Source organism: Streptomyces yatensis (assembly GCF_018069625.1).
GTDB classification, from domain to species: Bacteria; Actinomycetota; Actinomycetes; order Streptomycetales; family Streptomycetaceae; genus Streptomyces; species Streptomyces yatensis.
The window spans coordinates 4185569-4298539 of the sequence record NZ_CP072941.1 but is presented as its reverse complement, the minus strand read 5'-3'; the positions used below and the strand labels follow the sequence as shown (position 1 = coordinate 4298539).

General features: G+C 71.8%; 107 protein-coding genes, 1 tRNA gene and 1 pseudogene (2 of these 109 only partly in view). 50 read left to right on the top strand and 59 right to left on the bottom strand.

Annotated elements, in window-relative coordinates:
• The 6 genes from J8403_RS17615 to J8403_RS17590 form a co-directional block, all read right to left on the bottom strand.
• Positions 1 to 150, bottom strand: partial view of an ATP-binding protein gene (locus J8403_RS17615; protein WP_246585880.1) — the 5' portion only. The gene continues 924 nt to the left of window position 1, outside the view; the window shows 150 of its 1074 coding nt (coding positions 1-150); its start codon is at positions 148 to 150; its stop codon lies off the left edge, out of view.
• 89 nt (positions 151 to 239) lie between these two features.
• Entirely contained in the window at positions 240 to 554 is a 315-nt protein-coding gene (locus tag J8403_RS17610) for a hypothetical protein (protein WP_208515972.1), read from the bottom strand.
• Positions 548 to 997 carry a hypothetical protein gene (locus J8403_RS17605; protein ID WP_211124030.1) on the bottom strand — a complete coding sequence of 150 codons (450 nt, stop codon included), beginning with the start codon at positions 995 to 997 and terminating at the stop codon, positions 548 to 550. The genes J8403_RS17610 and J8403_RS17605 overlap by 7 nt, the downstream gene beginning before the upstream one ends.
• Positions 998 to 1188: 191 nt before the next feature.
• Complete coding sequence (locus J8403_RS17600; RefSeq protein WP_211124029.1) at positions 1189 to 2142, bottom strand: sigma factor-like helix-turn-helix DNA-binding protein; 954 nt, start codon at positions 2140 to 2142, stop codon at positions 1189 to 1191.
• Entirely contained in the window at positions 2139 to 3419 is a 1281-nt protein-coding gene (locus J8403_RS17595; RefSeq protein WP_211124028.1) for a sensor histidine kinase, read from the bottom strand. The genes J8403_RS17600 and J8403_RS17595 overlap by 4 nt, the downstream gene beginning before the upstream one ends.
• A 365-nt stretch (positions 3420 to 3784) precedes the next feature.
• Positions 3785 to 5062: a serine hydrolase domain-containing protein gene (locus J8403_RS17590; protein WP_425519806.1), complete on the bottom strand. Its 1278-nt coding sequence runs from the start codon at positions 5060 to 5062 to the stop codon at positions 3785 to 3787.
• Between the two features lie 161 nt (positions 5063 to 5223).
• Here J8403_RS17590 and J8403_RS17585 point away from each other — a divergent pair, with 161 nt between their 5' ends.
• The gene (locus J8403_RS17585) at positions 5224 to 6024 is read left to right on the top strand and encodes an SDR family NAD(P)-dependent oxidoreductase (protein WP_211124026.1); all 801 of its coding nucleotides are present in this window, start codon (positions 5224 to 5226) and stop codon (positions 6022 to 6024) included.
• Here the strand turns inward: J8403_RS17585 and J8403_RS17580 are convergent.
• From J8403_RS17580 to J8403_RS17570, 3 genes are all read right to left on the bottom strand, one after another.
• A complete protein-coding gene (locus J8403_RS17580) occupies positions 5997 to 8723 on the bottom strand; it encodes a caspase, EACC1-associated type (protein WP_211124025.1) in 2727 nt (908 codons plus the stop codon). The two genes, J8403_RS17585 and J8403_RS17580, sit on opposite strands and share 28 nt — an antisense overlap.
• Before the next feature lie 2 nt (positions 8724 to 8725).
• On the bottom strand, positions 8726 to 9118 hold the full coding sequence (locus J8403_RS17575; RefSeq protein WP_211124024.1) for an effector-associated constant component EACC1: 393 nt from the start codon (positions 9116 to 9118) through the stop codon (positions 8726 to 8728).
• A 108-nt stretch (positions 9119 to 9226) separates the two neighbouring features.
• Complete coding sequence (locus J8403_RS17570) at positions 9227 to 9844, bottom strand: TetR/AcrR family transcriptional regulator (protein WP_211124023.1); 618 nt, start codon at positions 9842 to 9844, stop codon at positions 9227 to 9229.
• A gap of 74 nt (positions 9845 to 9918) precedes the next feature.
• Between J8403_RS17570 and J8403_RS17565 the strand changes: the two genes are divergently transcribed.
• Both J8403_RS17565 and J8403_RS17560 read left to right on the top strand, forming a co-directional pair.
• Positions 9919 to 10296, top strand: a complete 378-nt coding sequence (locus tag J8403_RS17565; protein ID WP_211124022.1) for a DUF1330 domain-containing protein — start codon at positions 9919 to 9921, stop codon at positions 10294 to 10296.
• Positions 10296 to 11063 carry an alpha/beta fold hydrolase gene (locus J8403_RS17560; RefSeq protein WP_211124021.1) on the top strand — a complete coding sequence of 256 codons (768 nt, stop codon included), beginning with the start codon at positions 10296 to 10298 and terminating at the stop codon, positions 11061 to 11063. Before J8403_RS17565 ends, J8403_RS17560 begins: the two co-directional genes overlap by 1 nt.
• A 51-nt stretch (positions 11064 to 11114) precedes the next feature.
• Here the strand turns inward: J8403_RS17560 and J8403_RS17555 are convergent, their stop codons facing one another.
• From J8403_RS17555 to J8403_RS17540, 4 genes are all read right to left on the bottom strand, one after another.
• Entirely contained in the window at positions 11115 to 12026 is a 912-nt protein-coding gene (locus J8403_RS17555; protein ID WP_211124020.1) for a DMT family transporter, read from the bottom strand.
• On the bottom strand, positions 12023 to 12523 hold the full coding sequence (locus tag J8403_RS17550) for a YbaK/EbsC family protein (RefSeq protein ID WP_211124019.1): 501 nt from the start codon (positions 12521 to 12523) through the stop codon (positions 12023 to 12025). The genes J8403_RS17555 and J8403_RS17550 overlap by 4 nt, the downstream gene beginning before the upstream one ends.
• A gap of 176 nt (positions 12524 to 12699) precedes the next feature.
• Positions 12700 to 14343, bottom strand: coding sequence for a penicillin-binding transpeptidase domain-containing protein (locus tag J8403_RS17545; RefSeq protein WP_211124018.1), 1644 nt, complete (start codon positions 14341 to 14343; stop codon positions 12700 to 12702).
• Positions 14344 to 14490: 147 nt separating this feature from the next.
• Positions 14491 to 16269 carry a dolichyl-phosphate-mannose--protein mannosyltransferase gene (locus J8403_RS17540; RefSeq protein WP_211124017.1) on the bottom strand — a complete coding sequence of 593 codons (1779 nt, stop codon included), beginning with the start codon at positions 16267 to 16269 and terminating at the stop codon, positions 14491 to 14493.
• Between the two features lie 177 nt (positions 16270 to 16446).
• Here J8403_RS17540 and rsmI point away from each other — a divergent pair, with 177 nt between their 5' ends.
• The 9 genes from rsmI (at position 16447) to J8403_RS17495 (ending at position 28551) form a co-directional block, all read left to right on the top strand.
• A complete protein-coding gene (gene rsmI, locus J8403_RS17535; protein WP_137967114.1) occupies positions 16447 to 17322 on the top strand; it encodes a 16S rRNA (cytidine(1402)-2'-O)-methyltransferase in 876 nt (291 codons plus the stop codon).
• Positions 17323 to 17508: 186 nt separating this feature from the next.
• Positions 17509 to 18003, top strand: coding sequence for a hypothetical protein (locus J8403_RS17530; RefSeq protein ID WP_211124016.1), 495 nt, complete (start codon positions 17509 to 17511; stop codon positions 18001 to 18003).
• Positions 18004 to 18165: 162 nt separating this feature from the next.
• Positions 18166 to 19119 carry a TatD family hydrolase gene (locus J8403_RS17525; RefSeq protein WP_211124015.1) on the top strand — a complete coding sequence of 318 codons (954 nt, stop codon included), beginning with the start codon at positions 18166 to 18168 and terminating at the stop codon, positions 19117 to 19119.
• A gap of 130 nt (positions 19120 to 19249) precedes the next feature.
• On the top strand, positions 19250 to 20449 hold the full coding sequence (locus J8403_RS17520; RefSeq protein WP_246585879.1) for a resuscitation-promoting factor: 1200 nt from the start codon (positions 19250 to 19252) through the stop codon (positions 20447 to 20449).
• Positions 20450 to 20785: 336 nt separating this feature from the next.
• A complete protein-coding gene (rsmA, locus tag J8403_RS17515; RefSeq protein WP_211124014.1) occupies positions 20786 to 21655 on the top strand; it encodes a 16S rRNA (adenine(1518)-N(6)/adenine(1519)-N(6))-dimethyltransferase RsmA in 870 nt (289 codons plus the stop codon).
• 343 nt (positions 21656 to 21998) lie between these two features.
• Complete coding sequence (locus J8403_RS17510) at positions 21999 to 22925, top strand: 4-(cytidine 5'-diphospho)-2-C-methyl-D-erythritol kinase (RefSeq protein WP_246585878.1); 927 nt, start codon at positions 21999 to 22001, stop codon at positions 22923 to 22925.
• A gap of 668 nt (positions 22926 to 23593) precedes the next feature.
• Entirely contained in the window at positions 23594 to 25411 is a 1818-nt protein-coding gene (locus J8403_RS17505) for an ABC-F family ATP-binding cassette domain-containing protein (protein ID WP_211124012.1), read from the top strand.
• A 302-nt stretch (positions 25412 to 25713) separates the two neighbouring features.
• Positions 25714 to 27549 carry a hypothetical protein gene (locus J8403_RS17500; protein WP_211124011.1) on the top strand — a complete coding sequence of 612 codons (1836 nt, stop codon included), beginning with the start codon at positions 25714 to 25716 and terminating at the stop codon, positions 27547 to 27549.
• Positions 27550 to 27810: 261 nt separating this feature from the next.
• Positions 27811 to 28551, top strand: a complete 741-nt coding sequence (locus J8403_RS17495) for a response regulator transcription factor (RefSeq protein ID WP_211124010.1) — start codon at positions 27811 to 27813, stop codon at positions 28549 to 28551.
• Between the two features lie 187 nt (positions 28552 to 28738).
• Here J8403_RS17495 and J8403_RS17490 read toward each other — a convergent pair.
• Positions 28739 to 29047: pseudogene (locus J8403_RS17490) on the bottom strand (hypothetical protein); the annotation flags it as partial.
• A gap of 27 nt (positions 29048 to 29074) precedes the next feature.
• On the bottom strand, positions 29075 to 30745 hold the full coding sequence (locus J8403_RS17485; RefSeq protein WP_211124009.1) for a sodium:solute symporter family protein: 1671 nt from the start codon (positions 30743 to 30745) through the stop codon (positions 29075 to 29077).
• 162 nt (positions 30746 to 30907) lie between these two features.
• On the opposite strand from J8403_RS17485, the gene galT reads away from it, so the two are divergent.
• From galT to J8403_RS17465, 4 genes are all read left to right on the top strand, one after another.
• Positions 30908 to 31951, top strand: a complete 1044-nt coding sequence (gene galT, locus J8403_RS17480; protein ID WP_211124008.1) for a galactose-1-phosphate uridylyltransferase — start codon at positions 30908 to 30910, stop codon at positions 31949 to 31951.
• Positions 31948 to 32925 (top strand): UDP-glucose 4-epimerase GalE, encoded by a 978-nt coding sequence (gene galE, locus J8403_RS17475; RefSeq protein WP_161560252.1) that lies wholly within the window; start codon positions 31948 to 31950, stop codon positions 32923 to 32925. Before galT ends, galE begins: the two co-directional genes overlap by 4 nt.
• Complete coding sequence (gene galK, locus J8403_RS17470; protein WP_425519805.1) at positions 32892 to 34124, top strand: galactokinase; 1233 nt, start codon at positions 32892 to 32894, stop codon at positions 34122 to 34124. Before galE ends, galK begins: the two co-directional genes overlap by 34 nt.
• Before the next feature lie 320 nt (positions 34125 to 34444).
• Positions 34445 to 35299 (top strand): response regulator transcription factor, encoded by an 855-nt coding sequence (locus J8403_RS17465; protein WP_211124006.1) that lies wholly within the window; start codon positions 34445 to 34447, stop codon positions 35297 to 35299.
• Here the strand turns inward: J8403_RS17465 and J8403_RS17460 are convergent.
• On the bottom strand, positions 35258 to 35755 hold the full coding sequence (locus tag J8403_RS17460; protein WP_014054422.1) for a MarR family winged helix-turn-helix transcriptional regulator: 498 nt from the start codon (positions 35753 to 35755) through the stop codon (positions 35258 to 35260). The two genes, J8403_RS17465 and J8403_RS17460, sit on opposite strands and share 42 nt — an antisense overlap.
• Positions 35756 to 35891: 136 nt before the next feature.
• Here J8403_RS17460 and J8403_RS17455 point away from each other — a divergent pair, with 136 nt between their 5' ends.
• From J8403_RS17455 to J8403_RS17445, 3 genes are all read left to right on the top strand, one after another.
• On the top strand, positions 35892 to 36740 hold the full coding sequence (locus J8403_RS17455; protein ID WP_211124005.1) for a trans-aconitate 2-methyltransferase: 849 nt from the start codon (positions 35892 to 35894) through the stop codon (positions 36738 to 36740).
• Positions 36737 to 37099, top strand: a complete 363-nt coding sequence (locus tag J8403_RS17450) for a VOC family protein (RefSeq protein ID WP_211124004.1) — start codon at positions 36737 to 36739, stop codon at positions 37097 to 37099. The genes J8403_RS17455 and J8403_RS17450 overlap by 4 nt, the downstream gene beginning before the upstream one ends.
• A 124-nt stretch (positions 37100 to 37223) precedes the next feature.
• Positions 37224 to 37868 carry a Uma2 family endonuclease gene (locus tag J8403_RS17445; RefSeq protein ID WP_211124003.1) on the top strand — a complete coding sequence of 215 codons (645 nt, stop codon included), beginning with the start codon at positions 37224 to 37226 and terminating at the stop codon, positions 37866 to 37868.
• Positions 37869 to 37871: 3 nt separating this feature from the next.
• On the opposite strand, the gene J8403_RS17440 is transcribed toward J8403_RS17445, so the two are convergent.
• A complete protein-coding gene (locus J8403_RS17440; protein WP_211124002.1) occupies positions 37872 to 39005 on the bottom strand; it encodes a Gfo/Idh/MocA family protein in 1134 nt (377 codons plus the stop codon).
• 189 nt (positions 39006 to 39194) lie between these two features.
• Between J8403_RS17440 and J8403_RS17435 the strand changes: the two genes are divergently transcribed.
• Positions 39195 to 40037: a hypothetical protein gene (locus J8403_RS17435; protein WP_211124001.1), complete on the top strand. Its 843-nt coding sequence runs from the start codon at positions 39195 to 39197 to the stop codon at positions 40035 to 40037.
• A gap of 4 nt (positions 40038 to 40041) precedes the next feature.
• On the opposite strand, the gene J8403_RS17430 is transcribed toward J8403_RS17435, so the two are convergent.
• The 3 genes from J8403_RS17430 to J8403_RS17420 all read right to left on the bottom strand — a co-directional run bounded on the left by J8403_RS17430 (position 40042) and on the right by J8403_RS17420 (position 42255).
• The gene (locus tag J8403_RS17430; RefSeq protein ID WP_211124000.1) at positions 40042 to 40500 is read right to left on the bottom strand and encodes a hypothetical protein; all 459 of its coding nucleotides are present in this window, start codon (positions 40498 to 40500) and stop codon (positions 40042 to 40044) included.
• Between the two features lie 67 nt (positions 40501 to 40567).
• A complete protein-coding gene (locus J8403_RS17425) occupies positions 40568 to 41278 on the bottom strand; it encodes a TetR/AcrR family transcriptional regulator (protein WP_211123999.1) in 711 nt (236 codons plus the stop codon).
• Positions 41275 to 42255, bottom strand: coding sequence for an acyl-CoA desaturase (locus J8403_RS17420; protein WP_211123998.1), 981 nt, complete (start codon positions 42253 to 42255; stop codon positions 41275 to 41277). Before J8403_RS17420 ends, J8403_RS17425 begins: the two co-directional genes overlap by 4 nt.
• A 245-nt stretch (positions 42256 to 42500) precedes the next feature.
• Between J8403_RS17420 and ppc the strand changes: the two genes are divergently transcribed.
• Positions 42501 to 45221, top strand: coding sequence for a phosphoenolpyruvate carboxylase (gene ppc / locus J8403_RS17415; RefSeq protein ID WP_211123997.1), 2721 nt, complete (start codon positions 42501 to 42503; stop codon positions 45219 to 45221).
• 444 nt (positions 45222 to 45665) lie between these two features.
• Here ppc and J8403_RS17410 read toward each other — a convergent pair whose 3' ends face one another.
• The 7 genes from J8403_RS17410 to J8403_RS17380 all read right to left on the bottom strand — a co-directional run bounded on the left by J8403_RS17410 (position 45666) and on the right by J8403_RS17380 (position 51312).
• Entirely contained in the window at positions 45666 to 46184 is a 519-nt protein-coding gene (locus J8403_RS17410) for a hypothetical protein (RefSeq protein WP_211123996.1), read from the bottom strand.
• 69 nt (positions 46185 to 46253) lie between these two features.
• Positions 46254 to 46844, bottom strand: a complete 591-nt coding sequence (gene pth, locus J8403_RS17405) for an aminoacyl-tRNA hydrolase (RefSeq protein ID WP_059144719.1) — start codon at positions 46842 to 46844, stop codon at positions 46254 to 46256.
• 84 nt (positions 46845 to 46928) lie between these two features.
• Entirely contained in the window at positions 46929 to 47528 is a 600-nt protein-coding gene (locus J8403_RS17400) for a 50S ribosomal protein L25/general stress protein Ctc (RefSeq protein WP_211123995.1), read from the bottom strand.
• A gap of 200 nt (positions 47529 to 47728) precedes the next feature.
• Complete coding sequence (locus tag J8403_RS17395; protein ID WP_211123994.1) at positions 47729 to 48706, bottom strand: ribose-phosphate diphosphokinase; 978 nt, start codon at positions 48704 to 48706, stop codon at positions 47729 to 47731.
• Positions 48707 to 48777: 71 nt separating this feature from the next.
• A complete protein-coding gene (glmU, locus tag J8403_RS17390; RefSeq protein ID WP_211123993.1) occupies positions 48778 to 50235 on the bottom strand; it encodes a bifunctional UDP-N-acetylglucosamine diphosphorylase/glucosamine-1-phosphate N-acetyltransferase GlmU in 1458 nt (485 codons plus the stop codon).
• Between the two features lie 116 nt (positions 50236 to 50351).
• A tRNA-Gln gene (locus tag J8403_RS17385) sits at positions 50352 to 50423 on the bottom strand.
• Between the two features lie 28 nt (positions 50424 to 50451).
• On the bottom strand, positions 50452 to 51312 hold the full coding sequence (locus J8403_RS17380) for a hypothetical protein (RefSeq protein ID WP_211128299.1): 861 nt from the start codon (positions 51310 to 51312) through the stop codon (positions 50452 to 50454).
• 189 nt (positions 51313 to 51501) lie between these two features.
• Here J8403_RS17380 and J8403_RS17375 point away from each other — a divergent pair, with 189 nt between their 5' ends.
• Complete coding sequence (locus tag J8403_RS17375) at positions 51502 to 53115, top strand: sensor histidine kinase (protein ID WP_211123992.1); 1614 nt, start codon at positions 51502 to 51504, stop codon at positions 53113 to 53115.
• A gap of 36 nt (positions 53116 to 53151) precedes the next feature.
• Here the strand turns inward: J8403_RS17375 and J8403_RS17370 are convergent, their stop codons facing one another.
• Together J8403_RS17370 and J8403_RS17365 are read right to left on the bottom strand one after the other, a co-directional pair.
• The gene (locus J8403_RS17370; RefSeq protein WP_246585876.1) at positions 53152 to 53724 is read right to left on the bottom strand and encodes an SUKH-3 domain-containing protein; all 573 of its coding nucleotides are present in this window, start codon (positions 53722 to 53724) and stop codon (positions 53152 to 53154) included.
• Positions 53721 to 54242 carry a YwqJ-related putative deaminase gene (locus tag J8403_RS17365; RefSeq protein WP_211123991.1) on the bottom strand — a complete coding sequence of 174 codons (522 nt, stop codon included), beginning with the start codon at positions 54240 to 54242 and terminating at the stop codon, positions 53721 to 53723. The genes J8403_RS17370 and J8403_RS17365 overlap by 4 nt, the downstream gene beginning before the upstream one ends.
• Positions 54243 to 54438: 196 nt before the next feature.
• On the opposite strand from J8403_RS17365, the gene J8403_RS17360 reads away from it, so the two are divergent.
• The 3 genes from J8403_RS17360 to J8403_RS17350 all read left to right on the top strand — a co-directional run bounded on the left by J8403_RS17360 (position 54439) and on the right by J8403_RS17350 (position 59796).
• Positions 54439 to 55416, top strand: a complete 978-nt coding sequence (locus J8403_RS17360; protein WP_211123990.1) for an HNH endonuclease — start codon at positions 54439 to 54441, stop codon at positions 55414 to 55416.
• 5 nt (positions 55417 to 55421) lie between these two features.
• Positions 55422 to 58661, top strand: a complete 3240-nt coding sequence (locus J8403_RS17355) for an SUKH-4 family immunity protein (RefSeq protein WP_211123989.1) — start codon at positions 55422 to 55424, stop codon at positions 58659 to 58661.
• A gap of 211 nt (positions 58662 to 58872) precedes the next feature.
• Positions 58873 to 59796, top strand: coding sequence for a coiled-coil domain-containing protein (locus tag J8403_RS17350; RefSeq protein ID WP_211123988.1), 924 nt, complete (start codon positions 58873 to 58875; stop codon positions 59794 to 59796).
• A gap of 170 nt (positions 59797 to 59966) precedes the next feature.
• On the opposite strand, the gene J8403_RS17345 is transcribed toward J8403_RS17350, so the two are convergent.
• Positions 59967 to 61529: an MFS transporter gene (locus J8403_RS17345; RefSeq protein ID WP_246586345.1), complete on the bottom strand. Its 1563-nt coding sequence runs from the start codon at positions 61527 to 61529 to the stop codon at positions 59967 to 59969.
• A gap of 468 nt (positions 61530 to 61997) precedes the next feature.
• Between J8403_RS17345 and J8403_RS17340 the strand changes: the two genes are divergently transcribed.
• The 4 genes from J8403_RS17340 to J8403_RS17325 all read left to right on the top strand — a co-directional run bounded on the left by J8403_RS17340 (position 61998) and on the right by J8403_RS17325 (position 67036).
• Positions 61998 to 62786, top strand: a complete 789-nt coding sequence (locus tag J8403_RS17340; RefSeq protein WP_211123986.1) for an ABC transporter ATP-binding protein — start codon at positions 61998 to 62000, stop codon at positions 62784 to 62786.
• Positions 62783 to 65353 carry an ABC transporter permease gene (locus tag J8403_RS17335; RefSeq protein WP_211123985.1) on the top strand — a complete coding sequence of 857 codons (2571 nt, stop codon included), beginning with the start codon at positions 62783 to 62785 and terminating at the stop codon, positions 65351 to 65353. The genes J8403_RS17340 and J8403_RS17335 overlap by 4 nt, the downstream gene beginning before the upstream one ends.
• 240 nt (positions 65354 to 65593) lie before the next feature.
• Entirely contained in the window at positions 65594 to 66580 is a 987-nt protein-coding gene (locus tag J8403_RS17330; protein ID WP_211123984.1) for an aldo/keto reductase, read from the top strand.
• Positions 66581 to 66637: 57 nt separating this feature from the next.
• The gene (locus J8403_RS17325) at positions 66638 to 67036 is read left to right on the top strand and encodes a VOC family protein (protein ID WP_211123983.1); all 399 of its coding nucleotides are present in this window, start codon (positions 66638 to 66640) and stop codon (positions 67034 to 67036) included.
• A 127-nt stretch (positions 67037 to 67163) separates the two neighbouring features.
• Here J8403_RS17325 and J8403_RS17320 read toward each other — a convergent pair whose 3' ends face one another.
• Positions 67164 to 68180 (bottom strand): DNA-3-methyladenine glycosylase family protein, encoded by a 1017-nt coding sequence (locus J8403_RS17320; RefSeq protein WP_211123982.1) that lies wholly within the window; start codon positions 68178 to 68180, stop codon positions 67164 to 67166.
• A 2-nt stretch (positions 68181 to 68182) separates the two neighbouring features.
• On the bottom strand, positions 68183 to 68554 hold the full coding sequence (locus tag J8403_RS17315; protein WP_211123981.1) for a VOC family protein: 372 nt from the start codon (positions 68552 to 68554) through the stop codon (positions 68183 to 68185).
• Between the two features lie 82 nt (positions 68555 to 68636).
• Between J8403_RS17315 and J8403_RS17310 the strand changes: the two genes are divergently transcribed.
• Positions 68637 to 69098: a MarR family winged helix-turn-helix transcriptional regulator gene (locus tag J8403_RS17310; RefSeq protein ID WP_211123980.1), complete on the top strand. Its 462-nt coding sequence runs from the start codon at positions 68637 to 68639 to the stop codon at positions 69096 to 69098.
• Between the two features lie 7 nt (positions 69099 to 69105).
• On the opposite strand, the gene J8403_RS17305 is transcribed toward J8403_RS17310, so the two are convergent.
• Genes J8403_RS17305 through J8403_RS17270 form a run of 8 tightly spaced genes read right to left on the bottom strand, consistent with a single transcriptional unit; the run spans position 69106 to position 72736 of the window.
• On the bottom strand, positions 69106 to 69402 hold the full coding sequence (locus J8403_RS17305) for a gas vesicle protein K (RefSeq protein WP_211123979.1): 297 nt from the start codon (positions 69400 to 69402) through the stop codon (positions 69106 to 69108).
• Entirely contained in the window at positions 69399 to 69632 is a 234-nt protein-coding gene (locus J8403_RS17300; protein ID WP_211128297.1) for a gas vesicle protein, read from the bottom strand. Before J8403_RS17300 ends, J8403_RS17305 begins: the two co-directional genes overlap by 4 nt.
• A 59-nt stretch (positions 69633 to 69691) precedes the next feature.
• Positions 69692 to 70537: a GvpL/GvpF family gas vesicle protein gene (locus J8403_RS17295; RefSeq protein WP_211123978.1), complete on the bottom strand. Its 846-nt coding sequence runs from the start codon at positions 70535 to 70537 to the stop codon at positions 69692 to 69694.
• Positions 70534 to 70905: a gas vesicle protein gene (locus J8403_RS17290; RefSeq protein ID WP_211123977.1), complete on the bottom strand. Its 372-nt coding sequence runs from the start codon at positions 70903 to 70905 to the stop codon at positions 70534 to 70536. Before J8403_RS17290 ends, J8403_RS17295 begins: the two co-directional genes overlap by 4 nt.
• Complete coding sequence (locus J8403_RS17285; RefSeq protein ID WP_211123976.1) at positions 70898 to 71161, bottom strand: gas vesicle protein GvpG; 264 nt, start codon at positions 71159 to 71161, stop codon at positions 70898 to 70900. Before J8403_RS17285 ends, J8403_RS17290 begins: the two co-directional genes overlap by 8 nt.
• 1 nt (position 71162) lies before the next feature.
• Entirely contained in the window at positions 71163 to 71891 is a 729-nt protein-coding gene (locus J8403_RS17280) for a GvpL/GvpF family gas vesicle protein (RefSeq protein ID WP_211123975.1), read from the bottom strand.
• Positions 71892 to 71894: 3 nt separating this feature from the next.
• Entirely contained in the window at positions 71895 to 72386 is a 492-nt protein-coding gene (gene gvpJ / locus J8403_RS17275; protein WP_211123974.1) for a gas vesicle protein GvpJ, read from the bottom strand.
• A 38-nt stretch (positions 72387 to 72424) separates the two neighbouring features.
• A complete protein-coding gene (locus J8403_RS17270) occupies positions 72425 to 72736 on the bottom strand; it encodes a gas vesicle protein GvpO (protein WP_246585875.1) in 312 nt (103 codons plus the stop codon).
• A 345-nt stretch (positions 72737 to 73081) separates the two neighbouring features.
• Between J8403_RS17270 and J8403_RS17265 the strand changes: the two genes are divergently transcribed.
• Positions 73082 to 73465: a hypothetical protein gene (locus J8403_RS17265; RefSeq protein ID WP_211123972.1), complete on the top strand. Its 384-nt coding sequence runs from the start codon at positions 73082 to 73084 to the stop codon at positions 73463 to 73465.
• A gap of 193 nt (positions 73466 to 73658) precedes the next feature.
• Positions 73659 to 77204, top strand: a complete 3546-nt coding sequence (gene mfd / locus J8403_RS17260) for a transcription-repair coupling factor (protein ID WP_211123971.1) — start codon at positions 73659 to 73661, stop codon at positions 77202 to 77204.
• A gap of 110 nt (positions 77205 to 77314) precedes the next feature.
• On the opposite strand, the gene J8403_RS17255 is transcribed toward mfd, so the two are convergent.
• The 3 genes from J8403_RS17255 to J8403_RS17245 form a co-directional block, all read right to left on the bottom strand.
• The gene (locus J8403_RS17255; protein WP_211123970.1) at positions 77315 to 77659 is read right to left on the bottom strand and encodes a helix-turn-helix domain-containing protein; all 345 of its coding nucleotides are present in this window, start codon (positions 77657 to 77659) and stop codon (positions 77315 to 77317) included.
• Complete coding sequence (locus tag J8403_RS43685; protein ID WP_246585874.1) at positions 77656 to 77862, bottom strand: type II toxin-antitoxin system RelE/ParE family toxin; 207 nt, start codon at positions 77860 to 77862, stop codon at positions 77656 to 77658. Before J8403_RS43685 ends, J8403_RS17255 begins: the two co-directional genes overlap by 4 nt.
• A gap of 496 nt (positions 77863 to 78358) precedes the next feature.
• A complete protein-coding gene (locus J8403_RS17245; protein WP_211123969.1) occupies positions 78359 to 79906 on the bottom strand; it encodes a PucR family transcriptional regulator in 1548 nt (515 codons plus the stop codon).
• Between the two features lie 109 nt (positions 79907 to 80015).
• Here J8403_RS17245 and J8403_RS17240 point away from each other — a divergent pair, with 109 nt between their 5' ends.
• Both J8403_RS17240 and J8403_RS17235 read left to right on the top strand, forming a co-directional pair.
• Positions 80016 to 80528, top strand: coding sequence for a hypothetical protein (locus J8403_RS17240; protein WP_246585873.1), 513 nt, complete (start codon positions 80016 to 80018; stop codon positions 80526 to 80528).
• Positions 80529 to 80709: 181 nt separating this feature from the next.
• A complete protein-coding gene (locus J8403_RS17235) occupies positions 80710 to 81072 on the top strand; it encodes a DUF1330 domain-containing protein (RefSeq protein ID WP_211123968.1) in 363 nt (120 codons plus the stop codon).
• 360 nt (positions 81073 to 81432) lie between these two features.
• Here J8403_RS17235 and J8403_RS17230 read toward each other — a convergent pair whose 3' ends face one another.
• The 6 genes from J8403_RS17230 to J8403_RS17205 all read right to left on the bottom strand — a co-directional run bounded on the left by J8403_RS17230 (position 81433) and on the right by J8403_RS17205 (position 89288).
• The gene (locus J8403_RS17230) at positions 81433 to 83358 is read right to left on the bottom strand and encodes a gamma-glutamyltransferase family protein (RefSeq protein ID WP_211123967.1); all 1926 of its coding nucleotides are present in this window, start codon (positions 83356 to 83358) and stop codon (positions 81433 to 81435) included.
• Positions 83359 to 83592: 234 nt separating this feature from the next.
• Entirely contained in the window at positions 83593 to 84618 is a 1026-nt protein-coding gene (locus tag J8403_RS17225) for an ABC transporter ATP-binding protein (protein ID WP_211123966.1), read from the bottom strand.
• Positions 84615 to 85784: an ABC transporter ATP-binding protein gene (locus tag J8403_RS17220; RefSeq protein WP_246585872.1), complete on the bottom strand. Its 1170-nt coding sequence runs from the start codon at positions 85782 to 85784 to the stop codon at positions 84615 to 84617. Before J8403_RS17220 ends, J8403_RS17225 begins: the two co-directional genes overlap by 4 nt.
• Positions 85781 to 86596, bottom strand: coding sequence for an ABC transporter permease (locus tag J8403_RS17215; protein ID WP_425519898.1), 816 nt, complete (start codon positions 86594 to 86596; stop codon positions 85781 to 85783). The genes J8403_RS17220 and J8403_RS17215 overlap by 4 nt, the downstream gene beginning before the upstream one ends.
• A 74-nt stretch (positions 86597 to 86670) precedes the next feature.
• Entirely contained in the window at positions 86671 to 87621 is a 951-nt protein-coding gene (locus J8403_RS17210) for an ABC transporter permease (protein WP_211123964.1), read from the bottom strand.
• The gene (locus J8403_RS17205) at positions 87621 to 89288 is read right to left on the bottom strand and encodes an ABC transporter substrate-binding protein (RefSeq protein ID WP_211123963.1); all 1668 of its coding nucleotides are present in this window, start codon (positions 89286 to 89288) and stop codon (positions 87621 to 87623) included. Before J8403_RS17205 ends, J8403_RS17210 begins: the two co-directional genes overlap by 1 nt.
• A gap of 388 nt (positions 89289 to 89676) precedes the next feature.
• On the opposite strand from J8403_RS17205, the gene J8403_RS17200 reads away from it, so the two are divergent.
• A complete protein-coding gene (locus J8403_RS17200; protein ID WP_211123962.1) occupies positions 89677 to 90477 on the top strand; it encodes a FadR/GntR family transcriptional regulator in 801 nt (266 codons plus the stop codon).
• Positions 90478 to 90497: 20 nt separating this feature from the next.
• Here J8403_RS17200 and J8403_RS17195 read toward each other — a convergent pair whose 3' ends face one another.
• On the bottom strand, positions 90498 to 91091 hold the full coding sequence (locus J8403_RS17195; protein WP_211123961.1) for a hypothetical protein: 594 nt from the start codon (positions 91089 to 91091) through the stop codon (positions 90498 to 90500).
• A 169-nt stretch (positions 91092 to 91260) separates the two neighbouring features.
• Positions 91261 to 92247 (bottom strand): LysR family transcriptional regulator, encoded by a 987-nt coding sequence (locus J8403_RS17190; RefSeq protein ID WP_246585871.1) that lies wholly within the window; start codon positions 92245 to 92247, stop codon positions 91261 to 91263.
• 115 nt (positions 92248 to 92362) lie between these two features.
• Between J8403_RS17190 and J8403_RS17185 the strand changes: the two genes are divergently transcribed.
• The 3 genes from J8403_RS17185 (at position 92363) to J8403_RS44740 (ending at position 94367) form a co-directional block, all read left to right on the top strand.
• Positions 92363 to 93244 (top strand): serine hydrolase, encoded by an 882-nt coding sequence (locus J8403_RS17185; protein WP_211128293.1) that lies wholly within the window; start codon positions 92363 to 92365, stop codon positions 93242 to 93244.
• Positions 93245 to 93327: 83 nt separating this feature from the next.
• Positions 93328 to 94044 (top strand): MBL fold metallo-hydrolase, encoded by a 717-nt coding sequence (locus J8403_RS17180; RefSeq protein WP_425519802.1) that lies wholly within the window; start codon positions 93328 to 93330, stop codon positions 94042 to 94044.
• A gap of 29 nt (positions 94045 to 94073) precedes the next feature.
• Positions 94074 to 94367 (top strand): hypothetical protein, encoded by a 294-nt coding sequence (locus tag J8403_RS44740; protein ID WP_425519801.1) that lies wholly within the window; start codon positions 94074 to 94076, stop codon positions 94365 to 94367.
• Positions 94368 to 94410: 43 nt separating this feature from the next.
• Here J8403_RS44740 and J8403_RS17175 read toward each other — a convergent pair whose 3' ends face one another.
• Positions 94411 to 95163, bottom strand: a complete 753-nt coding sequence (locus J8403_RS17175; protein WP_211123960.1) for an SDR family oxidoreductase — start codon at positions 95161 to 95163, stop codon at positions 94411 to 94413.
• 185 nt (positions 95164 to 95348) lie between these two features.
• On the opposite strand from J8403_RS17175, the gene J8403_RS17170 reads away from it, so the two are divergent.
• On the top strand, positions 95349 to 96263 hold the full coding sequence (locus J8403_RS17170) for a LysR family transcriptional regulator (protein ID WP_211123959.1): 915 nt from the start codon (positions 95349 to 95351) through the stop codon (positions 96261 to 96263).
• A 267-nt stretch (positions 96264 to 96530) separates the two neighbouring features.
• Complete coding sequence (locus J8403_RS17165) at positions 96531 to 97358, top strand: calcium-binding protein (protein ID WP_343245303.1); 828 nt, start codon at positions 96531 to 96533, stop codon at positions 97356 to 97358.
• A 162-nt stretch (positions 97359 to 97520) separates the two neighbouring features.
• Here the strand turns inward: J8403_RS17165 and J8403_RS17155 are convergent, their stop codons facing one another.
• Positions 97521 to 98660 carry a substrate-binding domain-containing protein gene (locus J8403_RS17155; protein ID WP_211123957.1) on the bottom strand — a complete coding sequence of 380 codons (1140 nt, stop codon included), beginning with the start codon at positions 98658 to 98660 and terminating at the stop codon, positions 97521 to 97523.
• A 484-nt stretch (positions 98661 to 99144) separates the two neighbouring features.
• On the opposite strand from J8403_RS17155, the gene J8403_RS17150 reads away from it, so the two are divergent.
• The 4 genes from J8403_RS17150 to J8403_RS17130 all read left to right on the top strand — a co-directional run bounded on the left by J8403_RS17150 (position 99145) and on the right by J8403_RS17130 (position 103378).
• Complete coding sequence (locus tag J8403_RS17150; protein WP_211123956.1) at positions 99145 to 101718, top strand: ATP-binding protein; 2574 nt, start codon at positions 99145 to 99147, stop codon at positions 101716 to 101718.
• Entirely contained in the window at positions 101699 to 102169 is a 471-nt protein-coding gene (locus J8403_RS17145; RefSeq protein WP_211123955.1) for a roadblock/LC7 domain-containing protein, read from the top strand. The genes J8403_RS17150 and J8403_RS17145 overlap by 20 nt, the downstream gene beginning before the upstream one ends.
• Before the next feature lie 287 nt (positions 102170 to 102456).
• Positions 102457 to 102819 carry a DUF742 domain-containing protein gene (locus tag J8403_RS17135; protein ID WP_211128290.1) on the top strand — a complete coding sequence of 121 codons (363 nt, stop codon included), beginning with the start codon at positions 102457 to 102459 and terminating at the stop codon, positions 102817 to 102819.
• A complete protein-coding gene (locus J8403_RS17130; RefSeq protein ID WP_211123954.1) occupies positions 102767 to 103378 on the top strand; it encodes a GTP-binding protein in 612 nt (203 codons plus the stop codon). The genes J8403_RS17135 and J8403_RS17130 overlap by 53 nt, the downstream gene beginning before the upstream one ends.
• A 45-nt stretch (positions 103379 to 103423) precedes the next feature.
• Here the strand turns inward: J8403_RS17130 and J8403_RS17125 are convergent, their stop codons facing one another.
• Complete coding sequence (locus J8403_RS17125; RefSeq protein WP_211123953.1) at positions 103424 to 104038, bottom strand: helix-turn-helix domain-containing protein; 615 nt, start codon at positions 104036 to 104038, stop codon at positions 103424 to 103426.
• Positions 104039 to 104085: 47 nt separating this feature from the next.
• On the opposite strand from J8403_RS17125, the gene J8403_RS17120 reads away from it, so the two are divergent.
• The 4 genes from J8403_RS17120 (at position 104086) to J8403_RS17105 (ending at position 108100) form a co-directional block, all read left to right on the top strand.
• Complete coding sequence (locus J8403_RS17120) at positions 104086 to 104955, top strand: class I SAM-dependent methyltransferase (RefSeq protein WP_211123952.1); 870 nt, start codon at positions 104086 to 104088, stop codon at positions 104953 to 104955.
• 317 nt (positions 104956 to 105272) lie between these two features.
• Positions 105273 to 106340 carry a cytochrome P450 gene (locus J8403_RS17115; protein ID WP_343245302.1) on the top strand — a complete coding sequence of 356 codons (1068 nt, stop codon included), beginning with the start codon at positions 105273 to 105275 and terminating at the stop codon, positions 106338 to 106340.
• Positions 106341 to 106422: 82 nt separating this feature from the next.
• Positions 106423 to 107355 carry an alpha/beta hydrolase gene (locus J8403_RS17110; RefSeq protein ID WP_211123950.1) on the top strand — a complete coding sequence of 311 codons (933 nt, stop codon included), beginning with the start codon at positions 106423 to 106425 and terminating at the stop codon, positions 107353 to 107355.
• 16 nt (positions 107356 to 107371) lie between these two features.
• Complete coding sequence (locus tag J8403_RS17105) at positions 107372 to 108100, top strand: helix-turn-helix transcriptional regulator (RefSeq protein ID WP_211123949.1); 729 nt, start codon at positions 107372 to 107374, stop codon at positions 108098 to 108100.
• Here the strand turns inward: J8403_RS17105 and J8403_RS17100 are convergent.
• Positions 108097 to 108405, bottom strand: a complete 309-nt coding sequence (locus J8403_RS17100; protein ID WP_211123948.1) for a hypothetical protein — start codon at positions 108403 to 108405, stop codon at positions 108097 to 108099. The two genes, J8403_RS17105 and J8403_RS17100, sit on opposite strands and share 4 nt — an antisense overlap.
• A gap of 410 nt (positions 108406 to 108815) precedes the next feature.
• Between J8403_RS17100 and J8403_RS17095 the strand changes: the two genes are divergently transcribed.
• On the top strand, positions 108816 to 109622 hold the full coding sequence (locus J8403_RS17095) for a MerR family transcriptional regulator (RefSeq protein WP_211123947.1): 807 nt from the start codon (positions 108816 to 108818) through the stop codon (positions 109620 to 109622).
• Positions 109619 to 110638, top strand: coding sequence for a BtrH N-terminal domain-containing protein (locus tag J8403_RS17090; protein ID WP_211123946.1), 1020 nt, complete (start codon positions 109619 to 109621; stop codon positions 110636 to 110638). Before J8403_RS17095 ends, J8403_RS17090 begins: the two co-directional genes overlap by 4 nt.
• Before the next feature lie 11 nt (positions 110639 to 110649).
• Here J8403_RS17090 and J8403_RS17085 read toward each other — a convergent pair whose 3' ends face one another.
• The 4 genes from J8403_RS17085 to J8403_RS17070 form a co-directional block, all read right to left on the bottom strand.
• Complete coding sequence (locus J8403_RS17085) at positions 110650 to 111063, bottom strand: hypothetical protein (protein WP_211123945.1); 414 nt, start codon at positions 111061 to 111063, stop codon at positions 110650 to 110652.
• Between the two features lie 115 nt (positions 111064 to 111178).
• Positions 111179 to 111928, bottom strand: a complete 750-nt coding sequence (locus J8403_RS17080; protein ID WP_211123944.1) for a vWA domain-containing protein — start codon at positions 111926 to 111928, stop codon at positions 111179 to 111181.
• A gap of 33 nt (positions 111929 to 111961) precedes the next feature.
• Positions 111962 to 112357, bottom strand: a complete 396-nt coding sequence (locus tag J8403_RS17075; protein ID WP_211123943.1) for a nuclear transport factor 2 family protein — start codon at positions 112355 to 112357, stop codon at positions 111962 to 111964.
• Between the two features lie 148 nt (positions 112358 to 112505).
• Positions 112506 to 112971 carry the 3' portion of a TetR/AcrR family transcriptional regulator gene (locus J8403_RS17070; RefSeq protein WP_211123942.1) on the bottom strand. It continues 134 nt past the right edge of the window, so the window shows 466 of its 600 coding nt (coding positions 135-600); its start codon lies off the right edge, out of view — the gene reads right to left on this strand; its stop codon occupies positions 112506 to 112508.

The window sequence follows — 112971 nt, the reverse complement described above, 5'->3', positions numbered from 1 at the left end:
GGTGAGCGGCCGCGGTCCGTTGCGGCCGCTGAACTCCTTCGCGGCCTCGATCAGCCGGGTCCGCAGCAGCGCCGCCTCCACATCGTCGGCGCCGCCCGGAATCCCGGTGACGGCGAAGGCGATACGCGACGTCCTTGCCAGGTTCCTCACTGGATCTCCCCCCTCAAACGCCGGACCGATCCCCGGACCGATCCCCGGACCGAACCCCGAACCCGAACCCCGAACCCGTCCCCGAACCCTCAGCCCCAGACCGCGACCCTGTGGTGTGCGTGGGCGCTGCGCACCCGCTTCTCGGCCTGCTTCGCCTCGATCCGGCGGCCCTCGACGAACTGCTCCCGCGAGGTGTCGAACAGCCCCTGGATATAGCTGACCTCGCCGTCGCGGATGGACTCGGCGACGGTGACCGCCCGCAGATCGGGATCGGAGTGCAGCCGCTCGCCCTGGGACCGGAACCAGTCCGCCAGGAACTCGATGGTCACGCACCCGACATGGACCACCGCGACCGCGCCGATCCCGCCGAGCGCCAGCAGGACCATGCCCAACAGACTCAGCATGACGGCGCCTCCTGCCCGAAGATGATGAGGTCCTTGTCGCCGAAGGCCGCGCGCAGCTCGCCGTCCAGGCGCCGGGCCCGGCAGACCCACACCGGGGCGGGCGGCGTCCCGGTGTCGCGCAGCGGTACGCCCTCCTGGTCCAGGAAGAAGGTCTGCACGAGGAACACCGGCCCCTCGCGCTGCCGCAGCACGGCCCCCGCCGCCGCCTCCGGCGCCCGCGCGCGATTGCGGACCAGGAAGGCGACCACATCGCGGTAGGTGAGCACGGCCCGCAGCGGTACGCGCCGGGTGCTCCGGGCGCTCCGGGTGCTCCGTCCGCTTCCGGTCGCGCGGCTCCGGCCGCCGCACTCCAGCGGGGCGCTCGCCTCGCGGAGCGTCCCGTCGAAGGTGCCGAGGCACCGGCCGTCGGCCGCCGTATCACCCAAGGCGCGCTGGTCGGGCATGCTTCTCCCCCGTCCTTCGAAAGGGCGGGCCCCCGGTTCCCCCGCGAGGGCCCGACGACCATATTCCGCACCGCGCCTGTCGCTTCGCGTCCCCCGATGCGGTGCGAAATCCGGGCGGGCGCTGTCGGTGCCCGCGACGACAGAAACCGACGTCCGGGCGGTCCACGCGGGCCACGAAGCCCGGGCGGCCATCACCGCTCGGCCCCGCCCCGGCGCGGCGGATGCGCCCCCAGGGCGGTCAGCCGGCGCAGCAGCAGATCCGGTTTGGTGTGCCGGGAGCACACGTACATCGCGAACATCATGCGGACGTCGGCCGGTTTGGAGACGATCCCGCAGGCGGTCATGGCCCGGTCGATCTGCGTACGGACCGTGGAGACCTTCACATCGAGCTGGAGGGCCGTCTCCTCGTACGAGTAGCCGTCCGCGTACCACTCCAGCGCCCGGATCTGGCCCTCGCTCAGCCCCGCCGCCCAGGAGGAGAACACCACGGGCTCATGGGCGGGCGCCTGCGGCGCCGACGAGGCCATATAGAGCGCGTCCAGCAGGGTCAGCTGGCCGAGCCCGGCCCGCGCGCACTGCCTCCGGAAGTCCCGCAGATCCTCCCCGTAGCGCTTCTCGCTGACCTCCAGCTCCTCCAGGATCCAGGCCACCCGGCCGCCGCGGGCCGTGCGCCCCAGCAGATCGGCGAAGTACGGCGGCACGCTGAGCCCGCATTCGCGCACCGCGGTCTCCAGGGCGGAGGCCAGATGCGGTTTCAGCCAGTGCGGATGGTGGCGGGCGTCCCATACGGCGTTGGCCAGGACCGCCGCGCCGACCGTCTTGCCGAAGACCGCCTTCGCCCCGCACACCCAGGGGGCCACCCGCTGGCGCCACTGCTCCGCAGCCGTGCACACCACCACATCCGAGCGCCGCACCAGATCGGCGAACTGCTCGGCGGTGCCGACGCCCATCATGTCGGCCACGCACACGTCGTACTCCGCGCCGCTCACCTCGAGCTGCTCCACCGAGTCCACCTCGCTGACCACGGTCAGCCGTGAATCGGCGTTCAGCGCGGCCACCAGGCCCCGTCTGGTCATCTCATGGTCCTCGACCACGGCCACCTGCAGCGGCTGCTCGGGTCCGTGCTCGGCCGACTCGTCTCTCATCCGACGCCCCCTTGACTCGGCTCGGTCGTGCTCTCTCGTTGGATCGGCAGGGTGAGCGTCACCTGGGTGAACCCGGCGACCGACCGCACCCGCAACGCCCCGCCCCGCTCGCGCAGCAGCCGGTCGTGGAGCGCCAGTGAGCGCATGGCGCCGACGCCGCGCGCCAGCACCTCGGGCGGGAAGCCCACGCCCTCGTCGGTGACCACCAGCTCCACCAGCCCGGCGCCGTCGGCGTCCTCGACGAGGTCCACATGCAGCACCGCGTCATGCACCCCGCCGCTGCGCGGCACATTGATCAGCGCGGCGCGCAGCGCGGCCTCCATCAGCTCCACCTGGGACGGCAGCACCCGGGCCGCGGCGCCGACCACGCGCTCGGTGACGATGGGCTCCACGGTGAGGGTGTCGTTGGTCGCCAGGGCGACCTGCCGGTGGACCATGCCGATCAGCGGCACCGACTCGCTGAACCGCCCGGTGCCGATGAAGGTGGCCAGCCGCTCCCGCGCCACCACCGCCGATTTGCGCAGCGAGTCGATCTGCTCGGGGTCCGAGGCGTCGATCCTCTGGAAGGCGTTGAGGGTGTGGCCGAGGTGGTTGTGGAGCTCGATGGCCAGCAGCTTCCGCTGTTCCTGCTCATGCAGCTGAAGGCTCATATCGCCCAGGTCGGCGGCGAGTTGCAGCAGGAACTTGGCGCCGCGGCGGATGAGGTACGCCAGCGCCCCGTAGCCGGTGAGCCCGATGAGCACATCGGAGTGGGCCAGCGCCTGCGGGCCGCCGTCGCCCAGGGCGATGACCGCGGCGTAGGAGGCGGCGATCGCGCAGGTGGCGGCGATCAGCACCCGCCGTGGCTGGCCGAGCGCCGAGCCGATGCCCGCGGCGGAGATCTGCTCGGTGGTCAGCACCAGCAGCGGGGCCATGTCCTGCGACCGGTGGGGGCCCAGGACCAGCGCACAGGCCCACAGGAACGCGACGGCCGAGCACAGCTCCACACCGGCCGCCGGACCGTCGTAGGTGGTCGGCGGCGTGGCGTGGGGCGTGGCCGGCGGCGTGTCCCGCGGATCGGGCCGACCGCCCGCGCCCTCCCGGCGCTCGGTGTCGTACGCGATCACCCGCCGGTGGTTACGGGCGATGTGCCCGACGAACCACAGGGATTCGGCCACCACCGCGCTCAGCAGCAGCAACGCCCTGCCGCGGTGCGCCAGATGGCCGGCGATCCCGGGCACCGTCACCGCCAGCTGGATGCCGTGCATCAGCCGGAAGATCAGCAGGATGCGCAGCATCTGCCATTCCATGTCCCGGCGGGCCAGCCGGTGCCGGTCGGCCGGTGGTTCGGCGGCCGGATGATGTCCGTCGGCCGGATGATGCCCGTCGACGGGGCGCGGCGCCCGCGCGCGCCCCTGGTGTCGTTCCTCGCGCGGCCACGGCCACGCCCCTAAACGCGGCCGCAACCGCCCCCGTAACCGAGCCACGTGCCCCCCGATGTTCCCTGGCTCCAGTGTGGAGGGGCCGAGGGACGGCGCAACAGGGACCCTTGGCCCTGGCGGAGCCGCGTGCGCGGGTACGGGAGGGCGCTCGGAGGCATACCGGGGGCGCGTGGCGCCATGTCTCCCGCGCCGCCCCGCCGCACCTGCGGCGCCTCGGGCCGTTACGCCTCCCGCGCCGCCAGACTGGTCCGCACCGCGCGCACCAGCGCCTGCGCACGCGGATCCGCGGTGACACCGCGCCGCATACCGTTGGTGACGTAGGCAAAGCCGATGCGCGCCTCCGGGTCGGCGAAGGCGAGCGAGCCCCCGCGCCCCGGGTGGCCGAAGGAGCCCGGCCCCAGCAGCGGGCAGGCCGGGCCGTGCAGCATGTAGCCGAGGCCGTAGCGGGTGCCGACGACCAGGACCCGGTCCGGCCCCGCGGACTCCTCCGTACGGGCCATCGTGAGCGTCGCCGGGGCGAAGAGCCGGCCCCCCGAGCGGGCCGTACGGGCCGAGGGCAGCGGGCCGATCAGCGCCGCGTAGAAGCGGGCCAGCGCCTCGGCGGTGGCCACCCCGCCCGAGGCGGGCAGCTCGGCGGCGAGATAGGCGGGGTCGTTCTCGTCCGGCACCGGGGTGATCGCGGCGAACGCCCGCCGGGTCAGCGACTCGGGATCCCGATACGCCTCGGCGACCGACCGCTTGGGACGAATCCGCGGCCCGTGGGCGGCGGGCGCGGCCAGGGCCTCCACCGCCGCGATCCGGCCGACCCGGGCCCGCTGCTCCTCGGGCAGCCCGAGCCACAGGTCGAGCCCCAGCGGGCGGGCGATCTCCTCGGCGATCCAGCGCCCGATGGTCCGCCCGGTGACCCTGCGCACCAGCTCGCCCAGCAGCCAGCTGTACGTCTGGGCGTGGTAGCCGTGCGCCGTACCGGGCTCCCATACGGGCCGCTGGGCGGCGACGGCCCGCGGCCCGGATATGCCGTCGACAGCCTCGGCGGGGGTCAGCGGGGTGTCGAGCACGGGCACGCCGGTGCGGTGCGCCAGCAGATGCCGCACCAGCACCCGCTCCTTGCCGGCCGCCTTGAACTCCGGCCAGTAGGTGCTCACCCGGCCGTCCAGGTCCAGCTGGCCGCGCTGGTGCAGCAGCAGCGGCACGGCGGCGGCGACGCCCTTGGTGACCGACCGGACGACCTGGGCGGTGTCCTGGGTCCAGGGCTCGGGAACGCCGCCGGAAGCCCCGGGGCCGTTCTCGCCGTCGTCGGGGGCCTTCGTATCGGAGGTGTCCGTATCGGAGGTGTCCGTGTCGGGGGCCTTCGTGCCGCCCCACAGATCGACGACCTTTTCGCCCTCCCGGTAGAGCACCATGGCCGCACCACGCTCGCCGTGCCGGGTGAAGTTCGCCGCGAAGGCGTCCCGGACCGGTTCGAAACCGTCGGCCACCGTGCCCTGGACGTCCACCACTGATCCGACTCCCGCCATGCCGACCCGCGCGTGCGTGCTGTGTTTCTCCTTATGGTGCAACGTCCCGCGGGTGAGGATCATGCCGGGGCCGGGCAGGATCACCGGCGGACGCGCCACCGTGGGGCGGCGGCGGTCCGGGAGCCGACGAGAAGGGGCACACGGTGCGGAGATTCGAGGGCTACGCGGTCATGCTCACCGGCGCGGGACGCGGGATCGGGGAGGTCACCGCCCGCCGCTTCGCCGACGAGGGCGCCCGGGTGCTGATCACCGACCTGGACGGCGAACGGGCCGCGAAGGCCGCCGCGGCCATACGGGCCGACGGCGGCGAGGCCGAGTCGCTGGGCTGCGATGCGGCCCGGCGGGAGGACGCCGAGGCGGCCGTGGCGCACGCCGTAAGGAGCTTCGGAAGGCTGGACGTCCTGGTCAACAGCGCCCACTCATGCCATGTCGACACCCCGCTGTTCGAGGACCAGCTGGACGACGAGTGGCAGCAGGACATCGATGTCACCCTCGGCGGGGCCTTCCGCTGCTCCCGCGCCGCGCTGCCGCATCTGGCCGCCGCGGAGGGCCGGGGCGTGATCGTCAACGTCGGCTCGGTCAACGGCATCCAGGACTTCGGCAACCACGCCTACAGCGCCGCCAAGGCCGGCCTGGGCAGCCTCACCCGCACCCTGGCCGCCCACGCCGCCCGGCGGGGCGTCCGCGTCAACCTCGTGGCCCCCGGCACGATCCGCACCCCCGGCTGGGACGGCCAGGAGGACACCCTGCGCCGCGCCGCCGAGGTCTACCCCCTCGGCCGGGTCGGCGAGCCCGCCGACATCGCGGCCGCCATCACCTTCCTCGCCTCATCCGACGCCGCCTGGATCACCGGGACCACCCTCCCCGTGGACGGCGGCATCACGACCACGAACGTGGCGGTGCGCAGGGCCTTCGGTCACTCGGAGACGCCCAGCGAGACATAGTCGTAACGGCCCTCCCAGGGCTCGCTCGTATAGACGTTGGTCAGCCGGGAGCCGCGCCAGATCACGCTCTTCTGGAACAGGATGGGCAGATACGCGGCGGAGTCGGAGATCCTCCGATTGATCTGCGCGTAGTCGCTCCCGGCCTTCGCCGGATCCTGTTCGGCGATCGCGGCGTCGAAGAGGTCGTCGACCGTGGGGTCGTCCAGCTCCGCGATATTGAGATTTCCGGCGGGCCGGAGGAAACGGCTGTCGGCGAGCGGCTGCAGAAAGCTCTGGCCGGAGGGGTAGTCGGCCAGCCAGCGGTACAGGACGATGCCGTATTTCTTCTTCTTCACCGTCGCGGGCGCGCCTATCGTCTCGCTGAAACGGTTGCCGTCGACCTGAGCGACCTCGGTGGTGATGCCGACCTTCCGCAGCGATGCCTGGAGCGACATCGCGACGGGCATATCGGCGGGGCGATTGTTCCGCACCGCGATGGTGGTCCGGAATCCGCCCGGCTCTCCGCACGCCTTCAGTTCGGCCTCGGCCTTTTCGGTGTCCGGCTTGCCCTTGTTCTCGAGCGTCCCGTACGGATCGTAGGAGGAGTCGGAGCCCGCGATGGTGGGCGGGAGCATATGGGGCGCGATATCGCCGGTCCGCGGACCGCCCGCGGCGGTCCGCATGTTCTCCCTGTCCGCCGCGTAGAGGACCGCCTTACGGCAGTGGACGTTGTCCAGGGGTTTGACGGAGCGAGGGAGGGCCGCGAACATGAGCACCCCGTTGGACGGGCTGTCCAGCCGGGCGCTGAGGCCGGAACTGCCCGTGGCCTGGGCGAGGGAGGCACCGGTCAGTCCGGAGGATTCCAGGTCCAGGTCATAGTCGCCCGCGAACAGGGATTTCGTATTCGTCTGCTCGTTGCTGCTGATATTCACCGTGATCCGCTCGGGCAGGGCGGTGCGGATCGGATCGGACGACCGCTTCCACTCGGGGTTACGGACCAGTTCCAGCGATGTGCCCGGCTCGTAGCTCTCGAAGGTGTACGGCCCCGAGGAGAACGGCCTCTCCTGGTACTTGCCCTTGGTGTCCTTCGTCTTCTTCACCGGTGATGCCGAGGGCGTGGCCAGCATGCGCTCGAAGTCACCGTTGGCCTTCGGCAGTTTGAAGACGATGGTCCTGTCGTCGGGAGTCCTGATGGCCTTCAGGCCGAGCTTGTCCTTGGACGTGTCCTTGTACGGCCCTTTGTAGGTGAGGCCGGGATCGAGCGTCTCCTGGATGAAGGTCGGGCCGCCGGGGATGTCGTCCTGGGCCCAGATCCGCTCGATGCCGTATTTGATGTCCTGGGACGTGATCGCGGTGCCGTCCTCCCAGGTGATCCCGGGGCGCAGGGTGTAGGTGTACGTCTTGCCGCCGTCGGTCACCTCGGCCTTCCGCTCGGCGAGATCCGGAACCAATTCGGTGCCGTCCTTACCGGGCTTGGGGGCATAGGTGACCAGTTGGCGGGCGTAGTAGCGGGAGAAGTTCCAGACGAAGCCGTAATAGCTGCGCTGGGGGTCCCATGAGTCCGCGTCGTCCTTGCTGATGAACTTCAGCGTTCCGCCCGGCTGCGTCGAGGGGTTGAGGACGCCCCCCTCGGCCGCGGCGTTGTTCCCGGAGGTGGGACGCGGCTTCGGGGTGCTGGACGACTTCGAGGTGTTGTGCCCGGAGCCGTCCTTGGAGGAGTCCTTCATCCAGGACATCGCCAGGGGTATGCCCGCGGCCACCAGGGCCACGAAGAGCGCTCCGGCCAGCCCGTAGGTGACGGCGCGGCGGCGGCCCGGAGAGGCGCCGCCGGGGGCGGGGAGCGGCGCGGGCGACGGCAGGGCCATCGGCGACCAGGTGGGCATCGGCGGCATCGCGGGATGCGGCACGGGCCCGGGGGGCGAGGGGACCGAGGCGGCCGGTTCGTGGTCGTACGGCGGGGGCGGCGGGCCGAAGCCGGGTGGTGCCCAGGCGGCGTTGCGGGCCAGGGCGAGCCCGCCCGCCGTATTGCGGTCGCGCTTCTGCGGCAGCGGCCGCCCCTTGGCCCGCAGCGCCGCGTACACCTGCGCGTAGACCGTGTCCAGGTCCAGCAGCTCCGGCCCGCCCGGCACCCCTTGGCGCAGCAGCCGCAACAGCTCACCGGTGAAGGCCGTATGGTGCTCGCCGGGCGGGGCGAGCGCGAAGCTGGTGTCGGGGACCGAGGCCAGCAGATAGGTGCCCTCGATCTCCACCTGGTCGATCACCGCTTCGGCGCTCGCCGCGCTCATGAAGCCGAGCACGCGTCCGCTGAAGCAGCAGTCGAGCAGCATCACCTGACGCCCGGCCCGCCCGTCGAGCACGACGTCGCGGAGCGTGCCGTACGGCAGCCCGGTGTAGGAGCGGTGCTGTATGGACCCGGTGAGCCCCAGGAAGAGCTCGCCGCGGCGCGGCTCCACGAGACCGTGGCCGGCGAAGTACACCAGCAGGGTGTCCGTGGCCTCCTCGGCCGCGGTCCGGATGGCCTCGAGGACCTCGACCGCGGTGGCGGGGTCCTCGATGACCGTGCAGTGCTCGGGCGCCAGCCCCCAGGAGCCCGGCGCGCACAGGGCCGCGGCCAGCGCGCTCAGATTGTTGGCCACCGCCGGGATCTGCTCCAGGTGGGCATAGCGGCTGGTGCCGATGAGGACCGCGCGGGTGGCGGACGGGTCGGGCAGAACGGCCACGGCTACCGCCCTCCCCCTCCGTTGGCCTGACGGTCCGGTTCCGGTTCCGGTTCGTGGGCGGCCGGGCGCTCCAGCGCGTCGATCAGACGCCGCAGCTCCTCGTCGCCGCCGCCGTCGAGGTCGACCGTAAGGTCGCCACGGCGCACGGTGATCCGCCGGGTGTGCGGACGTGTCTGCCGCCAGGTGGACAGCGCGAGGGCGAAGGAGGCCGCGCTCCAGGCGTTCTCGGTGACCAGCTGCAGCACATCGGTGAGCACGCCCATCTGGCCCGGCGCCGGCTCGGCCTGGACCAGCTCCACATGGGCACCGCGGCGCGCGGCCGGATCCCGTCTCAGCCAGTCGAGGAGCGATCGCAGCTCCGCCTCCCCACCGTTCACCGCTACGTCGATCCGCACCGAGCCCCCCTTGTGACGACGGTCTCCCCGATTCTGTCCTACCCAGGGGCATCCGCGCAGGAGCAACGAAGAGCAAGGTCACCGGAGTTCGGGAGCGAGCGGCCCGCCTCATGGCTGCCCCGCCGGTGGTGTGGCCAGGGCCCGGCGCCACTGCTCGGTGACCGATCGCCGCAGGCGTTCCGTGTCGACGGCGCCCGGGTCGAGGAGGCGTTGCAGCCCGATGCCTCGGAGCTGTCCGACGATCGCCACCGCGACCTCCTCGGGCGCGAGGCCGTGGCGGATGGTGCCTTCGGCGATGCCGGCCTCCATGTCGACGCGCAGATCGGCCCGGAACGACGCGTCCCGCTCGCGGAAGATCGGTGCCAGTTCGGGCATGGTGGGCGCCTCGGCCCACAGCAGCAGGAACGCGCGGTTGGCGGCGCCCACCTGGCCCAGCTCGCCGATGTAGCCGTTGATCAGCCGCAGGAGGCGGTCCAGCCCTGGGGGCAGATCGGCCAGGCCCGGGACGAACCCGGATTGTGCGGTGCGGGCCAGGAGCTCGAGGAGGGCCTGCTTCGAGCCGAAGTGGTGGGTGACGATTCCGCGGCTGTACCCGGCTCGCTCACCCACCCGGGCCAGCGTCAGCGAGCGCACTCCCTGCTCGACGACCAGCTCGGCGGCGGCCGCCAGCAATGCGGCTTCGGCCTGGTCGCGGCGCTGCTTCTGGGTGCGGCGGGGGGTCGTCATGACGGGAGTCCTCACTAACTTGCGTGTCGTCCAACAAGTTTATACGGTGCCACTCATCCTGACTGGAGGTTTCGATGATCGACATGGATGAGCGCGCCCTCGATGTCTTCCTGGCCGAAGACCCCGGCGGCCCCGTGGTGATGCTGAACCTGCTGCGATTCCGCCCGGACGGCGGGCGCGAGAGCTACCAGCGCTATATCGAGGCGCTGGGCCCGGAGATCAACGCGCGGTACGGACTGCGGGTGGAGTACCTCGGAGACGGCGGTCACGCCCTGGTCGCCGAGAAGGGGCAGGCATGGGACACGGTGCTCCTGGTGCGCTACCCCAGCCGCCAGGCGTTCGCCGACATGGTCCGTGACCCCGACTACAGGGCGGTGTCCCATCTCCGCGCCGAGGCGCTGGTGGAATCGGTCCTCCAGCCCACCGTGCCGCTCCAGGGGAGCGTGGTCTGATGCCCGCCGTCTTCGTACACGGCAATCCCGAGACGGCGGCCGTCTGGGATCCCCTGCTCGCCGAACTGCAGGCCGCCGGCGCTGCTCCGGCCGACCTCATCTGTCTGTCCCCGCCCGGGTTCGGCGCCCCGCTGCCGCCCGGGTTCGGGGCGACCGTCGGGGACTACCGCGACTGGCTGATCGAGGAGCTGACCCGCTTCGCCGAGCCCGTGGACCTGGTGGGCCACGACTGGGGCGGCGGACACGTCCTCAACGCGGTGATGAGCCGCCCGGAGCTGGTACGCAGCTGGGCCAGCGACACGATCGCGGTCTTCGAACCCGACTACGTCTGGCATGAGCTCGCCCAGCGATGGCAGACACCGGGAATCGGCGAGGCCGATGTGGCCGCCCGCTTCGGCGCGCCCGTCGAGCAGCGGATCGCCACCCTCATCGAGCGGGGGATGGGCGAGTCGGCGGCCGAGCGGGTCGCCCAGGGGCAGAACGAGGCGATGGGCCGGGCCGTGATCGCGCTCTACACCTCCGCCATGCCTCCGGTGATGGCCGAACTCGGCCGGAACCTGGTAAACGCGGCGCGGCGGCCTGGGCTCCTGTTCCTCGCCACCGAGGACCACGCGGTCGGAACCGCCGAGCAACGACGCCGCGCCGCGCGCCGCGCCGGTGCGCGGGTGGAGGTCCTCGACGGGCTGGGCCACTGGTGGATGACACACGACCCCGCCCGCGGGGCGGAGGCGCTCACCCGCTTCTGGGCGTCTCTGGACCAGGGGTAGCAGCACCCACGCGGATGCCGCCACGAGGGGCGGCCCGAAGTGTGCAGCGGATCAACTCGTGTGCAGCATCAGCCCGATGCCCGCCACCATCAGCCCCGCCGCCGCGATCCTCGGGCCGCCGAACCGCTCCTTGAAGAACAGCGTCCCGATCGCCGCGCCCACGATGATCGACGATTCGCGCAGCGCCGCGATCGGGGCGAGTTCGGCCTGGGTCTGGGCCCACAGGACCAGGCCGTAGGCGGAGACCGACAGCAGTCCGCCGAGCAGTCCGCGCACCGCCACGGGGCGCAGTTGGCGCAGGAGCGCGCCGCGGCGGATGGCCAGGGCGTAGCCGGGGATGGCGAAGCCCTCCAGGATCATCAGCCAGGCGATATAGCCGGGTGCGCTGCCGGAGGCGCGTACCCCCAGGCCGTCCACGACGGTGTACGCGGCGATGGACAGACCGGTGGCGATGGCGGCCGTAAGGGCGAGCCACTGCGGTGCGGCCCCGCCGCTCTGCCCGGGTTTCTGCCCGCCGTTCTCCCCCGCTTCCTCGCGGTCGGCGTGCCGGGCGCCCCTGACGCCCCACAGCGCCACGCCCACCAGCCCGGCCGAGGCCAGCGCGATCCCCGCCGCCTGCCAGCGGTCCGGCCGCTCGCCGACGAAGACCGCGGCGGCCCCGGTCACCACCAGCGGGGCGGTGCCGCGCGCGAGGGGATACATCTGGCCGAAGTCGCCCAGATGGAACGAGCGCATGAGCAGCAGCTGATAGACCACGTGGATGGCCGCGGAGGCCAGCAGATACGGCCAGGCGTCCGCGGCGGGCAGCGGGGCGAACGGCAGCAGCGCCAGCCCGCACACCGCCCCGCCGCCGCCCACCAGCGTGAAGGCGAGCAGCTGGTCGCGGATGCCGTGCGCGATGGCGTTCCACGACGCGTGGGTGACGGCCGCGATGAGCACCGCGGCCGCGACGAGCGGGGTCACGCGGACCGCTCGCGCACATCCACCAGGGTGCCCTCCGCGTGCGCGATCAGGGTCTTGGGGGCGAGCGGGAAGACGGTGTGGGGGTTGCCCGCCGCGGCCCATACGGTCTCGTGGTCCAGCAGCCGGCGGTCGGCGAGGACGCGGGTGCGGGTGCGGTGGCCGAAGGGCGGCACCCCACCGATGGCGTAACCGGTGGTCTCCCGCACCAGCGCCGCGCTCGCCCGGCCGACGCTCCCGGCGCCCAGCTCCTGCCGTACGAGCTCGACGTCGACCCGTGACGCCCCGTCCATCAGCACCACCACAGGCTGGCCGTCCGCCTCGAAGACCAGCGACTTGACGATCTGGCTCAGCTCGCAGCCGATGGCCGCGGCGGCCTCGGCGGCGGTCCGGGTGGCGTCGGGGAAGCGGCGCACCTCGACGGCCAGGCCGAGCTCGCGCAGGGCTTCGGCGAAGCGGGGGTGGGCGGCGGTGTCAGGGGTGGGTGCGGGATCGACCATGGAGCGACGCTATCCACGCGCCCGTCGCCCACGCCACGGCATTTCCCCGAGACCCGAGACCCGAGGCCCGAGGTCGCACCGGCCGCCCCGCCGAACGCGAAGGAGCCGGGCGGGCGCTGGTGCGCTCGCCCGGCTCCTGTGCCGTCAGACCGGCGGAACCGGAGGGAACTTCCGGCTCAGCCGCCCGCGCGCAGCAGCGCCGCCACCATCGGGCCCGCGGTGTCGCCGCCGTGGCCGCCCTCGGGGACCACACCGGCGGCCGCGATGTCATCGCGGTACGCGCTGAACCAGCCGTTGGGCTTCTCCTGGTTGTCCACCTCGGCCGAACCGGTCTTGGCGCCGAAGTCGCCGCTCATCCCGGCCATCGCCTCGGCGGCGGTGCCCGAGGTGGCCGTCAGCCGCATCAGCTTGCGCAGCTGGTCATGGGTGCTCGACTTCATCGTCTTGCTCGCCTTGGCCAGCGTCCGGTCGTCCAGCGACGGCGAGACCAGGTACGGCTGGCGGAAGGTGCCGGTGGAGGCCGTGGCCGCGACCGACGCCATGTTGAGCGGGTTCATCCGCACCCCGCCCTGGCCGATCAGCGAGGCGGCCTTGGAGGCCGCCGACTGCGCCGGCACCGCGCCGTCGAAGGAGGGCACACCGGTCTGCCAGTTGAGCCCGATACCGAAGACGTTCCGGGCCTCGTTGGTCAGGTCGTCGTTCTTCAGCTTCCCCGCCTGGCTGATGAAGGCCGTGTTGCAGGAGCGGGCGAAGCTCTGCTCGAAGGTGCCGTTCTTGATCTCGAACTTCTTGTCGTTCTGGAACTTCCAGCCCCCGTAACTGAAGTACTTGGGGCACGGATGGGCCTTGCCGTACGCCGCCAGACCCTTGTCGATCAGCGTGGCCGAGGTGATGATCTTCATCGTCGAGCCGGGTGCGTACGAGCCCTGCAGGGCGGTGTTGAAGCCGCTCGCGGGGGAGTTGGCCACCGCGAGGATCTCACCGGTGCTGGGCTTGACCGCCACCACCGACGCCTTGGTGCGCTTGCTCACCTGCTGCTCGGCGGTGCTCTGGAGCGATGCGTCGATCGTCGTACGGAGCGTGCCCGGGGTGCCCTTGGAGAGCACCTTCAGCGTCTTGTCGGGGGACTTGGAGCCCTTGGCGCGCTGGATCCAGGTCTCCACGCCCGCCTTGCCGCCCGCCTTCTTGCCGTACCGCTCGCGCAGCGCGGCCAGGACGGTCTTGAGGGTCGGGTGCTCGTCGGCGGTCAGTTCCTTGCCGTCGCGGTCCACCGCCTTGATCGGCGGCGCCTCGGACGCGCCGGTCTTCAGGGTGTCGCCCTCGGCCAGGTCGGGCTGGACCACCGAGGGCTTCCAGGCGACGACCGGCTTACCGGTCTTGGTGTCGCGCGTGACGGTCAGCGAGGATTCATACGTCCAGGGGACGCTCTGACCGCCGGAGGAGATCTGGGCGTTCACCGAGAACGGCACCTTCGCCCCGCTCGCCGACCCCGCCTCCAGCGCCACCTTGGCCACATGGGCCTTCTTGCGGTAGTCGCCCAGCGCCGTGGTGGCCGCGCCGGTGTCGTCCGTAAGGGCGGCGGCCTTCGCCGTCTCGCCCGCCGACCAGGCCGCCAGGAACGCGCGGGCGGTGGTCTTGACCTCGGCCGCGCTGGGCGGGCCGGTCTTCACGTTCTTCAGGGACGGCTTGTCGTCACCCGAGCCGGCGCTCGCACCGTCCTTCGCACTGGATGAATCGTCCTGGCCGCTGCCGCAACCGGCAACACCGACCATGGCGGCGAACACCGCACCGACGATCGCGGCTCTCGCGCCACTCCGCATTACAGAACCCCCACAGTGTTCTCGATTCCCTCCATCAGTCGATGGAGGCCGCGGTGCCCGGCACTCTACCGGCACCAAGCGAAGCCCCCGCGCCCTCACCGTAGGGGGCGCGGGGGCGGGGGCCGGATCCGGACGGCGGGCCGGGGATCAGATCCAGGTATCCAGCCACATCCGGGCACGCCAGGAGTCCATCGGCATCGTCTGCCCGGTGTAGAGCGGGAAGAAATAGATGAAGTTCCAGACGATCAGCAGGACCAGCGCGCCCGAGCCCACGGCGCCGATCACCCGCCGGGTCTCGCTCGCCCCCGGTGGCCCCAGCAGCGCGCCGATCATCATCGCCACCGCCAGACACAGGAAGGGCAGGAAGACGACGGCGTAGAAGGAGAAGATCGTCCGGTCCTGGTAGAGGAACCACGGCAGATAGCCCGCCGCGATCCCGCACAGGATCGCGCCCGCCCGCCAGTCGCGCCGCAGCGCCCACCGGAACAGCAGGTACAGCAGCGCGAAACAGGCCGTCCACCACAGCAGCGGGGTGCCGAGCGCCAGCACCTCACGGGCGCACTTCTCGGCGGCGTCGGTGGGGCAGCCCTCCTGGCCGGCCCGCGGGGACTCGTAGAAGTACGAGACCGGGCGGGACTGCACCATCCAGCTCCACGGATTGGACTGGTAGACATGCGGCGAGTCCAGGTTGACGTGGAACTGGTAGACCTCGGTCTCGTAGTGCCACAGGCTGCGCAGCGGGTTGAGCAGCCAGTCGAAGGCGCCGTCGGTGCGATAGCCGCCGCCGTCCGGCTTCTTGGATTCGGCCCAGTGCCGGAAGTAGCCGCTGTGCTGCCAGCCGCGCTCCCGGTCCAAGGTGCCGCTCGAGGCGAACCAGCCCGACCAGGAGGCGATGTACGTGACGATCGCCACAGGCACCAGCGAGAGGAACGCCCAGCCCAGATCGCGCCGCAGCACCGCCCGGTAGGGCCGGAGGGCGCCCGCCGTACGGCGGCTGCCCACGTCCCACAGGACGGCCATCAGGCCGAAGGCGGCCAGTACGTACAGCCCGTTCCACTTGGTGCCGACCGCCAGGCCCAGCAGCACCCCGGCCGCGATCCGCCACGGCCGCGCGCCCAGCTTCAGGCCCCGGGCGACCGCCGGATCCGACCGTGGCGTGCCGTCCTCACCGGCCGGCAGCGCCGCCGCCAGCCTGGCGCGCGCCTGGTCCCGGTCCACGAGCAGGCAGCCGAAGGCGGCCAGCACGAAGAACATCACGACCAGGTCGAGCAGGGCCGTGCGGCTCATCACGTAGTGCAGCCCGTCCACGGCCATCAGCGCGCCCGCCAGGCAGCCGAGGAACGTCGACCGGAACAGCCGCCGCCCGATCCGGCACAGCATCAGCACCGAGACCGTGCCGAGCAGCGCGACCATGAAGCGCCAGCCGAACGGATGCAGCCCGAAGAGCTGCTCGCCGAGGCCGATCACCCACTTGCCCACCGGCGGGTGCACCACATACGAGGCCGCGTCGCTGAGCGGGATGTGCTGCGGGGTCTCCAGGATCCGGTCGTTGGCGGCCTTCGGCCAGGTGCCCTCGTAGCCGTACTCCCAGATCGACCAGGCGTCCTTGGCGTAGTACGTCTCGTCGAATATGACGTTGTCCGGGCTGCCCAGCCGCCAGAAGCGGGTCAGCCCGGCGCACAGCGCGACCAGCAGCGGACCGCCCCAGCCGCTCCAGCGGGCGATTCTGGCCGCCGCCGAGGGGGTCGCGCCGAAGACCTCCCAGAGCCGGGTGCCCGGCTCCGCGTACGGCGGGACCAGCCGCTCCCGTACGCCGGGCCGGGTCCGGCCCGCGTATCCGAAGCGGCGCAGCCGGCGCTGCCAGGCCGGCTGCTGCTGGCCGGTGGCTTTGCCCGGCTGGGCGTGGGTCGCGGTGTCACTGCTCACCGGGCCATCGTAGGGAAGGGGTCTGTGAGTGTGGTGGGGAAAGGCGGCGAACCGGGGATTCGCGCGGCGAACCGGGGACGCGTGCGGCGAACCGGGGACGCGTGCGGCGAACCGGGGACGCGTGCCCGGGGCGGCGGGCGCGCGGGGCCGCCCCGGCCGGCTGCGAGGATGGTGGGCGTGACTGGAACGCTCGTACTGGCAGGGACCCCCATCGGCGACACGGCGGACGCGCCCCCGCGGCTGGCCGCCGAACTCGCGGCCGCCGACGTGATCGCCGCCGAGGACACCCGGCGGCTGCGCCGACTCACCCAGGCCCTGGACGTGCGCCCGGCCGCGCGGGTGGTGTCCTATTTCGAGGGCAACGAGTCGGCCCGCACGCCCGAGCTGGTCGAGTCGCTGGCCGAGGGCGCCCGGGTGCTGCTGGTCACCGACGCGGGCATGCCGTCGGTCTCCGACCCCGGCTACCGCCTGGTCGCCGCCGCCGTGGAGCGCGGGATCACCGTCACCGCCGTGCCCGGCCCGTCCGCGGTGCTCACCGCCCTGGCCGTGTCCGGGCTGCCGGTGGACCGCTTCTGCTTCGAGGGGTTCCCGCCGCGCAAGGCGGGGGAGCGGCTGACCCGGCTGCGCGAGGTCGCCGACGAGCGCCGCACCCTGGTCTGGTTCGAGGCCCCGCACCGGCTGGACGACACCCTCGCGGCCATGGCCGAGGTGTTCGGCCCGGACCGCCGCGCCGCGGTGTGCCGGGAGCTGACCAAGACGTACGAGGAGGTGCGGCGCGGCCCGCTGGCGGAGCTGGCCGCCTGGGCGGCGGAGGGCGTGCGCGGCGAGATCACCATCGTGGTCGAGGGCGCCCCGGCGCCCGGCCCCGAGGAGGCGGGCCCCGCCGAGCTGGCCCGCCGGGTCGCGGTGCGCGAGGAGGCCGGTGAGCGCCGTAAGGAGGCCATCGCGGCGGTCGCGCAGGAGGCCGGGCTGCCCAAACGGCAGGTGTTCGACGCCGTGGTGGCGGCGAAGAACGCGACGGGAAGCGCGCCACGAGAAGGTAAAGCGCCGTAGCGAAAGGCAAAGCTCAGGTTAGTAGCCGGGCAGCATCGTGCCGGTTTTGGGAAGGCCGGTGCCAAATCTCGCTCAAAGAGCGGGAAGGGCCGATGCGGCAGCGCCGGGAAAGGCGTCCACTGGGTGGGGAAGACCTGGGGCGATCCCATCCCGGAAGACTTGTCCTGTGTGACAAGAGGAGCTGCCATGAGCGATATAGCGGGAACCTCGAGCGGTGCTCATCCGATAGCCGCCCACACCCCCTCCGCCGGCCCTGGCGAGGTGGCCCACGAGGCCTACGCCTTCGCCTGCATGAAGTGCGGGCACGGCTGGGAGCGGTCGTACGACATCGAACACCACGTGGACGGCGAGGGCCGGGCCTTCGTCGTCTACTTCACCGGCGGCCTGCGCGTTCCGTCCCCGCTGACGAGCCCCGACTGCGTCAACTGCGGTGCGCATCTGGTGCGGATCATGCGCTCGGGGCAGGTCTCCTCGGCCCTGGAGAGTGCGCGGCGCGGGAGGCCGCACACCGCCCGGGGCCCGGAGGCGGCCACCGGCGCGACGGAGGTGACGGACGGGGCACCGGCCCGGGCGGACGCCGGGACGGATGGCGCGCCGGAAAACGAGGGTCCCGCACGACGCCGGGCGCACCATTGGCATCTGGCGAATCTGCTGCACCCCTTTCAGCACCACCGCGACTGAGTACGTTCCGGTTCATCTGAGCTGTTTCACCTGAGCGGGTTCAGATGGGCCGGTTCATCTGAGCCCGTTCACCTGAGCCGGTTCACCTGAGCCGGGCGCGGGGCAACTGAGCGGCCGGACGCGATTCACCGCACATTCACCGGGATTCATAGAATCGCGACCATGGCGAAAACAACATCGACCCCCGGCGGCAACGGCAAGGCGAGCGGCGCGCAAAAGGAAAAGGACGCGCCCCCGCCGCCGCCGGAGCCCCTGCGGGTCCCGGTCGCCGATTCCCACACCCACCTGGACATGCAGCCGGGCACGGTCGAGGAGGCACTGGCCAAGGCCGCCTCGGTCGGCGTGACGACCGTCGTCCAGGTGGGATGCGACCTGGCCGGGTCCCAGTGGGCGGCCGAGACCGCGGCGGCGCACGAGAGCGTCTGGGCCACCGTGGCCCTGCACCCCAACGAGGCGCCCCGCATCGTCCTCGGCACACCTCCTTCTGGGGGGCAAGCCCCCCAGACCCCCCGCGACGGCTGGTCCCGGCAGGGGGCGCGGCAGCCCGGCGGCGACGCGGCCCTGGACGCGGCCCTCGACCGGATAGCGGCCCTCGCCGCCCTGCCCCAGGTGCGGGGCGTGGGCGAGACCGGCCTGGACTACTTCCGCACCGGCCCCGAGGGCATGGCCGCCCAGGAGCGCTCGTTCCGCCGCCACATCGCCATCGCCAAGGAGCACGGCAAGGCGCTGGTCATCCACGACCGCGAGGCCCACGACGATGTGCTGCGGGTGCTCGCCGAGGAGGGCGCGCCCGACACCGTCGTCTTCCACTGCTACTCCGGCGACGCGGCCATGGCGAAGATCTGCGCCGAGCGCGGCTACTACATGTCGTTCGCGGGCAACGTCACCTTCAAGAACGCCCAGCCGCTGCGCGACGCCCTCGCCGTCGCCCCGCTCGACCTCGTCCTCGTCGAGACCGACGCGCCGTTCCTGACCCCCGCCCCCTACCGCGGACGGCCTAACGCTCCGTATCTGATTCCGCTCACCCTGCGGGCCATGGCCGAGGTCAAGGGCGTCCCCGAGGACACCCTGGCGACCGCCGTGGCCGCCAATACGGCGCGTGTCTTCGGCTATTGAGAGGGCGGTGGCGTCTCCTGAGGGGCGGTGGCGATCCGAAACACCTGATCACACTGCGTGATGATCTCCCTTTGGAGAGTCACCCCCACTCCGCTACAGTCCCGGACTCAACGCCCTGACCAGTGGACTTGTGGAGTGTTACCGGAGTGTTCTTGTGAGCCGTAGGGGCAGCCACCGCGTCTCGGGCGGCCGTGCCGCCGCCCGCCGAGCCGCCCGCCGCGGCGCCGCCGGCCGGACCGACCCGATGCGCCGGCTGCTGCCGCAGGCGATGGTGGTCGCCGCGCTGGCGGGCGGCACCTCCGCCTTCGTCGCCCAGGACAAGGCCGTACGGCTCAGCGTCGACGGCGATACGCGCACCCTGCACACCTACGCCGACGACGTGGGCGAGCTGCTGGCCGACGAGGACGTCCACGTCGGCGAGCACGACATCGTCGCCCCCGCGCCCGGGGAGCGGCTCGCCAACGGCGACGAGATCGCCGTCCGCTACGGCCGCCCGGTCACCCTCACCCTCGACGGGGAGCGCCGCCGGGTGTGGACCACCGCCCACACGGTTGACGGCGCACTGCGCCAACTGGGCGTACGTGCCGAGGGCGCGTACCTCTCCGCCTCCCGCTCCGCCGCCATCACCAACCGCGGCCTGCTCCTGCACGTGCGCACCGAGCGCACCGTCACCTTCCGCGCCGACGGGCGCGAACACACCATCCGCACCAACGCGGCCACCGTCGGCGAGGCCCTCGCGGCCGCCGGGCTCACCCTGCGCGGCCAGGACACCACCTCCGTCCCCCAGGACAGCTTCCCGCGCGACGGCCAGATGGTGACGGTGATGCGGATCACCGGCGGCAAGGAGATCCGCGACGAACCGGTGCCCTTCACCACCGTCCGCCGCGCCGACCCCACCCTCCCCAAGGGCACCGAACTCGTGGAGCGGCCCGGCGAACCGGGCACCCTGCGCACCACCTACCGGGTGCGCAGCGTCAACGGCGTACGGCAGCGGCCGCGGAAGCTCGGCAGCGAGATCGTCAAGCCGCCGGTGGCCCGGATCGTCCGGGTCGGCACCATGATCGTGCCCGCCCGGGTCGGCGGCCCGGCGGACGGGCTCAACTGGCGGGCGATGGCGCACTGCGAATCGGGCGGCCGGCCGGACGCGGTCGACGGCTCCGGCCGCTACGGCGGCCTCTACCAACTCGACCAGGGCACCTGGCACCACCTCGGCGGCCACGGCCGCCCCCAGGACGCGCCCCCGGCCGAACAGACCTACCGCGCCAAGAAGCTCTACCAGCAGCGGGGCACCGGCCCCTGGCCGACGTGCGGCCGCAAGCTCCAGCACTAGGCGCTCCGCGGGAAGTGCCGCGAGGGGCGGTCGTTCATCCGCGGCTGTGTCGTGGCTGGTCCCGCGCGGTGGAGCCGCATATCGACACGGCCGCGGCGGAGGCGCATATCGACACGGCCGCGGCGGAGCCGCATATCGACACGGCCCCGCGCCTCTTCGGGGCGCATCCGAACCGCACCGGACTTCATCGAGGCCGCCTAGGCCGGGGGCTCGCCCCGGCCCGGTGCTGGGAGGCGCCCCCGGCGCGTATGACCAAGCATCCCGAGCGTGGGGACGCCCGGGACGCCCTGTCCGTCCGTGAACCGGGCCCCTGAAGAGCGGCCGTAAACTTCCCGGGTGAGCTCCACCGATCCCGACGTCCTGCTCGGCCCCGCCGACATCCGCGCCCTCGCGGCACGGCTCGGCGTACGCCCGACCAAGCAGCGCGGCCAGAACTTCGTCATCGACGCCAACACGGTCCGCCGGATCGTCCGGACCGCCGGGGTGCGCCCCGAGGACGTGGTCGTCGAGGTCGGCCCCGGGCTCGGCTCGCTGACCCTCGCGCTGCTGGAGGCCGCCGACCGGGTCATCGCCGTCGAGATCGACGACGTCCTCGCCGCCGCGCTCCCCGCCACCGTCGAGGCCCGGCTGCCGCACCGCGCCGACCACTTCGAGCTGGTGCACCGCGACGCCCTGCGGGTGACCGAACTACCGGGCCCCGCCCCGACCGCCCTGGTCGCCAACCTGCCCTACAACGTCGCCGTTCCCGTGCTGCTCCACATGCTCGGGCGCTTCCCGACCATCGAGCGGACCCTGGTCATGGTCCAGTCCGAGGTCGCCGACCGGCTCGCCGCCCCACCCGGCTCCAAGGTCTACGGCGTCCCCTCCGTGAAGGCCGCCTGGTACGCCCACGTCAAGCGCGCGGGCGCGATCGGCCGCAACGTCTTCTGGCCCGCCCCCAACGTCGACTCCGGCCTGGTCTCGCTGATACGCCGGGACGAGCCCCTGCGCACCACCGCGACCCGGGACGAGGTCTTCGCGGTCGTCGACGCCGCGTTCGCGCAGCGCCGCAAGACCCTGCGGGCGGCGCTCGCGGGGTGGGCCGGGTCCGCGGGGGCCGCGGAGGAGGCGCTGAAGGCCGCGGGGGTCTCCCCGCAGGCGCGTGGCGAATCGCTGACGGTGGAGGACTTCGCCGCCATCGCCGAACACGGGCCTGCGGCGGCCTGACCCACCCGACGCGCCTGCGGCGGGCCCCTTCCCCACCCCGCCCCTACCTGAGCAGGCGCAAACCCCCGCACCCCCACCGAGGCTTCGCCCCGGACCCCGCTCCTCGAACGCCGGAGGGGCTGGGTGGTGCTGTGCGGGGCGGAACCCCGGCGGGATGCGGGGGCGCAGCCCCCGGGAACGGGATCCGGGGCGGAGCCCCGGTTACGGGAAGGGGCGGGGTGGGGAACGAGCCCGCCGCAGGCCACCCGCCCCGGCAGGCCCCGCGCAGGCCGACTCCCAGCAAGCCCACCGCCGACGCGGGACAATGGCCCCACCGAAACACCGAATCCCACCGAGGAGCCCCGTGACCCGCCCCGTGACCGCCCGTGTGCCCGCCAAGGTCAACGTCCAGCTCGCGGTCGGCGGGCTGCGCCCCGACGGGTTCCACGACCTGGCCAACGTCTTCCTCGCCGTCGGGCTCCACGACGAGGTCACCGCCACCGCCGCCGACACCCTGCGCATCACCGTCGAGGGCGCGGACGCCGGTCAGGTGCCGCTGGATCACACCAACCTGGCCGCCCGCGCCGCCGTCGCCCTCGCCGAACGGCACGGCATCACACCCGGCGTCCACCTCCACATCGCCAAGGACATCCCCGTCGCGGGCGGCATGGCGGGCGGCAGCGCCGACGCCGCCGGGGCGCTGCTGGCCTGCGACGCGCTGTGGGGCACCAAGGCCACCCGCGACGAACTCCTCGACATCTGCGCCGACTTGGGCAGCGACATCCCCTTCAGCCTCGTCGGCGGCGCCGCCCTCGGCCGGGGCCGGGGCGAACTGCTGACCCCGCTGGAGACCGGCGGCACCTTCCACTGGGTGTTCGCCGTGGCCGACGGCGGGCTGTCCACCCCCGCCGTCTACCGCGAATGCGACCGGCTCCGCGAGGCGTCCGGCGCGGGCGCGGGCGCCGCCGACGTCCCGGACCCCGAGCCCTCCCCGGCGCTGCTGGACGCGCTGCGCGCCGGTGACGCCACCGCGCTGGCCGCCGCCGTATCCAACGATCTGCAGCCCGCCGCGCTCTCGCTGCGCCCCGCGCTCGCCGCCACCCTGCGCGCCGGTGCGGACGCGGGCGCGCTCGCCTCCCTCGTCTCCGGCTCCGGCCCGACCTGCGCCTTCCTGGCCAAGGACCCCGAGGCCGCGCAGGCGGTGGCGGACGCGCTGGCCGCCTCGGGCACCTGCCGCACGGTCCGAACCACCTCCGGCCCGGTCCCCGGCGCGCGGCTCGTGGATGCCTGAGCGAGGCGTCCCGGCGCCCCGGGCCGGTCTCGGGGTGCGCGGCGCGTGGATGCCTGAGTGAGGCGTCCCGCTGTCCCGGCCCGTTCCCGGGCGCGCGAGGCTCGTGGATGCCTCACCGAGGCGTCCCGGCCCTCCGGCCCGGTTGCCGTGGCGCGGCTCGTGTGCGTCTGAGCGGGGCGTCCCGGCGCCCCGGGCCGGTCTCGGGGGCGCGCGGTTCGTGGATGGCTGAGCGAGGTGTCCCGGCCCTCCGGCCCGGTTGCCGTGGCGCGGCTCGTGGGCGCCTGAACGAGGCGTCCCGGTGTCCCAGTCCGGTCCCGGGGGCGCGCGGCTCGTGGGCGCCTGGGCGAGGTCCCCGGTGTCCCAGTCCCGTTCCGGGGGCGCGCGGCTCGTGGGCGCCTGGGCGAGGTCCCCGGTGTCCCAGTCCCGTTCCGGGGGCGCGCGGCTCGTGGGCGCCTGGGCGAGGTCCCCGGCGTCCCGGCCCGGTCCCGAGGGCGCGGCTCGTGGGTGCCTGAGCGAGGGGCCCCGGCGCTCCGGTCCGGTCCCGGGGGCTCGTGGGCGCATGAGCGCGAGGGTCCCGTGCCCCGAGGGCACGGCCCGTGGACGCCTGAGCGAGGCGCCCCGCACGGCGACTACCCTGGGGAGCCGATCGATCCGCGTAATGGAGTGTGATGGCGACCAACCTGGTCAACGTTGAATCCGTCGGCAAGGTGTACGGCACCCGTGCGCTGCTGGACGGCGTCTCCCTCGGGGTGAACGAGGGCGACCGCATCGGCGTCGTCGGCCGCAACGGCGACGGCAAGACCACGCTCATCCGGATCCTCGCCAAGCTGGAGCCCGCCGACGACGGCCGCGTCACCCACTCCGGGGATCTGCGGCTCGGCGTGCTCACCCAGCACGACTCCCTCGACCCCGAGGCCACCGTCCGCCATGAGGTGATCGGCGACCTCGCCGACCACGAGTGGGCCGGGGACGCCAAGATCCGGGATGTGCTCACCGGGCTGTTCGGCGGACTCGACCTGGCCGGCTTCCCGCAGGGGCTCGACACCGTCATCGGCCCGCTCTCCGGCGGTGAACGCCGCCGTATCGCGCTCGCCAAGCTGCTGATCGCCGAGCAGGACCTGATCGTCCTCGACGAGCCCACCAACCACCTCGACGTCGAGGGCATCTCCTGGCTGGCCGGGCATCTGCGCGCCCGCCGCTCGGCCCTGGTGGTGGTCACCCACGACCGCTGGTTCCTCGACCAGGTCTGCACCCGGATGTGGGACGTCCAGCGCGGCGCCGTCCACGAGTACGAGGGCGGCTACAGCGACTACGTCTTCGCCCGCGCCGAGCGCGAGCGCATCGCCGCCAGCGAGGAGGCCAAGCGGCAGAACCTGATGCGCAAGGAGCTCGCCTGGCTGCGCCGCGGCGCCCCCGCCCGCACCAGCAAGCCCCGCTTCCGCATCGAGGCCGCCAACGCGCTGATCGCCGATGTGCCGGCGCCGCGCGACAGCGCCGAGCTGATGCGGTTCGCGAACTCCCGGCTCGGCAAGACCGTCTTCGACCTGGAGGACGTGACCGTCACCGCCGGGCCCAAGGTGCTGCTCAAGCATCTGACCTGGCAGCTGGGGCCCGGCGACCGGATCGGCCTGGTGGGGGTGAACGGCGCGGGCAAGACCTCGCTGCTGAGTGCCCTGTCCGAGGCCGCCCGCAGCGAGGGCGAACAGCAGCCCGCCGCGGGCCGGATCACGGTCGGCAAGACCGTGAAGCTCGCGTATCTCTCCCAGGAGGTCGCCGAACTCGACCGGAACCTGCGGGTCCTGGAGGCCGTCGAGCAGGTGCGGCAGCGCGTCGACCTCGGCAAGGGCCGGGAGATGACGGCCTCCCAGCTGTGCGAGAAGTTCGGCTTCACCAAGGAGAAGCAGTGGACCCCGGTCGGCGATCTCTCCGGCGGTGAGCGGCGCCGGCTGCAGATCCTGCGGCTGCTGATGGACGAGCCCAATGTGCTCTTCCTGGACGAGCCCACCAACGACCTGGACATCGAGACCCTGACCCAGCTGGAGGACGTGCTCGACAGCTGGCCCGGCTCGCTCGTGGTCATCAGCCACGACCGCTACTTCATCGAGCGCACCACCGACCGGGTGCTCGCGCTGCTGGGCGACGCCGCCTTGCGGATGCTGCCGCGCGGCGTGGACGAGTACCTGGAGCGGCGGCAGCGCGCCCTGGCCGCGGCCACCCCGGCCGCCGCGCCCGCCAAGCAGAAGGCCGACGAACAGGTCGCCCGGCAGCGGTCGGCCGCCGAGCAGCGCGCCGCGAAGAAGGAACTCCAGAAGATCGAGCGGCGGCTGGACCGGATCAGTGAGCAGGAGTCCGACCTGCATACGCGGATCGCCGAGCACGCCACGGACTTCGCGAAGGTCGCCGAGCTCGACACCCAGCTGCGCGAGCTGACGGGGGAGCGGGACGATCTGGAGACCCGGTGGCTGGAGCTGGCCGACGACGCCTGAGCGGCGCAGGGGCGAGGGGCGGGCCGCCTTCGATGTGAGTGGCCTGAAAGCATCGTGTGAAGAGGCTGTGCGGCCCGGGCGCGCGCCCTGGCAACGGTCGCGTCACAGGCCGGTCTCAGCTGGTCGATGACCTGGAAACTGGTCCCTATTGCGCCCCTTACGGGTGATACAAAGAACTCCCGCCTGCCTTCCGCTCAATGGCGGGGTTCCACGTCCGATTCGCTCCTTCCCGGAGGGCTTTGACCACCGGGATCGCGGGGGAGGCCGGTCGGTCGATGGGTCCCGCACCTGAAGGATTTCGCATGTCACAGCCGCCTCCGCCGCCCAACCAGCCGCCGCAGGGCGGCTTCGGGGCACCGCAGGATCCTGGTTACGGCTATCCGCAGCAGCCGCCCACGCCGCCTGGGGGCCAGCAGGGTTACGGCTATCCGCAGGCCCCCGGTCAGCCGCCGCAGACCCCGCCTCCGCCCCCGGCGGCACCGCCCGCCCCGCCGCAGACGCCCCCGCCGGGCGCCGGCGGCTACGGCTACCCGGAGCAGCCGGGCGCCGGCCAGCAGCCCTACGGTCAGCCGCAGTACGGGCAGCCCCAGTACGGCCAGCAGCCATACGGTCAGTCGCAATTCGGCCAGCAGCCTTACGGTCAGCAGCAGTACGGCCAGCCGCCGCAGCCCCAGTTCCCCGGCAGCCCCGGCCCGGGTGGCCCCGGCGGCTCCGGCCAGTCCAAGCAGCGCATGGCGATCATCGTCAGCGCGGTGGTCGCGGTCGCGCTGATCATCGGCGGCGGCATCTGGTTCGCCACCAAGGACGACGGCGGCGGCAGCGAGGCCAAGGGCAAGGACAAAGAGTCCAGCCAGGGATCTTCTTCAAGCGGTTCCACGGGAGGCGGGGACAAGCCCGCCAAGACCGTAGAGGCCAAACTGCTCAACAAGGTTCCGATGCCCAAGGTGTCCGACCAGATCACCGTCGAGGGCATGTGGGTCACCGACGACACCTTCGTGAAGGCCGACGTCTACAAGATCGTCGGCTATCCGCTGAGCGGCGGCACCGCGAAGTGGACGATCCCGCTGGACGGCGCGGTCTGCTGGTCCTCGGACCACCTCACCGAGGACGGGCTCACCACGGTCCTCTACCAGGAGGCCAAGCCGTCGGCCAAGGACAAGTACCCCGGCTGCACCGAGGTCGGGCTGCTGGACCTCAAGAACGGCAAGATGCTCTGGCACCGGAACGTCAAGGAGGGTGACGAGAAGGTCCGCTTCGACGAGGTCACCCTCGGCGGCGGCACCGTGGCCGCGGGCGGCACCAGCGGCGGCGCCGCCTGGTCCACCTCGGGCCAGTCGCTGTGGAAGCCGAAGTCCGGCGAGCAGTGCTCGGACGACGGCTACGCGGGCGGCGAGGACAAGCTGGTCGCGGTGCGCCGCTGCGGCGACTACGACAACCCGCAGATCCAGGTCCAGACGCTGAACCCGAAGACGGGCGCGGTGAAGTCGGCCTACAAGGTCTCGCAGGGCATCGACTACGTCCATGTCGCCTCCACCGACCCGCTGGTGATCGGCCTCGACGCCGGTGACTCGACCGGCTCGGCGGTCTCGGACTTCCTCTCCGTCGACGACAGCGCCAAGACCGGCAAGGTGCTCGGCAAGATCGGCACCGAGAACGGCAAGTACGACGCCAAGTGCGAGTCGACCAACGTCGAGGGCTGCCGGAAGTTCGCCATCTCCAAGTCGGCCAACACCCTCTTCCTCGGCTCCGAGGACCGCACCGACTCCTCCGCCGCGACGGCCAACGAGGTCGTGGCGTTCAGCCTGGCCAACGGCAAGCCGATCGGGAAGACGGACGGGGTCAAGGGCGCCGCGCTCACCCCCCTCGGGCTCGACGAGAACGGCTCGGTCCTCGCCTACCAGGAGAGCACCTGGGAGGCCGGTGGCGCGGTCTGGCAGATCGACCCCAAGTCGTACGCCAAGACCAAGCTGCTGCAGAACCCCGTCGCCTCCCATGAGATGGAGTCGAAGTTCAGCCCCAGCTACTCGGAGATCATCTACTCCGGGAAGCACCTGTTCATGAGCGATGTCTACGCCACCAAGCCCTCGGGCACCTACGACAAGGACGACCCGCTGGCGATCATCTTCGGCGCGAGCTGACCCCTTCGGCGTCCGCTCGGTTCACGGCGGCCCCGCCCGTACCCACCGTACGGGCGGGGCCGCCGCCTTTCGCCCCGGGGGAGCGCCGGGGCACGCGCCCGCGCGGAACCCGGCCGCATCGGTCCGATTCAGACGTCAACCGGACCTCAAGTAGGCACTAATGGCCGGGATTTCGGCATTCCGGGGGGCTTCTGCCCGGTAAGGGGCGCGCAACGTCGAACAAGCGTGTAGCTTTCCCCCCTGAGCGAATGGGGGGAGCTCATGGGCGTGCGACTCATGGTGGTCGATGACCACCGTCTGCTCGCGGAGGCGCTCGCCTCGGCGCTGAAGCTGCGCGGGCACCGTGTGCTCGCCGCGGCGGCACCGAGCGCGGGCGCGGCGGACCTGGTGGTGAGCCGGGCACCGGAGGTGTGCCTGCTGGGCACGGCGTCACCCGCCGAACCAGGGGTGTTCGACCCGGTGGTGCAGATCAAGAAGGAGCGGCCGCAGGTCGCGGTCGTGGTGCTCGGCCCGGTGCCGAGCCCACGCGGCATAGCCGCCGCCTTCGCCGCCGGTGCGTCCGGCTATGTGCGCCACGACGAGCGGATCGAGGGTGTCGAGCGCGCCATGATGAAGGCGCGCGCGGGCGAGGCCGCCGTGGCGCCCCAACTGCTCCAGGGGGCCTTCGCGGAGCTGCTCAACCCCGCGGCCCAGCCCGACGACGAGGGAGCCCGGCTGCTGCGCATGCTGACCCCGCGCGAGGTGGAGGTGCTGGTGCGGGTCGCCGAGGGCGAGGACACCCGGCTGATCGCGGCGGGCATGGGAATCGCCCCCAGCACGGCCCGCACCCATGTGCAGCGGGTGCTGATGAAGCTCGGGGTGGGCTCGCGGCTGGAGGCGGCGGCCCTGGCGGCGCGCACCGGGCTGCTGGACCGCGCGGCGTCCCGCCGTATCGCGTCGCCCGCGCCCCAGTCGCCTTCGCCGCAGCCGTCCTCGCCCAAGCCGCCCGCGTCGGCGTCGTAGCCCGCGTCGGCGGGCCGGCGGCCCCGCGGGCCGGCTCGCGGTGGCCCGGGGCCCTTGCGCCCCGGCCCGAGGCGGCCCGCGCCGCTCAGCCCTCTCCGGCTCCGGGTCCTCCGGCGCCAGGCCTTCCGTCTCCGGGCCGTCCGGCCTCGGGCCCTGCCCCGGTCCCGGGACCCCCGGGCCCTGCCCCTGCCCCGCCCCCCGGCCCGGCCTCCGGCTTGGGTGCGGCCCCCGGGGCGGACAGCGGCCTGAGCTTCATCCACAGCAGGAAGAGCAGGCCGACCGCGAGCATGCACCATCCGGTCCAGAGGTTGATGTTGATGCCCGATGCCTTCTTCACATCCGCGTCCGAGGCGGTGAACCCGGCGATGAGGACGATGATCGCGTAGATCACGAACAGCCCGCCGATGATCCGCCGCACATCGAACAGCCGCGCCGCGGTCGCCGACTTCTGCTCCAGCTCCTCGACCTCGTGCCGGTATTCGTACTCCTCACTCATGGCGTGGGCTCCTTATTCGCCGGAGGGTCACAGGGAGAACGGGATGTAGCACAGGGCCGCGAGGATCAGCGCGCCCCAGCCCAGCACGGCCGGACGGCGGTACCACGCCTCGTCGCCCGGCGCCGGCGGCTCGGCCACCCCGGGCGCGGTGGTGCCGTAGACCAGACCGGCCAGTGACTCGACCGGCTTGGGCTTGGTGAACGGGGTCACCGCGACCATCACCACGCCGCCGACCACGAACGCCACGATGGCGGAGACGAAGTTGGCGCCCTGGTCGCTGGGGATGGAGATGACATCCGCCCGGTAGAGCCAGAAGTAGTTGATCAGTGCGGCCACCGTGCCGCAGAGCAGTCCCCAGAACCCGGCCGGGCCGGTGGCCCGCTTCCAGAACATTCCGATGATGAAGACGCAGAACAGCGGCACGTTGAAGAACGAGAACAGCGTCTGGAGGTAGTTCATGATGTTGCTGAACGAGGAGGCGATGAAGGCCGTTCCCATACCGACCAGCACGCCGACCGCCGTCACCACCCGCCCCGTCAGCAGGTAGTACGCGTCCGACCGGTCCTTTCTGACGTACGCCCGCCAGATGTCGTTGGTGAAGACCGTGTTGAAGGACGACACATTGGCCGCCATGCCCGCCATGAAGGCGGCCAGCAGCCCGGTCACCGCGAGCCCCAGCACCCCGTTCGGCAGCAGCTCGCTCATCAGCAGCGGAATCGCGTCGTTGTACTGCAGACCGCTCGTCTTCTTGCCGATGTCCGGCTGCATCACCAGCGCGATCAGCCCCGGCACCACCACGATCAGCGGGATGAACATCTTGGGGAACGCGGCGATCAGCGGGGTGCGCTGGGCGGCCGAGAGGTTCCTGGCCGACAGGGCGCGCTGCACCTCGGCGAAGTTCGTCGTCCAGTAGCCGAAGCTCAGGCAGAAACCGAGGCCCAGCACGATGGTCAGCCAGTTGGCCCCCAGCGGGTTGGCGGAGCCGATGCCGGTGCCGCCCCAGGCGGAGACGAAATTGGGGCCGTGGGAGTCCACGAGAGAGTCCTTCAGCCCGCCGAAGCCGCCGATCCGCCGGAGGCCGACGACGGTGAGCGGGATGAGCGCGGCCAGGATCACGAAGAACTGCAGCACCTCGTTGTAGATCGCCGAGGAGAGCCCGCCGAGGGTGATGTACACGAGCACGAAGAGCCCCGCGACCACGATGGCCACCCACTGCGGCCAGCCCAGCAGCGCCTCCACCACGATCGCCATCGCGTAGAGGTTCACGCCCGCGATCAGCACGGACGCGATCGAGAAGATGATCGAACTGAGCAGATGCGAGGACGGCCCGTACCGGTGCAGCAGGAACTCGGGGACGGACCGTACCTTGGAACCGTAGTAGAACGGCATCATCACCAGGCCGAGGAAGACCATGGCCGGAATGGCCCCGACCCAGTACCAGTGCACGGTGTACACCCCGTACTGCGCGCCGTTGGCGGCCATCCCCAGGATCTCCAGAGCCCCCAGATTCGCGGCGACGAAGGCCAGACCGGTGACCCAAGCGGGCAGCGACCGGCCGGAGAGAAAGAAGTCGAGGCTGGTCTTGACGCTCGCTCTGGCGGCGAATCCCACGCCGAGGACGACGGCGAAGTAGAGGATCAGGATCGTGTAGTCGAGTGCGTTGGTGGGAAGCCGGAGCCCTTCGGCCAGATAGTGCATGGTCTCGCCTCATCGCCTGAACGGAATGCACCAGAAACGTTCGGTGAACGTATCCGAATTCTTGTGGTTTGTCCGAGCAGCTTCGCCGTGCATTGACGCCACTGTTGGCTTGTGGTTCATTATGTTGAGTTGTGTTGGGTGCACCTGACAGGAGCTGGCGGAGTGAAGAAGACGGCGACGCGGCTCGCGGACGGACGCGAGCTGATCTATTACGACGCGCGCGACGACGCGGTGCGCGACGCCGTCGACCAGCGGCCGCTCGACCCCATCGCGACCCGCTCCGAGATCCGGCACGACCGCCTCCTCGGCGACCGGGTGGCGATCGCCTCCCACCGCCAGGCCCGCACCTACCACCCGCCGGCCGACGAATGCCCGCTGTGCCCCTCCCGCGAGGGGCGGCACAGCGAGATCCCCGCCCCCGACTACGACGTCGCGGTCTTCGAGAACCGCTTCCCGTCGCTGGCCGGGGACTCGGGCCGGTGCGAGGTCGTGTGCTTCACCTCCGACCACGACGCCTCCTTCGCCGACCTCGACGCCGCGCAGGCCGCTCTGGTGCTCGACGCCTGGACCGACCGCACCGCCGAGCTGGCCCAACACCCCGCCGTCGAGCAGGTCTTCTGCTTCGAGAACCGCGGCAAGGAGATCGGCGTCACCCTCGGCCATCCGCACGGCCAGATCTACGGGTATCCCTTCGTGACCCCTCGTACACAGCTGATGCTCCGTTCGCTCGCCGAGCACCGTGTGGCCACCGGTCGGAATCTGTTCGATGATGTGGTCGCCGATGAGCTGGCCGACGGGCGCCGGGTGGTGCTCGACGGCGAGCACTGGGTCGCGTTCGTCCCCTACGCCGCCCACTGGCCGTACGAGGTGCACCTCTACCCCAAGCGGCGGGTCCCGGACCTGCCGGCGCTGGACGAGGCCGCGCGCACAGAGTTTCCACAGATGTATCTGGAACTCTTGAAGCGCTTCGACCGGATTTTCGGGGAGGGTGAGCCGCCCACGCCCTACATCTCCGCCTGGCACCAGGCGCCGTACCGCATGACCGACCGCGGTGAATTCGCACTTCACCTCGAGCTTTTCACCATCCGCCGCACTTCCGGCAAGCTGAAGTTTCTCGCGGGTTCCGAATCCGGCATGAATGTGTTCATCAACGATGTGCCGCCGGAGGCCGCGGCCGAGCGACTGCGAGAGGTAGCGAGCAAGTGAGCAATGCGCAGCAGAAGAAGTACCTGGTCACCGGCGGCGCCGGCTATGTCGGCAGCGTGGTCGCGGCGCATCTGCTCGAAGCCGGTCACCGGGTGACGGTGCTGGACGACCTGTCCACCGGGCACCGGGAGGGGGTCCCCGAGGGCGCGGAGTTCATCGAGGGCCGCATCCAGGACGCCGGCAAGTGGCTCGACCCCACCTTCGACGGCGTGCTGCACTTCGCCGCGTTCTCCCAGGTCGGCGAGTCCGTCGTCAACCCCGAGAAGTACTGGGTCAACAATGTGGGCGGCACCACCGAGCTGCTCGCCGCGATGCGGGACGCAGGCGTGCGCACCCTCGTCTTCTCCTCCACCGCCGCCACCTACGGCGAGCCCGACCAGGTCCCGATCACCGAGGACCTGCCGACCGCGCCCACCAACCCCTACGGCGCCAGCAAGCTCGCCGTCGACCACATGATCAGCGGCGAATGCGCCGCCCACGGGCTGGCCGCGGTCTCCCTGCGCTACTTCAACGTCGCGGGCGCCTACGGGGCCTACGGCGAGCGCCATGACCCCGAGTCCCACCTCATCCCCCTGGTGCTCCAGGTCGCCCAGGGCCGGCGCGAGGCCATCTCGGTCTTCGGCGAGGACTACCCCACCCCCGACGGCACCTGCGTCCGCGACTACATCCACGTCGCCGACCTCGCCGACGCCCATCTGCTCGCCCTCGGCGCGGCCTCCGCCGGCGAGCACCTGATCTGCAACCTCGGCAACGGCAACGGCTTCTCCGTCCGCGAGGTCATCGAGACGGTGCGCCAGGTCACCGGCCACCCCATCCCGGAGATCGCCGCCCCGCGCCGCGGCGGCGACCCGGCGGTCCTGGTGGCCTCCGCCGAGCGCGCCAAGGAGCGCCTGGGCTGGCGCCCGACCCGCGCCGACCTGGCCGGAATCGTCGCGGACGCATGGGAGTTCGCGCAGCGGAGGGAGAGTCAGTGACGGACGAGCACGGCCCCGGGCGGGCCACGGCGGGGTTCCACGAGGTCTACGGCACCGACCCGGAGGGCGTCTGGGCGGCACCGGGCCGGGTCAATCTGATCGGTGAGCACACCGACTACAACGACGGCTTCGTCATGCCGCTCGCCCTGCCCCACACCTGCCTGGCCGCCGCCACCCCGCGCACCGACGGGGTGCTGCGGCTCCACTCGGGCGACGCCCCGGGCGGCATCGTCGAGCTGCGGGTCGAGGAGCTGGCGCCGGTCGCGGGCGGGGCCGGCGGCGGCGACCGCGGCGGCTGGGCGGCCTATCCGGCCGGAGTGGTCTGGACGCTGCGCGAGGAGGGGCTGCTGACGGGCGCGGCCGGTGGGGCGGACCTGCACTTCGAGTCCACCGTGCCCACCGGCGCCGGGCTGTCCTCGTCCGCCGCGCTGGAGGTGGTCACGGCCACCGCGCTGAACGACCTGTACGGACTGGGGATCACCCCGCGGCGCATCGCCCAGCTGTGCCAGCGCGCGGAGAACGTCTTCGTGGGCGTGCCCTGCGGGATCATGGACCAGATGGCGTCCGCGTGCTGCACCGAGGGGCACGCGCTGTTCCTGGACGCCCGTGATCTCACCCAGCGCCAGGTGCCGTTCGACCTGGCGGCCGAGGGGCTGCGGCTGCTGGTGGTGGACACCCGCGTCAAGCACGAACTGGGCGACGGCGCCTACGCGAACCGGCGGGCCGCCTGCGAGGCGGCCGCCGAGGCGCTCGGGGTGCCGGCACTGCGCGATGTGCCCTTCGACGGGCTGGAGGCGACGCTCGCCCAGCTGGAGCGGCTGGGCTACGACGCGACCACCCGGCGGCGGGTGCGCCATGTGGTGACCGAGGACCGCAGGGTGGAGGAGGTCATCGAGCTGCTCGACGCGGGGGACACGCGGTCCATCGGACCGGTGCTGACCGCCGGGCACGCCTCCTGCCGCGACGACTTCGAGATCTCCTGCGCCGAGCTCGACCTCGTCGTGGAGTCGGCGAACGCGGCGGGGGCGCTGGGGGCGCGGATGACCGGCGGCGGCTTCGGCGGCTCGGCCATCGTGCTGGTGGCGGAGGCGGACGCGGAGGCGGTGGGCAAGGCGGTGACCGAGGCGTTCGGCGCGGCCGGTTACGGTGCTCCGCGGATCTTCCCGGCGGTGCCCAGCGCGGGGGCGCGACGGCGGTAGCCGGGCGTTCTCGGTAAATCTTCGCGGCTCGTGGATCACTCAGTCCCCAAGAGCGAACAAGAAACACACAGTGAACAGCCGAGAACAGTCAGTTTCGCTAATCCGCTTCCTATATGAGACCACGGCCTTACTCTGAGTACAGCGTCGGTGGGGGCCGACGCTTGTTCAGGGGGCGAGACAGTCAGGTACGACGCCCGGGGCGGGTAGCAATCACAGCACGGCGGCGGCCGTGCGGGTTGCGGTGACCTTGCGCCGGGCGCCGTACCCGCACTGTTTCTCGGTGTATCCGGAATCTTCATCCGGCGACTGGGGGGTTGTCCGTGGCACGTATTCGGGTTCTCGTGGTTGACGACCATCGTATTTTCGCCGAGTCACTGGCCGCCGCCCTCGCGGCGGAACAGGACGTGGACGTGGCGGCGGCCGGCAGCGGCCCGGCGGCGCTGCGCTGTCTGGAGCGCGCCGCGGCGGAGGGGCGCCGCTTCGACATCCTGCTGGTCGACGCCGATCTGGGCACCGCCGCCGAGGGTGCGGGCCCACCGCTCCCGGTGCCGGCCGAGGTGGCCTACGGCGCGGCGAACGGCACGCCGCACAACGGCGTCCACGCCGGGCCGCACGGCGCTCCGCACGGCGGCCCCGCCCGGGTGGTGAACGGCCGGGCGGCCGACGGCATATGGCTCGTCGGCGCGGTCCGCTCCACCCAGCCGGGGGTGCGCACCGTGGTGCTGGCCGAGCGCGACGATCCGCGCCGCGCGGCGGTGGCACTGCAGGCCGGGGCGTCCGGCTGGGTCGCCAAGGACTGCTCGCTGGTCCGGCTGCTCGCGGTCATCCGGGGAGTGCTCCGGGAGGAGACCCATCTGCCGCCCGCGCTGCTCACCGGCGTCCTGCGGGAGTTGACGGCCGCCCGTAAGCACCGCACCGAAAGCGAGCGGCTGGTCGAGTCGCTGACGCCGCGTGAGCGGGAGGTGCTGCGCTGCATGGTGGCCGGGCTCGGCCGCAAGGCGGTGGCCGAGCGGCTCTTCCTCTCCCCGCACACCGTCCGCACCCATATGCAGAATGTGCTGGGCAAGCTCGGCGTGCACTCCACGCTGGCCGCCGTGGCACTGGCCCGGCGCGCCGGGGTGGGCCCGGTCGACCTAGCCGGGGAGATTGTCGAACGGGGCGGTCAACTGGCGTAGCAGCGCGGCCAGCTCGGCGCGCTGGGCCTGGGAGAGCTCGGCCAGAATGGCGTGCTCATGGTCCAGCAGCCCGGCCAGTGCCTGATCGGCGCGGTCACGCCCCTCGGCGGTCAGCCGGACCAGCACACCGCGCCGGTCACTCGGGTCGGGCCCCCGCTCGACCAGCCCCTTCTTGGCGAGCCGGTCGATGCGGTTGGTCATGGTGCCCGAGGTGACCAGAGTCTGGGTCAGCAGCTGCCCGGGGGAGAGCTGATACGGGGGCCCGGCCCGGCGCAGCGAGGTCAGGACATCGAACTCCCAGGGCTCCAGATTGTGCTCGGCGAAGGCGATCCGCCGCGCCCGGTCCAGATGGCGGGCGAGCCGGCTGACCCGGCTGAGCACTTCCAGCGGTTCCACATCGAGGTCGGGGCGTTCCCGCCGCCACGCCGCGACCAGCCGATCGACCTCGTCCTCCATGGCGATCAGTGTAGTGGGTCTGTCGACATGAAGTCTCTTGACATCAAGAGACATCGTGGGCAACGGTAAGACACCGGGACGCGCGGCGGTCACGGCGGCGCGCCCCGTACCGACCGTACCCACAGGGGGACCGACCATGACCACCGCGCCCAACTGGGATCCCCGGCAGTACCTGCGCCACGCCGGCCACCGCACCCGCCCCTTCCAGGACCTGCTGGCCCGCGTCCCCGAACTGCCCACCGGCCCCGGCTCCGGCCCCGGCTCCGGCCCCGGCCGCCCGCCCCGCATCGCCGACCTCGGCTGCGGCCCCGGCAACGTCACCGTCCTGCTCTTCGACCGCTGGCCCGACGCCCACGTCACCGGCCTGGACAACTCCGCCGAGATGCTCGCCGAGGCCCAGCCCCTCGCGGGCCCCACCACCGGCGGCGGCCGCCTCGACCTGCGCCAGACCGATGTACGGGACTGGGCGCCGGACGAGCCCTACGACCTGATCGTCTCCAACGCCGCCCTCCAGTGGATCCCCGGCCACCCCGACTCCTTCGGCACCTGGCTGGCCGGACTGCGCCCCGGCGGCACCTTCGCCTTCCAGGTCCCCGGCAACTTCACCGCCCCCAGCCACACCCTGCTGCGCGACCTGTGCGACGCCCCCGAATGGCGCGACCGCCTCGCCGACCGCCTCCGCGACCCCGCCTCCGTCCTGGAGCCGACCGAGTACCTGGAGCGCCTGGCCGCCCTCGGCTGCGAGGTCGACGCCTGGGAGACCACCTATGTGCAGGTCCTGACCGGCCCCGACCCCGTCCTCGACTGGGTCAAGGGCACCGCCCTGCGCCCGGTCCTGACCGCCCTCGCCGACGACCCGCCCGCCCGCGACCGCTTCCTCGCCGCCTACGCCGCCCAACTCCGCGACGCCTACCCCTCCGGCCCTCACGGCACGGCCTTCCCGTTCCGCCGCATCTTCGTCGTGGCCCGGACGGCCCAGCGGTGATCGCGGCCCTGGACCACGTCCAACTCGCCGCCCCGCCCGGCAGCGAGCCCGCGCTGCGCACCTACTACGGCAAGACGCTCGGCATGACCGAGATCCCCAAACCGCCCGCCCTGGCGGCAGCCGGCGGTCTGTGGTTCGCCTGCGGCCCGGTCCAGCTGCACCTGGGCATCGAGCCGCACTTCCGCCCCTCCCACAAGGCCCACCCCGGCCTGCGGGTCATCGACATAGAAGCCTTCGCCGCCCGCCTGGCCGGGCAGGGCGCCGAGGTCGTCTGGGACGAGAGGCTGCCGGGGCACCGCCGCTTCTACTCCGAGGACCCGGTCGGCAACCGGCTGGAGTTCCTGGAGCCGATCGGGTGATACCACTCGATCGGATGATCGGTCGGAAGTTCGCCGTGAGGGAGCTTCCCGGATCCATAGCGTCACGGTGTCGCTTGTGCCGCAGTGGCGTCGGCGCCCAGACTGATGGAGGAGGTGCTTCACGATGACCGCTCTCGCGCATGAGCCGTGCTCTGCCGTGGACGACGGGTTGCCCCCGGTCGCCGGGCATGAGACCGCGTCCCTGGACGAGGTGCTGTGGCAGGCGTGGAAGGCCATGGAACTCCCCGAGGGCTACCGGGCCGAGATCGTCGAGGAGTACATCGAGGTGTCGCCCACCGGCCGTCGCCGTCATGGCGTGATCATCAACCGCCTCCGCCGGGCCTTGGAGGCCCATCTCGAAGGTGGCGATGATGTCGCGTACCAGGACGTCGACATCATCCACCGCCGCAAGGTCTGGATCCCCGACGTCTTCATCGCTCCCGAGGATCTCGACGAGATCCCCGACGAGGAAGACCTCGGCGTGGACGCGAGCGGGGTCAAGGGCGTCTTCGAGGTGGTCTCACCGGGCCGGGAGGCCAAGTCGCGCGACCGCGACCGCAAGCGCCGGGCCTACGCCCGCGCGGGCATCCCGCTCTACGTCCTGATCGACGACTTCGACGGTGACGGGACGGTCGTCGTGCTGACCGCCCCCAACCCCGACAAGGCTGTCTACGCCGACGAGCACCGCGTCCCCTACGGCACCGACGCCGTCATCCCCGACGGCCCCGCCAAGGGCTTCGTCATCGGGGACGCGATCGTCAGGCAGTGACGATCAGCTCGTGACCGTCAGGCGCGCCCCGGTGCGGGCCGACTCCTGGACGCGGTCGAGCAGTCGGTGGCGGGCGGCCGCGTGGGCGAAGTCCGGGGTGTGGTGGGTGCCCGTGGTGAGGTCCTCCAGGAACTGGGCGTAGGCGTACGCCACGTTGTACGCGGTCTCGGTCGAGCGTCCGGCGAACCGGGGGAGCAGTTCGTAGGAGGCGGGGACGGGCAGCTCGGTCAGTTCGGCGTCGGATCCGCGCGCGCCGTGGAGGGTGATCCGGCCCATCCACAGGGCGGCGGAGTCGGCCTTGACCACCAGATCGCCCTCGGTGCCGTTGATCTCCCAGTGAAAGTCGGTGGCGCGGGAGGTGCCGCCCCGGAAGTGGACGGCGGCGACCGCGCCCGACTCCAGCGTCCCGGTGACCGCGATCTGGTCCTCGGCCGTCATGGTCGCGGTCCGCCCGGTCGGCTCGTGCGTCACCTGGGGCCGGCGGGTCGCCGTCGTGGCGGAGACGTCGGTGAACTCACCGAGCACCATGGCCAGCGCGTCGACGGTGTGGCCGAACGGGATGGACAGCAGCGTCGCGCCATTGGCCCGGTCCAGCAGATAGTCACCGCCGTCGCGGAACGTCGGGCCCCAGCCCCGGCCCGAGCCCACCAGCGTGGTGGACAGCACCCGGCCCACATAGCCGTCGGCCACCAGATCGCGCAGATAGCGCACCGGCGGGGCGGAGCGGGCCTGAAGGCCCACCGCCGTCCGCACCCCCTTGGCCTCGGCGAGCGCCGCCAGCTCCTCGGCCTGGGCCAGGTCGGTGCCCAGCGGCCACTCGCTCAGCACCGGCTTCCCCGCCTCCAGGGCCGGAACGATCAGCTCACGGTGGTGGGGCACCTTGACCGTCACCACCACCAGGTCGACCTCCTCGCTGCGGGCGAGATCCGCGGCGCTGCCGAAGGTCAGCGGCACGCCGAACGTCGCGCCCGCCGCGCGGGCGGACTCCTCGCTGCTCGCGCTGAGCGCCCGCAGCTCATAGCCGTCCAGGGCGGCCAGCGCGGGAACATGGGCGCGGGCGGCCCACCCGCCGTTCGCACTCAGGCCGACGATGCCGACGCGGACGGGGGTACGGGGACCGGAAACCGATGAGGGCATGGCGGAGCTCCTTCAGAGGAACGCGCGGAACGCGCGGGCAGGAACCCAACTTAGCCGAGTGTTCGCCGTACGTCGAACACTCGAGGGTGTTGCCGCGCACCTTGCCGCGGCGCTCCCCAGAAGCGATCCGACATGAGACCGTGGACGCGCCGAACAACACAACCGTGGCCACGTTCTCGGGGGAGAGCCATGAGCAGCGCGTCGGGCGGGGCGGATCTGGGCAGGGGCGAGGGCACCGAGGAGCAGCGGCAGCGCGGCATCTGGATACTGGTGGCCGCCGCCCTCGCGTTCGCCGTGCTCGTGCTGCCGCAGGTGGTCGAGGGGGACGACAGGACCTCCTTCGCGGGCAGTGCGCTGCCGGACGGCGCAGCACCGCGCCTGCCGACGAGCCCCGGTGGGCTCCCCAGCAACGGCCCCACGGCCCTCCCCAGCGCCTCGCTGCCCGGGTACGGCTCCGGAGGCGGCGGGGGAGGGGGACGGCCTGCCGAGACCCGGGCGCCCGCCTCGCCCACCGTGGCGCCGGATCCCACCGACGAGGCGTACCGGGCGGTGAGCCCCGGGGACTGCCTCGCCGTGTACGACACCGGGGACGGGCAGTACAACAGCAGGATGCCCGTCCAGGTGGCCTGCGGTGCCGGAAACGCGTTCATGTGGGTGAGCGCGGTGCGGAGCAGCGGCGGGGCCTGCCCGCAGGGGCCGGGCCAGAACTCCATGTCCTACACCTCGCGCGGGCGGACCACCGCCCTGTGCCTGACCCGCAAGTTCGCGGTGGGGTACTGCCTGCTGGCCGAGCAGACGGGCAGCGGGCAGCAGGCGCGGATGAACGCCGGGCTGATGACCGTGGTGGACTGCGACGCCAAGCGGGTCCCGGCCCGGTACAACCGGATTCTGCACATCACCGGCGTCTACAAGGCCCCGGCCGGCGCCTCCTCGGCCAACTGCGCCCGGGTCCAGGGCGACCGTACGTACTACTGGTCCTGGCTGGTGAACGACGGCCGGACACTGCTGTGCACCATGGTCTACCAGGGCTGACCGGTCAACGGGTCGCCAGGTTCACCACGCCCCCGCACAGCGCCAGCACCAGAATGACGCCCGCCCCCGGAGCGGCCAGATACGGCAGGAGCGCCAGCGTGCCCAGCAGGCAGTACGCGGCGGCCACCCAGGACAGCACCTCCTGGGCCTCGTGCGGCCCGTAGCGGTTGAGCCGCACGACGAGCGCCATGATCACAGCCGCCCACAGGGCCGCCCGCGGCTCACCGAAGGAGACCTTGTCGTACAGCTCCACGGCGGGCTGGTACCAGTCCGTGTCGGCCAGCGAGCCCGCGAACTCGATCATGCCCTTGAGATAGCCGTGCGAGGTCATCGACGTCGCGTCCTTCAGATCCGCGCGCACCCACTCCGTGATGACCAGCATCGTCAGGCCCAGCGCATGACAGACGCCAGGCCCCACGGCCACCGCCCTCCGACGCGCCTCGGACCGCTCCCCCGTGCCCATGCCATCCCCCTCCCCCCGAGCCCCCCATCATCCCCGCAGGGAGGACGCGCGGACCAGTACCGGGAGGTCACGCCTTGCGATGGCCTATCAGCCGCGGCTTCGGCTCCAGACCGTCCAGACCGTGCCAGGCCAGGTTCACCAGATGCGCCGCCACCTCGGCCTTCTTCGGCTTGCGGACGTCCAGCCACCACTGGCCCGTCAGCGCCACCATGCCCACCAGCGCTTGCGCGTACAGCGGGGCCAGCTTGGCGTCGAAGCCGCGGGCCTTGAACTCCAGGCCCAGGATGTCCTCCACCTGGGTGGCGATATCGCTGATCAGCGAGGCGAAGGTGCCCGTCGACTGGGCGACGGGGGAGTCACGGACCAGGATCCGGAAGCCGTCCGTGTACTCCTCGATGTAGTCCAGAAGGGCGAAGGTGGCCTGCTCGCACAGCTCCCGGGGATGGCCCGCGGTCAGCGATGTGGTCACCATGTCCAGCATCCGCCGCATCTCACGGTCCACCACGACCGCGTACAGCCCCTCCTTGCCGCCGAAGTGCTCGTACACCACCGGCTTGGAGACCCCCGCCTTCGCCGCGATCTCCTCCACCGACGTGCCCTCGAAGCCACGCTCGGCGAAGAGCGTGCGACCGATGTCCAGCAGCTGCTCCCGGCGCTCCTTGCCGGTCATCCGGACCCGGCGGGGCCGCCGGGTCCCGGATGCGGAGGGCCGGCCCGGCCGGCCCCGCCGGTCCTTTTCACCGCTGGTATTACTGTCGGTCGCCACGCCCTCCATCATGCCGCTCCGACGGACTCCTCCTGACGGCGGGAGTCGATACGGGCCTGGCTCGGCCAGCGGACGTCATAGGCCCAGCCCGCCTTCTCGAACCAGCGGATGATCCGGGCGCTGGAGTCCAGCTGGCCCTTCATCACCCCGTGCCGGGCGCAGGTCGGGTCCGCGTGGTGCAGGTTGTGCCAGGACTCGCCGCACGAGAGCACCGCCAGCCACCACACATTGCCCGAGCGGTCCCGCGACTTGAACGGGCGCTTGCCCACCGCATGGCAGATCGAGTTGATCGACCAGGTCACATGGTGCAGCAAGGCCACCCGAACGAGGGACCCCCAGAAGAAGGCGGTCAGCGCGCCCTGCCAGGACCAGGTCGCCAGCCCGCCGATCAGCGGCGGCAGCATCAGGGAGACCAGCGTCCACACCACGAACTGCCGGGAGACCGCCCGGACGGCGCCGTCCTTGATCAGATCCGGTGCGTACTTGTGCTGGGACGTCTGCTCCTCATCGAACATCCATCCGATATGTGCCCACCACAACCCCTTCATCAGGGCCGGAACGGTCTCGCCGTACCGCCACGGGGAATGCGGGTCGCCATCCGCGTCGGAGAACTTGTGGTGCTTACGGTGATCGGCCACCCAGCGGACCAGCGGCCCCTCCACGGCCAGCGACCCCGCGATCGCCAGCGCGATCCGCAGCGGCCGCTTCGCCTTGAACGAGCCATGAGTGAAGTAACGGTGGAAGCCGATCGTGATGCCGTGGCAGCCGATGTAGTACATCGACACCAACAGCGCCAGATCCAGCCAGCTGACCCCCCAGCCCCAGGCCAGGGGGACCGCCGCGACCAGCGCGACGAAGGGGACGGTGATGAACAGGAGAAGGGTGATCTGTTCGATGGAACGCTTGCTGTCCCCGCCGAGCGTGGCGGAGGGAAGCGGGGCCTCCTGGGCCTTCGGCGTGTCGTTGACCACGTCGGGGCTTGCAGTCATGGGATCCCTCGTGGGGCTCGGGGCATGGCTACGGATGCGTAACCTACGGCGTCGTAAGTATGGCAGGGCCGGGAAGCGGGGCAATAGGGCTCTGGTTTCACCCAGGGTCGCGCCGCCTATCCTGGGAACGTCGGACAGCGCGGTCCGCACATGGCCGAAAGCACCGGGTCAGCAGCCCGCGGCGCCCGCCGCACAAGCCCTGATGCCGCGCTTCGAACCCCGTTCACTGCAAGGAGCCCGCACCTGTGAGCAGTGCCGACCACACCAACGCCGCTCTGCGTGCCGACATCCGCCGTCTGGGGGACCTGCTCGGCGAGACCCTCGTCCGCCAGGAGGGACCCGACCTCCTCGAACTCGTCGAGCGCGTCCGCGCCCTCACCCGCAGTGACGGCGAAGCCGCCGCCGACCTGCTCGGCTCCACCGACCTGGAGACCGCCGCCAAGCTGGTGCGCGCCTTCTCCACCTACTTCCACCTGGCCAACGTCACCGAACAGGTACACCGCGGCCGCGAGCTGCGCACCCGCCGCGCCGCCGAGGGCGGCATCCTCGCCCGCACCGTCGACCAGCTCAAGGACGCCGACCCCGAGCACCTCCGGCAGACCGTCGCCCATCTGGGCGTACGCCCCGTCTTCACCGCCCACCCCACCGAGGCCGCCCGCCGCACCGTCCTCACCAAGCTCCGCCGCATCGCCGAACTGCTCGACACCCTCGCCGTCGGCGGCGACGCCCGCCGCGCCGACCTGCGGCTCGCCGAGAACATCGACCTGCTCTGGCAGACCGACGAACTGCGCGTCGCCCGCCCCGAACCCGCCGACGAGGCCCGCAACGCCATCTACTACCTCGACGAACTGCACGCCGGCGCCGTCGGCGACGTCCTCGAGGACCTCACCGCCGAACTGATGCGCGTCGGCGTCGAGCTGCCCGCCACCACCCGCCCCCTCACCTTCGGCACCTGGATCGGCGGCGACCGCGACGGCAACCCCAACGTCACCCCCGAGGTGACCCGCGACGTCCTGATCCTCCAGCACGAACACGGCATCAACGACGCCCTGGAGATCATCGACGACCTGCGCGCCGCCCTCTCCAGCTCCATCCGCAACACCGGCGCCTCCGAGGAACTCCTCGCCTCCCTCCAGCGCGACCTCGAACTGCTGCCCGAGATCAGCCCGCGCTACAAGCGGCTCAACGCCGAAGAGCCCTACCGGCTCAAGGCCACCTGCATGCGGCAGAAGATCGTCAACACCCGCGAACGGCTCGCCGGCGACACCCCCCACCAGCCCGGCCGCGACTACCTCGGCTCCGGCGAACTCCTCACCGACCTCCACCTCATCCAGGACTCCCTGCGCGCCCACCGCGGCCACCTCATCGCCGGCGGCCGGCTCGAACGCGCCATCCGCACCCTCGCCGCCTTCGGCCTCCAGCTCGCCACCATGGACGTCCGCGAACACGCCGACGCCCACCACCACGCCCTCGGCCAGCTCTTCGACCGGCTCGGCGAGGAATCCTGGCGCTACGCCGACATGCCCCGCGACTACCGCCGCAAGCTCCTCGCCAAGGAACTGCGCTCCCGGCGCCCCCTCGCCCCCAGCCCGGCCCCCCTCGACGCCGCCGGCGCCAAGACCCTCGGCGTCTTCCGCACCATCCGCGACTCCTTCGAGCGCTTCGGCCCCGACATCGTCGAGTCCTACATCATCTCCATGTGCCAGGGCTCCGACGACGTCTTCGCCGCCGCCGTCCTCGCCCGCGAGGCCGGACTCATCGACCTCCACGCCGGCTGGGCCAAGATCGGCATCGTCCCGCTGCTGGAGACCACCGAAGAACTCAAGATCGCCGACAAGCTCCTCGACGAAATGCTCGCCGACCCCTCCTACCGACGCCTCGTCGCCCTCCGCGGCGACGTCCAGGAGGTCATGCTCGGCTACTCCGACTCGTCCAAGTTCGGCGGCATCACCACCTCCCAGTGGGAAATCCACCGCGCCCAGCGGCTGCTGCGCGACGTCGCCCACCGGCACGGCGTACGGCTGCGGCTCTTCCACGGCCGCGGCGGCACCGTCGGCCGCGGCGGCGGCCCCACCCACGACGCGATCCTCGCCCAGCCCTGGGGCACCCTCGAAGGCGAGATCAAGGTCACCGAACAGGGCGAGGTCATCTCCGACAAGTACCTCGTGCCCTCGCTCGCCCGCGAGAACCTGGAGCTGACGGTGGCCGCCACGTTGCAGGCATCCGCCCTGCACACCGCGCCCCGCCAGTCCGACGAGGCACTCGCCCGGTGGGACGCGACCATGGAAACCGTCTCCGACGCCGCCCACGGCGCCTACCGCGCCCTCGTCGACGACCCCGACCTGCCCGCGTACTTCTTCGCCTCCACCCCCGTCGACCAGCTCGCCGACCTCCACCTCGGCTCCCGGCCCTCCCGCCGCCCCGACTCCGGCGCCGGCCTCGACGGACTCCGCGCCATCCCCTGGGTCTTCGGCTGGACCCAGTCCCGGCAGATCGTCCCCGGCTGGTTCGGCGTCGGCTCCGGCCTCAAGGCCGCCCGCGAAGCAGGACTCGACGGCGTCCTCGACGAAATGCACCAGCACTGGCACTTCTTCCGCAACTTCCTGTCCAACGTCGAAATGACGTTGGCCAAGACCGATCTGCGGATCGCCCGCCACTACGTCGACACGCTGGTCCCCGAAGACCTCAAGCACGTCTTCGACGTCATCCAGGAAGAGCACGAACTGACGGTACGAGAGGTACTGCGCATCACCGGGGAGCGCGAACTCCTCGACTCCAACCCGGTGCTGAAGCAGACCTTCCACGTCCGGGACGCCTACCTCGACCCGATCTCGTACCTGCAGGTGACCCTGCTCCACCGCCAGCGCACCGCCCGCGAACGAGGCGAAGAGCCCGACCCGCTGCTCGGCCGCGCCCTCCTCCTCACGGTCAACGGCGTCGCGGCGGGCCTCCGCAACACGGGCTGAACAGGGCGTATGCCGTGACGCCGGGCGGGCCCGCTCCCCACGGGGGAGCGGGCCCGCCCGGCATGCGTTGGTGGGTTGATGCTTCCGGGGGCTCCGCCCCCGACCCCCCGACACGCAGCAGGCCCCGCCGCTGCCTGCCACCTCTTCCCCGCCGCGACGGCGAGAACTCCCACGGTGGGGTCCGGCGGTGCCGAACCGGCCGTGCCACGGGACGAGTCACACGACGGTGTGCGCGTTCGCGCGTTCGCGGGGGCGCCCGGTGATTGCTCCGGCGTCACCGCTCCGGCGGTCGGCCGGGTCCGCTTTTCTTCCCGCCGGGACGGCGAGGACTCCCATGGTGGCGGTCGGCGGTGCCGAACTAGGCGTGCCACGGGACCGGTTACACCACGGCGTGGTGGCGCCTGACGAGAGGCGAGCCCAGACGCGGGGGCGCCGCGAAAAACGCTACAGCGTAAGCGTCGCGAAGGACGCCCCCAGCAGCGCCGCGCCCAGCAGGCCCATCGTCCAGCCCGTGCGGCGCAGGCCGAGACCGCCCGCGACGATCAGGGACGTGAGGAGGAGCGCGCCACCGAAGGGGACCCAGGCGTGGAGGATGCCCGCGGCACCCGTGCGGACGGCGCGGTCCGTGCCCGGCTTGAGGGCCACCGGGAACCGGTCGCCCGTCCCGTCCGTGACCGCCTTGTCGACCTGCACCCGGCCATGGGACTCGCCACCCGCGCGGGCCGGGGCGAACGAGCCGGTGCACCACTCTTCACCGCAGTCGGAGACCGTCACGGTGCCGCGTTCAAGCCCCTTGGTGAGCATCGCCGGCTTGGCGTCATCCCAGGACGACCACACCCCGGCGGCCAGGATCAGCAACGCGACAAGCCCCATCGCCACGTTCTTCGCCAGCAACAGGAGCCCGTACGCGCTCTCGCCCGCCCGCCGCGTACGGCTGCGCTTGGTCACACCGGTGGAAGCCATGGCGGCGATCCTTGCCATCCCCGGGCGCCCGGTCAACCTTCCGCCGAACAAACGGGCGAACGGCGTTTTTCAGGAGTTGTACGTACCCTGAGCGCGCTCCAGACCGTCCGCGATCAGCGTCTCCACCGCATCCGCCGCACGGTCCACGAAATAGTCCAACTCCTTGCGCTCCGCAGCGGAAAAGTCCTTCAGCACAAACGCCGCGACATCCATCCGACCCGGCGGACGGCCGATCCCGAAGCGCACCCGGCAGTAATCCGCCCCCAACGACTTGGTGATCGACTTCAACCCATTGTGGCCATTGTCACCCCCGCCGACCTTCAACCGCAGCGCGCCGTAATCGATGTCCAATTCATCATGGACCGCCACGACATGACCCACCGGCACCTTGTAGAAGTCGCGCAGCGCGGTCACCGGACCGCCCGACAGATTCATGAAGGACATCGGCTTGGCGACCACGACCCGGCGGCTCAACGGCCCCGGCGGACCCACCCGGCCCTCGACGACCTGCGCCCGCGACTTATGCGCCTTGAAACGGGCACCCATCCGCTCCGCCAGCAGATCGGCCACCATGAAGCCGACATTGTGGCGATTGCCCGCGTACTCGCCCCCGGGATTGCCGAGGCCCACCACAAGCCAAGGGCTCGCGTCGTCCGTCATCTGGATGTCTCTCCTTGAGGACGGCCGCCGCCCCACCACACAGGCGGGACGGCGGCCGGAAAAGCGAACGGGAGCAGCCGAAGACTACGCCTCGGCGCCCTCGGCCTCGCCCTCGGCGCCCTCCTCGGCCGGAGCCTCGGCCTGGGCGGCGACCACCTGCAGCACGGCCGCGTCGTCCTCGACCGCCAGCGTGGTGCCCGCCGGAAGGGCGATGTCCTTGGCGTGGATCGTGGCACCCGCGTCCAGACCCGCGATGGAGACGGTGACCGACTCCGGGATGTGGGTCGCCTCGGTCTCGACCGGCAGCGCGTTCAGCAGGTGCTCGAGCAGGTTGCCACCCGGGGCCAGGTCGCCCTCGGTGAGGATCGGCACCTCCACGGTGACCTTCTCGCCCTTCTGCACCAGCAGCAGGTCGACATGCTCCAGAACGCCGATCTTGATCGGGTGACGCTGTACGGCCTTCGGGATGACCAGCTCGTCCTTGCCGCCCTCGACCTTCAGACGCAGCAGAACGTTCGGGGTCTTCAGCGCCATCAGCAGGTCATGCGCCGGAAGCGTGACATGCAGCGGGTCGACGCCGTGGCCGTAGACCACGCCGGGAACACGGTCGGCCGCACGGGTACGCCGGGCCGCACCCTTGCCGAACTCGGTACGGGGCTGAGCGGAGATCTTGACCTCGGCCATGGGGCACTCCTCGTAGATCGTTTACGGTGTGTGGGCGTCACCCGGCCCACGACAGACCTTGCTACGAAGAGCGCGTCGATAACGGACAGCCGCGAACGAACGCGGCCTCCCTCGCCGAGCAACCCGGCAATTCTACCAACGGTAGAGGCCACCCCCGAACGGGAGTGGCCTCCAGACCCGGACAGAGCAGGTTAAGCCGCTCACGCCTGCTCCTCGAACAGGCTCGTAACCGAGCCATCCTCGAAGACCTCCTGCACCGCGCGAGCAATCGTCGGAGCCATCGACAACACCGTCACCTTGTCCAGCTCCACCTCACCCGGAGTCGGCAACGTATTGGTGAACACGAACTCACTGACCTTCGAGTTCTTCAGCCGATCCGCCGCCGGACCCGACAGCACACCATGCGTGGCCGTCACGATCACGTCCTCCGCACCATTGGCGAACAGCGCCTCCGCCGCCGCACAGATCGTGCCACCCGTGTCGATCATGTCGTCGACCAGCACACACACCCGGCCCCGCACATCACCGACCACCTCATGCACCGTGACCTGATTCGCCACATCCGGATCCCGCCGCTTGTGCACAATCGCCAGCGGCGCGCCCAGCCGGTCGCACCAGCGGTCCGCCACCCGCACCCGGCCGGCGTCCGGCGACACCACGGTCAGCTTCGACCGGTCGACCTTCGCACCCACATAGTCCGCGAGCACCGGCAGCGCGAACAGATGGTCCACCGGACCGTCGAAGAAGCCCTGGATCTGGTCCGTGTGCAGATCGACCGTGAGAATCCGGTCGGCACCCGCCGTCTTCAGCATGTCCGCGATCAACCGCGCCGAGATGGGCTCACGGCCACGGTGCTTCTTGTCCTGACGGGCATAGCCGTAGAACGGAACGATCACCGTGATCGAGCGCGCGGAAGCCCGCTTCAACGCATCGACCATGATGAGCTGCTCCATGATCCACTTATTGATCGGAGTCGTATGGCTCTGGATCAAAAAGCAGTCGGCACCGCGCGCGGACTCCTGGAAGCGAACGTAGATCTCGCCATTGGCGAAGTCGAATGCCTTGGTCGGGACCAAGCTGACGCCCAGCTCATGGGCGACCTCCTCGGCCAGCTCGGGGTGGGCGCGGCCGGAGAAGAACATCAGCTTCTTCTCGCCGGTCGTCTTGATCCCGGTCACAACAAGTCTCCTTGGATGTCACTTTGGTGCACTTCTCACCGTACGCCCCGCACGACGTACCTGTGCACATGTCACTGCTGGCCCTCGTCCTCCCGACGAGCGGCCTCGGCGGCCCGTGCCGCGGCACTTCCGGGACGCTTGCGGGCGACCCAGCCCTCGATATTCCGCTGCTGTCCGCGTGCGACGGCGAGCGAGCCCGGGGGCACATCCTTGGTGATGACCGAGCCGGCGGCGGTATAAGCCCCGTCCCCGATCGTGACGGGAGCCACAAGCATGTTGTCGGCCCCGGTCCGGCAATGACTGCCGATGGTGGTGTGGTGCTTGTGCACACCGTCGTAGTTCACGAAGACGCTCGCCGCACCGATATTGGTCTGCTCACCGATCGTCGCATCGCCCACATAGGACAAATGCGGCACCTTCGTGCCCTCGCCGATCGTCGCGTTCTTCATCTCCACATACGTGCCCGCCTTGGCCTTCGCACCCAGCCGAGTCCCCGGACGCAGATACGCGTACGGCCCCACACTCGCCCCCGCGCCGACCACCGCACCGTCCGCCACCGTGAACGCCACCACCGCGCCCGCCCCGACCGCGGTGTCCGTGAGCCGGGAATTCGGCCCCACCTCGGCATCCGCGGCCAGATGGGTGGCCCCCAGCAACTGGGTACCCGGGTGCACCAGCGCATCCGGCTCGAAAGTGACCGTCACATCGATCCACGTGGTGGCCGGATCCACGACCGTCACCCCGCTCAGCATCGCCCGCTCCAGCAACCGGTCGTTCAGCAGCCGGCGCGCCTCCGCCAGCTGCACCCGATTGTTGATCCCCACGATCTCCCGGTGATCCGCCGCCACACACGCGCCCACCCGATGCCCGGCCTCGCGCAGAATGCCCAGCACATCCGTGAGGTACTCCTCACCCTGGCTGTTGTCGGTGCGCACCTTGCCGAGGGCGTCCGTGAGCAGCTGCGCGTCAAAGGCGAAGACCCCGGAGTTGATCTCACGGATCGCGCGCTGCGCGTCGGTCGCGTCCTTGTGCTCCACGATCGCGGTCACGGCGCCGTTCGCGTCGTCCCGCACGATCCGGCCGTAACCGGTGGCGTCGGGGACCTCGGCGCTCAGCACGGTCACGGCGTTCCCGTCGCCGGAGTGCGCCGCGGCGAGCCGCTGGAGCGTCTCACCGGTCAGCAGCGGCGTATCACCACAGACGACGATCACGGTGCCGTCGAGGGCGACCCCGCTGTCGGACAGCTCCTCCAGACCCATCCGGACGGCGTGCCCGGTGCCGTTCTGCTCATGCTGGACGGCGGTGCGCACCTCCGCGTCGATCTCGGCCAGATGCGCGGTGACCTGCTCCCGGGCGTGGCCGACCACGACGACGAGATGCTCGGGCGAGAGCTCGCGGGAGGCGGCTACGACGTGCCCGACGAGGGAGCGGCCGCAGAGGGCGTGCAGAACCTTCGGGGTCGCCGATTTCATGCGGGTGCCCTCACCCGCTGCGAGGACGACGACGGCGGCCGGGCGGTTGGCGCTCACGGGTGTGCCCTTCGGCTTCGGGGGTGGACACCCGCAGGATACCGAGAGGTTTCCGGGCGGAAAGGAAGGAGGGTCCCGAGCCGGACGGTCGGGACCCGGGAAAACGGAATATGAAGCTCCCCCGCCAGGACTCGAACCTGGAACAACCGGACCAAAACCGGTCGTGTTGCCGATTACACCACAGGGGATGGCAAAAGTGCCAAATCGGACAATCCGCTAGATCGTCGACCTGGCCCCCACCACTATGCCGTACCACCAGCCTTCAATGCGACGGTATAGGTCAGCGCTCTTGAGGACGCGAACCACCAGACAGCCCCGGTATCCCTCGCCCACGTTCTTGCGGACCGTCTTCGGGTTGTGCTTCTTCAGCGTCGTTCTCTCGAGGGCGGTGACGTCCACGCCGATGGCCTCTGCCCAGTAGCGTTCCGCGTCGGCGACCTGGGCGGATTCATGGATCATGACGCGATAGCGCAGTCGTTCGGGCTCGACGCCGAGCAGGGACAGCCAGGCCAGATAGAGTTGGATCATGTCGGGGTCGCTGTTGATGAAGGTGGCCTTTTCTGTGGGATTGTGCGGCTTGCTCTTCGCGCCCTCGGACCAGTAGAGCCCCACCCCCACCAGGAAGAGCTCCCGGTCGGTGAGCTCGCCGACCTCCCTCGCGGCGGCGAGCTTCCTCTGCTGCCGTTCGATCTCCCGCTGCCGCATCGTCGCCTCCCACCCCCGCTTTGCGATCGCCGACGCCTCCTCCCGGGTGCGGGTCGGTCGGTCCGGTTTCGGCAGGTCGCGGACCCAGAGCGAGATGGAGCTCTTGGAGCAGCCGAGCTCCAGCTGGATCCTGTCGTAGGTCATCCCCCGCAGCCGCATCTCGCGGGCTCTGGCCCGGAGGTCGTCCTTGGCGTTGGGGCGCTTGGTCCACTCGGGTGGCGGCTCGCCCTCCAGGAGGCGGTTCAGGATGTCGTTGTTGCTGACCTTCAGCCGGTCGCGGATCTGTCTGCGGCTCATCCCCTCTTTCCGTAACGCGATCGCCCGTTCTCTCAGTTCTTCGAACGTGGTCGACCCGTCGAGGAGGCCGCCCATGCTGTCGCCGTCGCGGCGTCGTGGTGCGTTCATGGCCACAGGGTCGTTCGACATCCGGACGTGCCGGGTCGAAAACGTGGGCGATTCATTCGTTCGAGTTAAATGGGCGGTTTTGCCTGATGTTCGAGTCTCTTATGCGCCGCCGTGTCCCCGGGAAAAGCGCTGGCGCCCGGCCGTAGGCTGGTCGCTATGAGTTCGACGGGGGAAGAGGCGACGGGCGCGCGGGGCGTGCCCGTGGGGCCGTGGTGGTGGTCGCGGCGGCGGAGTATGGGGCTCGATGTCCTGCTCGCCGTGGCGTCGGCGGTGGAGTGTGCCGTTGAGGGTGTCTTTTTCGCACATGATGCCCGGATTCCGGTCGCCCTCGGGGTGCTGATCGGGGTGGTCGTCGGGGCCACGCTGGTGTTGCGGCGGCGCTGGGCGATCGCCGTGGTGCTGATATCGATCGCGATCACGCCCGCCGAGATGGGTCTGCTGCTCGGTGTCGTGTCGTTGTACACGCTGGCGTCGTCCGAGGTGCCGCGCCGGATCACGGCGTTGCTGGCCGGGATGGCGGCGGTGGGGAGTTTCCTCGTCACGGTGATCGGTCTTCGGCGGGACAATCCGCAAAGTGGTCTGGGGACCTCCGTGTGGGAGGCCCCGATGTTCGCCATGGTGCTCACGTTGGGGCTGACGGCTCCGCCGGTGCTGTTGGGGTTGTATGTCCGGGCGCGGCGGCGGTTGGTGGAGAGTCTGCGGGAGCGGGCGGACGGTTTGGAGCGGGAGCTGTCGCTGCTGGCGGAGCGGGCGGAGGAGCGGGCGGAGTGGGCGCGTAATGAGGAGCGGACTCGGATCGCGCGGGAGATGCATGACGTGGTGGCGCACCGGGTGAGTTTGATGGTGGTGCATGCGGCGGCGTTGCAGGCGGTGGCGCTGAAGGATCCGGAGAAGGCGTCGAAGAACGCGGCGCTGGTGGGCGATATGGGGCGGCAGGCGCTGACGGAGTTGCGGCAGATGTTGGGGGTGCTGCGGTCGGAGGATGGTCTGCGGGCTCCGGGTGCGGGGTCGGCCGCTGTCGCGTCGGGGCCGGTGTCCGCTGCGGGGGATCGGGTCGCGGATGTGGCCGGGTCTTCTGTGGATGTCGATGGTTCGTCCGCGGGTGTTGCGGAGGAGCGGCCGCTGGCGTCGGTGGCGGCGGCGGCTTCGGCGGCTGCTCGGGCCGCGGGGTCGGTGGGGAGGGATGTGGGGGTGCTCGGGGGGCCGCGGCTGGCGGAGCTGGAGGCGCTGGTGGGGCAGTCCCGGGCGGCGGGGATGGCGGTGGAGCTGTCGGTGGAGGGTGAGGAGCGGCGGTATGCGGCTCCGGTGGAGCAGACGGCGTATCGGGTGGTGCAGGAGGCGTTGACCAACGTCCATAAGCATGCTCCGGGTGCGAGTGCCCGGGTTCGGGTGGCGCATCGTTCGGCCGAGATCGCGGTGCAGGTGGAGAACGGGCCGTCGGAGCGGGGTGCGGCGGATGCCGGGTTGCCGAGTGGGGGGAATGGTCTGGTGGGGATGCGGGAGCGGGTTTCGACGCTCGGTGGGGGTTTTGTGTCGGGGGCCACGGAGGCGGGTGGTTTCCGTGTGTCGGCGGTCATTCCGGATGGCACGGATGGCACGGATGACGGCGACGGCAGGGATGACGGCGACGGCAGGGATGACGCGGATCACACCGGCAGTGTGGATGAGAAGGATCACACGGACTGCGGGGATCGGCCGGAGGGCCGCCCGATGGATGGCGCGGCGGCCGAGGGGCGCGGCGGGGGTGTGGAGCGGGCGCAGCGCGCCTAGTGCCGGTGGCCTGCCGGATGGTGCGGGGTGCGTGGGTTATGCGCGGGCCAGTCTGGCCGGGAGTGCGCCGGTGACGAGGGTGCTGAGGGCGGCGTCGAGGGTGGGGCCGAGGTACCAGTCTCCGGTGTGGTCGAGGCTGTAGACCCGGCCTTCCGCGTCGATGGTGAGCAGTGCCTGTCCGTCGGATTCTTCGCCCAGGGGGCAGATTTCGGTTTCGAGGGCGTGGCCCAGGTCGCCGAGGGTGCGGGCGAGGTGGAGGCCGTGCAGGGGGTCGATGCGGAAGGGGGTGGGGGCGATTTCGCGGCCCGTGCCGGGTGGCTGGATGTGGAGTCCGCCGAATTCGGCCCAGGCTTCGACGGCGGCCGGGAAGACGGTGTGGCGGTGGCCTGCGGGGGAGGTGTGGGCGCGGAGGGTGTCGGCCCAGATTTCGGCGCGGTGCATGTCCCAGCGGCCGGGTTGCCAGCCGGCGTCGCGGAGGGCGGCGTCGACGGCGACGGAGAAGCGGGTGACGTCCAGGCGGTCGATGGGTTGTCGGGCCGGGCGTGTCGGCGGTGTCTGTGCCGCCTCCGGGGCCTGTGGTGCTTGTGGTGCCTGATGTGCCTGGTTCATGGGGTCTCACCCACCGTCCGTACGCCGAAGTGGGCCAGGAGTGCGGCGCAGGACAGGCAGGGCGGGGCGTAGCTGCCGTGCTGGGGGTCGCCTGCTTCGCGGATTCTGCGGGTGGTGAGTTTGGCGTGTTTGAGGGAGCGGCGGGCTTCACCCTGGGTGAGCGGTTTGCGGGAGGCGCGTTTGGAGCGGGCTGCTTCGACGTTGGCCAGGTGGCGGGAGAGCAGGATCGCTTCGGGGCAGCGTCCGGTGAAACGTTCGCGCTGGCCGCTGGCGAGTGCGTCGAGGAATTCCTGGACTAGTGGGTGGAGGGTGGGCGGCTGTTCGGCCTTGCCTCCGGTGCAGGTCAGCGTCTCGCCGCGGACGGAGAGCGCGGCCGCGACGGCGGGCAGGATGCCGTCGCGGCGGCGGTTGAGCGGCGGTGGGCCGGCGTCGGGGTCGACGCTGCTCCATCTCAGCCGGGGGTCGCCGGCCGCGAGGGCGGCGCCGTCGCCGCCTCCGTTGCTCTGCGTGATGTGCATGTGGTGGATCCCTCCCTGTGCAATCCCCCGGTTGCAATGATCAGATTGCCAAATCCCGCGGGCGCTGCGGTAGTCCGGGCCTGAACGACCTGGTGGGGGCGGAGGCCGTCATGAGGGGGGATGGCCGCCCGGTTCGGCCGGTTGCGTCACCGCATAGGCTGTGCCCAGTAGCCAGCATCAGCAGGGGGCAACCGCCATGACGACAGGTCGGCTCGGGCAGCATGCCGCGCCACCGAACACGGCCTACGCCGGGCAGGTCGTGCACTTCCCGGATCCCGTCCGGGCCGCGCGCCACCCCAAGGGCGTCCGAGTGGACGAACACGGCTTTCCGGACTTTTCGCCGTATGCGCGTGCGGCCGCCGAAATCGCCGAGCCCCCGGAGGGGTTCGGCGTCGACGAGCTGCGGCTGACGGACTATGTGTCGGCGAACGCGGCACTGCACGCCACCGGCCATGAGCTGTGGAACGGGGCGTCGGCGGTGGCCACGCCGCACGGCTGGACCTGGCACCACGTGGTCGGCACCCGCCGGATGGAGCTGGTTCCGGTCGAGGTCAAGGCGCTGCTGCGGCATCACGGTGGGCTTGCGACGGCGCAGGTGGACCAGGAGAAGCGGGGCACTCGCCCGCTGCAGGAGACCCGGCCGATTCATGTGGGCCTGCCGCTGAGGGGCATTTCGGTCACCGAGGAGCAGGTGCTCGGTGTCGAGGAGGACCTGGGCTATCGGCTGCCGGAGTCGTACCGCGCCTTCCTCAAGGCGGCGGGCGGCTGCGCACCGGTCGGCACGGCGCTGGATCCGGAGCTGGGGCTGCTGATCGACCAGCCGTTCTTCACGGTGCGCGACGAGGCGGCGGTCAATGACCTCGTCTATATCAACAAGTGTCTGCGGGATCACTTCACCAAGGACTATCTGGGCGTGGGTTTCGTCCAGGGTGGTGTGATCGCGGTCAAGGTGAAGGGTGACGCGATCGGCTCGGTGTGGTTCTGTGCGTATGACGACGCGCGGGACCGTGACGGCTGGACGGTCCAGGAGCGGGTGGGGCGGCTGTTGCTGCCGTGCGGCGACGACTTCGACGCCTTCCTGCTCCGGCTGGCGGGCAATCCGCCGGAGCTGGAGACCGTGGCGAACCTGATGGTGGACGGTGGATTCGCGTACGCCGTCCCGGTGGAGGGGTGAGCGCGATGGTGACCTTCGCACAGGCGCAGGAGCGCGCGGAACTCTGGATCAACGGCGATGTGCCGGCTTATCAGCAGCGCGAGGCGCGGGTCCGGGAGTTCGATCTGGGCTTTGTGGTCTGGGCCGAGGACCGGGCGGACGGGCCGGTCTCGGGCCGGGGGGCCGAGGGCACGCGGATGGTGATCGCCCGCGACAGCGGCGAGACCACGCTGTGGCCGGGGCTTCCGGTGGGTGAGGTGATCCGCCGTTACGAGGAGCGGTACGGCACGACGGACGGCTCCCGTGACGAGTCCACCACCGGCCGGCAGCAGCGCATCGACTTGAACGCGACGTCCTTCCTGCTCACTCCGCCGGAGTGGCTGCAGGAGGCGGCGGACGCGATGAGCGGCCGGCCCGAGGGGTCGGCGGACGTTCCAGGGCAGCGGCCGGGGGCGGAGCCGGGCGGGGGCGCGCCCGATGCCTCCGCGCCGGTGTCGGCCTCTTCCGCCGCTTCGGCTCCTCCTGCCCCTTCCACGCCTTCCGCTCCTTCTGCTTCTCCTGCTCCTTCCGCCGCTTCGGCCGCTCCGCCTCCGGAGGACGACTGGCCGTCGGCCGGTGGTCCCGGGGCCGGGCCCGGGGTGTCGGCACCCCGGATCTCGGGCGAGGACGACTGGCCGTCGGACGGCGGGGCGCGGAGCGCCGCGCCGGGTGCGCCCCACAGCACACCGGGCGCGCCGCCTGTTCCGGGTCCGCCCGCTGCGCCTGGGCCCGTTCCGCCCGGGCCTGTTCCGGGTGCGCCTGTTTCCGGCGGTCCTGTTCCGGGTGCGCCGCAGGGGCGGGGTGGGGCCGTGGACGACTGGCCGTCCGACGGTGTCGCGCGCCCGCTCGCGGCCGGCTCGCAGCAGGACGCCCGGTCCGGTTCCGGTGCCCCGTCCGGGGGCGAGGGCCGGCAGGGCGCGCCGCCTCCGTCCGGTGGGGCGGGCCCCGGCGGTGCGAGCCCGTGGGCCCCGCCCGTGCCGGACGCCGGTATGCCCTCCTCGGGGAGCCAGGCAGGCAACGCGGCGAAGCCCGGCGACAGTACGCCGTGGGCCGGTACGGACATCAAGGGCGACGACGACCGCTCGGTCGCCCCGCCCGCCACGGTCTTCGCGCCGCCGCTCGCGGGCTCCGACGACGAGGACACTCCGCCGCCGGGTGTACGGCCCGACGCCAAGACCGAGTTGATGTCCGGCGGCAGCTCGCTGCCGCCCACCGCCATCGCCCCGTCCCTCGACTTCCCGGAGCAGCAGGGCGGCCCCGGCGCCGGCCAGGGTGCCAACCCGGGTGATATCGCGGACGCCGCCACCCGCAAGGCGGGCGGCGGTGCGATGCCTCCGCCGCCCGGTGCGCCGGGGGCACCCGGCGCCCGGCCGGGTGCGGACTCCGCGCCGCCGCCCGCGCCGTCGGGGCCCGGTGCCCCCGGCGCTCCGGCCGGGGGGTACGTACCGACGCAGCTGGTCTCGCAGCTCGGCCCCGACGGCCCCGGTGGCGGCCCGCAGCCGCCCGGCCCGCCCGGCCCTCCTGGTCCGCCCGGCCCTCCCGGTACGCCCGGTGCGCCCGGTGGTGGTCAGACGCCGCCTCCGCCGGGTGTGCCCGGTGCGCCCGGTGGTGGGGTGCATGCCGCCGCGACGATGCTCGCGGGTGGTCCGGGTGTGCCCGGTGGCCAGGCCCCGCCCCCGGGCGCCCCGCAGCCACCTGGTCCGCCCGGTCCTCCCGGCCCCCCTGGTCCGCCCGGCCCTCCCGGTACGCCCGGTGCGCCCGGTGGTGGTCAGACGCCGCCTCCGCCGGGTGTGCCCGGTGCGCCCGGTGGTGGGGTGCATGCCGCCGCGACGATGCTCGCGGGTGGTCCGGGTGTGCCCGGTGGCCAGACCCCGCCCCCCGGCGCTCCGGGCCAGGGTGCCCCATCCGGCCCGCAGCCGCCCGGCCCACCCGGTGTCCCCGGTGCGGGTGGTCCGCAGACGCCGCCGCCCCCGCCGGGCGCGGGCGGGCCGCCGTATCCGGGTGGACCGGGCGCGCCGGGCGCTCCCGGTATGCCTCCGCCCGCCGGTGCTCCGGTGCAGGGCCTGGCCCCGCCGCCGGGTATGCCCGCTCCGGGTACGCCCGCTCCGGGGATGCCCGCCCCCGGCACATCCGCGCCGGGCACCCCTGCCCCGGGGATGCCCGCCCCGGGTACGCCCGCTCCCGGCACGCCCGTGCCGGGTATGGGGTCGCAGCCCGGCTATGCGTATCCGCCGCCGCCCCCCGGTCAGCCGACCGTGGGTCCGGGCTATATGGCGGTGCTGCGCTACCGCGCGCAGGACGGTTCGGAGCAGCAGCTGATCCGCCGTTCGGCGCCCGGGACGCCGCATCCGGAGTGGCAGATCCTGCATGAGCTGCGGGCGATGAACGTGCCGCCGCAGCAGGTGCTGGAGCTGCACACCGAGTTGGAGTCCTGTGATCTGCCCGGTGGTTACTGCGCCCGGATGATCCGGGAGAGCTGGCCGCAGGTGCGGATCAGCCACACCGCTCCGTACGGCCGTGATCACGCGACCCGGCAGCAGGGTGTGCGTCATCTGCTGGAGCACCAGGGCGAGCTGCACCAGGTGGCGGACGGCCCGGCCCGTCCGGCGCCGAACCGGGTGCCGCTGCCGCATCCCAGCCAGGTCCAGCCGATTCCGCCGGTGCCGCCGGAGGGTCTGGCGCATGAGCTGGGCCAGGCGTTCGGGCCGCAGGGCATCGTCCGCTTCGACCAGCGGGCGGTGTCGCGGATGGGCGTTCCGGAGGTGGTGGCGCAGACGCTGGTGTGGGCGGGGCTGCCGCTGGACTTCGGTCCGTTCTTCTGGGCGCAGGCGCAGGCGGGCCGTCCGGTGCCGACGCTGGCGGAGCTGGCGGCGGAGCGTGGGGTGCAGCCCGCGTCGGACGCGGGTTCGTACCTGGTCATGGGCAATGACTTCGGCCGTCAGCTGTGTGTGCAGTACGGCACGGCGAACATCGTGGCGGTGCCGCTGGAGGCGACGCCGCAGCCGACGCCGCCGCAGTTCGTGAACACCGGGCTGCCGGAGTTCGTGCGCTGCATGGCGCTGCTGGGCCGGATGTGGCGGCTGCGGTACGGGCTGACGCCGGACCAGGCGGGCCGGTGGACGGTGGACTTCCAGGCGCAGCTCGCGGGTCTGGATCCGGCGGCGTTGTCGGCTCCGGACAACTGGTGGGCGGTGCTGCTGGAGCAGATGTGGGACGGTCTGTTGTAGGTCCGTCCGCGCGGCTGTGACCGCGCGCACCGCAGGAATGGCGATCGAGGCGCCCGACCCCCGTGACGGGGGCGGGCGCCTCGTCGTTGTTGTCACCGGCGGCGGTCCCGGCCGGAGGTTTGGGCGGAGTGTCGCGTTATGGGGGATGAGAGGCCATCTATAAAGATGTGCGCCGAAGCGCGTTGCATACCGGACAAAAGGGGTTCCAAGGATGGGCGCATCGGTGTCACGTCAGGGCTTCACCATCGTCGGCGGACGGGGCCGTGGCTACCGGCCCGCGCAGGTCGACCACTATGTGGCGGAGCTGTCCGAGGCGCGGGACGCGGCGTGGGAGCGCGCCGCGCGCCTGACCGTGCTGGCCAATGAGCTGACCGCCGAGGCGGAGCGGCTGCGCGAGGTGATCGCCCAACTGGCCCCCCAGACCTATGAGTCGCTCGGCGACCGGGCCCAGCTGATCCTCATGGCGGCCGAGGAGGAGGTCGTCTGTCTGCGGGCGGCGGCCGAGGCGTCGGCGCAGGAGGAGTGGGAGGCGGCGCAGGTGGTGGCCCGTTCGGTGCGGGACGCCGCCCGTGACGAGGCAGAGCGGGTCCGCGAGGCCGCCGAGGTGGCGGCGCGCGCCACCCTGGAGTCGGCCCAGGTGGATGTGGACGAGCTGCGGGCCGTCTCGCGGCAGGACGCCAAGGAGTGGCGGACCCAGGCGCTGGCGGAGCTGAAGGAGATGCGGCAGCGCGCCGCCGGGATCCTGGCCGAGCAGGAGCGGGAGCACGCCGAGCGGTGGGAGGCGGCGGGCCGTGAAGTGGCCGAGCGGGACAACGCGATGACGGCCCGGCTGGCCCAGCTGGAGGAGTACGCCCAGGCGACGCTCGCCGACGCCAAGCGGGAGTACGGGATGGCCGAGCAGGCGGCGCGGCTGCGGCAGGAGGACGCGCAGGCGCAGGCGGCGGAGATCATCGCGCAGGCGCGGGCCCGCGAGGAGCGTCTGGCGCGGGAGACGGAGCGGACGTTGCGCGAGCATGTGGAGCGGCGTGAGGAGCTCAAGGCGCATCTGGAGCATGTGCGCGGCAGCCTGGCGGCGCTGACCGGTAGGCCGGTGGCGGCGGAGGACGCGGCGGCGGCGCCGCGCCCCGAGTCCTGACCGCAGCGCGGGGTCTCGCGGACGCTGCGGTGGCGCCCCGTCCCGAGTCCTGACCGCATCGCAGGGTCTCGCGGACGCTGCGGCGGCGCCGCGCCCCGAGTCCTGACCGCACCGCCGGGCTTCGCGGAGGCGGCCCGGAGCACGCTGGGACCCGGGTGCCGTCGGCCCCGTCAGGATTCCGTCTCGGCCTCGGCCTCGGTGCGGACCGGGAAGCGGCGCGGGGCGAGGAACACCAGGACCAGCAGCGCCAGCAGCGCGGCGGTCGCCGAGCCCAGGTAGACGTGGTCGACGGCGGTGTCCACGGCCCGCCGCAGATAGCCGGCCGCCTGGTCGGTGAGGGCGCCGGGGTGTTCCAGGGCGCGGGAGACCGAGTCCAGGTCGTCGGGCAGCCCCGGCCGGATGGCGTCGGGGGCTTCGGTGAGCCGGGAGGCGAGGGTCGCGTTGGCGACGGCCCCGAAGAGCGCCGCCCCGAGGCTCTGGCCGACCTGGCGGCAGAAGAGGATCGAGGCGGTGGCGGTGCCGCGCTCGGCCCATTCGACGGACGACTGCACTCCGATGATCAGCGGCAGCTGGAAGAGCCCGAGGGCGCCCCCGAGCAGCAGCATGATCAGCGCGGGCTGCCAGGCGGCGCCGGGGTAGGGGAGGAGGGGGAAGGCGGCCAGGATCACGGTGGCGGCCGTCATGCCGGTGATGGCGCAGCGCCGGAAGCCGACGCGGTTGTAGACGCGGCTGCTGAGCGCGGCCGCGATCGGCCAGCTCAGCGTCATCGTGGAGAGCACGAAACCGGCCGGTATCGGTCCGAGTCCCAGCACCGACTGGGCGTAGGTGGGCAGGAAGACGGTCGGGGCGATCATCAGCAGGCCGAGTGCGGCGAAGGCGAGGTTGACCGCCGAGATGGTGCGGCGGCGCCAGACCCAGCCGGGGATGATCGGTTCGGCGGCGCGCCGTTCGATCCATACGGTGGCCGCGGCGCATACGGCGGCGCCGCCGAGCATGGTGAGGGAGGGGGCGGACAGCCAGTCCCAGGCCACCCCGCCCTGGACGAGGGCGGTGAGCAGCAGTCCGCCGGTGAGGAAGACGCCGAGCGCCCCGGCCCAGTCGATCCTGGGGCGGCCCTCCCGGTGCCGTCGCGGTTCGTGCAGATGGCGGGTGATGAGGAGGAACGCCAGGGCGCCGACCGGCAGGTTGATGAGGAAGATCCAGCGCCAGTCGGCGTATCCGGCGAGCACTCCGCCGATCGCGGGGCCCGCCACGGAGGAGAGCGCCCAGACGGAGGAGAGCCTGGCCTGGATCTTGGGGCGTTCCTTGAGCGGGTAGAGGTCGGCGGCGACGACCTGGATGGTGCCCTGGAGTGCCCCGCCGCCCAGTCCCTGGACGATCCGGAAGGCGATGAGGGAGGCCATGTTCCAGGCGGCGGCGCACAGCAGTGAGCCGATGAGGAAGACCACGATGCCCGCGAGCAGGATGGGTTTGCGGCCGAAGGTGTCGGAGAGCTTTCCGTACAGCGGCAGGGAGACGGTGACGGCGAGCAGATAGCCGGAGAAGAGCCAGGAGAAGACGGAGAAGCCGCCGAGGTCGCCGACGATCTGCGGTACGGCGGTGGAGATGATGGTCGAGTCGAGCGCGGCCAGCGCCATGCCGAGCATGAGGGCGGCGGCGACGGGGCGGCGGCCGCGGGGGGTGGGGGCGCCGGGGTGCGGCTGGGGTGCGGGGGGTTTGGGGTCAGCGTCCATCGGCCGTCGTGCGGTGCCGCCCACGGTGGCGCGCTCCCTTCGCCGGTACGCGCCGGCACGTGTCCCTGATGTTCGTACGAGGGACGCTCGTACGCACGATTCTTGTACGACCCACGATTCCATGGCGGGACAGGCTGGGGGAAGAACGCATCCGGGCTGTCCAGAAGGCCCGGCTTGAGCCTGACGTGGCGGAAGGGTGCAGTATTCACCCTGAGTCCGGGTCAGTCTCAGGACTCACTCCCCTAGGGGATGCCCACCCTGTACTCCTACTCCCGGTTCGTCCGGGCGGATGAGGAGCCTGTCGTCCCGGCTTCATAAGGTTGCTACGGGCTGCGCGACCGAGGGGGTGGGGCTAGCCCTACCGCTGAGAGGGAGTCCTTCCCCATCGCGGAGGTTCCCGGATCACGGCAATCTTGATGCCGTGATCGGGGAGCGACATCGCCGATCGAATACTGAAGGAGAACGAGCGTGACAACGGCTGTATCGATTCCCAGGACCGGGGGCAGCGGAGGACATACGGCCGTCGCCGCCCGTGCACGTCAGGTGGTCAAGGCGTATGGCTCGGGGGAGACCCGGGTGGTGGCCTTGGACCATGTGGACGTGGACATCGCCCGTGGGCAGTACACCGCGATCATGGGCCCGTCCGGCTCCGGCAAGTCGACGCTGATGCACTGCCTGGCCGGTCTGGACACCGTCAGCTCCGGGCAGATCTTCATCGACGAGACCGAGATCACCGGGCTGAAGGACAAGAAGCTCACCAAGCTGCGCCGGGACCGGATCGGCTTCATCTTCCAGGCGTTCAACCTGCTGCCGACGCTCACCGCGATCGAGAACATCACGCTGCCGATGGACATCGCGGGCCGTAAGCCCGACCGGGCCTGGCTGGACCGGGTGGTGGAGACCGTGGGCCTGGCCGGCCGGCTCAAGCACCGTCCGAACCAGCTCTCCGGCGGTCAGCAGCAGCGCGTGGCGGTGGCCCGCGCCCTCGCCGCCCGCCCCGAGATCATCTTCGGCGACGAGCCGACCGGAAACCTGGACTCGCGGGCCGGTGCCGAGGTGCTGGGCTTCCTCAAGCGGTCGGTGGACGAGCTGGGCCAGACCATCGTGATGGTCACCCACGACCCGGTCGCCGCCTCCTACGCCAACCGTGTGCTGTACCTGGCCGACGGCCGGATCGTCGACGAGATGTACAACCCGACGGCCGATCTGGTCCTGGAGCGCATGAAGCACTTCGACGCGCGAGGACGGGTGTCATGACCGTCCTCAAGACCTCACTGCGCAACTTCGTCGCCCATAAGGGGCGGATGGCGCTGTCGGCGATCGCCGTGCTGCTGTCGGTGGCGTTCGTCTGCGGCACGCTCGTCTTCACCGACACCACCAACGCCACGTTCGACAAGCTCTTCGCGAGCACCGCCTCCGATGTCACGGTCAGCCCGAAGGGCGCCAGCGACAACGACACCCGGCAGGGCCGGATCCGCTCGCTGCCCGGTTCGGAGCTGGCGCGGCTGAAGCAGGTGGACGGCGTCAAGTCGGTGATCGGCGACGCCACCAGCCAGTCGATCACCGCCGCCGACCGCAACGACAACAGCATCGGCTCGGACTCCGGCGCCCCGACCATCGGCACCAACTGGGACCCGACCGAGACCCGCTCGGTCCAGGTCACCTCCGGTCACGCGCCGCGCGGCCCGACCGAGGTGATGGTCGACGCCGACACCGCGAAGAACAAGAAGCTGAAGCTGGGCGACGAGATGCGGATCATCGCCATCCCCGGCGAGTTCCGCGCGAAGATCGTCGGCATCGCCACGTTCCAGGTGACCAACCCCGGCGCCACGCTGGTCTTCATGGACACCGACACCGCGCAGCGCAAGCTGCTCGGCGCTCCCGGGGTGTACTCCAGCTACATGCTCACCGCCCAGCCGGGCGTCAGCCATGACCAGCTGAAGAAGAACGTGCTGGCCGACCTCGGCACCGGTGTGAAGGTGCAGACGAAGGCCGAGTCCAGCAAGGAGGCCGAGGACGACATCGGCTCGTTCCTGGACGTCATGAAGTACGCGATGCTCGGCTTCGCCGGGATCGCCGTCCTGGTCGGCATCTTCCTGATCGTCAACACCTTCTCGATGCTGGTCGCCCAGCGCACCCGTGAGATCGGCCTGATGCGGGCCATCGGCTCCAGCCGGAAGCAGATCAACCGGTCGGTGCTGATCGAGGCGCTGCTGCTGGGCATCGTCGGCTCGATCCTCGGTGTCCTCGGCGGCGTCGGCCTCGCGGTCGGCCTGATGAAGATCATGGGCAGTGCGGGTCTGCATCTGAGCACCGACCAGCTGACGGTGAAGCCCACCACGCCCATCATCGGCATCGGTATCGGCGTCATCGTCACCGTCATCGCGGCCTACATCCCCGCCCGCCGGGCCGGGAAGATCTCCCCGATGGCGGCCCTGCGCGACGCGGGCACCCCGGCGGACAGCAGGGCCGGCTGGATCCGCGGCGTGATCGGCACCCTGCTCACCGCGGGTGGCGCGGCCGCCCTGGTGGTGGCGGGGAACGCGGACAAGGCCGTCGACGGCTCGATGTTCCTGGGCCTGGGCGTGGTGCTGACGCTCATCGGCTTCATCGTCATCGGCCCGCTGCTGGCCGGTCTGGTGGTCCGCGCGCTGGCCACCGTCGTCCTGCGGATCTTCGGCCCGGTCGGCCGGCTGGCCGAGCGCAACGCGCTGCGCAACCCGCGGCGCACCGGCGCCACCGGCGCGGCCCTGATGATCGGCCTGGCGCTGGTCGCCTGTCTGTCGGTGGTGGGCTCCTCGATGGTCGCCTCGGCCACCGATGAGCTGGACAAGTCGGTGGGCGCGGACTTCATCATCCAGTCCGACATGGGCCAGCCGATCACCGAGGGGATCGAGAAGTCGGTGCGCCAGGCCAAGGGCCTGAAGCACATCAGCGAGGCCAAGGACATCGAGGGCACCAAGCTCACCCTGCCGGACGGCAAGACGGTCACCAAGGACCTCTCGGCCGCCAGCCCGACGTACGCGGAGGACCTGCGCACCCCGGTCGTCGAGGGTGATCTGGCCGCCGCCTACGGCAAGGACGCCATGTCGGTGCCGGAGGGCTTCGCCAAGGACCACAAGGTGAAGAAGGGCGACACGCTGACCGTCGCCTTCAAGGAGGGCCGGACCGCCAAGCTGACCGTCGCCGCGATCACCTCGGACGACGTCAGCCTCGACAAGGGCGCGATGTACCTCAACATCGCCACCGTCGAGGATTATGTGCCCGCCAAGCTGATCCCGGCGGACGTCATGATGCTGGCGCAGGCCAAGGACGGCCAGGAGGACGCGGCGTACGCGTCCCTCAAGGACCGGCTGCACCACTACCCGTCGGTGAAGGTGCGCGACCAGACCGACTACAAGCAGGAGGTCAAGGACCAGGTCGGTCAGCTGCTCAACCTGGTCTACGGACTGCTGGCGCTGGCGATCATCGTCGCCGTCCTCGGTGTGGTGAACACCCTGGCCCTGTCGGTGGTCGAGCGGACCCGTGAGATCGGCCTGATGCGCGCCATCGGCGTCTCCCGCCGCCAGATGCGCCGCATGATCCGGCTGGAGTCCGTGGTCATCGCGCTCTTCGGCGCGCTGCTGGGGCTGGGTCTGGGCATGGGCTGGGGAACCACGGCCCAGAAGCTGCTGGCGCTGGAGGGTCTGAAGTCCCTGGAGATCCCGTGGCCGACGATCATCACGGTCTTCATCGGCTCGGCCGTGGTGGGTCTGATCGCGGCGCTGGTCCCGGCCTTCCGGGCGGCGCGGATGAATGTGCTGAACGCGATCGCCACGGAATAGCGATAGCCAACGGGGGAAACGAGGCCGGCTGCCTTCGATGGGGGCCAGGGCAGCCGGCCCGGCGACCGGTCCGGTGCGCGACGGGGGAGCGCACCGGGCCGGCTTTTTTCTGTGCGGACATCCGCGATCGGCTCTCCGCGGATTGACGGACCGCCCCGCTCGGCCGCCGATGCGGTGGGTTTGACTTGGAGTGCGCTCCAACTCCTAGCGTGATCGTCACGACCACGAGGGAGGTACCCGATGTCCGCACTGCCCACCCGTCGCCTGGGCGCACTGACCGTCGCGGCCCAGGGCCTGGGCTGCATGGGAATGAGCCACGGCTACGGCGCCTCGGACGACGCCCAGTCGACCGCCACCCTCCACCGCGCCCTCGACCTCGGCGTCACCCTGCTGGACACCTCCGACTTCTACGGTTCGGGGCACAACGAGGAACTGCTCGGCCGGGCCCTGGCCGGACGCCGGGAGCAGGCGGTCCTGGCCACCAAGTTCGGCTTCGCCAACCGGCTCGGGGAGCCGACCGCCATCCGGGGCGACGCCGCCTACGTCCGCCGGGCGTGCGAGGCGTCGCTGCGGCGGCTCGGCGTCGACCACATCGACCTCTACTACCAGCACCGCGTGGACCCCGACGTCCCCATCGAGGAGACCGTCGGCGCGATGGCCGAGCTGGTCCAGGCGGGCAAGGTGCGCCACCTCGGCCTGTCCGAGGCGGGCGCGGACACCATCCGCCGCGCCCACGCGGTGCACCCCATCGCGGCGCTGCAGAGCGAATGGTCGCTGTGGACGCGGGACCTGGAGCACGAGATCGCCCCGGTCTGCCGTGAGCTCGGCATCGGCCTCGTCCCCTTCTCCCCGCTCGGCCGCGGCTTCCTCACCGGCCGCTACACCTCGACCGAGGGCCTGCCGGAGGGCGATGTGCGCCGCACCCAGCCCCGGTTCGCCGACGGCAACCTCGAGAAGAACCTGGCCATCGTCGGGAAGCTGAACGAACTGGCCGCCGAGAGGGGCGTCACGGCGGGTCAGCTCGCCCTCGCCTGGGTGCAGCACCGCGGCGACGACGTGGTCCCCATCCCGGGCACCCGGCGCCAGACGTACCTGGAGGAGAACCTGACCGCCGCCACCCTCGAGCTGTCGCCCGGGGAACTGGCCGCGATCGACGCCGCCGCCCCGGCCGACGAGGTCGCCGGCACCCGCTACGACGAGAAGAGCCTGGCCTTCGTCGACCGATGAGTTTGGCGGTGCAACGGGGTCTCAGGTGGTGAACGCATCACCCCAAGGGAGATCACCATGACCGAGACCGCGAAAGGCGCCCGTTTCACCGAGGTGGGCCGGGTCGCCGTCACCGTCGCCGATCAGGACCGGGCGCTGGAGTTCTATGTGGGCACGCTCGGCTTCGAGAAGCGTGCCGACACCCCCTTCGGCGACGGCCACCGCTGGATCGAGGTGGGCCCGGCCGGCGCCCCGACCGGGATCGCGCTCGTCCTGCCGCGCGAGGGCGGCCAGGGGCCGGGCTACGAGACCGGCATCATCCTCACCTCGGAGGACATCGACGCCGACCACGCGGCGCTGCGCTCGCGCGGCGTCGACACCGACCCGGAGGTCCAGCGCTGGGGCGGCCCGGTGCCGCCGATGTTCAGCTTCCGGGACGCGGACGGCAACGCGCTGATGGTCGTCGAGAACGGCTGACCGCACCGGGCCGGGAGGCGGTTGAGCAGCCGGGGCCGAGGGCCGGTTGCCCGGTGCCGGGTTGCCGAGTAGCCGGTGGAAGAGCCGGTCCGCGACGGGGGCGGACCGGCTCTCGCGTTCCGTGCGGCTACGACCCGTGGCGGCCCATGAGCTGGGCACGGACGCGCAGCAGGAGCCCGACCCAGCTGCGGTAGGGCCGCCAGCCGTCGGCGATCCCGGCCAGCCGGCCGATGTCACCGGAGACGGCCTCGTCGAGGCCGTACGCGGTGGCGAGGGCCGCGTGCAGGCGCGGTTCGTGGCGCGGGAAGACGTCGGGGTGCCCGGCGCCGCGGATGAGGATGAGCTCGGCGGAGAACGGGCCGATGCCGGGGAGGGTGCGCAGCGCCGCGAGGGCGTCGTCCACCGGCATCGCGCGCAGCCGTGCGGCGTCGAGCGCCCCGTCGTCGGCCGCCTCCGCCAGCGCGTGCAGCCGCTCGATCTTCACCTCGGTCAGCCCGGGGACCCGGGTGATCGCGCGCAGCACCGGCGGGGTGGGGAAGGCGTGCAGGGTACGGCCCGCGACCTGGACCCGCCGTCCGTACCGCTCGGCGAGGCGGGCCTTGATGGCGGCGGCCTGGGTCATACGGATGCGGTGGCCGATGACCGCCCATACGGCGGCCTCGTAGGGGGAGTGGAAGCACACCGGCCGAAGGCCCGGAGATTCCGCCATGAGCCCGGCCACCACGGGGTCGGCGGCGAGTTCGGGGAAGCCGCTTCCGTCGATGTCGAGCGAGAGGATACGGGCGAGCTGGGCCCGGACGGCCTCGTCGGGCCGGGACTCGGACTCGACGGATACGGGCCCGGCCCCGGCGGATACGGGCCGGGGCCCGGCGGACGCGGGGTCCGCCGGGGAGCCGTCCAGGTCGCCGTCCGGTGCGCCGGGATACACGGTGAACTCGGCCCGTACCGTGCCCGGTTCACCGTCCGCCGTCTCCTCCTGCCGCACCGCGGCCGCCACCGTCGAGTGGCCGTCGTCGGCGGGAAAGGCCAGGCGGAGCACCTCGTCCGCCGTGCCCGAATAGCTCGCGGGGGTGAAGCCCTCCAGGAAGCGGACGCTCGCCGCCAGCGAGAAGGGACCGGCCGGGGTGAGGGAGACGGCGGTCACGATCAGCCTCCGTGCGCGGTGATGGCGTAGCCCTCGGGGCCGATGAAGGTGAACGTGCGGCCGAACGGGCTGTCCTGCGGCGGGGCGACGATCGTCACCCCGGCGTCGGCGAGCTGGTCGTGCAGCGCCTGGGCGTCCGTGGTGCGGAACCACAGGGCCACGCCGAGACCGGGCCGTGCGACGTCGTCGAGGTCCACGCCCGGCAGCGGCTCGCGGACGGCGAACGGGATCGGCTCGGTGGCGAACACGACGGCACCGGGGGGCGAGGCCGGGGCCCGCCGCAGTCCGAGGTGCTTTTCGCAGAAGGCGGCCGCCGCCTCGACATCGCGGACCTGCAGGGCGATGAAGTCGGGGCCGTCAAGGGTGGCGGTCATGGGTCCTCCCCAGGTTGGTGATGTCAGGACTTTGACATTCACGGACTGTACGCACACCCCCTCCGCATGTCAAAATCCTGACATGGAAGACCGGACTCCCGTGGCCCCGCCGCACCCCGCCGACGACGTCACCGAACACGTGGGCTACCGCCTCAAGCGCGCCGCCGCGGCGCTGCGCGGCGCCATGGACAAGGCGCTGCGCGAACGCGGCCTGACGGTGCCGCAGTACGCCTGCCTGGAACTCCTCGACCAGCGACCCGGGCTGTCCAACGCCGAACTCGCCCGGGCCACCTTCGTCACCCGGCAGTCCATGAACGTCGTGCTGCGCGGCCTCCAGGACGCCGAGCTGATCTCCCGGCCCGCCACCACCGACCACGGCCGCGCCCTCCCCGCCCACCTCACCGAGGCCGGCCGCGAACGGCTCGAAGTGGCCCGGTCCGCCGTCTACGCCATCGAGCGGACGATGGTCGAGGCCTTCCCGCAACGGCGCCTGGCCGCCCTCCTCGCCGACCTCGACCGCATGGCGGAAGCCCTCGGCGGCTGAGTCCGCATCAGTCGCGGGGGAGCAGGGTGCCCAGCGGGCCGAGGTCCAGGTTGAGGTCCTCCGGCGTCAGCCCGTGCTGGTCGCACAGCTCCGCCATGCGCTGGTCGAGCAGCATCAGCGTGGTGCCGATGCGCTCGATCTGGTCGTCGGTGAGGCCGCCCGCGTCGATGCGGCGGATGGCCTGGCGCTCCATCAACTGGCGGAGGAGTTCGACGACCGTCAGCACGAGGGCCGCCAGGTCGCGGCCGACCGAGTCGCGGTCGATGTCGAGGCGGGTCGGGGACGGGGGCGTCGAGGGGCTCATAGCGGGCCGCTGTCGGTCCAGGGGGCCGGGACCCGTTCGTTGACCGAGGAGAGCAGGGCGTGCAGGGAGAGCCGGACGAGGGGGACCTCGGCGATCGCGATGACCAGGTCGCCGGTGACGACGACACCGGTGGCGAGCACCCGGTCGAGGAGGTCCACGAGGGGGACGCCGAGCGGTCCGAGGGCCTCGGCGGGGGTGCTTCCCCATGCCGGGGCCTCTTTGCGCGCGATGTCGGCGGGGGCCGCTTCCCATGCCGCTTTGGCCGGGGCGGCTTCCCAGGCGGCCCTGGTCATGGGGACATCCCTCCGCTGGTGCGTCTTTCGTCGGCGATCCGCCGGTCCGCGAGTCCCCCGTCGGCGAAGGAGTAGGGCGCCCACGGGCCGGAGAGCTCGATCTGGATGTCCGACTCGTCGCGGTGCAACGACGCGAGGGCGGCGCGCAGTTCGCGCTCCCGGCCCAGGTCGAGGAGGTAGGCCGCGTTCAGCACCTGGGTACGGTGCTTCCCGGTCACCTCGACGCCGTGCGGGCGCAGCCGGCGCGCGGCCACGGCGAGGCCACGGACGGCGGTGTCCACCCGCTCGGCGGCCCGCAGCGTCAGGGTGTGGCGCTGTTCGCGGCTCCGCTGCCGGGTGCGGACGCGGTCCAGATAGGCGCGGCCGCTGGCCTTTCCGTTCGCCGTACCGTTCGCCGGGGCGGTTTCCGGGGCGGGCGGCGGCGGTCCCGCCGGGGCGTAGACCTTGACGCCCCATTCGGCCCGGCCGGCGATCCGGTCCAGCGCGGTCAGGAGGGACGTCTCCCGTTCGCCCAGGGCCTCGCGGGCCCGGTCGTCGTCGAGATAGAGGGTGGCCAGCGGCAGCGGAACGGTGGGGGCCAGCGCCGCCGCCGCCGTGATCACCGTGTGGTGGGCGCGGGCGCAGCGTTCCAGCTCATCGTGGTCGGACAGCCGCCGCCGCAGCGCCTCTTCGCCGAACCCGGCCGCGGGCACGTCCTGGACGACGGCGGTGAGCGGTCCCGCCGTGAGCGTACGGACGGGGGCGCCGGTGTCGAGCCCGGGGAGCGCGGCCAGCGCCGTGAGGGCGCCGCCGCGGCAGACCGCGAAGGCGTAGGTGAGGGTGGGGGCCTCGGGTGGGGTCATCTGTCCGCGCCCTCCTCGGCCGTGGCGCCGACCGCGCTCAGCCGCTCATCGGAGTCCATGCGCGACTCCAGGGCGTGGAGCCGCATCCGCAGTTCCGCGTTCTCCTGGGCGAGGGCGTCCTTCGCGGCGCGCGAGGAGAGGGCGGGGTCGGTTTCCCACCAGTCGATTCCGGCCTTGCGGGCGGTGTCCACGGAGGAGATGAACAACCGCAGCCGGATGGTGAGCAGTTCGATGTCCAGCAGGTCGATCTTGATGTCTCCGGCGATCACGATGCCCTTGTCCAGGACGCGTTCGAGGATCTCGGCGAGGTCGGAGGAGGGCGGGCCGGTGGTCGGGGGAGGGATGCACGCGAGGTCGCGTTCAGTCATGGTGTCTCATCCTTGCCTTTCCTCCCTGGCTGCCTGAGCGCTCCAGCAGGTCCAGCAGCCGGTCCTCCTCCCGGTCGAATTCCTCCGGGCCGATCGCCCCTGATTCCAGGGCCTCGTTCAGCGCGGCCAGCCGGGCGCGCAGCACCGACGGATGGCACAGCTCCTCCTCCGCGACGTCCCGCACGCGCTCCGCGATCCACACCACCCCGCGCACCGGCGCCAGCGGGAAGAGGACGACCTGGCTCAGCACCCCCATGTCAGGCCCGGCCTTCCGCGAAGCTGTAGCAGGGCAGCGGTCCGGTGAGCCGCAGTTCGACCCGGTCGCGGTGGCCGGCCGCGAAGCGCTCCACCACGCCGTGGAACCGCCGCTCCTCGCGCCGGTCCAGCAGGAAGGAGACGTTGAGCACGCAGCCCTCGACCTCCGGGCCGTGCACCTTGGCGTCCGCCACGGCGGAGAGCTCCGCGAGCACCGCGGCCGCGGCGGCGGCCGCCCTGCGCCTGAGCCCGCGCGCCACGGCCTCGCCGAGCCGCACGCTGGCCTCGTACCCCGGGGCCCTGCGGGCTGCGGTGCGCAACCGGCTCACCTCGGGGTCCTCCCGTACCAGCGCGCCCAGGTCGGCCTCGGTGGGCAGCGCCTTGAGGTTCATCTCGACGCGCCCGTCGACGCGTTCGAGCGCGGCCAGGCAGTCGTTCTGGGACGACAGCAGCTGCTGCCGCACCGACTCCTCGTCGGGGGCGATCATCCCGAAGCGCATCGGCAGCACCGGCCCGTCCGTCGCCAGCGCCAGGGCGAGGTCCTGGTGGGCGAGGAGGTCGCGTCGCTTGGCGCGCAGCCGGGCGGGAGCGTCGCTGATCACCGCGGCCAGCGCTCCGGCCCGGAGGGTGCGGACCGGGGCGGGCCGCTCGCCCACTCCGGTGCGGCCGGGCGGCACCGCGTGGGAGGCGCGGACGACGCCGTAGACGTACACGCTCCGGGGCGCGGTCATGGATCAGTCCTCCTCGTACGACGAACCGGAACGGCGGCGGGAGCGGGCGCCGGTGGCGGCGGTGCGCCGCCGGGGGCGGCTCTCCCGCTCCTCCGGCTCCTCGTCCTCCTCGTCGTCGTCGGCCCCGACGGCCCGCTTGACCTTCTCCCCGACGCCCTCCACCGCCTTCTTGGCCTTCTTCTTGCCGAGGCCGGTGGCCATCCGCCCGGCCGGGCTCCCGCCGCCGCCCGCCACCCCGCCCAGCAGCTCGGGCACGGTCTTGCTGCGGTCGAATTCGAGGTCCACGCGGTTGCAGGCTTCGGCGAAGCGGAGGTAGGTGTCCACGCTGGCGACCACGATGCGGGCGTCGATCTTCAGGATCTCGATGCCGACGAGGGAGACCCGGATGAAGACGTCGATCACCATGCCCCGGTCGAGGATGAGTTCCAGGACGTCGTAGAGGGTGCCGGTCCGCTGAATGCAGACGACCTCTTCCGTGTATGTGCCAGTGGGCATCTCGGGGCGTCCTTTCGGCTGTCGTCTCAGCGGTCGTCTCAGCAGTCGTCGGCCGCACCGCGCCGGTAGCGGCGGACCCTCCGGTATTCCTGGAGTTCGCCCCGCCCGTCGACCCGCACCTCGTACGTGGCCAGCAGGCTGGTGGTGTCGGGGATCCGGGCGACCTCGAGGACGTCCACGCTGACGACCCAGCCGTCCTCGTCGCGGGTCACCCCGCTGACGCCCTCGGGCTCATGGACGATCAGTGAGGCGAGCTGCTCGCATGCCTGCCGGGCGGCCTCGGCCGGCTTGGGCGGCCGGGACCGGGGGCCCGTCTTGGTGGCCGTGGGGCGCGGTTCTCGCTCTGCCATGTGTATCAGTGTGGACACAGAGCGTGTCCGGCCGCCTGCTGTGATGGGCCAGACGGCCGCCTGTCGCGATGCGCCGGAGGCGGGTGCGGCTCGAGACACCGGGCGGGGGCGGGGATCATGCGGGCTGCTCGTATCCCGTCCGCCTTGAAGGGCCAATTATCTCCGGTGCAGTCGAACTGATCCGGGAATGGGTCAGGAAACGCTGGTTCCGCGGCGGAACGCATGTGAAGATGACTCGCGGCCGGTTGCGCGGAATTCATCACCGCGGAATTCATCACCGGCGTTCGTGGAAAATACCGTTGGGGAACAATGCGTACATTTAAGGCTGCGGCCTGTCTGGCCGTCATGGTGGCCCTGCTGGCGGGCTGCTCCGACGATGGCGGCACGAGCAAAGCCGACGGCGGCGGTATGGTGACCGTCGAATTCAAGGTGACGGGGGACTCGCCGGCGAGCGTCTACATTCCTGGCATCAATTCGAGTCTGTATACCGACACCAAGAAGAGTGGCGGGGATGCGGATCTGGATCTCGAAAATGTCAAGACGCCGTGGTCGAAGAAGTTCAAGGTGAAGCCCGGAAGGTCGCTGTCGTTGCAAGCGGGCTCCGTGGACCCGAAGAAGGAAATCGGCTGCCAGATATTCGTCGACGGGAAGCTCAAGGACGAGGAGACGAAGAAGAACAAGCCCGGTAGCACGCTCACCGCGGGGTGCTCGGGCACGACGCCGGTCTGATCGGCGCACGGGCGCCGGGCTGGTGGCCGGGCCGGACTGGGCAGGGCGGGACTGGGCAGGGTGGGGCCGGGGGCCGGGTGGGCGACGAACCCGGCGGACGTTGTCCGCGGGTGGTCGTACTCTGGAAGACCCCCGGCCCGTGACACGTGTCGGGTCGTTCGCGTTGTCCGCCTCCGGGATGGAATACCCCTTTATGAGCCTCACCGGTCTGCTCGACGTCGTCGTTAAGGACCCCGCGCTCGCCGAGGCGGTGCGCGGCGCCGCCGACGGCAATCGGCCCCACGTCGATCTGGTCGGCCCGCCGGCCGCCCGCCCGTTCGCCATCGCCGCGCTGGCGCGCTCCGCGGGCCGTCCTGTGCTCGCGGTGACCGCCACCGGCCGGGAGGCGGAGGACCTGGCGGCCGCGCTGCGTTCGCTGATGCCGCCGGGACTCGAGAACGCGGTGGTGGAGTACCCGTCCTGGGAGACGCTGCCGCATGAGCGGCTCTCCCCGCGCTCGGACACGGTCGGGCGGCGCCTCGCGGTGCTGCGCAGGCTGGCCCATCCGCGCCAGGACGACCCGACGGCGGGTCCGGTCTCGGTCGTCGTCGCGCCCGTGCGGTCCGTGCTGCAGCCGCAGGTCAAGGGGCTGGGGGACCTGGAGCCGGTGAGCCTGCGGGCCGGGGGGACCGCCGATCTCGAGGAGGTCGTGGACGGGCTCGCGGCCGCCGCGTACTCCCGGGTGGAGCTGGTGGAGAAGCGCGGCGAGTTCGCCGTGCGCGGCGGCATCCTGGACGTCTTCCCGCCCACCGAGGAGCATCCGCTCCGGATCGAGTTCTGGGGCGACGACGTCGAGGAGATCCGCTACTTCAAGGTGGCCGACCAGCGCTCCCTGGAGGTCGCCGAGCACGGGCTGTGGGCACCGCCCTGCCGGGAGCTGCTGCTGACCGACCAGGTGCGGGAGCGGGCCGCGGCCCTCGCCGAGGCCCACCCCGAGCTGGGCGAGCTGCTCGGCAAGATCGCCGAGGGGATCGCGGTCGAGGGCATGGAGTCCCTGGCTCCCGTCCTGGTGGACGAGATGGAGCTGCTGCTGGACGTCCTCCCGAAGGGCAGCATGACGGTCGTCTGCGACCCGGAGCGGGTGCGCACCCGGGCGGCCGACCTGGTGGCCACCAGCCAGGAGTTCCTGCAGGCGTCCTGGGCGGCCACGGCCGGCGGCGGGGAGGCCCCGATCGACGTCGGCGCCGCCTCCCTGTGGGGCATCGCGGACGTCCGCGATCACGCCCGTGAGCTGGGCATGATGTGGTGGTCGGTGAGCCCGTTCGCCGCGGATGAGGAGCTGGACGCGGACACCGTCAAGCTGGGCATGCACGCCACCGAGAGCTACCGCGGCGACACCGCCCGGGCGCTGGCCGACACCAAGGGCTGGCTCGCCGACGGCTGGCGCACGGTCTATGTGACCGAGGGCCACGGCCCCGCCTCCCGCACCGTCGAGGTACTCGGCGGCGAGGGGATCGCGGCCCGGCTGGACGGCGACCTCACCGAGATCAAGCCGTCCGTGGTGCATGTGTCCTGCGGCTCGATCGACTACGGCTTCGTCGATCCCGCCCTGAAGCTGGCCGTGCTGACCGAGACGGATCTGTCCGGGCAGAAGGCGGCGGGCAAGGACGGGGCGCGGATGCCCGCGCGCCGCCGTAAGACCATCGATCCGCTCACCCTTGAAGCGGGCGACTTCATCGTCCATGAGCAGCACGGCGTGGGGCGCTATATCGAGATGGTGCAGCGCACCGTCCAGGGCGCCACCCGCGAGTATCTGGTGGTGGAGTACGCCCCGGCCAAGCGCGGCCAGCCCGGTGACCGGCTCTTCGTCCCCACCGACCAGCTGGAGCAGGTCACCAAGTACGTGGGCGGGGAGGCGCCGACCCTGCACCGGCTCGGCGGGGCCGACTGGACCAAGACCAAGGCGCGCGCCAAGAAGGCCGTCAAGGAGATCGCCGCCGACCTGATCAAGCTCTACTCCGCCCGGATGGCGGCGCCCGGCCATGCCTTCGGCGCGGACACCCCCTGGCAGCGGGAGCTGGAGGACGCCTTCCCGTACGCGGAGACCCCCGATCAGCTCACCACCATCGCCGAGGTCAAGGAGGACATGGAGAAGTCGGTTCCGATGGACCGGCTGATCTGCGGCGACGTCGGCTACGGCAAGACCGAGATCGCGGTCCGCGCGGCCTTCAAGGCGGTCCAGGACGGCAAGCAGGTCGCGGTGCTGGTGCCCACGACCCTGCTGGTGCAGCAGCACTTCGGCACCTTCGGCGAGCGGTACGGCCAGTTCCCCGTCAACGTCAGGGCGCTCTCCCGCTTCCAGACCGACACCGAGGCCAAGGCGGTGCTGGAGGGGCTGAAGGACGGCGCGGTCGACATCGTCATCGGCACCCACCGGCTCTTCTCCTCCGAGACCAAGTTCAAGGACCTGGGCCTGGTCATCGTGGACGAGGAGCAGCGCTTCGGCGTCGAGCACAAGGAGCAGCTGAAGAAGCTGCGCGCCAATGTGGACGTGCTGACCATGTCCGCCACGCCCATCCCGCGCACCCTGGAGATGGCGGTCACCGGCATCCGCGAGATGTCCACGATCACCACCCCGCCGGAGGAGCGCCACCCGGTGCTGACCTTCGTCGGGCCGTACGAGCAGAAGCAGATCGGCGCGGCGATCCGGCGTGAGCTGCTCCGCGAGGGCCAGGTCTTCTACATCCACAACCGGGTGGAGTCCATCGACCGGGCCGCGGCGAAGCTGCGCGAGATCGTCCCCGAGGCGCGGATCGCCACCGCCCACGGCCAGATGTCGGAGTCCGCCCTGGAGCAGGTCGTGGTCGACTTCTGGGAGAAGAAGTTCGATGTGCTGGTCTCCACGACGATCGTCGAGTCCGGTATCGACATCTCCAACGCCAACACCCTGATCGTCGAGCGCGGCGACAACTTCGGCCTCTCCCAGCTGCACCAGCTGCGCGGCCGGGTCGGCCGCGGCCGCGACCGCGGTTACGCGTACTTCCTCTACCCGCCCGAGAAGCCGCTCACCGAGACCGCCCATGAGCGGCTGGCCACCATCGCCCAGCACACCGAGATGGGCGCGGGCATGTATGTGGCGATGAAGGACCTGGAGATCCGCGGCGCGGGCAATCTGCTCGGCGGCGAGCAGTCCGGCCATATCGCGGGCGTCGGCTTCGACCTCTACGTCCGGATGGTCGGCGAGGCCGTCGCCGACTACCGGGCCTCGATCGAGGAGGGCGACGGCGAGGCTGAGGAAGCGCCGCTGGAGGTCAAGATCGAGCTGCCGGTCGACGCGCACGTCCCGCACGACTACGCCCCCGGCGAGCGCCTGCGCCTCCAGGCGTACCGCGCCATCGCCTCCGCCACCAGCGAGGACGACATCCGCGCCGTCCGCGAGGAGCTCACCGACCGCTACGGCAAGCTCCCCGAACCGGTGGAGAACCTCCTCCTGGTCGCCGGCCTGCGCCTGCTGGCCCGCGCCTGCGGCGTCACGGACATCACCCTCCAGGGCTCCAACATCCGCTTCTCCCCGGTGGAACTCCGCGAATCCCAGGAGCTGCGGCTCAAGCGCCTCTACCAGCGCTCGGTGATCAAACCGGCCACCAAGCAGGTCCTGGTCCCCCGCCCCTCGACCGCCCGCATCGGCGGAAAGCCGCTGGTGGGGCGGGAGCTGCTGGCATGGACGGGGGAGTTCCTGACGTCGATCCTGGGGTCGTGACGACGATCGTGGGGCCCTGACAGCGACCGCGGCCCGCCTGGTGCCGGTGCCCATGGCCCGGCGCCGGGCGGGGACAGGGGCGGGCCGCGCGGCCCGGGGCGCGATCGCGCTCAGGCGATGCGGATCTGTTGATCGTCGACTTCGAGCACCAGCGTCAGCCGGGCGCCCAGGGCCTGCGCATAGGCGCGCATCGCCGTGAGGTCCACCGCCTTGCCCTGCTCCAGCTGGGAGACGCGGGCCTGGGTGATGCCGAGCTGGACGGCGGCCTGCTGCTGGGTGAGCCCCCGCTCCCTCCGCAGTCGCTGCAGGTGATGGCCCAAGAGGTGGGCCTCCTGCTGCAGACGTGCCGCCTCCTTGCGTGCCGCCCACTCGTCCTCGCCCACGTCGGGGTGGGCCTCGCGACGGATGCGCTCGGCGCTCCTCTTGACCTCGTCCCACGAGGTGAAACCGTTCATTCCGCCGCCTTCTCCTTGTGGTCGAGGTACTGCCGGTAGCGCTCCTCGGCGAGTGGAACGGCGGTGTCGTACCAGCGTCGCCAACTGCCCGCCTTGTCGCCCGCCACGAGGAGGGTGCACTCCCGGTCGGGGTCGAAGACGAAGAGGATGCGGATTTCGGTCCGGCCCCCCGAGCCCGGGCGTAACTCCTTGAGGTTCTTCATCGAGGCTGCTGTGAATCACGTCGGCCATAGGACGGCCGAGGCTCGGTCCTATCTCGGCCAGCAGCTCGATGGCCTCACCGAGTCGGCCGAATGCGGATCGTGAGCACATAGGGCGAGGAACCAATCGGCCACCTCGTCATGGAGGTTGATTGACCACGTCACAGACCAGTATAAGCAGTCGCTTGTAGAAGCGCACGCTTTTATTGCCGGATCATTCACTCGCATGGGTGGCTCGGCGCCGGGCGGGGACAGGGGCGGGCCGCGCGCAACACCCCCGTCGTCGCGCGGCGGCCGGCCCCGGTTTGTGAGGCCCGGCGGGCTGGGCCAGTGCGGGTTGGGCCAGTCCAGGACATTAGGCGTGCGCGGCACCGGCGGCGAGGAACGATGTGCACAGTGAGGGCGCCGGGTGGTTGCCGTTCGAACGGTGAGTGCTCCGGTGAACGGTGAGAACGACCGCGAACGGTGAGCGCACCGGCGCGCATTGTGGTGTCCCGGCTCAGAGCGAGCCCAGGGCCCGCATCGCCAGCCACAGTTCGTACTTCGCGCTCGGCGCGGTCAGGAGGGACCGGCCCAGCACGTCCTCCGCCCTGGTCAGGCGCTTGCGCGCGCCCGGTAGCGAGATGCCGAGGGCGGCGGCCGCCGCGGGGAGGCGGGCGTCGGCACGCAGCCAGGTGCGTACGGTCTCCAGACCGGCCGCGGGCCTGGCCTGTTCCAGGGGGCGCAACTGGGCCCGGGCCCAGGTCCCGGCGGCGGGGGTGCCCAGCACCGTTTCCAGCGTGGCGGTCGGGCCCGGCGGGGCCTGGGCGCGGGCCGCCGCGGCCTGGGGCGCGGTGTGCAGCCGCAGGGCGAGCCAGGCGGCCGACTGCGCGGCCAGGCTGCGGCTGACCTCCACACCCAGCAGCTCATCGAGATGGCGCATCCGCGCGGCGAGCGTATTGCGGTGGATCTTCAGATGGCGGCTGGCCGCTCCACCGAAGCTGAGCCAGGACCCGAGTGTGCCCAGCAGCTCTTGCGGGCCCGGATCGGCGCGGCGGGCCGGGGCGTAGCGCAGGCAGGGCGCGAGGAGTTCGCTCGCCCACAGATAGCCCTCCGGTCCCGCCAGGACGGTCACATCCACGTCGCCGCCGAAACCGGCGCGGCGCCCGGGCGCGTTACGGGCCACCGCCAGCGCGTGGACGGCCTGCTCATAGGCGGTCGGCGTATCCCGCAGCGCGACCGCCGCGCTCACCCCGACCCGGCACTCGGGCACCAGCCGGACGATCAGCAGGTCCAGCGATTCGGGGAGTGAGGGATGAGGGGCGTCGCCCGCCTCGGCGGCCGGGTCCGTCCCGGCGGCCGGGGCCGTCGTCTCCGGCGGTACGAGCGCGAGGACGTGGTTCGGGCGTACCGGGCACGGCACGATCCATGCCGCGCCGCCTGCCTCGCGGTCGATCCGCCGGGCGATCTCGCGCCGCCGGGGGTGCGGACACTCGATCACATACATCTGGACCACCGCGGGCAGCGCCGGCCGCAGCGCCCCCGCGATCCGCTGCGCGGCGGGCACGCTGCCCACCATCAGCAGATGCAGCACCGCCTCCCGGCTGTGCTCCTCGGCCGACTCGATCCGCCGCCGCGCCCGTTCGGCCTGCTCCAGCCGCCAGCACAGGGCGAGGGTGCGGGCGGCGTCGGCGAGCAGCATTCCGCAGTGCGGATCGTCCGGCCCGATGACGGCCAGATACGTGCTCGGGTCGGTGTCGAGCGCGATCAGATGCACCGGAGGCCCCTCGCCCCCGCCCAGCACGGCGGACGGCGCCCCGCGCCGGTGCAGCTCGACGGCCGCGTCGGCGGCGGCGTCGGCGGCCGGCCGCGCCACCGCCGGGTCATGCTCCCCACCCGGCCCGGCCAGCACCCGGCCCGTGTCCCCGACCAGCACGGCCGGGCCCCCGGCGCGCCGGGTCAGCCAGCCGAGCATGTCCCGAACCGCTCCGCGCCGGGAGGCCAGCCGGGCGAGGGCGAGAACGTTATCGGCGCGGTCGGCGCGCACGTCGGAGGGCGAGGCGGGCATGAAACAGCACATTAGTTCCGATCGCCTGGGTTCCCGAAGGGGCTCGGACCGGTCGGCGGAATCAGCGGCGGCCACCGTAAGGAGCGCGGCCAGGCTCTAGGCTCGGCCGGTGTCCACCGTCATAGCCGCCATGATCACCGCCGTCGTCGGCATCCTCGGCACCCTCTTCGCACCCCTCCTCCAGCAGCGCACGACGGCACGTCAACGGGAGGAGGACGCGCGTACGGAGGACCGGCGGCGCCGCTTCGAGGAGCGCCGGACCGCCTACACCGCGATGAACCGCGCCTCCCGGCAGTTCCACACACTCCTCAAGGACGCGCTGCACCGGATCCGCGACGACGTGTACACGGACGAGGACCGCGTCCGGCTGGAGGAGGCCCGCCGCGACTACCGCGACCGTTACGCCGAGGCGCAGATGATCGTCCCCGAGCGGGTCCTGGAGGCGTCCCGCGCGCTCAATACGGTGCTCGCCGAGATCGACGCACAGGCCAAACGGATCGACCGGGGCCTGCAGCGCGACGGCGAGACGGCGGCGGGCGCGCTGCTGGAGCTGAAGGAGGCCGAACCCCGGCTGGCGGCGATGCGCCGGATCATGCGGGAGGACCTGGGCATCCTCGACTGAGGCCGGGGGCCGGTGCGGCCACCGCATCCGGCGCCCCCGCCATGACCTCATCCCGCCATGACCTCAGGGGTAATCGACGCCCCGGGCGCGGCGCGGCAGGCTGAACGTGTCCGCCGCAGACGCCGGACCGCACCCCATCGCCGATCAGTCCGGAGCACATGCCGGAACACTTGGAGGAGCCATGCCCGCCGCCTACGCGCTCGCGCATCTGCACGGCCGCAGTCCACACCCCGACATCATCGAGTACCTGGAGCGGATCCAGGCCACCCTCGACCCCTTCCACGGCCGCTTCCGCATCCACGGCGGCGAGCTTGAGGTGGTCGAGGGGGAGTGGCCGGGCAGTGTGGTGCTGATCGAGTTCCCGGGCGGGATGGCGGACGCCCGCGAGTGGTACGCGTCGCCCGCCTACCAGGACATCCTGCGGCTGCGCACCGACCACATCGAGGGCGTCGTGGTCCTCGTCGAGGGTGTGGACCCCGGCTACGACCCGCTGAAGCGAGCCGAGAAGCTGCGGTCGGCCGACCCCAGCGGGTACGCCCGCTAAGCGCTCCGCTAAGCGCTTCGCTAAGCGCTCCGCGCGAAGTGCCGCGAGGCGCGGTCGTTCGTCCGCGGCTGTGTCGTGGCTGGTCGCGCAGTTCCCCGCGCCCCTTCGGGGCGCACGCCGCCCCTTCCCGCGGCATCGACCTCGGGGGTCGAGGGGTCGGCCGTCGCCGCGGTGCGCCTGTACCGGTGGGCTGGTCGCGGTCGGGGCGCTGTCGCGGCGGATGACCGCGCGGCATCCGGGGCGGGTGGCCGGGGTCTGGGGCGGAGCCCCAGTTGTGGGGAGGGGCGGGGAGGGGTACGGCCCGCCGCAGGCGTCACGGTCCGTCGGGCACCACCCGGCGTGCACGCTGCCCCACCGCGGTCACCGCCCCACGGCGTACCCCTGCGCGCCCCGCGGATTCGCGGCGGCCAGTAGGACGCCCGTCTCGGGGGCGCGGGCGACCGCGCACAGGCGTCCCTCCGACCAGGGTTCGCCGACCACCACATCGTGGCCGCGGCGGCGCAGTTCCGCGATGGCGGCCTCGTCGATCCGGGACTCCACGACCACCCGTCCCGCCGTCATCGCCCGCGGGTGGAAGGAGCCGGGGAAGGACTCCTGGTGCCAGTTGGGGACGTCGATGGCGCCCTGCAGATCCAGTCCGGAGCGCACCGGGGCCCGCAGCGCGACCGCGAGGAAGAAGTGCGTGCTCCACTGGTCCTGCTGGTCGCCGCCCGGCGTGCCGAAGGCCATGACGGGGGTGTCGCCGCGCAGGGCGAGCGAGGGGGTGAGGGTGGTGCGGGGGCGGCGGCCGGGGGTGAGGGAGCTGGGGAGCCCGGGGTCCAGCCAGGTCATCTGGAGCCGGGTGCCGAGCGGGAAGCCCAGCGCGGGGATGACGGGGTTGGACTGCAGCCAGCCGCCGCTGGGCGTGGCCGCGACCATGTTGCCCCAGCGGTCCACGACGTCGAGATGGCAGGTGTCGCCCCGCGTCACCCCGTCCGGCCCGACGGCCGGTTCGCCGTCGGCCCGTTCGCCCGGAGCCGGTCCCCGAACGGCCGATCCCCCGGCGGCCGATCCTCCGACCGCCGGTCCGCCCAGCGCCGGCCCCAGGTCCGGTCCGCCGACCGTCGGCTCCCCGCCGCCCGGCCCGGCGGCCGGTCCGGCCGCCCCGGAGACCGCGCGGGCCACGGCGGCCAGCGCCTGCTTGCTCAGCCGCGGCGTACGGCCCCCGGGGCGCCCGGGGCGCAGCTCGTACGAGGCCGCCTCGCCGATCAGCCGCCGCCGCTCGTCGTTGTACGGACCGGAGAGCAGCTCCACCAGCGGCACATCGGCGGCGTCCCCGTACCACGCCTCGCGGTCGGCCATGGCCAGCTTGCCGCCCTCGATCAGGGTGTGCAGGAAGTCGGGCGTGCCCAGGTCGTCCGCGGTCAGCCCGTCCGGCAGCAGGGCGAGTTGCTGCAGCAGCACCGGTCCCTGGCTCCAGGGCCCGGCCTTGCACACGGTCCAGCCGTTCCAGGAGTGGCTGACCGGCGCCTCGTACGTGGCCTCGAAGGCGGCCAGGTCGTCCCCGGTGAGCGTCCCGGCGTGGCGCTGCCCGGACGAGTCCATCGCGGGCCGGGCCGCCGCGTCCGCCAGCTCCTTCGCGATGAAGCCCTCGCGCCAGACCCGGCGGGCCGCCTCGATCTGTGCCTCGCGCCCCGGCCCTGCCGCCTCCGCCTCGGCGATCAGCCGCCGCCAGGTGGCGGCCAGCGCGGGGTTGGTGAGCAGCCGCCCGGCGGCGGGGGAGGTCCCGTCCGGCAGATACAGCTCGGCCGAGGTCCTCCACTCGGTCTCGAACAGCTCCCGTACCGCCTCGACCGTCTCCCCGATCCGCTCGACCGCGGGATGGCCGTGCTCGGCGTAGCCGATCGCGTACCGCAGCACCTCGGCGAGCCGTTTCGTCCCGTGGTCGCGCAGCAGCACCATCCAGGCGTCGAACGCCCCGGGCACCGCCGCCGCGAGCGGGCCGGTGCCCGGGACGAGGTCGAGGCCGAGCGCCGTGTAGTGGTCGATGGTGGCCCCGGCGGGGGCCGGGCCCTGGCCGCACAGCACGGTGGGTTCGCCGCCCGCCGGGGCCAGGATGATCGGCACCTCACCGGCCGGCCCGTTCAGATGCGGCTCGACCACATGCAGGACGAACCCGGCGGCCACGGCCGCGTCGAAGGCGTTGCCGCCGTCCTCCAGGACGGCCATGGCGGACTGCGAGGCCAGCCAGTGAGTGGAGGACACCATGCCATGGGTGCCCTGCAGGGTGGGCCGGGTGGTGAACATGCGGCGGGCTCCTGATCTCGTACGGGGGCGGGTGCGCGGGCGGGGGCTCAGGGGGCTGAGGTGTTCTCAGGGGGTCGGGTGGCTCAGGGGGCGGAGGCGTCCTAGGAGGGCTGGCGTCCTAGGAGGGCCGGCGTCCTCAGAGAGCGGGAGCGTTCTCAACGGGGCTGGGACGTTCTCAACGGGGCGGAGGCGTTCTCATGGGGCCGAAGTGTCTTTATGGGGCATGGTCACAGGTCATGGTGCCGACGCGTCCGGCGCCGTTCCGTCGTCCGCCACCAGATGGCAGGAGACCTCCCGGCCCCCGCCGCCCGCAAGTACCCGCAGCGCGGGCGGCTCGGTGCGGCAGCGGTCGACGGCGAGCGGACAGCGGGTGTGGAAGCGGCAGCCCGGGGGCGGATCCAGCGGGCTGGGCAGCTCCCCGCTGAGCACGATCCGGGCGCGCGACCGCTGCGCGGCCGGGTCCGGCACCGGGGCCGCCGACAACAGCGCCTGGGTGTACGGATGCTTGGGGTCGGCGAACAGCTCGGCGGCCGGGGCCTGTTCCACCAGCTGCCCCAGGTACATCACCGCGATCCGGTCGGCGAGGTATTCGACGGCGGCCAGGTCATGGGTGATGAACAGACAGCCGAAGCGCCGCTCCCGCTGCAGATCCGCCAGCAGATTGAGCACGGACGCCTGGACGGAGACGTCCAGCGCCGACGTCGGCTCGTCGGCCACCAGCAGCTGTGGATCGACGGACAGCGCGCGGGCGATCGAGACCCGCTGCCGCTGTCCGCCGGAGAGCTCATGGGGCCGCCGCCGCGCCAGTTCGGGCCGCAGCCCCACCTGGGCCAGCAGCGCGGCGACCCGGTCGCGCAGCGCGTCGCCGGAGGCCAGGCGGTGCAGCCGCAGCGGCTGGGCGACGATGGCCCTCACGGTCATCCGGGGGTCGAGCGAGGAGGACGGGTCCTGGAAGACCAGGTGGAAGTCCTTGCGCAGCGGGCGCAGCGCCCGCTTCGAGAGCCGGGTCACCTCGCGGCCGTTGATCGTGACGCTGCCCGCGGTCGGCCGGTCCAGCCGTACGGCGCACCGCCCCACCGTGGACTTGCCGCTGCCGGACTCCCCGACCAGGCCGACGATCTCGCCCCGGCCGATGCTGAGGCTGACCCCGTCGACCGCCTTGACGGTGCCGGCCGGGCCGGTGAAGTGGCGGACGAGGCCGCTGATGTCGAGCACGGCGTCATCCCGCGACGCCTCCACGGATGCGACGGCGGCGGTCATGAGGCGGCCTCCTGATCAGGGGGTTCGGGGCGTTCGGCGTGCTCGGGGCGCTCCCGGTGTTCGGGGCGCTCAGCGCGCTCTTCAGCGCGCTCTTCGGGGCGTTCGGTCTGCTCGGTGCCCTCGGTCTGCTCTGGGCCTTCGGGACGGTCCGGCTGCCCGGAATCGACCGGCACCGGATACCAGCACGCCGCCTCGTGCCGCTCGCGCAGCGCCCGCAGTGCGGGCCGCTGCGCGCCGCACCGTTCATCGGCAGAGCTGCAGCGGGGCTGGAAGGTGCAGCGGTCGGGCTGTTCGGTGAGGCTCGGCACCAGCCCGGGGATCTCCCGGAGCCGCCCCCGTTCGCCCGCCGCCCGCCTCCGTCCGGGCACCGGCACGGCGCCGAGCAGCCCGCGGGTGTACGGATGGCGGGGCGCGGTGAACAGCTCGTCCACCGGGGCCTGTTCGACGCCCCGCCCCGCGTACATCACCAGCACCCGGTCCGCGATGTCGGCGACCACGCCCAGATCGTGGGTGATCAGCACGATGGCGGTGCCCAGCCGCTCCCGCAGGGACTGCAGCACCTCCAGGATGCCCGCCTGCACGGTGACGTCCAGCGCGGTGGTGGGCTCGTCGGCGATGAGCACGGCGGGGTCGCAGGCGATCGCGATGGCGATCATCACCCGCTGCCGCATACCGCCGCTGAGCTGGTGCGGATAGTCGCGGGACCGCTGGGCGGGGGCGGGGATGCCGACGAGGTCGAGCAGGTCCACGGCCCGTTCGCGCGCCGTGCGGCGGTCGAGCCCCTGATGGCGCCGGAGGACCTCGCCGACCTGGCGGCCGATGGTGAGGACGGGGTTCAGCGAGGTCATCGGCTCCTGGAAGATCATCGCGATCTCCCGGCCGCGGACGTCCCGCAGCTCCTTCTCGTCCGCCCCCACCAGCTCCCGTCCGCCCAGCCGGATGGAGCCGCCGACGTGCGCGGTGGGCGGCAGCAGCCCCATCACGGCGGTGGAGGTCACGGACTTGCCGCAGCCGGACTCGCCGACCACGGCCAGCACTTCACCGGCGGCGATGTCATACGACAGCCCGTCCACGGCGTGGACCACGCGGGTCGGGGTGCGGAAGACCACGGACAGGTCCCGCACGCTCAGGGCAGGGGTCGCAGACGAGGTCATCGACATGCTCATCGGCTGTCTCCCTGGGGGTCGAGGATGTCGCGCAGCCCGTCCCCGAGCAGATTGAACGCGAGCGTCGCGGCGATGATCGCGAGCCCCGGGAAGACCGCCATCCAGGGCGCGGCCGCGATATACGCCTGAGCGCTGGAGAGCATCACCCCGAGCGAGGCGGACGGCGGCTGGATGCCCAGCCCGAGGAAGCTCAGCAGCGCCTCGCCGATGATCGCGGAGGGGATGCCCACGGTGGCCTGGACGGTCAGCGCGGACAGGGCGCCGGGGAGGATGTGGCGGAAGAGCACGGTGCCGTCCCCGCCGCCGTTGGCCACCGCCGCCGCGACGTAGTCGAGGTGTTTGAGCCGCAGCGTCTCCGCCCGGGTGATCCGGATGACGGCCGGGATCTGCGAGACGCCGACCGCGATCGTGGCGTTGAGCAGCGACGGTCCGAGGATGGTGGCCAGGCCCACCGCCAGCACCAGGAAGGGGAAGGCGAGCAGGGTGTCGGTGAGCCGGGAGACCACCGAGTCGGCGAACCGTCCGTAGTAGCCCGCGATCAGCCCGAGCGGCACCCCGGCCGCGAAGGCCAGCGCCACCGCGAGCAGACCGATCTGCAGCGAGGCCCGCACCCCGTACACGACCCGGGAGAGCTGATCGCGGCCCAGGTCGTCGGTGCCCAGCCAGTGGGCCCAGCCCGGCTGGTGGAGGGCGGCCGAGAAGTCGGGCCGGGCCGGGTCGTACGGCGCGATGAGCGGTGCGAACACCGCGACCAGCACCAGGATCGCGGCGGCCACGGCCCCGGTGAGGGCCAGCTTGTTGCGGGTCAGCAGCCGGAGCCGGGACAGCGGCGCGAGCGGGGCCCGCTCCCGCTCCTCGGCGGCGGGAAGGGCGGTGGCAGCGGCGCTCACTGGGCACCTCCGAGCCGGATACGGGGGTCGATCACCGAATAGGCCAGGTCGACCAGGAGGTTGACGAGGATGTAGGCGGCCGAGGTGAACAGCACCACGCCCTGCACCATCGCGTAGTCGCGGGAGAAGACGGCGTCGATGGTGAGCTTGCCGAAGCCCGGCAGGACGAAGATCTGCTCGGTGACGACCGCGCCCGAGATGAGGTGCCCGAGCTGCAGCCCGAGCACGGTCACCACGGTGACCAGGCTGTTGCGCAGCGCGTGCCCCATGATCACCTGACGGCTGGAGAGCCCCTTGGCGCGCGCCGTGCGGACGTAGTCGGCGGACAGCGAGCCCAGCATGGCCGCGCGCGTCTGCCGCATCACGACCGCGGCCAGACCGGAGCCGAGGACGATCACTGGAAGCACCATATGGCGCAGGTTCTCCATCGGGTCCACGCCGAACGGCACGAAGCCGGAGGCGGCGAAGACCGGGAGGGCGATGGCGAACGCGAGGACGAGCACGATGCCGAGCCAGAAGGCGGGCACCGAAAGCCCCAGCAGGGCCACGGCGTTGACCAGCCACTCCTCGGGCTTGCCGCGCCGGACCGCCGCCACCACCCCGGCGCCCACGCCGACGACGACCGCGAGCAGCAGGGCCAGGGCGGACAGTTCGAGGGTGACGGGCAGCGCCTCCAGGACCGAGTCCAGGACCGGCAGCCCGGTGCGGGAGGAGACGCCGAGGTCGCCGGTTGCGGCGTGCCGCACATAGCGCACGTACTGCACCACGAGGTTGTCGTCCAGCCCGTAGCTCGCCCGGATCTGGGCGATCGCCTCGGGCGTGGGCTCCTCCCCGGCCAGCGCGGTGGCGGTGTCGCCGGGCAGCGCCCGTACGCCGGCGAAGACCACCACGCTGACCAGGAAGAGAGTGATCAGCGATTCGCCGACGCGGCGGATCGGATAGGACATCAGTTTCCTCCCGTCGCGTATCCGGCGTCCTTCACGCGGATCAGCCCGTCGCCGAAGACCTTCAGCCCGGCGACCTTCTTCGTCACGGACACGTAGTTGGTGGGCTGGATCAGATAGAGCACGGTGTGCTGGGCGCGGATGCGCTCGACGAGCCGGGCGTAGATCTTCTGGCGGGCCGCCTTGCCCGCGGTCGCGCCGCCCTCGGCGATCAGCCGGTCGATGGCGGGGTCGGAGAGGCCGCCGTAGTTCTGGGCGCCGCCGGTGCCGGCGAACACGTCGATGTTGCCGGCCGGGTCGAGCCGTCCGGACCAGTTGGTCGTCGCCGCCTGGAAGTCGCCCGCGCGGGAGTGCTCCAGGCCGGTGGCGAACTCGGTCGGCGCCAGACTCACCGCGAAACCCGCCTCCTTGGCCATGGCCTGGATGACCTGGCCCAGCCGGTTGTCCTCCGGGGTGGTGCTGATCTGCAGCCGTACTCGGACCGGGGTCGTCACCTTGGCGGCCTTGAGCAGCCGTTTGGCCTTGGCCAGGTCGCGGGCCGGACAGCGGGCCCCGGTGGCGTACGGGGTGCCGGAGGGGAGCGGGCCGCAGGTGGGCCGGTAGCGGTCCTGGAAGACGATGGTGTTGATGAGGGCGCGGTCCAGGGAGAGGTCGAACGCCTCGCGCACCCGCACATCCCGCGCGATCGGGGTGTCGATCCGGCCCGGCGGCGCCCCGGCGCCCTCGGTGTTGCCGATGTTGAGGGTCAGTCCGTAGTAGCCCAGCGAGGGGGAGTTGAACAGCTGCAGCCCGGGTTCGGTGAGCGCCCTGCCCACCTGGACCGGGTCCATCTGATCGCCGACCTGGATGTCACCGGACTGCAGATTCGCCAGCCGGACGTTGCCGTCGGTGATGGTGCGGTAGATGACCCGCCGCAGATGGACGGAGTCGGCGTCGTAGTAGTTCGGGTCCTTGTCCAGGACGATGCGGTCGCCCACCACGCGCTCGGCGTAGCGGAACGGGCCGACGCAGGTGGGGTGGCTCGCGAAGCCGTTGCCGTAGCGCTTCAGCGCCGTCGGCGACATCACCATGCCCGCGCGGTCGGCGAGCAGCGCCAGCAGCGGGACGTACGGCTTCTTCAGCCGCAGCCGTACGGTGTCGTCGCCGACCGCCTGTACGGAGGTGACGGGTTTCAGCTCGCTGGCGCGGACGGATCCGGGCAGCGTGCGGTGCCGGTCGAGGGAGGTCTTGACCGCCTTCGCGTCCATCCGGGTGCCGTCGGCGAACCGGACGCCGTGCCGCAGCCTGATGGTGACGGTGCGGCCCCCGTCGCTGGTGGTGGGCGGGGCGGCGGCGAGCTGTGGCACGAACCGGTCCCGGGCGTCGACGTCGTAGAGCTTCTCGCACATCGCGGCGAACACCGTGCGGCCCACGGCGGTGCTGGCCAGGGAGGGGTCCAGCTTGTCCGGATCCGATTTGAGGGCGATGGCCAGCGTTCCGCCGTCGCGGACGGGCCGGGGGTCGGTCATCCGGTCGGCGCCCACCTCGGCCGTGGGGGAGGCCAGGGAGGCGCAGCCGGCGGTGGCGGCGACGACCAGCACGCACAGCACCCGGGCGGCGAGGGCCGCGACGCGCGGTCGGTGGCGGGTGGGTGGGGGCCGGTCGCTGGGTCCGCTCGTTCTTTGGCGCATGGCGGAATGCCTCACTGCTGGGGACGGAGAGCGCGCGCTGCGGTGCGGCCAGGATGGCGCAGGGACAGGCGATTGGTCCATTGGTAGGACCACATTGCTTCGGCAGACGGTAGTGGGCGGGCCCGGCGACTCCGGTTGCCCGCCTGTCACCACCTGGTTAAATCCCCTCGCGTCGGGGGCGGGACGATGCCGGGGAGACGTCCGCCGGATATGAGACTCTGGACGACCACCGGCCGGACCGGATAAGGCCACAGGAAAGCTCGGGAAAGCCCGGAAAGGCCCGGGACGTTCGGGAAGCTCGGGAAGCCCGCGAAGCTCGCGAAGTTCGGGAAGTTCGGGAAGTTCGGGAAGCTCGGGAAAGCTGAAGAAGGCGGAGGAAAGCCGGGAGATGGACTGGCGGCAACTGCGGCACTCCACCCTGTCGAGGCCGGACGCCCTGGCCGTCGGCCTGGAGCGGCTGATCCTGAGCGGAGAGCTGCCGCCCGGTTCCCGCGTCCCCCCGGAGCGGGAGCTGGCGGAGAGCCTCGGCGTCTCCCGGGGCTCGGTCCGCGAGGCGCTGCGCGCCCTCGCCTCCCGCGGACTGGTCGCCCGGCGCCCCGGCTCCGGCACCGTCGTCCTCGACCCGGGTGCCACCCCGCGCGGCGACATCCTCGCCTCGGGGCTCGACGCCACGGCGGAGCTGTTGCAGGTCATGGAGGTGCGCGCGTGTATCGAGCCCTCGGTGACCGCGCGGGCCGCCCGGCGTGCCACCCCCGCCGACATCGTCCAGCTGCACGCCCTGCTGGACGCGATGCGACGGGAGCCCACGCGGCGGGAGTTCACCGACCTGGACCGCACCTTCCACCGCGCCATCGCCCAGTACACCCGCAACCCCCTGCTGCTGCGGCTGCTGGACCGGGTCTACGAGATCGGTGAGCCGGGGCGGCGCGAGACCTCGCTGTCCGCCGCTCGCCGGCGCGCCACGATCGAGGAGCACCAGGCCATCCTGCGGGCGATCGAGGCCCGCGACCCGGAGGCCGCCCGAGCCGCCTCCGAGACGCATCTGGACTCGGTGCTGCACCGGATCGAGGAGCAGCGGCGGCGTACGGAAGCGCGGGGCGGAGGAGCTGAGGCGCGGGGCGGGGGAGTTGAGGCGCGGGGCGGGGTAGTCGAGGCGGGCGACGGGGGTGTGGAGGCGGGCGGGAGATAGGCTCCCCCGCCCGGACGGCCCTAGGGGCGGACGTACCGGTCGGGGTTCCCCTGCGGCCAGTTGATGGTCAGGCTCTGGCCGTCACCGCTGACCACCGCGGTGCCGCCGGAGATGGTCTCGCCCTGGCAGGTCATGGAGACGGCCATGCTCGCGCTGATCGTCCCGGGGCAGGACTTGCCCTGGTACCCCACGGTCAGGGAGCCGCCGGTCACGGTCATGACGAGCGGCTTGCCGTTCGGATCGCGCACCTGGGAGTACCACGTGCCCTGCACGCTCGCCGGGGCGCCCGCCCGGGTGGGCGCGGGGGCCTGCGTCTTCGGGGCCGTACGGCGGGGTGTCGGGGTGACGCCGTCGGCGGTGCGGGTGGCCCGGGGGCTGCTCGGGCTCGCGCTGGGGCTCTTCCCGGCGGGCTTGGTACGGCTCGGGCTGGGGCTCGCACCGGTGGGGGTGGCGGACGCGGTGCCGCGTTCCGCGCCGTCGCCCTTCTGGGCGGCCGCGGCCTTGTCGGAAGTGCCGGACGACTGGGCGTCCTTGTCGTCGTCGTTGCCGCAGCCGGTCAGCGCCAGAGCCAGCACCGCGACGGCCACGGTGGCGGCCGCATGTATTTTCCGCACGAGAATCCCTGATATTCCTGAGTGAACGGGGAAGGTATGAGGGAAGATCTTGACAGGCGGGTCCGGAAAAACTCCATGGGTTCCGGAAATGTTCTCCAGGAAATATGAACTGTAATCCGGATCAGTTTGCTGCTGCGCTTTCTCGCGGCGCTTTTCTGCGGAGGGTTTCTCACGGCGTCGCCGGACCGGCGCCGGGCTCGAAGACCACCGACCACGGGCGGGGCCGACCGCTCTCCTCCGCAGGCGTGAGCAGCCGGTGGGGCGGGTCCTCCCGCGCGATGACGTCCGCGGCGATCCGGGCGAACGGAGCTGCCGCCGGATGGGCCGCATGCGCAGGCCATACGGCGGACATCCACAGCGTCAGCGGACGTCCGGCCAGCGGGCGCCAGGCGGCCCGCGGCTCCTTGCCTGCCACCCGCCCGTCGTCGAACGCCACCCCGCGTCCGGACGCCACCAGCCCCAGCAGGAATTCCGGATTACGGGCATGACGGACCGCGGGCGGGGTGAAACCGCCCTCCCGGCAGATATCGAGAATCCGGTCGTACCACCCCGGCGCCGCGGCCCGGGGAAAGAGAAACAGCTCATGGCCGGTAAGGTCCGCCAGCGCCACCTCGGAAAGGCGGGCCAGCGGGGAGGAACGGGGCAGGACGACCCCCAATTCGACCCCGGCGGACGGCCCCACCACGAGATCGTCGGCGTCCGCCACCGGGTGGTGCACCAGACCCACGTCCAGCCGGGCGGCGGCGAGCAGCCGCACCTGCTCGGCCGTGTCCACCTCCTGGAGATCGATCCGCAGCCCAGGGAACTCCTCCGCGCACGCCGACAGCAGGGCGTGCAGCGTCCGGGCGGGAGTCTGCGGCGGTACGCCCGCCCGCAGCGTGCCCAGCTCCCCGTCGCGGACCCGCGCCATGACCGTACGCAACCGCTCCTCGCGGGCGAGCAGTTCGCGTGCCTCCTCCAGCAGCAGCGCACCGGCGGGGGTGAGCCGCACCTGGCGGGCCGAGCGGTCGAACAGCTCCAGCCCCAACTCCCGCTCCAGCCGCCGGATGGACTGGCTCAGCGGCGGCTGGGCCATGCCGAGGAGATCGGCGGCGCGGCTGAAGTGCAGCTCCTCCGCGACGACAATGAACAGGCGCAGGTGGCGTATGAGATCCACCGGCCGACCCTATGCGACGCCGGAGGGGTGAGGGGGAGCGTTGGACAAGGGGGAATCAGGGGCCCCGGTGCCGGTGAACGCGGTACGCGTGGACACGCCGCCGGTCGATGCGGCGCTGATCGAGAAGCGGATCGCGGAGGTGTTCGCGGAGGCGGACGCCGAAGCCCGGCTGCACGCGGTGGACATCGACGTGCCCGGGCGCGAGCTCGGCCTCGGCGTGGACGACCAGGTCGTCATCGCGTCCGTGTTCAAGATCCTGCTGGTGCTGGAGTTCGCCCGGCAGGCCGACGCCGGACAGCTCGACCCCCGCGAACGCGTGGTCATCACCGCCCCCGACCGCCTCGGCGGCTGGGGCACCGCGGGCTGCGCCGACGATGTCGAGATGTCCCTGCGCGACCTGGCGTACTTCGCCCTGTCGGTGAGCGACAACTCCGCGGCGGACGCGCTGATGCGCCGGACCGGCCTCGATACGGTGCGGCTGCTGGCGGCCGAACTCGGCCTGGACCGCACGCGGATCGTCGGCGGGCCCCGGGAACTGCTGGAGTCGATGTTCGAGGACGCGGGCGCGACGGACGAGGCGGCGTTCGCCGCCGTCTATCCGACGCTGGCCTTCGAGCGGCTGCGCCGCTTCCGCGTCCTGGACCCCCGGCACACCACCTCCAGCACCCCGCGCGACATCACCACCCTGCTGGGCCTGATCTGGCGGGACCGGGCCGGTTCCCCGGCGGCGTGCGCGCTGGTGCGGGAGTTGATGTCCCGGCAGGTCTTCCGTCAGCGGCTGGCCTCCGGCTTCCCCGATGAGGTGCTGGTCGCGGCGAAGACGGGCACGCTGCCGAGCCTGCACATCGAGGCGGGCGTCGTCCGCTACCCGGACGGCGGCCGGTACGCGGTCGCCGTGTTCGCCCGTACGGCCTCGGCCGCGGCGGCACGTACGGCGGTGGACGCGGCGATCGGGCGGGCGGCGCGGCTCGCGGTGGACGCGCTCAGACGCCGCTGACCTGGTCTGATACGGAACCGGATATGGCTGCGGTGCCGCGACGATCTTGGACGGTGGGGCGGGCGAGCTGCTCTGCTGTGCCCATGACCGCCAACAGAGCATCGCGCTTCAACCGCCGTCTGCTGATCCGGGGAGCGGCGGCCGGCGCGGCCGTACCCGCCGTCCTTCCCACGGCCGCCCAGGCGGCCGCCGGGACGGCGCCGAGCGCCCACAAGAGCCGGGACGCGGAGACCTCGGACGCGACGACCTCGGACGCGAAGACCTCGGACGCGACGGCCTCCGACGCCAAGACCTCCGAGGCGACCTTCCAGTGGCTCGGTACGAGCGGCTGGCGCATCGACACCGACGGCGGCCGGACGATCCTCTTCGATCCCTATCTGAGCCGCTTCGAAACCGGGCTCTTCAAGAAGACCTTCAATCCGAAGACGCCGCTGACCACGGACGGTACGGCGATCGACCGTCACAGGGGAAGCCCCGAGCTGATCCTGGTCAGCCACAGCCACTGGGACCACCTCAACGACGTCCCCTATATCGCCGCGGCCGCCCCGGACGCGCGGATCGTCGGCACCGAGACCACGTACCACCTGCTCCGGGCCCTCGGCGTCGACAAGGCCCGGATCGCCGTGGTCAGGGGCGGTGAGGTGCTGGACTTCGACGGTCTGGTGGTCGAGGCGGTCTCCAGCCGCCACAGCCGTAACGACTCCTACAGCTATTTCGCCCCCGGCACCCTCACCGGCCCCCGCCCCGCCCCCAGACCATCTCCGACCTCCCGGAAGGCGACACCCTCGCCTTCCACCTGACGCTGCCCGACGGGCTCTCGGCCTTCCTCATGGGAGCGAGCGACTTCAGCGAACGGGACGCCGCCGGTCTGCGCCCGGACGTGGCCATGATCGCCACCCCCAGCACCCCCGCCACCCACCGCTACGCGCCCCGCCTGCTGAAGGCGCTCGGCCACCCCGCCACCGTGGTCCCCGTGCACTGGGACAACTTCGAACTCCCCCTGGCCGAGGGCGCCCACCGCGATCCCACGATCGACCTGGACGGTTTCATCGCCCGGATCCGCGAGGCCAGCCCCGGCTCCCGCATCCTGCTGCCCGAGTACGCGACGCCGTACCGCTTCTGACGCGCTCGGCCGCGAACGACCACCGCGCCTGTGCGGCGCGTCCCTACGACCTGACCCCCACACCCCCACCCACGACGAGGTTCTCCCCGGTGACGAAGCCGGCCGCGTCCGAGGCCAGGAACGCCACGACTTCCGCGACCTCTTCGCTCGTCCCGAACCTCCCGAGGGGGACCTGGGAGACCGTGGCCTTGGCGACCTCTTCCAGCATTTCGGCCGGCATCCCTTGTTTGGCCCAGATTCCGGTGTCGATCGGGCCGGGGCTGACGGCGTTGACGCGAATGCGCCGGGGAGCCAGTTCCAGGGCGAGTGACGGCACCATGGAAAGCAGGGCTCCCTTGGTGGCGGCGCTGACGGCGGCCCCGCCGGGAATTCCCCTGGTGGCCCCGATCCCGACATTGAAGATGATGGAACCCCCGTCATGGAGCAGGGGGAGAGCCTTTTGGAGGGTGAAGAACTGGCCTTTGACATTGACGCCGAAAAGGTCGTCGTAGGCGGCCTCGTCGAATGCTTCGGCCTCGATCGGTAGCATGCGCACGATGGCGGCATTGAGAAAGATGACATCGAGTCCGCCGAAGCGCTGACGGATTTCCTCGACGACGCGGTCGGTCTCGGCCAGTGACCGGGCGTCGGCGCGTACCACGACCACGCCTTCGGGGAATTCCTTCTCGGCCGCGGCGATGGTGTCGGGATTCTGGCCGGTGACGACCACCCGGTATCCGCGACGATGGAGCAATTCGGCGGTGGCCCTGCCGATCCCACTGGTGCCACCGGTTATCAGGGCTACGGGTGCGGACATACGTCTCTCCTCGCTGCTGCAAAAAAAAGGGGGGAACTGCGAAGGACTGCGTACGCCACGCTAGGAACGGCCCCGGACCCGCGTCCAAGGCCTGTTCCGCATCTGGAGATACATGCCGGGCATCACCACAGCTCAAGGGGATTTCCCAGTAGCGGCCGACGGCTCGGCGCGGCTAGCGTGCGGGCATGGCAGACACGCCGCCTCCGGTGGATCTCGACCTTCGGCTGGTGCGGTATTTCACCGTCGTCGCCGAGTACCGGCACTTCCGCCGCGCCGCCGAGGCCCTCCACATCACCCAGCCGTCCCTGAGCCGGCAGATCCGCCAGCTCGAACGACAGCTGGGGGCCAGGCTCATCGACCGCACCCCGCGGGGCAGCAAGCTCACCGAGGCCGGGGAGGTCTTCCTGTCCCGCGCCAAGGCGCTGCTGCGATCCGCCGCCCAGGCCGCGGCCCACACCCGGGCCGTCGCCGAGCCGAGCCGGATCACCATCGGCTACATCATGAACGTCATCGTCACCCCGGCGGTACGCGAGCTGCGCCACCGGAACCCGGACGCCGACGTCCACACCCTGCACCTGACCTGGAACGACGCACGGGCCGCCCTGCTCGACCACCGGGTGGACGCGGCGGTGACCCGGCTGCCGTTCCCGACCGGTGATCTGCGGGTGACGGTCCTCTACGACGAGCCCCGGGTGCTGGTGGTGCCCATCGACCACCCGCTGGCCGGGAAGGAGTCGGTCACCGTCGCCGACATCGCCGACGAACCCCTGATCCGGGGGGCCGATCCGGTCTGGAACGCCTTCTGGCGCATCGACCCCCGCCCCGACGGCAGCCGCGCACCCGACGGTCCCCTCGCCGAAGGTGTGGAGGACAAGCTCGAACTCATCGCCTCCGGACAGGCCGTGACCATCGCTCCCGGCGCCTACACACAGGGCCTCCGCCCCGATCTCGCCATCGTCCCGCTGCACGGGGTCGAGCCGAGTCATGTGGTGCTGGCCACCCGCGCCGACGACAACAGCCGCCTTGTGACGGCCTTCCGCAAGTACGCCCGGGCCCACCTCACGGGTCCGCACTCGGCCGGCTCAACGGCCACTCGGTGAACAAAGAGTTAAGCAGTTCACAATAGGCGGTTGCCGTGATGGAACTTTTCATGGCGGAAATCCTGTGGGAAAGGGCGTGACCTGCGACCGCGGGAAACTAGGGGATTCCCGGTGCAACCGCTTGCCGTCGATCCCGGTCTACCAGGGCGATCGGAAACACCACATCGCCGATCACCGGCGCCCGGTGATCGCATCGGCAATTTCTCCGCCGGTTTGATCGGCACTGATTGCACGAAGGGCCACACCCCTATGCGCATGTACCGGACCATGGCCGCTACAGCCACCCTCGCTCTCGCCCTGGGGGGAGCCGCTCTCGCGGCGCCCGCCGCCCAGGCGGCCGCGACGACCTCGGGTTCTCTCGTCCACGAGGACGGTGAGCTCTGGTACAAGGCCGCCGCGGGACAGAAGAACAACCTCTCGGTCTCCGAGCAGATCGTCAGCCGTGGGGAATTCGAGGAATACTACGTCCTCACCTTCCGCGACAACGGTGATATCACCATCGATGCGGACGCGGCGAAGTGGGACGAGTGCACCTACCCGACCGCGGGCGATCACACCGTCGCCCAGTGCGCGGTGCTCATCCCGCAGAACTCCGACGACTCGGACAACTACGACGTCGACCTCGGTGACGGCGACGACACCATCAAGCTCGACGCCGACAGCTCGGCCTACGCCGGAATTCACGGTGGCGCCGGCAACGACGTCCTCAAGGGCAACGCGGCGCCGACGTTCTACGGCGACGCCGGCAACGACCGGATCGACGGCGGCGGCGGTGTCATGGGCTTCGGCGCCTACGGCGGCGACGGCGACGACACCATCACCAACTGTGCGCAGGAATGCTACGGCGACGCCGGCAACGACACCATCACCGGCGGCTCCGAGGACAACATCCTGCACGGGGGCACCGGCAAGGACATCATCCGGGGCGGCAACGGCGCCGACACCATCTACGGCGACCAGGACGACGACACGCTGTACGGCGAGGACGGCAACGACACGATCTACGGCAACAGCGGCAACGACGTGCTGTGGGGCGGCAAGGGCACTGACACCCTCTCCGGCGGCCCGGGCAGCAACGAGGTTCACCAGGACTAGCTTCACCAGGACTGGCTTCACCAGCACTGGCTTCACCAGGACTGGCTTCACCAGGACTGGCTTCACCAGGATCAGGTCCACCGGGACCAGCCCCAGCTGACGGCAGGGCCCCGAGTGACTCGGGGCCCTGCCGTTACGTTTCCCGCCCGGCCGGCGCGCCGCCTACTTGCCCCAGATCTTGCGGTAGGCCTGCCGATAGCCCTCGGAGTCCCAGGACAGCGCCCCGCCGCTGTTGGCGGCGGTGGTGATGTGCACCGCGGGGACGTATCCGCTGGCGGGCTTGTCCGCGAAGGCGCGGTTGAACTCGTCCACGATCTGCCAGCCCTGTTCGGTGAGGGGCTCGGGCACCGTGGCGGCCTGGAACCGCTCCCCGTTGACGCGCTGGAAGGCCGACGGATCGCCGTCCCCCGCACCGATGTTGAACGGGGCGTCCGCCCCGTCCTTGCCCGCGGCGCGCAGGGCGGCGGCGGTGTGGCGGAAGTACAGGTCGTTGATGGCGGCCGAGTAGGTCCACTTGTCCCCGTAGCGGGAGAGCAGCGAGCGGACCTCCCCGAGGGCACGCTTGTTGACCTCGGGTATCGGCAGGTTCCGGTAGCTCAGCAGCTTGACGTCGGAGCAGGTGGCCAGCTCCTTCTTGATCAGGTCCGACTTGTGCTTGGCGAAGGGGACCGTGGCGTCGGTGAAGAGCACCACCCCCGCGCGGCCGCCCGAGCGGGCGATGATCCAGTCGGCGCTGATCTTCGCGACGTCCTCGACCCGGGTGGTCACGTTGCTGAACAGCTCGGGGCTCCCGTCGGGGCCGGGGGTCGGGGCGGCGTGCCAGCCGATCACCGGAATGCCCGCCGCCCTGGCCTGCTTGATCTCGTCGGCGACGCTGCCGGGGTCGAAACCGGCGATGGCGATGCCGTCCGGCTTCAGGGCCAGAGCCTTCTTGAAGGCGGACCGGTAACCGGCGGGCGTGCCCTGGCCGTTGAGGGTGCGGGCGCTCCACCGCAGGAGCGTGGCGGCTTCCTGGACGCCCTGGGCGACTCCGGCGGGACCGGGGTTGGAGAGGTCATGGGCGATGAAGACGACGCTCTTGCCGTGCCCGGCCACCTCGGGCCCGGTGGTGGGGCCCTTCCAGGGGGCGTCGACGGCCTCCGCCTTCTTGACGGCCTGTTTGGCTCTGGCGAGGACGGCCGGGCAGCCGGGCTCGGCGGAGCTCCGGTGGGACGAGGTGGAGGCGGCGCCGGGCTCGCAGCCGGCGGTGGCCACGGCCAGCAGCGCGATGGCCGACAGGGCCGCCTTGCGGGTGGGGTGCACGGATCTCCTCGCAGGGCACGGAGGGTACGGAGGGTACGGGCCGGGGGACTGGCCAGGGGTGGGCCGGGGGCCGGGAGGAGACAGGTTACGGGTGGCGGCGCCGCGCGGGGCAGCCCCCTACGGCACCTGCGGCCACCATCGAGCACAGTCGTGAACAAGCCAGGTCACGCGGCGCCCTCGGCCGCCACCCCCTGGGCACCGCGCGGACACCTTCCGGACCCCGGCGGGGCGTCCGGCGGGGTGCGGAGCGATGTGGAGATGACCTGAACCCGGCAATCCATGGAATTTCCGTAGTCCTTGAGAGGGCATGCCTTGCGCGGGTCCGCGCACGCGGTAGTGTTCACGCCCGGTCAGGCATGTGGCGCAATCCCGTCGCTCGCATTCCGGCAGAAAACGCCGTCGCCGACGTCCCGCTCCCCGGTGTCGGCCATGGCGGCAACAACACCTCGGTCACCGCTCAGGAGCACATCGAAGGAGGACCTGGGTGTCTGTGGACACGGCGGACCCGCCATCCGAACAGAAGCCGTCCGGGCACGCGCCACCGCGTCCGCGGCCCCGTCGCAGGACGGAAGCCCACGGTGCGCTCCTGGACCGCTGGCCGTTCCGGCGGAAGCTCAACGTCCTGGTGATCGTGCCCCTGGCGGTCGTCGGCGTGCTCCTCGGCCTCGGCGTGTACAGCCAGGTGCGGCAGGCCGACGACGCCGACCGGATCGCCGAGCGGGTGCGCGACAGCGGCCAGGTCGCCCGGCTGATCAACGAGGTGGAGGCCGAGCACCGCGAGGCGCTGCTGCTCTCCGTCCAGCAGGAGTCGCTCCACGCCGGCGCCACCCTCCCCTCGACCACCGACTACCGCCGGGCGCAGCGGGCCACCGATGAGCAGGCCGCCACCGTGCGGTCCGCGTTCGGATCGGGCCTGCCGAAGGCCGAAGCTCAGGCCCTCGACTACGTCGAGCGCCTGAGCGTGCTGCGGGACAAGGTCGAACGGGGCTCGGTGCCCGCCGCCGGTATCGACCCCGCGTATGCCGCCGCCGTCGGCTATCTCATCGACGGCACCGGCCTCGACCACTTCTCCGACAGCTCCTCGTCGTCCGTCATCGAGCTGGTCGACGCCGTGCTGCGCGCCGACGCCGCCCACGCGGCCTTCGAGGGCGGGGTGTTCTCCGCGCAGACCCGGGATGCCAACGGCCTCACCGAGTACACCCGCGCGGTCGGTGCCCACCGGGTCTACGAGGAGCAGTCGGAACGTTTCTCCAGAATCGCCGGGCCCGACCAGGTCCTGCGCCTCGACGGCATCGAGCGGAACTCCGAGGAGAACGGCATCGAGGACCGGTTCGCGGAGCTCCAGATCGACCCCAGCAGCCTGCAGGGCCAGTCGCCGCGGCAGTTGCGCACCGAGATGGCCGCGGGGACGCGGCAGGCCGAGGCCCGCCTCGAGATCGCCCGCTCGCTGATCGGCGAGATCGCCGACCGCGCCGACGGCCTCTCCCGGGACGCCCTCAACAAGGCGTTGGCGCTGCTCGCCCTCGCCCTCCTCGGCTTCGCCGCCTGGCTGACCTTCTCCTTCCTGGTCCGCCGCTCCGTCGTACGCCCCCTCGCGGCGCTCACCGGCGCCGCCCACCAGGTGGTCGAGGTGGCGGGCGAGGAACTGGCCAAGGTCGAGGACGAGGACGACGACGCGACCGACAGCACCCCGCTGCGGCCCCGCCCGATCCCCGTCCCGGTGCGCGACGAGATCGGCGATCTGGCCGAGGCGTTCAACCAGGTGCAGGTCACCGCCGCGGCGCTGCTGGAGCGGCAGGTGCTCAGCCGCCGCAACGTGGGCGAGATGTTCGGCAACGTCGGCCGCCGGGTCAGCAACCTCACCACCCGCCAGCTCAGCCTGATCGACGCCGTCGAACGCCAGGAGACCGCCCCCGACATCCTGGAGCGGCTCTACCGCATCGACCACATCGCCGTACGCCTCCAGCGCAACGCCGACAGCCTGATGCTGCTCGCCGGAATCCGGGAGACCGAGCTCGACGCCCGGCCGACCACCCTGGCCGATGTGATCCGGGCGGCGCTCGGCCAGATCGAGGGCTACCAGCGGGTGTCCCTGCGGTCCGAGACCGAGGTCACCGTCGCGCCCGACATCACCGGCGACCTCACGCTGATGCTCGCCGAACTGCTGGAGAACGCGGTCGCGTTCTCCCCGTCCGACACCCCCGTCGAGGTCGTCGTCCGGCCCGGCACCGACGTCAGCACGGACGGCGGGGCGCTGATCGAGGTCATCGACCACGGGCTCGGCATGGCCGCGGAACGCCTCGACGAGGAGAACGCCCGCCTGGTCCGCCGCGAGCGGCTCGACCTCGTACCGACCAAGGTGCTCGGCCTCTTCGTGGTCGGAAGCCTGGCCCGCCGCTGGGGCATCCGGGTCGCCCTGAGCCGTACCCCGGGCGGCGGGGTCACGGGCAGCGTCTGGGTGCCGTCGGCGCTGCTGGTGGCGCGGGGGGCGGGGGCGCCCTCGGTGTCGGCGGGTTCCGGGCGGGAGCCCGAAGCCGCGCCCCCTGCCGCGCCTTCGGCCGTACGGGCTTCCGCCACCGCGCCCGAGCGGCGTCCGGCGGCGCCCGCGACGGAGTCAGGACTGCCACGGCGCGTGCCGGCGGCGTCCCGTACGAACGCGGAGTCGACTCGCGCGGCGAACGAGCCGAACGCCGCGAAGGCGCTCAACGCGGCGAACGATCCGTCCACCGGGAAGGAGTCGTCCACCGGGAAGGAGTCGTCCGCCGGGAACGAGCCGAACGCCACCCCGGCCGCCCCCGCTCCCACCCCCGCATCCCGCCCGCTGCGCCGCCGCGTCCGGGGCGCGACGCTCGACAAGACCACCCCACCGGCCGACCGGGCGATCCCGGCCACGCGCCGGCCCGCCGACGCCGACGCGGTCCGTTCCGAACTCGACGAGTTCGAGGCCGCCGTACGCAGGGCGGAGCAGGACAGCGCAGGCGCCTCCCAGGCCGAAGCCACACCATCGACACATCAGCGCCCCCGGAAGGAGTCGGGAAGTGACCACGCCGACAGATAAGAGCGGTTCCGCTGAGCCGGAGACCACCGATCTGCGAGCCGCCGCGGCCGACTTCACCTGGCTGCTCGACCGGTTCGCCACCGAGACCGCCGGTGTCGTCGACGCCATCGCGGTGTCCTCCGACGGCCTGCTGATCGCCGTCTCCCAACTGCGGGAACAGGCCGACTCCGAGCGGCTCGCCGCGATCGTCTCCGGTGTCACCAGCCTCGCCGCCGGGGCCTCCGGCAACTACGGCCTCGGCGATCTCAACAAGGTCATCATCGATCTGGAGGGCGGCCATGTACTGGTGTCGTCCATCGGCTGCGGTGCCGTGCTGGGCGTGGTGACCACGAAGGAGGCGAAGCTGGGGAACATCGCGTACGAGATGACCCTCTTCGCCAACCGGGCCGGGGCCGCACTCACCCCGCAGCTCGTCATGGAGCTGAAGAAGACCGCCGGGTCCGTCGGCTGACGGATCGCGCGGCGCACGGAGGAGGGGGCGAGATGGTCGCCGGTGAACCGGTACCGCACGACGCGGACGCGGCAGCGCATGAGGCGGAACACAGCGCACGGGACACCCGGGAGCCGACGGAGCCCGAGGAGCCGACGGAGCCCGAGGAGCCGACGGACCCCGGCGAACCGAAGGAACCCGTCGAGCCGAGTGACCCCCTCGAGCCGACCGAGCCCGTCGAGCCGAGTGACCCCCTCACGCCGACCGAGCCCGTCGAGCCGACCGAGCCCGTAGGCCGCGCCTCCGCCATCCGGCCGTTCCTGCTGACCGCCGGTCGGGTGGCCGGGAGCGGCACCGGGCCGCCGCTCCCCGTCGAGACCCAGATCGTGACGACGCCGGACGGGTTGTCCGCCCTGCGTTCGCTCACCTTCGAACGCCGCGACATCGTCGCCGCCTGCCGGCGTCCCCAGTCGGTGGCGGAGCTGGCCGCCCGGCTGCATCTGCATCTCAACGTGGTCCGGGTCCTCGCGGAGGACCTGCGCGCCGCGGGACATCTGGCGGTCCACGTCCCGAACGCCGGGACCGTCCACGACATCTCCGTACTGCGAAGGGTTATCGATGGTCTCCGTGCCGTCCCCGACTCACGGGGCTCACTCCGCGACAGCAGCTGAACCGCCGCTGCCGGTCAAGCTGGTCATCGCCGGTGGCTTCGGGGTCGGCAAGACCACGGCCGTGGGGGCGATCTCCGAGATCCGGCCGCTGACCACGGAGGCGCTGATCACGGAGGTCGCGGCGGGCGTGGACGACCTCACCCACACCCCCGGCAAGACCACCACCACGGTCGCCATGGACTTCGGCGTCATCACGATCGACCCGAAGCTGAAGCTCTACCTGTTCGGCACGCCGGGCCAGGACCGCTTCGGTTTCATGTGGGACGACGTGGTCGAGGGCGCCCTCGGCGGTCTGGTGATCGTGGACACCCGCCGCCTGGACGACTGCTACGCGGCGGTGGACTACTTCGAGCACAAGGACGTCCCGTTCGCCGTCGCCATCAACGCCTTCGACGGTGAGGTCCAGCACGATCTGGACGAGGTCCGCTGGGCCCTGGACATCTCCGAACACGTCCCCCTGATCGTCTTCGACGCCCGCGAGACGCACTCGGTCCGCGACGCCCTCCTGGTCGTCCTCGACGTGGCCCTCTCCCGCGCCCAATCCGCCAACCCCGCCTGACGCGAGGGGAGCGGAGCACGGCACGGGCGGGGGCACCCGGGGCCTTCAGCCCTCGGCCTCTTCCTCGGCCGACGACCGCCCCTCATCCCCCTTCGACCGCGGCCGCAGATGGGTGCGGCGGCCGTCCTGGTCCAGGATGCCCAGGATCTCCGCCGGTCCGTCGTGCGCCCCGAAGGCGTGGGGGATCATGGTGGAGAACTCCGCGGCCTGCCCGGTCTCGACGTGGATTCGCCGGTCCCCCAACACGAGCGTGACGGCTCCGGACAGGACCGTGAACCAGTCCCTGCCCGGATGGACCTTCAGTGCCTTGGCACTGGTCGGGGCCGGTTTGGTGAGGCGCATCTTGGCCACGATGACCCCGGGCTGCCGGTTCAGCATCCAGGTGGTCAGCCCGCGCGCCATGTCGTGCTGCGGCCGGATGATCACGTCATCGTCGGCGTCCGACTCCACCAGCTGATCCAAAGTGGTCCCGAGGGCCCGGGCTATCGCGCTCAACTGATCGAGGCTGATCCGCCGATGGCCCGTCTCGATACGGCTCAGCGTGGAGGGGCTGAGATAGCAACGGGCGGCCAGATCGTCCAGCGACCAGCCCAAGGCCGAACGCAGTCCCCTGATCCGCTTGCGGACCAAGCCGTCGAGAGCGCTGTCCTCTTGCGTCATGAGCAAGATGGTATGTCGCTGGAGCAATACCCTCTTACGCTCGGAGCATGACGGATCACCATCACCATCACCACCACAACGCGACTGATGCGGACGAGTGGGGCGAGGCGGCCATGGCCGAACTCCTGGACCTCGACGCCGAAGTCCTGCACACCTTCCTGTCCGAAGCGACGGCTGTCCTGGCCCAGCTGGCGCGAGACGAACCGCCCCACCGGATCCTCGACCTGGGCAGCGGCACCGGTGCCGGAACCCTCGCCCTGCTCCAGCGGTTCGAGGGCGCCGAGGCGATCGCCGCGGACCGTTCCCCGCGGCTCCTGGACCACCTCCGCGGCAAGGCCCGCGCACGCGGAGTGGAGGACCGGGTGCGCACCGTCCAGGCGGATCTGGACGCCGCATGGCCGGACTTCGGCGCCGTGAACCTGGTGTGGGCGTCGGCGTCCCTCCACCACCTGACCGATCCCGACCGCGGCTTGCGGCAGATCTTCGAGTCGCTGCGCCCCGGTGGACTCCTGGCGGTGATCGAGATGGCCGGCTTCCCGCGGTTCCTCCCCGACGACATCGGCCGGGGGCGCCCCGGACTCGAAGCCCGCTGTCACGCCGCACGGGCCGAAGCCCACACCGAGAGCCTGCCGGACCTGGGCTCCGACTGGGGCCCCCGGCTCTCCGCCGCCGGATTCGCCGTCGAGGTGGAGCGCGCCTTCACCATCGATCTGCGTCCCCCGCTGCCGGAGTCCGTCGGCCGCTACGCCCGGGCTTCCCTTGGAATGCTGCGTTCCCGCGTCGCCGAAAAGCTGAGCTCCGAGGACCTGGCCACACTCGACCACCTCATCGACAGCGACGGCCCCGACGGCGTCGTACGGCGCGATGACCTCACGGTCCGCGCCGAGCGCACGCTGTGGGCGGCGCGTCGCCCGTGACCTGACGCGGATGAAGGCAGCCAACCGCCGTAACCGGTAGCCGCTTTGACTTGGCTCATGGGGGGTGAGTAACTGTTCGCCGCATGTCGTCCGCACTCGTACGTCTCTGGAGGCGCCCTATGGCCGAAGCGGAAGTGGCAGACGAGACGAAGGCGGAAGGCGGCCCGAAGGCGGAAGGCGGTCTGAAAGCGGAAGGCGGCCCGAAAGCGGAAGGCAGCACGCAAGCGCGCTGCCCCCTGGGCGACTTCCCGTTCGTAGCGGAGCACCCCCTGGAGCCCCCGAAGGAATGGGCGGCGCTGCGGGCGGAGGGGTGCCCGGTGCCTGAGCTGACGCTGCGGTCGAGTGGGGAGCCGGTGCGGGTGCTGACGCGGTACGCGGATGTGCACACGATGCTGTCCGACCCGCGCTTCCCGAGGGACCGGAGCGAGGCGGGCCCGGACGGGACCGGCACGGGCGAACGGCACCAGCGCTGGCGGCGGTTGGTCGCCCAGACGCTCACCGCCAAGCGGGTCACCGCGCTCCGCCCCCGGATCGTCGCCATCGCGCATGCCCTGGTGGACACCATGGAGGCCGGGCCCAAGCCCGCGGACCTCTGGGCGGGTTTCGCGTATCCGTTTCCGGTGCGGGTCGTCGGTGCCCTGCTGGGCGTACCGGAGCAGGACTGGGACCGCTTCTCGTACTGGTCCGGCGCCCTGTTCGGCCAGGACCGCTACGGCCAGCGGGAGACCCGCACCGCCCGCCACGACCTCGCGACCTATCTGGGCGAGCATCTGGCCCGGATGCGACGCGAACCGGGTGACGACCTGCTCAGCAAGCTGATCGAGATCACCGACGCCGCCGACCGCCGCCTGCCCGAGGCGGTCTTCGTCCAGATCATGCAGGGGCTGATGCACGCCGGGCACGAGACGACGTCCAGCGTGATCGGAAAGCTGGTGCCGGTTCTGCTCGACGACCGTTCCCGCTGGCAGCGCCTGCTGGACGACCGCGCGCTGATCCGCCCGGCCGTCGAGGAGCTGCTGCGCTTCGACGTCAACCGGGGCCCGGGCATGCCGCGTTACCTCACGGAAGACATCGAACTGAACGGCGAGGTGATCCCGAAGGGCAGCACAACGCTGTCGGTCGTCGCCTCCGCCAACCGCGACGAGCGGATGTTCTCCGCCCCGGACCAACTGGACCTGACCCGTTCCCCCAACCGCCACCTGGCCTTCGGCGCCGGCGCCCACTCCTGCATCGGCCAGTCCCTGGCCCGCACCGAACTCCAGGTCGCCCTTGAGGTCCTGCTGGAGCGCCTGCCCGGTCTCGACCTGGCGGTCCCGTCAGCCGAACTGGCGCGGCGCGAGGGAGTCCTCACGGACAGCTTCGAGCGGGTCCCCGTGGTGTGGTAGCGAGCAGCAGGCCAGGATCATGACGTAGCTCACACGGAAAGGGTGACAGGGTGGTGTCGCGGACTGCTGCGACCGTCTGCGCATGACGATCACAGATGAGGACTGCCTCGCCGAGACCCTGGCCTTCAACGAGCAGTTCGAGGCTGCCGCGGCGAGCCGTCCGGCCCGCGGGCAATCCCCCAGCGCGGCCACGCTGGCGCTCCTGCGGCGCAACCGGGTCGGCGGCGACACACCACCGGTGAGACTGGCGCACGCCCAAGTCCGCCTCATTGAGGGCGGGGTGAAGGTCCGGTCGTTCGTACCGGATCGCGTCGACGGCGTGTACCTGCACATCCACGGAGGCGGCTGGGCATTCGGCTCCGCGGACGGGCAGGATGAACGGCTCTGGCGGCTTGCCGTGCGGGCACGGCTCGCGGTGGTGAGTGTGGAGTACCGCCTGGCGCCGGAACACCCGTTCCCCGCCGGGCCCGACGACTGCGAAGCGGCCGCCCGATGGCTGGTGGAGCACGCCGCGACCGAGTTCGGTACCGAACGGCTGCTGATCGGTGGCGAATCGGCCGGTGCCCACCTGAGTGTCGTGACACTGCTACGCCTTCGCGACCGGCATGGCATCACCGGCGCGTTCCGGGCGGCCAACCTGCTCTTCGGCCCCTACGACCTGTCGATGACACCGAGCCAGCGGTCATTCGGCTCCAGGCAGCTGCTCAGCAATACCGACTCGCTCCGGAGCACCTACGAGCTCTTCACCCCAGGGATGGGCGCGGAGCAGCGCCGCGACCCCGAGGTCTCACCCCTGTTCGCGAACCTGACCGGCTTGCCGCCCGCCCGGATCGTCGTCGGCACGCAGGATCCACTGCTGGACGACTCCCTGTTTCTGGCCGGGCGATGGCAGGCGGCGGGCGCGCCCGTGCAACTCGGCGTCGTCGCCGGCGCGATGCACGGCTTCACCCTCTTCCCGCTGACCGTCACCGAGCGGGAACACCGGCGGGAGCGGGACTTCCTGGCCACCGCGTGACGGTAGCGTCGGCCTCATGAACCGCACGGCCCGGCTCTATGCGCTGGTGGAAGAGTTGCGCGCGGCCGCGCCGCGACCGCTGACGGTCGCGGCGCTCGCCGCGCGGTTCGAGATCAGCACCCGCACGGTGCAGCGCGACCTCCAGGCTCTGATGCAGACGGGTGTCCCGGTGCGCACCACGCCCGGACGGGGCGGGGGCTGGTCGATCGCCCCCGAGATGACCCTGCCCCCGATCCACTTCACCACCGATGAAGCCTCGGCGCTGACCGCCGCGCTCGCCACGGCCGACGCCTCCACCCCCTACGCCGGTGCGGCCCGTACGGCAGCCCAGAAGATCGCGGCCTCGATGACCGGCCCCGCCTCGACGGCGGCCCGGACACTCGCCGCACGCATCGTTACGCTGCCGACGCGAACCGACTCCGAGGTCCGCACCGCGGTGGAACAGGCCCTCTCCCACAACCTGGTGCTGCGGCTGTGCTACACCGACGCGGCAGGATACGAAAGCAACCGCGTCGTGGAACCGGCCGGACTGCTCACCGCCAACCGCCGTTGGTACCTCATCGCCTGGTGCCGCACCCGACGCGCCGGCCGAGGCTTCCGCCTGGACCGGATCACAGCGGCGATTCCCACCGGCGAACAGGCACGGCCCCACAACCTGACCGACCTGCTCCTCGGCTCAACCGCCGCCACCGCGGCGGGGCCCATCGCCCTGGCCCCACTTACACCCGCCCGGCCACCGCGCTAGCCGCCAATGCTCCAGATGACAGCGGTGGAGCCGAGGAACCCCACAACACCCAGGGCCGTTCCGGCGATGGCGGCCCACAGCCGCCCGACGCCGCGGCGTGCGTGGTGGATGCCCATGGCACCGAGGACAGCGCCGAGCGCTCCGCCGATGATCGCCAACGGAAGGGTGACCATCGCGAGCGCGGGCACCCAAGCGCCGGCAACGGAGAAGACACCAAGGACAACGGCGGTGGGCCCCAACCCAACGCCAGGCGAATCACTCCGGCCGACCCCACCCCCGGCCCCGGACACGCTCGACTCGGACATGACCTGCACCTCCGTGGGACGCATTCCCGTTCCGCGCCGATCGTACCGACGAGGCCTCGACTGCCCGATAAGGGCCGGACGTTGGGCGGGGGCGGCCCCGTGGAGAGAGGCGGCGTTGCCCGTCGGCTGGTCACCACCCTGGGCGTCATCCCCGCCTGGCTCCGGCTGGTCATCAGACGCTGGCGGTGGAGCAGACAGCGACAGTCGCCTCGGTACAGCCCGAGTCCGCCCTGCGCGTGGCCGAGTGCACGCACCATCTCGAACGCGCACTGACCAAGGCGCAGTTCCTCAAGGACATTCCCTCGGGCGACGCGAGATCCGTCCCGGTTCGGCGGCGAGTCGTAGGGCGGTCTCGGGCCGATGGGTACAGCGGTGGACTCTCCCACCGTCGGAGAGTCCACCATGACGGCATGTACGAAGAACTTCTCACCATTGGGCGCTTCGCCCGCCTGTGCCGGCTCAGCATCAAGCAGCTACGGCACTACGACGAGACGGGGCTCTTGGCCCCGGTCCACGTGGACGCCCACTCCGGCTACCGCTATTACGCGCCTGAGCAGGCGCGTGATGCCCTGACCGTTGCCCTGCTGCGCGAAATGGATCTCCCCCTGGCGGTGATCGCCCAGGCGCTGGCCGCCGAGCCCGAATCCAGGGCCCGGATCCTGCGCGCCGAGCGGGACCGGCTGGCCGAGCGGATCAGCAGGGATCAGGCGCGGCTGGAGATGCTGGAGCGGCTGGCGGAGGGCGGCCTTCCCGGCTATGAGGTGACGATGGGCAGAGAACCCGAGCGACGGCTGGCGGTGGTGCGGGCGGTCTGCGCCTTCGAGGAGATCGGCGAGACGTTCGGGGCGTGCGTGGGCCGGCTGATGCCCGTGCTCGGCAAGGAGGGAATCGCTTGGGAGCCGCCGCTGTGGGGGCTGTATCCGCTGGATCTGGAGGAGCGGATGGAGATCGCCGTCGGGGCGCGGACCTCGCAGGGGGAGGGGACGCCCGGCCTGGAGTTCCAGACGCTGCCCGGCGGGCCCGTCGCCGAGACCGTGCACATCGGGTCCTACGTCCAGCTGCCCCTGGCCTACAACGCTCTCTTCGCCGCTGTCCACGAGCGCGGACTGCGTCCGCAGGCGCCGGTGCGTGAGGTCTATCTCGTCGGGCCGGGAGAGGCACCGCAAGAGGAATGGATGACCCGGCTGATCATTCCCGTCCAGGAAACCGCGGCATGACCACGGTGATTGACCTTGCTCCCCCGGCCGCCCGCGGTACGCGGCACTGCGAGACGTCGGCTCTGGGGGTGCTGCTGCGGCACCAGGGGCTCGATCTCTCCGAGCCCATGCTCTTCGGCCTCGGCTCCGGCCTGTCCTTCATCTACTGGGACAGCAAGAGCATGGGCTTCCCCTTCCTCGGGGGACGGGTCAAGCCCTTCGAGCTGACCAGGAACCTGGCCACCGGACTCGGGCTGGACCTCGTGGTCCAGGAGACCACCTCCCCTCGCCGGGCCTGGGAGAACGTGGCGGCCCCCATCGAGGCCGGCCGCCCCGTCGGACTGCAGCTCGACAGCTATCACCTGGACTACTTCGGCTCGAAGGTGCACTTCGGCGGCCATGTCGTCGCCATGTACGGCTACGACGACCACGACGCGTACCTGGTGGACACCGATCAGCAAGGCGGAACGGTGACCACCAGCCTGACCAGCCTCGCCCGGGCCCGGGCCGCGCGCGGCCCGATGACCGCCAGGCACCGGTCCTTCACTCTCACCGTCCCGAGCAACCTGCCCGCCCCACCCCAGGCCCACCTCATTCCCGCCATCACCGCCTGCGCCGACGCCTTCCTCAACCCGCCCATCGCCAACCTCGGACACCGAGGCATCGAGAAGGCCGGCAAGCAGGTACGCACATGGCTCCAGCGGACCGACGACCCGCGGCGGGACCTACCGCAGGCCGCTCTCCTGATGGAGCAGGCCGGCACCGGCGGCGCCCTGTTCCGCAACCTCTACCGCGACTTCCTCGCCGAATGCACCCAACTGCTCGACAGCGACCACCTGCGCACCGGCCACGGGCTGTACAGCGAGGCGGCCACCCTCTGGACGGAAGTCGCGGCACTCATCACCCACGCCGGTGCATCGGGCGACACGCAGTGCCTCGTCCAGGCCGGCGCCATCCTCCACGACCTTGCCCGCATAGAGCACGCGGCGATGCGGGCGCTGAGCCGCCTGGCGACCTTTGACGGCCCCATTACCTGATCAACCCCCGACTACTGGCGGGAGAGCACCCGCGTGATGCCCGCCGCGGGGGCCGTGGCCAGCAGCCAGCCCGCGCCGATCAGGAGCCAGGCGATCCACTGACTCGGCCCCGTCGGCTGGAACGCCCGCTCCTGGCCGAAGTCGATCACGGGAAGGAGCAGGTCCAGGCTGTACATCACGGGGTTGAACACCGGATGGTCCGTACCACTGGGCGGGTGGGGCGGGTGCAGGGCGAAGACGGTGGTTCCGGTGGCGAGCAGGGTCAGCAGCCACACCGCGGCACGTACCGGCAGGTAGCCGTACCCGACGGTGGCATCCTGCACATACCCCCAAGCCCGGGCGTACCGGGGGAGGGTCGTACGGCGGTGGCGCTGGCGGGTCAGGAGCACGGTCCGGGCGCGGCCGGTGAGGTCATCTGGGCGCATCCGGGGCCCTCCGGCCGGTCGGGAGCGGGGCCCGCCCATGGTCGAGCCGGGCGAGGTGGCCGCCGCGAGCGTAGCCACATGCCCTGGGATGCCCATGCTCCCGGCCCGGCAGTCCTCAGCCCTTCAGGACCCCGGCGGAGCGGGCGGCGGCGAGCCACTGCGGGAACTCATGGAGCAGCTGATCGTAGAGCGCGGCGTCGGAGAGGCCCTTCGGTGTCGGTCCGGTGGCGAAGAAGCCGGCGTTGTCGACGATGCGCCGGTTGGGCACCGGCAGGTCGTCCAGCCTGTGGAGGAAGCGGAACTCGTCGTTGCCGAACCCGATGAACTGCCAGAAGATGGGCAGCTTCGCGGCCGTGCACAGCACATGCTCTGCCGCCGCCTTGGACGTGGGGGAGCCGTCGGTCTGGAAGACGACGAATGCCGGGTCGTCGGCTCCGGACGACTGGTAGTGGTCGATGACGGCCTGCATGGCGACGTGGTAGTTGGTGCGGCCCATGTGCCCCATCGAGTCGTGCAGGGGGTTGATCCGGTCCTGGTAGGCATCGAGGCTGATCTCAGCCGTCCCGTCGATCTCCGTGGAGAAGAAGACGACCGGCACGATCCCGTCGTCATCGAGGTTCGCCGCGAGGGCCAGTGTCTGTTCCGCCAAGTGCTGTACGGAGCCGTCACGGTAGTACGGGCGCATGCTCCCGGAACGGTCCAGAACCAGGTACACCGCGGCACGCTGTCCTTCGGCGCCGTGCTCGGCCAGCGAGACCGCCGCCGTCTTGTAGTGGCTGACCAGCCCCGGAGCCTGGGCGGTTATCTTTTCCAGACTGATCGCGGGGGCGGAAGCCTTGGGGGGCTTGCGGTAATCGATGACCATAGCCGGTGATTGTCCTCCCACCGATGAACTCCATCATGAGGCGGCCCCGTTGGGCGCCAGCGCCGCCTGCATCGCCACCCCGTCGACGTAGGAATGCTTCTCCTTCACCGCCCCGTTCTCGACCAGGACGAAGTCCGCGAGGTCGATGTCGACCGCGCCCCCGGCCGCGGAGGTGCCGCTCAGCTTCCACTGGACGACCCAGAAGTCCTCCCCGACGCGGAGCGAGACCAGGTCGAACGCCAGGTCGGGGACCAGCTCGAACATCCCGGCCGCCGCCTCGCGGACGGCCGCCTGCCCGCGTACGGGCTCCTGGCCGGAGTGCAGGTGGAACACCGAGTCGGCCGTGTGGAGTCCGGCGATCCGGTCAGGGTCGCGGGACTCCCAGCAGGCGTGGTAGCGCTCGAACAGATCACGGGTGGCAGCGGTCATGGTCTGGCCTCCGGTCCATGGTTGAACGGGGTGCGTGCCGCAGAGGGCATCCCGGTCGGTCGTGGGCCGAGCGGGGGCAACAACGGTAGCGGCGGGGGGCGGACGTGCCGGCCTGTGCGTCGGGTTCCGTCCGCCCGACATCGTCGGGTCAGGGCCGAGCATCCCGCACGGCCTCGGCGATGACGGTGGTCACCACCTTGCGGAGGGCCCCGGCATCCGGCGGCCCGGCTTCGCGGTCCGCGAAGAGGAGGTGGCCCGCGCCGATCAACGTCGGCGCGAGCGCGTCGATGTCGGCGTCGGGTGCGATGCGGCCCCGGTCCCGTTCGGCGGCGAGGTAGGAGGCGATCATGGCCGTGGCCTCCGTCAGGAGCGGCACGCCGGTCGGCGTGGTTTCGCGGAGCCGGGCGCGTAGTTCGTCGCGCGCGGTGACGAGGCTGATGATGGCCACGGCTACCGACTCGAACAGGGTCGTCAGCGCGTCGGCGAGGTGGTCGGCGACGGCGCCGGTCCCGGCGGAGTCGCGCAGGGCGGCGGACTGGTGGTCGAGCCGGGCGATGCGATCCAGGACGAGCTCGGCGAGGAAGGCGTCGAAGTCGGCGAAGTGCCGGTGCAGG

Coding starts and splice junctions, on each gene's coding strand:
- J8403_RS17600 (WP_211124029.1), bottom strand. CDS start 2,142: ATGAGAGACGAGTCGGCCGAGCACGGACCCGAGCAGCCGCTGCAGGTG.
- J8403_RS17255 (WP_211123970.1), bottom strand. CDS start 77,659: ATGAACGGTTTCACCTCGTGGGACGAGGTCAAGAGGAGCGCCGAGCGC.
- J8403_RS17505 (WP_211124012.1), top strand. CDS start 23,594: ATGGCGACCAACCTGGTCAACGTTGAATCCGTCGGCAAGGTGTACGGC.
- J8403_RS17550 (WP_211124019.1), bottom strand. CDS start 12,523: ATGGTCGATCCCGCACCCACCCCTGACACCGCCGCCCACCCCCGCTTC.
- galK (WP_425519805.1), top strand. CDS start 32,892: ATGGGAGTTCGCGCAGCGGAGGGAGAGTCAGTGACGGACGAGCACGGC.
- J8403_RS17560 (WP_211124021.1), top strand. CDS start 10,296: ATGCCCGCCGTCTTCGTACACGGCAATCCCGAGACGGCGGCCGTCTGG.
- J8403_RS17095 (WP_211123947.1), top strand. CDS start 108,816: ATGTACGAAGAACTTCTCACCATTGGGCGCTTCGCCCGCCTGTGCCGG.
- J8403_RS17420 (WP_211123998.1), bottom strand. CDS start 42,255: ATGACTGCAAGCCCCGACGTGGTCAACGACACGCCGAAGGCCCAGGAG.
- J8403_RS17335 (WP_211123985.1), top strand. CDS start 62,783: ATGACCGTCCTCAAGACCTCACTGCGCAACTTCGTCGCCCATAAGGGG.
- J8403_RS17285 (WP_211123976.1), bottom strand. CDS start 71,161: ATGGGGGTGCTGAGCCAGGTCGTCCTCTTCCCGCTGGCGCCGGTGCGC.
- J8403_RS17210 (WP_211123964.1), bottom strand. CDS start 87,621: ATGTCCTATCCGATCCGCCGCGTCGGCGAATCGCTGATCACTCTCTTC.
- J8403_RS17500 (WP_211124011.1), top strand. CDS start 25,714: ATGTCACAGCCGCCTCCGCCGCCCAACCAGCCGCCGCAGGGCGGCTTC.
- J8403_RS17180 (WP_425519802.1), top strand. CDS start 93,328: ATGACCGCCAACAGAGCATCGCGCTTCAACCGCCGTCTGCTGATCCGG.
- J8403_RS17605 (WP_211124030.1), bottom strand. CDS start 997: ATGCCCGACCAGCGCGCCTTGGGTGATACGGCGGCCGACGGCCGGTGC.
- J8403_RS17310 (WP_211123980.1), top strand. CDS start 68,637: ATGGAAGACCGGACTCCCGTGGCCCCGCCGCACCCCGCCGACGACGTC.
- J8403_RS17355 (WP_211123989.1), top strand. CDS start 55,422: ATGGTGACCTTCGCACAGGCGCAGGAGCGCGCGGAACTCTGGATCAAC.
- J8403_RS17130 (WP_211123954.1), top strand. CDS start 102,767: ATGGTCTCCGTGCCGTCCCCGACTCACGGGGCTCACTCCGCGACAGCA.
- J8403_RS17400 (WP_211123995.1), bottom strand. CDS start 47,528: ATGGCCGAGGTCAAGATCTCCGCTCAGCCCCGTACCGAGTTCGGCAAG.
- J8403_RS17570 (WP_211124023.1), bottom strand. CDS start 9,844: ATGACGACCCCCCGCCGCACCCAGAAGCAGCGCCGCGACCAGGCCGAA.
- J8403_RS17290 (WP_211123977.1), bottom strand. CDS start 70,905: ATGACTGAACGCGACCTCGCGTGCATCCCTCCCCCGACCACCGGCCCG.
- J8403_RS17595 (WP_211124028.1), bottom strand. CDS start 3,419: ATGCTGCGCATCCTGCTGATCTTCCGGCTGATGCACGGCATCCAGCTG.
- J8403_RS17525 (WP_211124015.1), top strand. CDS start 18,166: ATGGCGAAAACAACATCGACCCCCGGCGGCAACGGCAAGGCGAGCGGC.
- J8403_RS17430 (WP_211124000.1), bottom strand. CDS start 40,500: ATGGGCACGGGGGAGCGGTCCGAGGCGCGTCGGAGGGCGGTGGCCGTG.
- pth (WP_059144719.1), bottom strand. CDS start 46,844: ATGACGGACGACGCGAGCCCTTGGCTTGTGGTGGGCCTCGGCAATCCC.
- J8403_RS17265 (WP_211123972.1), top strand. CDS start 73,082: ATGGTGGCCCTGCTGGCGGGCTGCTCCGACGATGGCGGCACGAGCAAA.
- J8403_RS17565 (WP_211124022.1), top strand. CDS start 9,919: ATGATCGACATGGATGAGCGCGCCCTCGATGTCTTCCTGGCCGAAGAC.
- J8403_RS17380 (WP_211128299.1), bottom strand. CDS start 51,312: ATGGGCGGCCTCCTCGACGGGTCGACCACGTTCGAAGAACTGAGAGAA.
- J8403_RS17350 (WP_211123988.1), top strand. CDS start 58,873: ATGGGCGCATCGGTGTCACGTCAGGGCTTCACCATCGTCGGCGGACGG.
- J8403_RS17075 (WP_211123943.1), bottom strand. CDS start 112,357: ATGACCGCTGCCACCCGTGATCTGTTCGAGCGCTACCACGCCTGCTGG.
- J8403_RS17205 (WP_211123963.1), bottom strand. CDS start 89,288: ATGCGCCAAAGAACGAGCGGACCCAGCGACCGGCCCCCACCCACCCGC.
- J8403_RS17100 (WP_211123948.1), bottom strand. CDS start 108,405: ATGTCCGAGTCGAGCGTGTCCGGGGCCGGGGGTGGGGTCGGCCGGAGT.
- J8403_RS17330 (WP_211123984.1), top strand. CDS start 65,594: ATGTCCGCACTGCCCACCCGTCGCCTGGGCGCACTGACCGTCGCGGCC.
- J8403_RS17365 (WP_211123991.1), bottom strand. CDS start 54,242: ATGCACATCACGCAGAGCAACGGAGGCGGCGACGGCGCCGCCCTCGCG.
- J8403_RS17175 (WP_211123960.1), bottom strand. CDS start 95,163: ATGTCCGCACCCGTAGCCCTGATAACCGGTGGCACCAGTGGGATCGGC.
- J8403_RS17200 (WP_211123962.1), top strand. CDS start 89,677: ATGGACTGGCGGCAACTGCGGCACTCCACCCTGTCGAGGCCGGACGCC.
- J8403_RS17125 (WP_211123953.1), bottom strand. CDS start 104,038: ATGACGCAAGAGGACAGCGCTCTCGACGGCTTGGTCCGCAAGCGGATC.
- J8403_RS17245 (WP_211123969.1), bottom strand. CDS start 79,906: ATGCCCGCCTCGCCCTCCGACGTGCGCGCCGACCGCGCCGATAACGTT.
- J8403_RS17545 (WP_211124018.1), bottom strand. CDS start 14,343: ATGCGGAGTGGCGCGAGAGCCGCGATCGTCGGTGCGGTGTTCGCCGCC.
- J8403_RS17105 (WP_211123949.1), top strand. CDS start 107,372: ATGAACCGCACGGCCCGGCTCTATGCGCTGGTGGAAGAGTTGCGCGCG.
- J8403_RS17495 (WP_211124010.1), top strand. CDS start 27,811: ATGGGCGTGCGACTCATGGTGGTCGATGACCACCGTCTGCTCGCGGAG.
- J8403_RS17455 (WP_211124005.1), top strand. CDS start 35,892: ATGACCACCGCGCCCAACTGGGATCCCCGGCAGTACCTGCGCCACGCC.
- mfd (WP_211123971.1), top strand. CDS start 73,659: ATGAGCCTCACCGGTCTGCTCGACGTCGTCGTTAAGGACCCCGCGCTC.
- J8403_RS17165 (WP_343245303.1), top strand. CDS start 96,531: ATGGCCGCTACAGCCACCCTCGCTCTCGCCCTGGGGGGAGCCGCTCTC.
- J8403_RS17280 (WP_211123975.1), bottom strand. CDS start 71,891: ATGACCGCGCCCCGGAGCGTGTACGTCTACGGCGTCGTCCGCGCCTCC.
- J8403_RS17375 (WP_211123992.1), top strand. CDS start 51,502: ATGAGTTCGACGGGGGAAGAGGCGACGGGCGCGCGGGGCGTGCCCGTG.
- J8403_RS17360 (WP_211123990.1), top strand. CDS start 54,439: ATGACGACAGGTCGGCTCGGGCAGCATGCCGCGCCACCGAACACGGCC.
- J8403_RS17530 (WP_211124016.1), top strand. CDS start 17,509: ATGAGCGATATAGCGGGAACCTCGAGCGGTGCTCATCCGATAGCCGCC.
- J8403_RS17445 (WP_211124003.1), top strand. CDS start 37,224: ATGACCGCTCTCGCGCATGAGCCGTGCTCTGCCGTGGACGACGGGTTG.
- J8403_RS17440 (WP_211124002.1), bottom strand. CDS start 39,005: ATGCCCTCATCGGTTTCCGGTCCCCGTACCCCCGTCCGCGTCGGCATC.
- J8403_RS17120 (WP_211123952.1), top strand. CDS start 104,086: ATGACGGATCACCATCACCATCACCACCACAACGCGACTGATGCGGAC.
- J8403_RS17295 (WP_211123978.1), bottom strand. CDS start 70,537: ATGACCCCACCCGAGGCCCCCACCCTCACCTACGCCTTCGCGGTCTGC.
- J8403_RS17080 (WP_211123944.1), bottom strand. CDS start 111,928: ATGGTCATCGATTACCGCAAGCCCCCCAAGGCTTCCGCCCCCGCGATC.
- J8403_RS17220 (WP_246585872.1), bottom strand. CDS start 85,784: ATGAGCATGTCGATGACCTCGTCTGCGACCCCTGCCCTGAGCGTGCGG.
- J8403_RS17410 (WP_211123996.1), bottom strand. CDS start 46,184: ATGGCTTCCACCGGTGTGACCAAGCGCAGCCGTACGCGGCGGGCGGGC.
- J8403_RS17235 (WP_211123968.1), top strand. CDS start 80,710: ATGCCCGCCGCCTACGCGCTCGCGCATCTGCACGGCCGCAGTCCACAC.
- J8403_RS17370 (WP_246585876.1), bottom strand. CDS start 53,724: ATGAACCAGGCACATCAGGCACCACAAGCACCACAGGCCCCGGAGGCG.
- J8403_RS17090 (WP_211123946.1), top strand. CDS start 109,619: ATGACCACGGTGATTGACCTTGCTCCCCCGGCCGCCCGCGGTACGCGG.
- J8403_RS17110 (WP_211123950.1), top strand. CDS start 106,423: ATGACGATCACAGATGAGGACTGCCTCGCCGAGACCCTGGCCTTCAAC.
- J8403_RS17305 (WP_211123979.1), bottom strand. CDS start 69,402: ATGAGCCCCTCGACGCCCCCGTCCCCGACCCGCCTCGACATCGACCGC.
- J8403_RS44740 (WP_425519801.1), top strand. CDS start 94,074: ATGGGAGCGAGCGACTTCAGCGAACGGGACGCCGCCGGTCTGCGCCCG.
- J8403_RS17485 (WP_211124009.1), bottom strand. CDS start 30,745: ATGCACTATCTGGCCGAAGGGCTCCGGCTTCCCACCAACGCACTCGAC.
- J8403_RS17230 (WP_211123967.1), bottom strand. CDS start 83,358: ATGTTCACCACCCGGCCCACCCTGCAGGGCACCCATGGCATGGTGTCC.
- gvpJ (WP_211123974.1), bottom strand. CDS start 72,386: ATGCCCACTGGCACATACACGGAAGAGGTCGTCTGCATTCAGCGGACC.
- J8403_RS17170 (WP_211123959.1), top strand. CDS start 95,349: ATGGCAGACACGCCGCCTCCGGTGGATCTCGACCTTCGGCTGGTGCGG.
- J8403_RS17225 (WP_211123966.1), bottom strand. CDS start 84,618: ATGACCGCCGCCGTCGCATCCGTGGAGGCGTCGCGGGATGACGCCGTG.
- J8403_RS17325 (WP_211123983.1), top strand. CDS start 66,638: ATGACCGAGACCGCGAAAGGCGCCCGTTTCACCGAGGTGGGCCGGGTC.
- J8403_RS17345 (WP_246586345.1), bottom strand. CDS start 61,529: ATGGACGCTGACCCCAAACCCCCCGCACCCCAGCCGCACCCCGGCGCC.
- J8403_RS17435 (WP_211124001.1), top strand. CDS start 39,195: ATGAGCAGCGCGTCGGGCGGGGCGGATCTGGGCAGGGGCGAGGGCACC.
- J8403_RS17085 (WP_211123945.1), bottom strand. CDS start 111,063: ATGCGCCCAGATGACCTCACCGGCCGCGCCCGGACCGTGCTCCTGACC.
- J8403_RS17425 (WP_211123999.1), bottom strand. CDS start 41,278: ATGATGGAGGGCGTGGCGACCGACAGTAATACCAGCGGTGAAAAGGAC.
- J8403_RS43685 (WP_246585874.1), bottom strand. CDS start 77,862: ATGAAGAACCTCAAGGAGTTACGCCCGGGCTCGGGGGGCCGGACCGAA.
- J8403_RS17270 (WP_246585875.1), bottom strand. CDS start 72,736: ATGGCAGAGCGAGAACCGCGCCCCACGGCCACCAAGACGGGCCCCCGG.
- J8403_RS17460 (WP_014054422.1), bottom strand. CDS start 35,755: ATGGAGGACGAGGTCGATCGGCTGGTCGCGGCGTGGCGGCGGGAACGC.
- J8403_RS17315 (WP_211123981.1), bottom strand. CDS start 68,554: ATGACCGCCACCCTTGACGGCCCCGACTTCATCGCCCTGCAGGTCCGC.
- J8403_RS17610 (WP_208515972.1), bottom strand. CDS start 554: ATGCTGAGTCTGTTGGGCATGGTCCTGCTGGCGCTCGGCGGGATCGGC.